This window comes from Nesterenkonia sp. HG001, assembly GCF_034438835.1.
Classification (GTDB): domain Bacteria; phylum Actinomycetota; class Actinomycetes; order Actinomycetales; family Micrococcaceae; genus Nesterenkonia; species Nesterenkonia xinjiangensis.
The window spans coordinates 1-114304 of sequence record NZ_JAOSZD010000006.1; the positions used below are offsets into that span (position 1 = coordinate 1).

At 68.9% G+C, this 114304-nt stretch carries 100 protein-coding genes, 1 tRNA gene and 1 pseudogene (1 of these 102 cut by a window edge); 34 read left to right on the forward strand and 68 right to left on the reverse strand.

Features of this window, described 5'->3' with window-relative positions; translation table 11 throughout:
- Positions 1-492: 492 nt before the first annotated feature.
- From ODE13_RS11135 to ODE13_RS11150, 4 genes are all read left to right on the forward strand, one after another.
- Positions 493-858 (forward strand): metallopeptidase family protein, encoded by a 366-nt coding sequence (locus ODE13_RS11135; RefSeq protein ID WP_322479341.1) that lies wholly within the window; start codon positions 493-495, stop codon positions 856-858.
- A gap of 527 nt (positions 859-1385) precedes the next feature.
- Positions 1386-4139, forward strand: coding sequence for a C40 family peptidase (locus ODE13_RS11140; protein ID WP_322479342.1), 2754 nt, complete (start codon positions 1386-1388; stop codon positions 4137-4139).
- 297 nt (positions 4140-4436) lie between these two features.
- Positions 4437-5870, forward strand: coding sequence for a NupC/NupG family nucleoside CNT transporter (locus ODE13_RS11145; RefSeq protein WP_322479343.1), 1434 nt, complete (start codon positions 4437-4439; stop codon positions 5868-5870).
- A 184-nt stretch (positions 5871-6054) separates the two neighbouring features.
- Positions 6055-7125, forward strand: coding sequence for a universal stress protein (locus ODE13_RS11150; RefSeq protein WP_322479344.1), 1071 nt, complete (start codon positions 6055-6057; stop codon positions 7123-7125).
- 61 nt (positions 7126-7186) lie between these two features.
- Here the strand turns inward: ODE13_RS11150 and ODE13_RS11155 are convergent, their stop codons facing one another.
- The 7 genes from ODE13_RS11155 to ODE13_RS11185 all read right to left on the reverse strand — a co-directional run bounded on the left by ODE13_RS11155 (position 7187) and on the right by ODE13_RS11185 (position 14198).
- Complete coding sequence (locus ODE13_RS11155; RefSeq protein ID WP_322479345.1) at positions 7187-7924, reverse strand: metallophosphoesterase family protein; 738 nt, start codon at positions 7922-7924, stop codon at positions 7187-7189.
- Positions 7925-8052: 128 nt separating this feature from the next.
- Complete coding sequence (locus ODE13_RS11160; protein ID WP_322479346.1) at positions 8053-8385, reverse strand: thiamine-binding protein; 333 nt, start codon at positions 8383-8385, stop codon at positions 8053-8055.
- On the reverse strand, positions 8382-9500 hold the full coding sequence (locus tag ODE13_RS11165; RefSeq protein ID WP_322479347.1) for a glycerophosphodiester phosphodiesterase: 1119 nt from the start codon (positions 9498-9500) through the stop codon (positions 8382-8384). The genes ODE13_RS11160 and ODE13_RS11165 overlap by 4 nt, the downstream gene beginning before the upstream one ends.
- 104 nt (positions 9501-9604) lie before the next feature.
- On the reverse strand, positions 9605-10714 hold the full coding sequence (locus tag ODE13_RS11170; protein ID WP_322479348.1) for a hypothetical protein: 1110 nt from the start codon (positions 10712-10714) through the stop codon (positions 9605-9607).
- A 114-nt stretch (positions 10715-10828) separates the two neighbouring features.
- Positions 10829-12169 (reverse strand): endonuclease/exonuclease/phosphatase family protein, encoded by a 1341-nt coding sequence (locus tag ODE13_RS11175; RefSeq protein ID WP_322479349.1) that lies wholly within the window; start codon positions 12167-12169, stop codon positions 10829-10831.
- Between the two features lie 275 nt (positions 12170-12444).
- A complete protein-coding gene (locus ODE13_RS11180; RefSeq protein WP_179541650.1) occupies positions 12445-12549 on the reverse strand; it encodes a methionine/alanine import family NSS transporter small subunit in 105 nt (34 codons plus the stop codon).
- The gene (locus ODE13_RS11185) at positions 12549-14198 is read right to left on the reverse strand and encodes a sodium-dependent transporter (protein WP_322479350.1); all 1650 of its coding nucleotides are present in this window, start codon (positions 14196-14198) and stop codon (positions 12549-12551) included. The genes ODE13_RS11180 and ODE13_RS11185 overlap by 1 nt, the downstream gene beginning before the upstream one ends.
- Positions 14199-14538: 340 nt before the next feature.
- Here ODE13_RS11185 and ODE13_RS11190 point away from each other — a divergent pair, with 340 nt between their 5' ends.
- Positions 14539-16641: a BCCT family transporter gene (locus ODE13_RS11190; RefSeq protein WP_322479351.1), complete on the forward strand. Its 2103-nt coding sequence runs from the start codon at positions 14539-14541 to the stop codon at positions 16639-16641.
- 93 nt (positions 16642-16734) lie between these two features.
- On the opposite strand, the gene ODE13_RS11195 is transcribed toward ODE13_RS11190, so the two are convergent.
- From ODE13_RS11195 to ODE13_RS11210, 4 genes are all read right to left on the reverse strand, one after another.
- Positions 16735-17568: an aldo/keto reductase gene (locus ODE13_RS11195; protein WP_322479352.1), complete on the reverse strand. Its 834-nt coding sequence runs from the start codon at positions 17566-17568 to the stop codon at positions 16735-16737.
- Between the two features lie 167 nt (positions 17569-17735).
- The gene (nagA, locus tag ODE13_RS11200) at positions 17736-18884 is read right to left on the reverse strand and encodes an N-acetylglucosamine-6-phosphate deacetylase (RefSeq protein ID WP_322479353.1); all 1149 of its coding nucleotides are present in this window, start codon (positions 18882-18884) and stop codon (positions 17736-17738) included.
- Positions 18881-20098, reverse strand: a complete 1218-nt coding sequence (locus ODE13_RS11205) for a PTS transporter subunit EIIC (RefSeq protein ID WP_322479521.1) — start codon at positions 20096-20098, stop codon at positions 18881-18883. Before ODE13_RS11205 ends, nagA begins: the two co-directional genes overlap by 4 nt.
- A 145-nt stretch (positions 20099-20243) precedes the next feature.
- Entirely contained in the window at positions 20244-21014 is a 771-nt protein-coding gene (locus tag ODE13_RS11210; RefSeq protein ID WP_322479354.1) for a GntR family transcriptional regulator, read from the reverse strand.
- A gap of 143 nt (positions 21015-21157) precedes the next feature.
- Here ODE13_RS11210 and ODE13_RS11215 point away from each other — a divergent pair, with 143 nt between their 5' ends.
- The 6 genes from ODE13_RS11215 to ODE13_RS11240 all read left to right on the forward strand — a co-directional run bounded on the left by ODE13_RS11215 (position 21158) and on the right by ODE13_RS11240 (position 26055).
- Positions 21158-22225 carry an SIS domain-containing protein gene (locus ODE13_RS11215; protein WP_322479355.1) on the forward strand — a complete coding sequence of 356 codons (1068 nt, stop codon included), beginning with the start codon at positions 21158-21160 and terminating at the stop codon, positions 22223-22225.
- A gap of 66 nt (positions 22226-22291) precedes the next feature.
- Positions 22292-22525, forward strand: coding sequence for a glucose PTS transporter subunit EIIB (locus ODE13_RS11220; RefSeq protein WP_179541643.1), 234 nt, complete (start codon positions 22292-22294; stop codon positions 22523-22525).
- The gene (locus ODE13_RS11225; protein WP_322479356.1) at positions 22522-22971 is read left to right on the forward strand and encodes a PTS glucose transporter subunit IIA; all 450 of its coding nucleotides are present in this window, start codon (positions 22522-22524) and stop codon (positions 22969-22971) included. Before ODE13_RS11220 ends, ODE13_RS11225 begins: the two co-directional genes overlap by 4 nt.
- Positions 22972-23107: 136 nt before the next feature.
- Positions 23108-23749 carry a hypothetical protein gene (locus tag ODE13_RS11230; RefSeq protein ID WP_322479357.1) on the forward strand — a complete coding sequence of 214 codons (642 nt, stop codon included), beginning with the start codon at positions 23108-23110 and terminating at the stop codon, positions 23747-23749.
- 120 nt (positions 23750-23869) lie between these two features.
- On the forward strand, positions 23870-25444 hold the full coding sequence (locus tag ODE13_RS11235; protein ID WP_322479358.1) for a DNA-3-methyladenine glycosylase 2 family protein: 1575 nt from the start codon (positions 23870-23872) through the stop codon (positions 25442-25444).
- A complete protein-coding gene (locus ODE13_RS11240; protein WP_322479359.1) occupies positions 25441-26055 on the forward strand; it encodes a methylated-DNA--[protein]-cysteine S-methyltransferase in 615 nt (204 codons plus the stop codon). The genes ODE13_RS11235 and ODE13_RS11240 overlap by 4 nt, the downstream gene beginning before the upstream one ends.
- 78 nt (positions 26056-26133) lie before the next feature.
- Here the strand turns inward: ODE13_RS11240 and ODE13_RS11245 are convergent, their stop codons facing one another.
- Positions 26134-27804 (reverse strand): MFS transporter, encoded by a 1671-nt coding sequence (locus tag ODE13_RS11245; protein ID WP_322479360.1) that lies wholly within the window; start codon positions 27802-27804, stop codon positions 26134-26136.
- 83 nt (positions 27805-27887) lie between these two features.
- Between ODE13_RS11245 and ODE13_RS11250 the strand changes: the two genes are divergently transcribed.
- A complete protein-coding gene (locus ODE13_RS11250) occupies positions 27888-28556 on the forward strand; it encodes a helix-turn-helix domain-containing protein (protein ID WP_322479361.1) in 669 nt (222 codons plus the stop codon).
- Between the two features lie 21 nt (positions 28557-28577).
- On the opposite strand, the gene ODE13_RS11255 is transcribed toward ODE13_RS11250, so the two are convergent.
- From ODE13_RS11255 to ODE13_RS11275, 5 genes are all read right to left on the reverse strand, one after another.
- Complete coding sequence (locus ODE13_RS11255; RefSeq protein ID WP_322479362.1) at positions 28578-29381, reverse strand: LytTR family DNA-binding domain-containing protein; 804 nt, start codon at positions 29379-29381, stop codon at positions 28578-28580.
- 82 nt (positions 29382-29463) lie between these two features.
- On the reverse strand, positions 29464-30828 hold the full coding sequence (locus ODE13_RS11260; RefSeq protein WP_322479363.1) for a histidine kinase: 1365 nt from the start codon (positions 30826-30828) through the stop codon (positions 29464-29466).
- On the reverse strand, positions 30818-32563 hold the full coding sequence (locus ODE13_RS11265) for a cation acetate symporter (RefSeq protein WP_322479364.1): 1746 nt from the start codon (positions 32561-32563) through the stop codon (positions 30818-30820). Before ODE13_RS11265 ends, ODE13_RS11260 begins: the two co-directional genes overlap by 11 nt.
- Positions 32560-33147 carry a hypothetical protein gene (locus ODE13_RS11270; protein WP_322479365.1) on the reverse strand — a complete coding sequence of 196 codons (588 nt, stop codon included), beginning with the start codon at positions 33145-33147 and terminating at the stop codon, positions 32560-32562. Before ODE13_RS11270 ends, ODE13_RS11265 begins: the two co-directional genes overlap by 4 nt.
- 46 nt (positions 33148-33193) lie before the next feature.
- Positions 33194-33697: a hypothetical protein gene (locus ODE13_RS11275; protein WP_322479366.1), complete on the reverse strand. Its 504-nt coding sequence runs from the start codon at positions 33695-33697 to the stop codon at positions 33194-33196.
- Between the two features lie 311 nt (positions 33698-34008).
- Here ODE13_RS11275 and ODE13_RS11280 point away from each other — a divergent pair, with 311 nt between their 5' ends.
- The gene (locus tag ODE13_RS11280; RefSeq protein ID WP_322479367.1) at positions 34009-34335 is read left to right on the forward strand and encodes a DUF4212 domain-containing protein; all 327 of its coding nucleotides are present in this window, start codon (positions 34009-34011) and stop codon (positions 34333-34335) included.
- Complete coding sequence (locus ODE13_RS11285; protein ID WP_322479368.1) at positions 34332-36008, forward strand: sodium:solute symporter family protein; 1677 nt, start codon at positions 34332-34334, stop codon at positions 36006-36008. Before ODE13_RS11280 ends, ODE13_RS11285 begins: the two co-directional genes overlap by 4 nt.
- 177 nt (positions 36009-36185) lie before the next feature.
- Here ODE13_RS11285 and ODE13_RS11290 read toward each other — a convergent pair whose 3' ends face one another.
- From ODE13_RS11290 to ODE13_RS11300, 3 genes are all read right to left on the reverse strand, one after another.
- Positions 36186-37556: an MFS transporter gene (locus tag ODE13_RS11290; protein WP_322479369.1), complete on the reverse strand. Its 1371-nt coding sequence runs from the start codon at positions 37554-37556 to the stop codon at positions 36186-36188.
- A gap of 139 nt (positions 37557-37695) precedes the next feature.
- A complete protein-coding gene (locus tag ODE13_RS11295) occupies positions 37696-38991 on the reverse strand; it encodes a hypothetical protein (protein ID WP_322479370.1) in 1296 nt (431 codons plus the stop codon).
- Positions 38992-39237: 246 nt separating this feature from the next.
- Positions 39238-39867 (reverse strand): hypothetical protein, encoded by a 630-nt coding sequence (locus ODE13_RS11300; RefSeq protein WP_322479371.1) that lies wholly within the window; start codon positions 39865-39867, stop codon positions 39238-39240.
- A 234-nt stretch (positions 39868-40101) separates the two neighbouring features.
- On the opposite strand from ODE13_RS11300, the gene ODE13_RS11305 reads away from it, so the two are divergent.
- From ODE13_RS11305 to ODE13_RS11315, 3 genes are all read left to right on the forward strand, one after another.
- Positions 40102-40177, forward strand: a tRNA-Lys gene (locus tag ODE13_RS11305).
- 182 nt (positions 40178-40359) lie between these two features.
- The gene (locus ODE13_RS11310) at positions 40360-42081 is read left to right on the forward strand and encodes an acyltransferase (RefSeq protein WP_322479372.1); all 1722 of its coding nucleotides are present in this window, start codon (positions 40360-40362) and stop codon (positions 42079-42081) included.
- Between the two features lie 110 nt (positions 42082-42191).
- A complete protein-coding gene (locus ODE13_RS11315; protein WP_416210672.1) occupies positions 42192-44981 on the forward strand; it encodes an aminotransferase class I/II-fold pyridoxal phosphate-dependent enzyme in 2790 nt (929 codons plus the stop codon).
- A gap of 49 nt (positions 44982-45030) precedes the next feature.
- Here ODE13_RS11315 and ODE13_RS11320 read toward each other — a convergent pair whose 3' ends face one another.
- Entirely contained in the window at positions 45031-45984 is a 954-nt protein-coding gene (locus ODE13_RS11320) for a LacI family DNA-binding transcriptional regulator (protein WP_322479523.1), read from the reverse strand.
- Between ODE13_RS11320 and ODE13_RS11325 the strand changes: the two genes are divergently transcribed.
- The 4 genes from ODE13_RS11325 (at position 45967) to ODE13_RS11340 (ending at position 50148) form a co-directional block, all read left to right on the forward strand.
- Positions 45967-46101 carry a hypothetical protein gene (locus ODE13_RS11325; protein WP_322479532.1) on the forward strand — a complete coding sequence of 45 codons (135 nt, stop codon included), beginning with the start codon at positions 45967-45969 and terminating at the stop codon, positions 46099-46101. The two genes, ODE13_RS11320 and ODE13_RS11325, sit on opposite strands and share 18 nt — an antisense overlap.
- Positions 46102-46555: 454 nt before the next feature.
- Positions 46556-47713, forward strand: coding sequence for a Gfo/Idh/MocA family oxidoreductase (locus tag ODE13_RS11330; RefSeq protein ID WP_322479373.1), 1158 nt, complete (start codon positions 46556-46558; stop codon positions 47711-47713).
- Positions 47710-48804, forward strand: coding sequence for a Gfo/Idh/MocA family oxidoreductase (locus ODE13_RS11335; protein WP_322479374.1), 1095 nt, complete (start codon positions 47710-47712; stop codon positions 48802-48804). The genes ODE13_RS11330 and ODE13_RS11335 overlap by 4 nt, the downstream gene beginning before the upstream one ends.
- A gap of 60 nt (positions 48805-48864) precedes the next feature.
- Positions 48865-50148 (forward strand): ABC transporter substrate-binding protein, encoded by a 1284-nt coding sequence (locus ODE13_RS11340; protein ID WP_322479375.1) that lies wholly within the window; start codon positions 48865-48867, stop codon positions 50146-50148.
- Positions 50149-50239: 91 nt separating this feature from the next.
- Here ODE13_RS11340 and ODE13_RS11345 read toward each other — a convergent pair whose 3' ends face one another.
- The 5 genes and pseudogenes from ODE13_RS11345 to ODE13_RS11365 form a co-directional block, all read right to left on the reverse strand.
- Positions 50240-51142: a hypothetical protein gene (locus ODE13_RS11345; protein WP_322479376.1), complete on the reverse strand. Its 903-nt coding sequence runs from the start codon at positions 51140-51142 to the stop codon at positions 50240-50242.
- Between the two features lie 102 nt (positions 51143-51244).
- Positions 51245-51640, reverse strand: coding sequence for a VOC family protein (locus ODE13_RS11350; RefSeq protein WP_322479377.1), 396 nt, complete (start codon positions 51638-51640; stop codon positions 51245-51247).
- Positions 51641-51700: 60 nt separating this feature from the next.
- Positions 51701-51946 (reverse strand): annotated as a pseudogene (locus tag ODE13_RS11355) (VOC family protein); the annotation flags it as partial.
- Positions 51880-52332, reverse strand: coding sequence for a helix-turn-helix transcriptional regulator (locus tag ODE13_RS11360; protein WP_322479524.1), 453 nt, complete (start codon positions 52330-52332; stop codon positions 51880-51882). The pseudogene ODE13_RS11355 and the gene ODE13_RS11360, both read right to left, overlap by 67 nt.
- Positions 52333-52358: 26 nt before the next feature.
- Positions 52359-52745, reverse strand: coding sequence for a VOC family protein (locus tag ODE13_RS11365; RefSeq protein ID WP_322479379.1), 387 nt, complete (start codon positions 52743-52745; stop codon positions 52359-52361).
- Positions 52746-52957: 212 nt separating this feature from the next.
- Here ODE13_RS11365 and ODE13_RS11370 point away from each other — a divergent pair, with 212 nt between their 5' ends.
- Complete coding sequence (locus tag ODE13_RS11370; RefSeq protein WP_322479380.1) at positions 52958-53362, forward strand: hypothetical protein; 405 nt, start codon at positions 52958-52960, stop codon at positions 53360-53362.
- 79 nt (positions 53363-53441) lie between these two features.
- On the opposite strand, the gene ODE13_RS11375 is transcribed toward ODE13_RS11370, so the two are convergent.
- From ODE13_RS11375 to ODE13_RS11385, 3 genes are read right to left on the reverse strand one after another with little or no spacing between them, the layout of a single operon-like run.
- On the reverse strand, positions 53442-55214 hold the full coding sequence (locus tag ODE13_RS11375; protein ID WP_322479381.1) for a formate--tetrahydrofolate ligase: 1773 nt from the start codon (positions 55212-55214) through the stop codon (positions 53442-53444).
- Positions 55211-56122, reverse strand: a complete 912-nt coding sequence (locus tag ODE13_RS11380; protein ID WP_322479382.1) for a methylenetetrahydrofolate reductase — start codon at positions 56120-56122, stop codon at positions 55211-55213. The genes ODE13_RS11375 and ODE13_RS11380 overlap by 4 nt, the downstream gene beginning before the upstream one ends.
- A gap of 12 nt (positions 56123-56134) precedes the next feature.
- A complete protein-coding gene (locus ODE13_RS11385; protein WP_322479383.1) occupies positions 56135-57385 on the reverse strand; it encodes a glycine cleavage T C-terminal barrel domain-containing protein in 1251 nt (416 codons plus the stop codon).
- Between the two features lie 132 nt (positions 57386-57517).
- On the opposite strand from ODE13_RS11385, the gene ODE13_RS11390 reads away from it, so the two are divergent.
- Positions 57518-58330, forward strand: a complete 813-nt coding sequence (locus ODE13_RS11390) for an IclR family transcriptional regulator (RefSeq protein WP_322479384.1) — start codon at positions 57518-57520, stop codon at positions 58328-58330.
- Positions 58331-58459: 129 nt separating this feature from the next.
- Here the strand turns inward: ODE13_RS11390 and ODE13_RS11395 are convergent, their stop codons facing one another.
- Genes ODE13_RS11395 through ODE13_RS11405 form a run of 3 tightly spaced genes read right to left on the reverse strand, consistent with a single transcriptional unit; the run spans position 58460 to position 62539 of the window.
- Complete coding sequence (locus ODE13_RS11395) at positions 58460-61012, reverse strand: FAD-dependent oxidoreductase (protein ID WP_322479385.1); 2553 nt, start codon at positions 61010-61012, stop codon at positions 58460-58462.
- Positions 60996-62291, reverse strand: coding sequence for an MFS transporter (locus ODE13_RS11400; protein WP_322479386.1), 1296 nt, complete (start codon positions 62289-62291; stop codon positions 60996-60998). The genes ODE13_RS11395 and ODE13_RS11400 overlap by 17 nt, the downstream gene beginning before the upstream one ends.
- A 44-nt stretch (positions 62292-62335) precedes the next feature.
- Entirely contained in the window at positions 62336-62539 is a 204-nt protein-coding gene (locus ODE13_RS11405; protein WP_322479387.1) for a hypothetical protein, read from the reverse strand.
- A gap of 93 nt (positions 62540-62632) precedes the next feature.
- On the opposite strand from ODE13_RS11405, the gene ODE13_RS11410 reads away from it, so the two are divergent.
- The 3 genes from ODE13_RS11410 (at position 62633) to ODE13_RS11420 (ending at position 65235) form a co-directional block, all read left to right on the forward strand.
- Positions 62633-63199 (forward strand): TetR/AcrR family transcriptional regulator, encoded by a 567-nt coding sequence (locus ODE13_RS11410; protein ID WP_322479388.1) that lies wholly within the window; start codon positions 62633-62635, stop codon positions 63197-63199.
- Positions 63200-63587: 388 nt separating this feature from the next.
- Entirely contained in the window at positions 63588-64205 is a 618-nt protein-coding gene (locus ODE13_RS11415) for a nuclease PIN (protein ID WP_322479389.1), read from the forward strand.
- Between the two features lie 10 nt (positions 64206-64215).
- Positions 64216-65235, forward strand: coding sequence for an inorganic phosphate transporter (locus tag ODE13_RS11420; protein WP_322479390.1), 1020 nt, complete (start codon positions 64216-64218; stop codon positions 65233-65235).
- A 47-nt stretch (positions 65236-65282) separates the two neighbouring features.
- Here ODE13_RS11420 and pstB read toward each other — a convergent pair whose 3' ends face one another.
- The 4 genes from pstB to pstS all read right to left on the reverse strand — a co-directional run bounded on the left by pstB (position 65283) and on the right by pstS (position 69590).
- The gene (gene pstB / locus ODE13_RS11425; protein WP_179541596.1) at positions 65283-66062 is read right to left on the reverse strand and encodes a phosphate ABC transporter ATP-binding protein PstB; all 780 of its coding nucleotides are present in this window, start codon (positions 66060-66062) and stop codon (positions 65283-65285) included.
- Between the two features lie 88 nt (positions 66063-66150).
- Complete coding sequence (gene pstA / locus ODE13_RS11430; RefSeq protein ID WP_322479525.1) at positions 66151-67302, reverse strand: phosphate ABC transporter permease PstA; 1152 nt, start codon at positions 67300-67302, stop codon at positions 66151-66153.
- A 92-nt stretch (positions 67303-67394) separates the two neighbouring features.
- Positions 67395-68354, reverse strand: a complete 960-nt coding sequence (gene pstC / locus ODE13_RS11435; protein ID WP_416210686.1) for a phosphate ABC transporter permease subunit PstC — start codon at positions 68352-68354, stop codon at positions 67395-67397.
- 105 nt (positions 68355-68459) lie between these two features.
- Positions 68460-69590, reverse strand: coding sequence for a phosphate ABC transporter substrate-binding protein PstS (gene pstS / locus ODE13_RS11440; protein WP_322479391.1), 1131 nt, complete (start codon positions 69588-69590; stop codon positions 68460-68462).
- A 306-nt stretch (positions 69591-69896) separates the two neighbouring features.
- Between pstS and ODE13_RS11445 the strand changes: the two genes are divergently transcribed.
- On the forward strand, positions 69897-70412 hold the full coding sequence (locus tag ODE13_RS11445) for an amino-acid N-acetyltransferase (RefSeq protein WP_322479392.1): 516 nt from the start codon (positions 69897-69899) through the stop codon (positions 70410-70412).
- Between the two features lie 54 nt (positions 70413-70466).
- Here the strand turns inward: ODE13_RS11445 and ODE13_RS11450 are convergent, their stop codons facing one another.
- The 6 genes from ODE13_RS11450 to ODE13_RS11475 form a co-directional block, all read right to left on the reverse strand.
- The gene (locus ODE13_RS11450) at positions 70467-71864 is read right to left on the reverse strand and encodes an FUSC family protein (protein WP_322479393.1); all 1398 of its coding nucleotides are present in this window, start codon (positions 71862-71864) and stop codon (positions 70467-70469) included.
- Positions 71865-71963: 99 nt separating this feature from the next.
- On the reverse strand, positions 71964-72959 hold the full coding sequence (locus ODE13_RS11455) for a YdcF family protein (protein WP_322479527.1): 996 nt from the start codon (positions 72957-72959) through the stop codon (positions 71964-71966).
- Positions 72960-73090: 131 nt separating this feature from the next.
- Positions 73091-73858, reverse strand: a complete 768-nt coding sequence (locus tag ODE13_RS11460; protein ID WP_322479394.1) for a hypothetical protein — start codon at positions 73856-73858, stop codon at positions 73091-73093.
- A gap of 586 nt (positions 73859-74444) precedes the next feature.
- Entirely contained in the window at positions 74445-75152 is a 708-nt protein-coding gene (locus ODE13_RS11465) for a DUF4232 domain-containing protein (protein ID WP_322479395.1), read from the reverse strand.
- Positions 75153-75254: 102 nt separating this feature from the next.
- Positions 75255-75689, reverse strand: coding sequence for a low molecular weight phosphatase family protein (locus ODE13_RS11470; RefSeq protein ID WP_322479396.1), 435 nt, complete (start codon positions 75687-75689; stop codon positions 75255-75257).
- Positions 75686-76132: a metalloregulator ArsR/SmtB family transcription factor gene (locus ODE13_RS11475; protein WP_322479397.1), complete on the reverse strand. Its 447-nt coding sequence runs from the start codon at positions 76130-76132 to the stop codon at positions 75686-75688. The genes ODE13_RS11470 and ODE13_RS11475 overlap by 4 nt, the downstream gene beginning before the upstream one ends.
- A gap of 265 nt (positions 76133-76397) precedes the next feature.
- Here ODE13_RS11475 and arsB point away from each other — a divergent pair, with 265 nt between their 5' ends.
- The 3 genes from arsB (at position 76398) to ODE13_RS11490 (ending at position 78951) form a co-directional block, all read left to right on the forward strand.
- A complete protein-coding gene (arsB, locus tag ODE13_RS11480) occupies positions 76398-77504 on the forward strand; it encodes an ACR3 family arsenite efflux transporter (RefSeq protein WP_322479528.1) in 1107 nt (368 codons plus the stop codon).
- Positions 77501-77923 (forward strand): arsenate reductase ArsC, encoded by a 423-nt coding sequence (locus tag ODE13_RS11485; protein ID WP_322479398.1) that lies wholly within the window; start codon positions 77501-77503, stop codon positions 77921-77923. The genes arsB and ODE13_RS11485 overlap by 4 nt, the downstream gene beginning before the upstream one ends.
- Before the next feature lie 80 nt (positions 77924-78003).
- On the forward strand, positions 78004-78951 hold the full coding sequence (locus ODE13_RS11490; RefSeq protein ID WP_322479399.1) for an A/G-specific adenine glycosylase: 948 nt from the start codon (positions 78004-78006) through the stop codon (positions 78949-78951).
- Positions 78952-78990: 39 nt separating this feature from the next.
- On the opposite strand, the gene ODE13_RS11495 is transcribed toward ODE13_RS11490, so the two are convergent.
- The 4 genes from ODE13_RS11495 to ODE13_RS11510 form a co-directional block, all read right to left on the reverse strand.
- Positions 78991-79146 carry a hypothetical protein gene (locus ODE13_RS11495; protein WP_322479400.1) on the reverse strand — a complete coding sequence of 52 codons (156 nt, stop codon included), beginning with the start codon at positions 79144-79146 and terminating at the stop codon, positions 78991-78993.
- A 145-nt stretch (positions 79147-79291) separates the two neighbouring features.
- Complete coding sequence (gene radA, locus ODE13_RS11500; protein ID WP_322479401.1) at positions 79292-80707, reverse strand: DNA repair protein RadA; 1416 nt, start codon at positions 80705-80707, stop codon at positions 79292-79294.
- 80 nt (positions 80708-80787) lie between these two features.
- Positions 80788-81561 carry a TetR/AcrR family transcriptional regulator gene (locus ODE13_RS11505; RefSeq protein WP_322479402.1) on the reverse strand — a complete coding sequence of 258 codons (774 nt, stop codon included), beginning with the start codon at positions 81559-81561 and terminating at the stop codon, positions 80788-80790.
- Between the two features lie 28 nt (positions 81562-81589).
- Positions 81590-82006, reverse strand: coding sequence for a hypothetical protein (locus tag ODE13_RS11510; RefSeq protein ID WP_322479403.1), 417 nt, complete (start codon positions 82004-82006; stop codon positions 81590-81592).
- 270 nt (positions 82007-82276) lie between these two features.
- On the opposite strand from ODE13_RS11510, the gene ODE13_RS16940 reads away from it, so the two are divergent.
- From ODE13_RS16940 to ODE13_RS11520, 3 genes are all read left to right on the forward strand, one after another.
- Positions 82277-82582, forward strand: a complete 306-nt coding sequence (locus ODE13_RS16940; RefSeq protein ID WP_416210674.1) for an alpha/beta hydrolase — start codon at positions 82277-82279, stop codon at positions 82580-82582.
- A complete protein-coding gene (locus ODE13_RS11515) occupies positions 82582-82779 on the forward strand; it encodes a hypothetical protein (protein ID WP_322479404.1) in 198 nt (65 codons plus the stop codon). Before ODE13_RS16940 ends, ODE13_RS11515 begins: the two co-directional genes overlap by 1 nt.
- A 200-nt stretch (positions 82780-82979) precedes the next feature.
- Positions 82980-83444 (forward strand): DUF3817 domain-containing protein, encoded by a 465-nt coding sequence (locus ODE13_RS11520; RefSeq protein ID WP_322479405.1) that lies wholly within the window; start codon positions 82980-82982, stop codon positions 83442-83444.
- A gap of 142 nt (positions 83445-83586) precedes the next feature.
- Here ODE13_RS11520 and ODE13_RS11525 read toward each other — a convergent pair whose 3' ends face one another.
- From ODE13_RS11525 to ODE13_RS11560, 8 genes are all read right to left on the reverse strand, one after another.
- Complete coding sequence (locus ODE13_RS11525) at positions 83587-86100, reverse strand: ATP-dependent Clp protease ATP-binding subunit (protein WP_179541583.1); 2514 nt, start codon at positions 86098-86100, stop codon at positions 83587-83589.
- A gap of 147 nt (positions 86101-86247) precedes the next feature.
- Positions 86248-87414 (reverse strand): Gfo/Idh/MocA family oxidoreductase, encoded by a 1167-nt coding sequence (locus tag ODE13_RS11530; RefSeq protein ID WP_322479406.1) that lies wholly within the window; start codon positions 87412-87414, stop codon positions 86248-86250.
- Positions 87411-88292, reverse strand: a complete 882-nt coding sequence (locus ODE13_RS11535; protein ID WP_322479407.1) for a ThuA domain-containing protein — start codon at positions 88290-88292, stop codon at positions 87411-87413. The genes ODE13_RS11530 and ODE13_RS11535 overlap by 4 nt, the downstream gene beginning before the upstream one ends.
- A gap of 53 nt (positions 88293-88345) precedes the next feature.
- The gene (locus tag ODE13_RS11540; RefSeq protein ID WP_322479408.1) at positions 88346-89158 is read right to left on the reverse strand and encodes a carbohydrate ABC transporter permease; all 813 of its coding nucleotides are present in this window, start codon (positions 89156-89158) and stop codon (positions 88346-88348) included.
- Between the two features lie 7 nt (positions 89159-89165).
- On the reverse strand, positions 89166-90164 hold the full coding sequence (locus ODE13_RS11545) for a sugar ABC transporter permease (protein WP_322479409.1): 999 nt from the start codon (positions 90162-90164) through the stop codon (positions 89166-89168).
- On the reverse strand, positions 90161-91447 hold the full coding sequence (locus ODE13_RS11550; protein WP_322479410.1) for a sugar ABC transporter substrate-binding protein: 1287 nt from the start codon (positions 91445-91447) through the stop codon (positions 90161-90163). Before ODE13_RS11550 ends, ODE13_RS11545 begins: the two co-directional genes overlap by 4 nt.
- Before the next feature lie 115 nt (positions 91448-91562).
- Positions 91563-92570, reverse strand: coding sequence for a LacI family DNA-binding transcriptional regulator (locus ODE13_RS11555; RefSeq protein WP_322479411.1), 1008 nt, complete (start codon positions 92568-92570; stop codon positions 91563-91565).
- A 121-nt stretch (positions 92571-92691) separates the two neighbouring features.
- Complete coding sequence (locus ODE13_RS11560) at positions 92692-94134, reverse strand: GntR family transcriptional regulator (RefSeq protein WP_322479412.1); 1443 nt, start codon at positions 94132-94134, stop codon at positions 92692-92694.
- 272 nt (positions 94135-94406) lie between these two features.
- Here ODE13_RS11560 and ODE13_RS11565 point away from each other — a divergent pair, with 272 nt between their 5' ends.
- The gene (locus ODE13_RS11565) at positions 94407-98000 is read left to right on the forward strand and encodes a bifunctional proline dehydrogenase/L-glutamate gamma-semialdehyde dehydrogenase (protein WP_322479413.1); all 3594 of its coding nucleotides are present in this window, start codon (positions 94407-94409) and stop codon (positions 97998-98000) included.
- A 97-nt stretch (positions 98001-98097) separates the two neighbouring features.
- On the opposite strand, the gene ODE13_RS11570 is transcribed toward ODE13_RS11565, so the two are convergent.
- The 14 genes from ODE13_RS11570 to ftsH all read right to left on the reverse strand — a co-directional run.
- The gene (locus ODE13_RS11570; RefSeq protein ID WP_179541569.1) at positions 98098-98400 is read right to left on the reverse strand and encodes a histone-like nucleoid-structuring protein Lsr2; all 303 of its coding nucleotides are present in this window, start codon (positions 98398-98400) and stop codon (positions 98098-98100) included.
- 353 nt (positions 98401-98753) lie between these two features.
- Positions 98754-98978: a hypothetical protein gene (locus tag ODE13_RS11575; RefSeq protein ID WP_322479414.1), complete on the reverse strand. Its 225-nt coding sequence runs from the start codon at positions 98976-98978 to the stop codon at positions 98754-98756.
- A gap of 65 nt (positions 98979-99043) precedes the next feature.
- On the reverse strand, positions 99044-100624 hold the full coding sequence (gene lysS, locus ODE13_RS11580) for a lysine--tRNA ligase (protein ID WP_322479415.1): 1581 nt from the start codon (positions 100622-100624) through the stop codon (positions 99044-99046).
- A gap of 35 nt (positions 100625-100659) precedes the next feature.
- Positions 100660-102660 (reverse strand): M13 family metallopeptidase, encoded by a 2001-nt coding sequence (locus tag ODE13_RS11585; RefSeq protein ID WP_322479416.1) that lies wholly within the window; start codon positions 102658-102660, stop codon positions 100660-100662.
- Between the two features lie 98 nt (positions 102661-102758).
- Positions 102759-103691, reverse strand: a complete 933-nt coding sequence (gene panC / locus ODE13_RS11590; protein WP_322479417.1) for a pantoate--beta-alanine ligase — start codon at positions 103689-103691, stop codon at positions 102759-102761.
- 66 nt (positions 103692-103757) lie between these two features.
- Positions 103758-104678 carry a Rossmann-like and DUF2520 domain-containing protein gene (locus ODE13_RS11595; RefSeq protein ID WP_322479418.1) on the reverse strand — a complete coding sequence of 307 codons (921 nt, stop codon included), beginning with the start codon at positions 104676-104678 and terminating at the stop codon, positions 103758-103760.
- Positions 104662-106404, reverse strand: coding sequence for a PH domain-containing protein (locus ODE13_RS11600; protein WP_322479419.1), 1743 nt, complete (start codon positions 106402-106404; stop codon positions 104662-104664). The genes ODE13_RS11595 and ODE13_RS11600 overlap by 17 nt, the downstream gene beginning before the upstream one ends.
- Positions 106405-106415: 11 nt before the next feature.
- Positions 106416-106925: a PH domain-containing protein gene (locus tag ODE13_RS11605; RefSeq protein WP_179541563.1), complete on the reverse strand. Its 510-nt coding sequence runs from the start codon at positions 106923-106925 to the stop codon at positions 106416-106418.
- A complete protein-coding gene (locus ODE13_RS11610) occupies positions 106915-107640 on the reverse strand; it encodes a DUF3180 domain-containing protein (RefSeq protein ID WP_322479420.1) in 726 nt (241 codons plus the stop codon). Before ODE13_RS11610 ends, ODE13_RS11605 begins: the two co-directional genes overlap by 11 nt.
- On the reverse strand, positions 107637-108704 hold the full coding sequence (gene folK, locus ODE13_RS11615; RefSeq protein ID WP_322479421.1) for a 2-amino-4-hydroxy-6-hydroxymethyldihydropteridine diphosphokinase: 1068 nt from the start codon (positions 108702-108704) through the stop codon (positions 107637-107639). The genes ODE13_RS11610 and folK overlap by 4 nt, the downstream gene beginning before the upstream one ends.
- Positions 108705-108862: 158 nt before the next feature.
- A complete protein-coding gene (locus ODE13_RS11620) occupies positions 108863-110449 on the reverse strand; it encodes a hypothetical protein (RefSeq protein WP_322479422.1) in 1587 nt (528 codons plus the stop codon).
- Positions 110450-110892: 443 nt separating this feature from the next.
- Entirely contained in the window at positions 110893-111834 is a 942-nt protein-coding gene (folP, locus tag ODE13_RS11625) for a dihydropteroate synthase (protein ID WP_322479423.1), read from the reverse strand.
- A gap of 96 nt (positions 111835-111930) precedes the next feature.
- Positions 111931-112533 carry a GTP cyclohydrolase I FolE gene (gene folE, locus ODE13_RS11630; RefSeq protein ID WP_322479424.1) on the reverse strand — a complete coding sequence of 201 codons (603 nt, stop codon included), beginning with the start codon at positions 112531-112533 and terminating at the stop codon, positions 111931-111933.
- Positions 112530-114304, reverse strand: partial view of an ATP-dependent zinc metalloprotease FtsH gene (gene ftsH / locus ODE13_RS11635; protein ID WP_322479425.1) — the 3' portion only. The gene runs 217 nt beyond the window's last position; the window shows 1775 of its 1992 coding nt (coding positions 218-1992); the start codon falls outside the window, past its right edge; the stop codon is at positions 112530-112532. The genes folE and ftsH overlap by 4 nt, the downstream gene beginning before the upstream one ends.

Below are 114304 nucleotides of genomic sequence, written 5' to 3' on the forward strand. Positions count from 1 at the left end.
GACGGAACCGCCGGAAAGCGATGACATTGCCCGCCATCGGCAGATAACGAAAGATCAGCAGAAACACCAGAGGCAGGACCAGCAAGCTATAAAGCCGCCAATCCTTCTTCAACGCATACCGCCAGGTGTGCGTGGCGCGGGTCCCGGTGCGGCCGCCTGGCGCTGATGGAGCGGAGCGTTTCGGAGGCGGCGCTGCTCCCGACCCGCGGGTGGAGGCGGACGTGTCCCCCTCGGTCTGACCTATGACTGTCACTGCGCCTCTCCCCCGTCGATTCCCGACCTCTGGGCCGGTGCGGTGCGAGCGTCCCGGCGTCGTCGTGCTGTGCACGGGTCGCGACCTGTGATTTTGTCCTGCGATCTCACGTAAAGGTAAGCCACGTCACATATGGCCTGTCAAGACCCTGCGCACACTTTTTGTGATCGATCACAACTTCCCGACTCTCGAGCCCTGTCCTCGACGCGGGCGACGGCGACGCGCCTAGACTGGTGGCCATGCCGGTGCAGATGAGCGACGAGGATTTCGACGAGGCCGCCAGCCGCGCGCTGGACATGATCCCGGAGGCCCTGCGGAGCCAGCTGGACAATGTCACCGTGTTCGTGGAGGACGCCTACCAGCCCCAGCCGGGCGAGCACCCGGACACCGTGCTGCTCGGCCTCTACGAAGGCATTCCGCTCACCGAGCGCGGTGCTGAACCCTGGGCGATGCCGGACCGCATCACTCTCTACAAGGAGCCGATCCTGCAGATGTGCGCCTCCCGCGAGGAGGTCGTCCAGCAGGTCACCATCACGGTCATCCATGAGGTAGCCCATTTCTTCGGCATCGACGACGAGACCCTGCACCGGCTCGGATGGGGCTGAGCCGAGACGTCGCACCTCCCGATGAAGGCTGTTAGCACAGCGCCGAGAAGAAGTCACGGAGGCTGAACCTTCAACCTACTTGAAGGTTGGACGAAGCCATTTTGTGACCCTGCATCCCCGGAATGACGGGGATCCACGCCTCACAGTTTCATCACAGGAACGACACGACCTGTTGCCAAGGTGACGAAACCGCAACTATCGTGAGGCCTGTAGCGCCACATGGCCGTCATGCGATTCCCATCTCTGACGGTCGTCGGCCCCACTCAGACCATGACGGCGGTGACACGCCCGAACGGACCGGGAGCCCCTGACAGGGCGAACGGATGAGGTGGAGCCGAGGACCGCCGGTGACGCCGCTGAAGCCCATGGGCACTGACTCGGCACCCCATCGCGGGAGCTCTGCGGATCGTCGCGGTTCGCCCAGCTCCTCGGTCGAGTCAGCCGCCCGGAAGGCAGAGGTGTCCGCAGACGGCGGCCGGCCCCAGCGCGTGGTGCTGCGCCCAGTGAGGAACAAGTGAGGAACTACCGTGAAGAACCGCCGCAATCTCGGCGTGGCAGCAGTGACCGCCGCCGTCGTGACGACTGCGCTCGTCGGGACCACGCTTCCCGACCTGTTGGCTGACCGCGCCGCCAGCTCCGTGCAGAACCAGAATGCTGAGGGATCCGCAGCCTCCGTCGTCGTGACTGAGCTTCCGGACGTCCCCTCGGCCAAGGAGATCTCCAGCGCCAAGGAGTCCTCCCAGGCCACCGATCAGATGATCGGGGAGATCAACGACCGACTCTCCCAGGCCAACCAGCGCGCCCTCGAGCTCGAGGCCGCGATGCAGCTTGAGCACCAGAACGCCCTGGACGCCCAGCAGGAGGCCGCCGAGGCCGCCGAAGCGGCAGAGGCTGCCCGTGAGGCGGCCGAGACGGCCGACTCCGGTGCCGCCGAGCAGCACCGGGCCGGCGAGACCACCGCTGAGGACGTGCTCCTCGCCGAGGACGACAACGCCCTCGCCGATGCCGCCACCGAGCAGCAGCTCGAGGAGCAGGCCGAATCCGACGCCGCCGAGGCCGACCAGGAGGCCGCCGAGTCCATCGCGCTGGCCGACCAGGCGGCCCAGCAGTCGACCGCCGCCGCGGAGGCCCTGGAGACCGCCGAGCGGTCCACCGAGGACACCGGCGGCGAGGTCGGCGAGGTCGGCGAACGCGCCCTCGAGCTCATCGAGGAGCTCGCGGACCTCAAGGGTGTGGGGGTGTCGATCCTGCGTGGGCAGATCGAGGCCAACTCTGACTTCCACGACGCCGACGGCAACGTGGATCCGCAGCAGATCGCCTACCGCATCGACCAGCTGCGCGAGATGATGTCGGCCGACTCTGAGGAGCCCGCCGACGACGAGACCGCCGAGGACTCGTCGGACGATGGAGAAGGGGAAGCTTCATCGTCCGACGAGTCCGAGGCCACTGACGCGGCCAGCACGGACGGGCCCGCGCAGAGTCTGGACCAGTACCTCGAGGGCACCCGTGATCTCGTGGAGCGCCTCGCCGAGCTCGAGGACACCGACGTCGAGTCGCTGTTCGCGAAGCTCATCGAGGACGAAGCCTTCCTGGACGAGGACGGCCTGCTCAAGCACTCCGCCCTCATGGCCCGTGTCTACGAGCTGGAGCCGGAGGAGGAGCCCGAGGAGGACGAGGCGCCCGCTGAGGATGAGGGGGACGACGAGTCCACCCCGGCGGAGTCCGAGGACGACGCTGAGGACGAGGCCCCCGCGGCTGACATCCACAGCCTCGAGGACTACCTGCCGGGCACCCAGAGCCTGGTGGAGCGCCTCGCCGAGCTCGAGGACACCGACGTCGAGTCGATCTTCGCCCAGCTCATCGAGGACCCCGAGTTCACCGACTCCGACAACCTGCTCGACCACGCCGCCGTCCAGGCCCGCGTCTACGAGCTCGAGCCTGAGCCCGAGCCGGAGCCCGAGGAGGAGGCGGACGAGGAGCCCACCGAGGAGCCTGCCGAGGCCGAGGAGCCGGCACAGTCGGCCCACAGCCTGGACGACTACCTCCCCGGTACCCGCACCGTGGTGGAGGAGCTCGCCGAACTGGAGGGCGAGTCCACCGAGTCCACGTTCGAGAAGCTCATCGCGGACTCTGACTTCACCGACTCCGACGGCCTGCTGGACCACAGCGCCATCCGTGCACGGATCAGCGAGCTGACTCCCGAGCCGGAGCCTGAACCGGAGCCTGAGCCTTCGCAGAGCAGCAGCTCCTCCAGCTCGAGCTCCTCCGGCTCGAACTCCTCGCAGCCTGCGGGCCCGAGCCTGGACCAGTACCTGCCGGGCACCCGGTCTCTGGTCGAGGAGCTCGCGGAGCTTGAGGACAAGACCGCCACGGCGATGTTCAAGAAGCTCATCGAGGATTCCGACTTCACCGACTCCTCGGGTCTGCTGGACCACAGCGCCATCCGCGCCCGGATCAGCGAGCTGACCCCTGAGCCGGAGCCTGAGCCGGAGCCTGAGCCCTCTCAGAGCAGCGGGTCCTCGGGCAGCGGTTCATCCGGCAGCAGTTCGTCCGGCAGCGGGTCCTCCAGCTCGAGCTCCTCGCAGCCGACGGGCCCCAGCCTGGATCAGTACCTGCCGGGCACCCGCGCCCTGGTCGAGAAGCTGGCCGACCTGCGTGGCGACGGCGTGCAGGAGACCTTCCGCTCGGCCCTGAACGACTCCTCGCTGGTGGGCGGCAACGGCGTCCTGGACCACGCCGCCCTGCAGCGCGAGGTCAACCGTCTCACTCCGGCTCCTGAGCCCGAGCCGGAGCCGGAGCCCTCACAGAGCAACGGGTCCTCCGGCAGCGGCTCGTCCGGCAGCGGCTCCTCCGATTCCGGGTCCTCGAGCTCCGGCTCCGGCTCCCAGTCGGTAGCCGCCGGCAGCTCCTCGGCGGCGCAGATCGCCGTGGACTTCGCGGTCGGCAAGGTCAACGAGTCGGGGACCCACTACGTACTGGGCGCCACGGGCCCGAAGGCCTGGGACTGCTCCTCGCTGATGCAGGCCGCCTTCGCCCAGGCCGGGGTCTCCCTGCCGCGCACCGCCGACCAGCAGTTCCAGGGCGGGCAATCGGTCTCGCTGGACAACCTGCAGCCCGGTGACATCGTCTTCTGGGTCAACGGCGGCCGCGCCACCCACAACGCGATCTACATCGGCAACGGACAGGTGGCCCACGCGCGCAACCCGCAGGCCGGGTTGAGCATCACCTCGGTCTACTACGCCTTCCAGGACCCGCACCCGGTGGCGAAGCGCTACTGGTGATCGCGCCCCGGCGTCTCACCGAGTGACGACGGCGGGCCCGGTCGGATTCCTCTCCGACCGGGCCCGCCGTCGTCGTGCTTTCCTGACTCCCTGGCCCGCTGATCTATCCCGATATCACGCGCTGACCTGGGAGGATCACCCGAGGAAGCGGGTGATCCCGGAGGTGTGTGGCGTACAGCTCACGCATTGGGCATACTTGCCCTGATATTCGGGAACTCCCCCACTGATCCTGCGTCCCGCGGACACCCCGACGGCTCAGCGCAGGTCATCACTTCGCATCTGAGAGGAAGGGCTCTCGTGATCAACATTCTCTGGGGCATCATGGGCATGACCGTGGTCCTGGCCCTCGCCATCCTGTTCTCCGTGGACAGGCGCAAGATCAAGATTCGCACTGTCGCGATCGCCCTGGCCATCCAGGTGTTCTTCGCCGTCTTCGTGCTCTACCTCCCCTGGGGACAGACCGCCCTCGGGTGGGTCACCCAGGTCGTCCAGAGCGTCATCAACGTCTCCGACGAGGGCATCAGCTTCCTCTTCGGCGGCCTGGTGGAGGGCGACGCCGTCCCCTTCGCTCTCTCCGTCCTGCCGGTCATCATCTTCTTCGCCTCACTGACCGCGGTGCTCTACCATCTCAAGGTCCTGCAGTTCGTGGTCCGCGTGATCGGCGGGGCGCTGCAGAAGCTCCTGGGAACTTCCCGCGCAGAATCCATGAACGCCGCCGCGAACATCTTCGTCGGCCAGACGGAGGCCCCGCTGGTCATCCGCCCCTACATCGCCGGCATGACTAAGTCTGAGCTCTTCGCCGTCATGGTCGGCGGCCTCTCCACGGTCGCCGGGTCAGTGCTGGTGGGCTACGCCGGCATGGGCGCGAATCTCGAGTATCTGATCGCCGCCAGCTTCATGGCGGCCCCCGGCGCGCTGCTGATGGCCAAGATCATCATCCCGGCCGGCTCCTTCGACGAGATCGACGCCGCCAAGGCCGAACGTCAGGCCGGCGACGAGGCCGCGCTGGGCGGCGGCCGCTACACCAAGGACCACCGGACCGCCGAGGCCGGCACCACCAGCACCGCCACCGCCACACTCACCGAAGAGCGCCGTGCCGACGACGGCGCCACCACCGGTGCCGACGACGGCGCGGCTCCCGCAGACCAGGGCTCCGAGCTCCGCCCCGGACAGTCGGTGGCCGAGGCGGCCGCCGCCGTCGAGGAGGAGGAGCGCCCTCGCAACGTCATCGACGCCGCCGCCCGCGGCGCCGGCGACGGCCTGCGGCTGGCGGCGAACGTCGGAGCCATGCTGCTGGCTTTCATCGCGCTGATCGCGCTGATCAACCTGGGCATCGGGCAGATCGGCGGGCTGTTCGGCGCCCCGGACCTGACGTTCGAGCAGATCATGGGCTACGTGTTCGCCCCGCTGATGTGGGCCGTGGGCGTGCCGTGGGAGGAGGCCGTGGCCGCGGGCTCGTTCCTGGGCCAGAAGCTCGTGCTCAACGAGTTCGTCGCCTTCGCCGACTTCGCCCCGCAGGCCGAGGGCTTCTCGGTGAAGTCCCAGGCGGTCATCACTTTCGCGCTGACCGGCTTCGCCAACTTCAGCTCGATGGCCATCCTGCTCGGCGGACTGGGCGGCATCGCGAAGAACCGCCGCTCCGACATCGCCCAGCTGGGTCTGCGCGCCGTGCTCGCCGGCACGCTGGCCAACCTCATGAGCGCCTCCATCGTGGGCATGCTGCTCTTCTGAGCCGCCCACACGGCCGGCGCGGAGCGGGCCCTCTCTCGAGGGACGCGCCGTCCCGATGACGAACGCCCCAGCCCACCGCCTGATCGGCCGGTGAGCTGGGGTGTTCCATCTCTCGTACCCTGCGATACGTTGGCTGTACCATGGGTTCACCCCACGCGGCACCCGACGTGGCTTGGAGGCCAGGATGAACGTTTCACCAGCTCAGAACCCCGGACCGGGCGCCTCAGGCCAGCGGCCCGGCGGCTCACGTCCGCACGGAGTCGTCGTCGGCGTCGACGGCTCGGAACAGTCCCTGCGCGCGGCGCACTGGGCCGCTGCGGAGGCCAACCGACGGAAGCTGCCGCTGACGGTGGTCACCGCCTATTCCCTGCCTGCCTTCGCCGCCTCCTCCATGGACGGCGGCTATGCGTTGATGGACGAGTCGGCGCTGCGCCAGGGGTCGGAGAAAGTCATCGATCAGGCCAAGGAGTTCCTGCGCGACTACCCCGGGGAGGTCGGCTACGCCATCGAGTCCGGCGACCCCGCCGGGGTGCTGCTGGACTACTCGCAACACGCCGAGGTGCTGGTGGTCGGGAGCCGAGGACGCGGAGGATTCCTCGGCCGACTGCTCGGATCGGTGTCCGCGGCCCTGCCCGCACACGCCAAATGCCCCACTGTGGTGGTGCCGTTGAAGTTCTCCTCCCAGGAGTCCAACGCCGTCACCACGGCCACCGGAGCCATCCCGATCATCACCCCGGGCACGACGGCGGAGACCTCCTCCTCGGGGGCCCGCAGCGAAGACCGCCGCTCCGTGGTTGCCGGCGTCGACGGCTCCGACTACGGCCGCGTGGCGGCCCTGGTGGCTGCCCGGGAAGCCAGCGAGCGGGGCGTCTCGCTGCGGATCGTCTGTGCGCTGCCCCCGCTGGGCGCCACCCTGGTGTGGATCCCCACTCATGTCGAGGACGGCCAGGCCGTGGAGGAGCTGAAGGAGAAGCTCGAGGCCGGGCGCCGCTGGCTGCACAGCCACTACCCCGACCTGCAGATCGACGCCGAGGTCATCGATGGCACCGCGGTGGACGTGCTCGTGGAGGAGACCCGCCATGCGCAGCTCACGGTGCTGGGCACCCGTGGCCGTGGCGGCTTCGCCGGGATGCTGCTCGGCTCCACCTCCCAGGGAGTGCTGCACCACGCCGAAGGGCCGCTGATGGTGGTCCCGGAGAAGAAGGACCGGCGTCTGGCGGACCGGCCGGAGTTCGGCCCCATCCTCGGCGAGTAGTGGGGACGCTGGGCTCCGTGTTCAGCCGCGCACGGGGGCAGGAGCCCCGGGTCTCGAGGAGTCAGACTCGTCCGGTACGGAGGGCACGGGCGACATCCTCGCGGTCATGCGACTCCGCGATCAGGGCGGCGGACTCCCAGTCATAGGCGACCGAGCGGAACTCGACCTCCCACCGCCCACTCGCGTCATCCAGGACTGCGTAACGCGCGTGAGGCGTCCCGGCCTCCATCACGTGCGGATGCGGTTCGTCGCCCGCATAAGCCGGCCACCCCACGCTCCCGGGGTTGACGATCACAGGGCCCTCCGCCAGGCGCAGGGATCGAGGGATGTGGGTGTGTCCGCACAGCACCAGAGACCACTGCGTATGAGCACCGAGCCGCGCCCGCACCTCATCGTCGGTGGCCGGACGCACACCGGTTCTTTCCACGGTCTCCAACAGGTAGGTGAGGTCGTCGTCGGGCGACCCGTGGCATGCGAGCACACCGTCGGTCACGACCAGTGTCGAGGGCAGACTCGCCAGCCAGTCGCGCTGTGACGCGGTGACGTCCAGCATGGCAAACCGGTCTGAGGCACCCATCTCTTCCGGTCTCAGGGTGAGCAGCTGGCGTTCGTGGTTGCCGGCTATCGTCTTCATCCCTGCGTCCATCAGCCGATCTGCTGTCAACCGGGGTGCCACTCCTCCCGAGAGCAGGTCCCCCAGGTTCACATATTGATTCACGGACTGCTCGGCTGCATCGGCAAGGACCGCGTCCAAGGCCAGCAGGTTTCCATGGACGTCCGAGATCACGGCAAGGCGCATCCACCCATGATAGACATGGCGCCGCTCAGGAGACCCGGACTCTGTCCGCTCCGGAAGCACGGCTCCTGCTCAGGCTGACGCGCACGGAATCGCGCACGGAATGTGGTTCACCGGGACCCGTGGGTCGTCTACTCCCCCGAGGCGTCGAGCGCGGACTCGAGACGGGCGACCTTGCCGTCGAGCTCGCCGCTGTGTCCGGGACGGATGTCGGCCTTGATGACCAGTGAGATGCGGCTGCCGAAGGGCGCCACCGCCTCGGTGGCGCGCTTGACGACCGCGAAGACCTCATCCCACTCGCCCTCGATCTCGGTGAACATCGAGCTGGTGCGATTCGGCAGGCCTGACTCGCGGACCACTCGGACTGCAGCGGCCACCGCATCATGGACGGAGCCGTCTTCGGTCTCGCCCGCGTGGCCGGGCTGCGGCGTGCCGGAGGGTGCCACGGAGAATGCAACGATCATGACACCAGACTAGGGACGTACCCCGCCTCCTGGCCAGGGGCGCTCACCGCGGCGATGACACGCGCGGGGAAGTTCGTGGTCATCTCCTGGACCCCCAGCGCCAGCAGCAGCTCGACGTCGTCGAGTTCGTCCACCGTCCATACGCGCAGCCCCAGGCCGCGGGCCAGCCAGGCCTTCACGTCGGCACGACGCTCGCGGACATAGTGCATCCCCGGGCCGGCCAGGCCGACCTGGGAGTTCCACACCAGGGCTTCAGCGTCCCGGGCCGCTCCGCGCATGACGGCGGAGACCACCGGCCTCACGGCGAAGGAGAGCTTCAGATGCTGCAGTCGGCGGGTCACCTGCTGGGCGGTGACCAGGTCGAACAGGGCGCAGAGCTTCTCGGCCGGCACCATGTCGGCCAGATGCTGCAGGGAGCCCGGGTAGAAGCTCATGAACGAGACGTCCACCTGCGGGACGCGGCCGGCATGCCCCTCGGGGTTCCCCGGAGGCGTCGCGCGGCCAGGCATCAGCGAGGTCTCGGGATCCCAGCCGGAGCGCAGCAGGGCCTGCAGGACCTTCTCCTCCAGCTGGTGCCCATAGGGTGAGGGGTGCTTGAGCTCAACGGCGAGCCCGACGTCCCGCCCGGCGTCGGCCAGCAGCTCCAGCAGCTCCTGGAAGGTCATCAGCTGCTCGGCGGGCCGGCCGTACTCACCGGGCAGCCTGGGGGTCTTCCAGGAGTGCACGTCGAGCCGGCGCATCTGCGCCAGGGTGAGGTCGGCGACGGCACCGTGGCCGTCAGTGGTGCGACCCACCAGAGGGTCATGGAAGCAGATGACCTCGCCGTCCCGGGTGAGATGCACGTCGATCTCTAGCCCGTCGGCGCCCTCGTCCAGGGCACGCATATAGGCCGCCCGCGTGTGCTCCGGGAACAGCCCTGAGGAACCTCGATGGGCATAGACCTTCGCCCGGCGCGGCAGCCGCGCGCCAGACATCAGATCCAGATCCGCGGGCAAATGGTGGAGCGCGGGGTCCGGGATGCGCCCCACCGGCTGAGCCCGCGCCAGCCGAGGGGCCGGCCCCTGGGCTCCGGAGCACTCGAGGGACGGGTTCTCGTCAGTGTTCTCACCACGCACGATGTCAGGCTAGTCCGGGCAGGACAACAGGAGGCGACCCCCGGTCGACGCCCCTGGGGCTGGTCGGGTGAACAGCTGGCGAAGCCTGCTTGCGCCGGAGGTGCTCACCCAGACTCCTCGGCCTGGGCCTTCTGCAGAGTCGTCTCGGCGCGTTCGATGCGTCGGCGGGCGCGCTCCAGCCTCAGCTCGCGACGGCGCTCGGAACGATCTCCTCGACGCTCCTTCTGGACCGTCCGGCGCTCGGCGCGCAGGCTCTTCTTCTTCCTCCGGCGCTCTCTGCGGTCGGCGCGGTGCTTCTCCCGCTCCAATGCGTGGCGCATGTCCTCCACCAGCGACTGCGGGGTCTCCTCCGGCAGCTCGCCGAAGGTGCGGTGCGCGGTACGGATGATCTGCCTGGCCAGCATCTGGTTCGCCGCCCCACCCACCACGGCGCCGATGCCGAAGGGGATCGCGCGGGCCACCATCGTGGTGCCCTGCCGCAGGAAGAATCGCCTCACAAACTGCCGCTTGATCTGGTTCACGACCAGTCCGCCCATGCTGGAGGAACTGGCCAGCGTCCGCATCGGCACCAGTGTGGAGACGGGCCCGAGACCGCGACCGCCCACCTGGTCGGAGAGCTCGCCGAGCAGCTGGCGCCCCTCCTCCCCCAGCATGATGCCCATGACCAGCAGCTGGGCGCGCTGTGGATCCTCGGTGGAGACCCCGGAGAGCTCCGCCACCGACTGCGCGTAGAGTGCGCAGGTCTCCAAGAACCCGCCTGTCGCGGCTGCGGAGAGGCCCAAGGAGGCCACGGTGCCCACCGTGGGGATCGCCGCGGTCGCGCCGATGGCGGCCCCGGTGCCGGTCATCACCCGGGAAAACTCCTTGTCCAGCTGATGAGCCAGCTGGCGGTTGGTCAGTGTGGGGTGGTTCTTGCGAAGATGACGGAGATTCGCCATCACCAGGGGCCGCTGCACGGTGACGGCACGGGTCAGGAAGCTCTCCGCGCCCGGAGTGAGGCGACCGTCGTCGTCGAAGGTCTGCTTGGAGGCCAGGGAGAGCGCCTGCTGGCCGAAGAACGCGGCCGCGGCGCCGCGCATCACAGAGGTGCGGCGGCTTCGATGCTGTGCCGGGGCGCGGCCAGGCCGCGAGCTGCGGGCGGATGCGGGCGCGCTGGGGGACGGCTGCGGGCGGTCGACCTCGCCGCCGCGGGGAATCAGGGAATCAGGGATCATGCTGCAGCTCCGGGGGTTCGGCAGCTCCAGACCGCCGGGGGTCCGACGGCGCAGGAGCGGGAAAGACGTCCTGTCAGGGAGACTAACGCATGGACCCGGATGAACGTGAGGCGTTCAGGAGACGCCCAGGTCCACCCACACCAGGCGATCCCGCAACGAAGCCCCGGCCTGCGGGTCCACCAGGTCGAAGCCGAACTCGCCCTCACCGGGCCAGAAGACCCCGCTGTCAGTCACCTCAGCCTCGGCGTCGGGAAGCACCAGGGAGACCCGACGGTCCTCCTCGCCCTCCACGGCGCGGGTGGCGTGCGGGTCGGTGCCGTCCTCGCTGCCGGGGCGCGCGCTCAGTTCCCTCTCGGTGACGGCCTCCGGAAGGGGATCCTGAACGGCAGGAGAGCCCAGCAGCGGGAGCTCGCGGTCCTCGCCCCGCTCCGCATCCTGCGCGGTGGGGTCGCCCTCCCCGGGGACGGAGCCGGGCTCGCCGGCGATCACGAAGGAGGAGCCGGGGTTCAGGCCGCCGGACTCTCCCGCATCATCTTGGATGTACCAGGAGTCCGCCGGATCGGCGGAGACGTAGTCAGCGATCATGCGTCGTTCATCGAGGGCCCGCTCGGCGTCGAAGCCCCGCGCGTTCTCTTCGGGGGCCTGCCCGTTGGCGATGACGTGCAGCGTCTCACCCTCCTCGCCGATCTCCACGGGGACGTCCCACAAGGAGGTCGAGGCCAGGCGGAGGACTGATTTGTCGAGGTCGCTGTAGTCGGCGTCCGGGAGGGAGTTGTCCGGGATGTCGCTCCAGAGGAGGTCCTGGAAGGTACGCACCTCGTCCTCGACGATCGGGTGCGCGGAGAAGATCACGATGCCGTGCTGGCCGGGAAACTCCCCGTAGCCGAGGGCGTCGCCGGGACCGCCGATGCGGCCGTCCCCGTCCAGGTCAGTGCCCGAGTCGATGCCGGAGTTGGTCGGCGCGGTGTAGACGTAGGGGAAGTCCAGGCCGGCCGGTGCCAGGTATCGGGCGTTGAGCGTCTCAGCGATCATGCCGTCGGCATCATGTGTGACGCCGGTGAGGACCATGACATCAGGAGCGTTCAGATGCGCGGTGCGGGCCACGACGCGCGCCGCCGAGTTCATCCCGCCCCGCAGTGCCTCCAGGACGGACTCCGGGGAGCCTCCGGTCAGCCCGGCGTTCAGGGTGGCCACGCGCAGATCGCCGTCAGCCTTCTCCACGGTGGTGTCGCCGCCGTCGTCATCAGCCTCTTCGGGCTCCGGGGCGGAGATCGGCTGGCCCGGTGCCGGGTAGGACGGCATCGTCGGCGTAGGGGGATCCTCCTCGTCCGGCGCGTGCGTCGCCTGTGCTGGAACGGCTCCTCCGAGGAGGAATCCCCCGGTCAAACCGACGGTGACGCCGAGTGACAGGGTGTGCCGGATCCCGGGCACACACGAGCGTGGTCCTGTGGGCATGCTGAACACCGTAGTCGCAGGGAATGCGCGATCCAACCCGGATCAGGTCAAATGTTGAACAGTTACTGAGGTGTGACCCTGGAGGAGTGTATCGATTCACTTCTGTGACCTCAGCGTGATGTGAATGCATTCTGCCGTGGACGTGACCTGCATCACTCCAGGTCGGAGGCCGCAGGACGCCGAAAGCCCGCCCCGGCGTGCCACACGCTGGGACGGGCCTTTTCGGCGCCCCGGATCACGAGGCCTCATAGGGCGGGCTGTACCCGCCGCTCAGCTCACTCGGGGTCCGGGTTCTTGGACAGGTGCACGATCGCCGCCACCAGACCACCCCAGACGGTGATCAGCGCGACGAGCATCATCAGGATCGCTGCGGTGTCCATCACCGACCATCTCCTTCCACGTCGGACGACGCGGCGGCCGGGCCCGTGCGGCGTACGCCACCGGAGCCCACCAGCTCGTCGTAGTTGTCCTCATCGATGTCCGGGTCCTCCATGCTCATCGCCGAACGGCTGCTCCACGGAGCCAGCGTCAGCACCACCGAGAGCACGATCACCAGCGCCAGGGAACCCCAACCGAAGGTGGCGACCACCCAAGTGTCGAAGCCGCCGTAGCCCTCGGCGACCTTGTCACTGATGTCCATGTAGAGGAGCACGCCCAGGACGACCGGCATCACGATGCCGATCAGCGTCTTCCAGACCGGGCCCACCTTGAAGGAGCCGTAGGCGTTCAGGCCGGCGGCCAGCACGTCCAGCCGCCTGAACACCCAAGCCACGAGCAGCACTGCGACGAAGGCGCCGCCGACGATGCCGATGTTGTTGGAGAAGGCGTCCACCGTGTCCAGGATGGTCACACCCGAGACTCCGCCGACCAGCACGATCGAGACGATCGCGCTGGAGCCGCCGACGACGGCGACGGTCAGCCCCCGCGACCAGCCGGTCTTGTCCTTCACCGAGGAGATCACGACCTCCAGAATCGAGATCTGCGAGGTGAAGCCGGCGATGGTCAGCGAGCCGAAGAACAGCACGCCCACCAGGGCGGAGGCCGGAGCCTCGGAGATGATCGTCGGGAAGGCCACGAAGGCGAGGCCCAGGCCCGAGGAGACGACCTCGTCCACGGCGGTATTGGCCGCCATCGCCAGGAAGCCCAGCGCGGCGAAGACGCCGATCGCTGCCAGCATCTCGAACGAGGAGTTCGCGAAGCCGACGACCAGGCCGGATCCCGTGGAGTTCGACCGGCGCTTCAGATAGGAGGCATAGGTGACCATGATGCCGAAGCCGACCGAGAGGCTGAAGAAGATCTGCCCGTAGGCCTGGATCCACACCGTGGCGTCGGTCAGCGCGCCCCAGTCCGGAGTGAACAGTGCGTTCAGACCGTCTGCGGCGCCCTCGAGGGTCAGCGAATAGCCCACCAGGATCGCGAACATCACGAACAGCACCGGCATCCCGATCAGCGAGACGGTCGCGATCCCGCGCCGCACCCCGATGGCCAGGCAGACGAGCAGCAGCACCCAGACGGCGATCAGCGGCCACCCCACCTGGGCCACGAAATCCACAGACAGGCCCGCACCCTCGGCCCCGCCGCCGTCGTACTCGAGGTACTCGGCGAAGAAGAAACCCTCGGCGTCATCACCCCAGGCCTGGGAGAGCGAGAACCATGTGTAGCTGGCCGCCCAGGCGATGATCGCCGCGTAGTAGATGGAGATCAGGAAGCAGATCCCCACCTGGAACCAGCCGATGACCTCGGCACCCGGGTGCAGGCGCTTGAAGGCCATGGGCGGAGAGCCACGGAACTTGTGGCCCACGGCGTAGTCGAAGAGCAGGATCGGAATGCCCGCGGTCAGCAGGGCGATGAGGTAGGGGATCAGGAAGGCGCCGCCGCCGTTCTCATACGTGATGTACGGAAAGCGCCAGATGTTGCCCAGCCCGACTGCCGAGCCGATGGCGGTGAGGATGAAGGCCTTGCGGCCCGCAAAGGATTCTCGGACCCTCACGCCGCCGGCCGCACTCGCGGAGCCGACAGAGGTGCTCATGGTCTCTCTCCTGACGGAAGAAGAAGAAATGATTGGATAATCCCTAATATTGACAGAAGTTCTGTGCCATAGTCACCAGTCAGGGCCGCGTGGCTTGCCCTGGGCCGACGAGTTAAGGCCTAATGGAGGATGGAAGTCAGTTATTCGAGAATGAGCTGCGTCATGACTCCGACGGCGTCGACGTCTCTGCGACACGCTCCCCGGCCCGAATCGACACGGAAGGGCCCGGCGGCACGCAGGGCAGCGCCGTCGTTTTCATGTGTGCGCCATGACCGATGAGACCGACCAGAAGACCGGACGAGATACAGATTTCTAGGTATCCACAACCAAGGAGGAGTTCATGGCTTCGCCCACCGAAGCAGAAGTGAACCATTGGTCGGTGACGAGCACCTGGCGAAGCCTCAACAAGCCAGTGTTCATCCCGGCTGTACTCATCATCGCCATCGCGCTGATCTTCGCGACCTGGTACGGCCGGGAGCATGGCGCCGAGGCGTTCGAGACGCTGAACAGCAACATCGTCAACGGGGTCGGCTGGTGGTACATCGCCATCGTGACCGGATTCGTGGTCTTCGCCATCTGGGCTGGGCTCTCCAAAGCAGGCAACATCCGCCTGGGCCGGGACGACGAGAAGCCGGAGTTCTCACTGGTCTCCTGGTTCACGATGCTGTTCTCCGCCGGCATGGGTATCGGCCTCGTCTTCTGGGGTGTGGCCGAGCCGCTCTGGCACCTCGTGGCACCGCCGGACATCAGTGGAGAGGTCGGCGTCGACGCCGCCGGGGAGACCCTCATGGCCACCCAGGCGGAGCTCTCCGGCACCGCCATCGGCCAGTCCCTCTTCCACTGGGGCCTGCACGCCTGGGCGATCTACGTCGTCGTCGGACTCGGCCTGGCCTACATGACCTTCCGCCGGGGGCGCCCGCTGGCCATCCGCTGGCTGCTGGAGCCGGTGTTCGGCCGCAAGCTCATCGAGTCCTGGGTCGGCCACCTCATCGACATCGTCGCCATTGTCGGCACCGTCTTCGGCGTGGTGACCTCGCTGGGCCTCGGCGTCCAGCAGATCGCCGCGGGCCTGGAATTCATGGGCTGGGCGGAGTCCAACGTCGGGCTCCTGACCTGGCTCATCGTGGGCATCACCGCCATCGCCACCATCTCGGTGATCAGCGGCGTCCACAAGGGGCTGAAGTGGCTGTCGAACATCAACATGTCCATGGCCGCCGCACTGGCGCTCTTCGTGTTGTTCGCAGGCCCGACCCTGTTCCTGCTCCAGCAGCTGGTGGGCAATGCCGGCGAGTACGCCTGGGCGTTCCCGCAGCTGATGTTCGAGACCGGAGCCTCCTACGCCGGAGGCGACGGCGGCGGCGGCTGGTCAGCCGACTGGACCATCTACTACTGGGGCTGGTGGATGAGCTGGGCACCCTTCGTGGGCATGTTCATCGCCCGCATCTCGCGGGGACGCACCATCCGTCAGTTCGTCTTCGGCGTGCTGCTCGCCCCCACGATGATCGGCATCATCTGGTTCTCGATCTTCGGCTCCTCGGGCATCTACTACCAGCTGACCGAGGGCATCATGGTGGATGCGGAAGGAAACATCGGCACCGAGGCCGCGCTGTTCACCCTCCTGGAACAGCTGCCGCTCTCCTCCATCACCGCGGTGGTGGCGATCCTGGTGATCGCGTTCTTCTTCATCACCTCCTCCGACTCCGGCTCGCTCGTGGTGGACATCCTCTCCCACGGCGGTCGCCCCGACACCCCGCGCCTGACGCGAGTGTTCTGGGCACTGGTGGAAGGTGCGGCAGCGATCATCCTGATCGCTGCAGCCGGGGAAGCGGCCGGTGCCGCCCTGCGTGTGCTGCAGGTCAGCTCCATCGCGGCAGCCGCCCCGCTGTCCATCGTGCTGGTGCTGGCGGTGATCGGCATGATTCGGATGCTGTACTACGAGGGTGCGACGGCGCCCCGCTACGTGCGGATCCGTCCGCAGGCCTCCACCGCCTCGCTGGTGGACGCCGCACGCGAGGTGGCAGGAGCCGAGGAAGGGCCCGCGGTCGAACGGAACCTGCGGAGGATGCTCGCGGGTCAGGGTCGCGCCGTCTCCGGATTCTTCGGCGGCACCTCCTCCACCTTGTCCGGGCTTCCCTCGGGGACCGGCCGCGGCACCGTGGACTCTGTCCCGACGACGACCGACGAGATGGTCTTCGCCCTCCACGACGTCCCGGCCCACGCCACGTCGGTGAACCCCGAGACCGGCACGCTCAACCTGGACGAAGAGGCGTATTACCACGATCCGATCGGCCATGAGCAGTTCAGCACTCCCGAGTTCGCGGAGTCTGCTGAAGGGTGGGAGCAGGAGTCCGAGCACATCTACGACGAGCTGGTCGGCAACGGCAACGGAGGCGCCACGAGCGACGACGCCCCGGCCGGTGAGGACGACTCAACGAAGACGTGATGCACTGAGCACCTCCTGGTGACGCAGCAGTGCCCCCGCCCAGTGATCCGGGCGGGGGCACTGCTGTGTCTGGGCCTGTCAGGCCGCGTCACCTCAGGAGCCGGGGCTGAACTCTGCCGGGTTCGGACCCAAGCGGCCGTCCTTCTCCAGTCCGTCGATGGCTTCGAGCTCCTCCGCGGTGAGCTCGAAGCCGAAGACGTCGAAGTTGGAGGCGATCCGCTCGTCGGTGACCGACTTCGGGAACAGGATGCGCCCCTGCTGCAGGTGCCAGCGGATGACGACCTGAGCCGGGGAGACCCCATGGGCCTCAGCGGCGGCGACCACCGGGGCCTCGTCGAAGACCTGCCCCTGGGCCAACGGGCTCCAGGCCTGGGTGGCAATGCCGTGCTTCTCGTTGGCGGCGATGACCTCACGCTGCTGGAGGAACGGGTGGACCTCGATCTGGTTGATCACCGGCTGGCGACCGCCCAGCTCAGCGATCCGGGCCAGGTGCTCGCCCAGGTGGTTGGACACGCCGATGGAGGTCGAGAGCCCCTGCTCGGCGATGTCCTGCAGGCCCTGCCAGGCCTCCAAGTACTTGTCGGTGGCCGGGGCCGGCCAGTGGGTCAGGTACAGGTCCACGTGGTCCAGGCCCAGCTTCTGCAGGGAGGTCTCCATCGCGGCCTTGGCCTCGGCGCGGCCGAAGTCCGAGACCCACAGCTTGGTGGTCACATAGAGCTCCTCGCGCGGGATCCCGGAGGCGGCGATGGCGCGCCCGACGCCCTCTTCATTGCCGTAGACGGCGGCGGTGTCGATGTGCCGGTAGCCGACCTCGAGGGCCTTGGCGACCACACGCTCGGCATCATCTGCCGGGACCTGCCAGACGCCGAAGCCGAACTGCGGGATCTCCGTGCCGTCGTGGAGTGTGACAGTGGGTACTGCAGTCATCGATTCCTTCTCTCTCACGGGTTCACTGGCGAGCGAGAACGCTCACGGCAGGTGCGAACCACACCGGGCCCCGGTTCATTCCAGCAACCACCGAATTGATTCCATCGATGCAACAAAGAGTGCCCGCCCGACGACGGCAGAGCCGGCGACGTCGATCCCGGCGAGGATCAGTCGGTTGACCCGGCAGTCCCCGGCTGCCAGACTCCCCGCGACATCACACCGGTGACCTGAAGGTCATCGTCGAGCAGCACCAGATCAGCACGATTCCCCGGCGCGAGCGCCCCGACATCCTCGAGCCCGACCATCCGGGCGGGATTGGCCGTGGCCGCGATCAGCGCCTGCGCCAGCGGGATGTCGGCCGTCAGCACGCTGTGCCGCACCGCCGCCGAGACGGTCAGGGTGGAGCCCGCGATCGAGCCCAGCTCCCCGGAGGCCTCGACCACCCGCGCCTCGCCGCCGTCGACCCGAACCTCGAGGCTGCCCAGCCGATACCGACCGTCGGCGGCGGCAGCGGCGGACATGGCGTCCGAGACCAGCACGCAGCGCTGCGCCTTCGCGGTGAAGGCGAGCCGCTGCACCGAAGGATGGACGTGGATCCCGTCAGCGATGAGCTCCACCCAGGCCTCCGGGTCCTCCAGCAGGGCGGCGATCGGCCCGGGCCTCCGGTGGTGCAGCGACGGCATCGCGTTGAACAGGTGCGTGCCCACGCTGGCTCCGCGCGCCAGCGCCTGCCGGGTCTGCTCATAGCTGGCCTCGGTATGGCCGACCGCGGCGACGACGCCGGACTCGACGATCCTGCTCACCGCCTCCATGCCGCCGGCCAGCTCCGGAGCGAGGGTGACCATGCGGATCAGACCGGTGGCGAGGAACTCGTCGAGCACCTCGGCGTCAGGATCCCGCAGGTGCTCCTCGTGGTGAGCGCCCCGGCGCCGAGAGTTCAGCCACGGCCCTTCCAGGTGGACGCCGGCCAGCTCGCCGGCGTCGACCAGCGGGCGCAGCCCGGCCAGCGAAGTACGCATGGCCGGGTACGGGTCGGTGACCAGGGAGGCCAGCATGGTGGTGGTGCCGTGACGCAGGTGGGCGGCGCGAGCTGTTCGGGCGGCATCGGGGCCGTCGAGGAAGGAAGCCCCACCGCCGCCGTGGACGTGGACGTCCACGAAGCCCGGGGACAGCACGCCTTCGGCGATGGTCACCTCCGCAGGCTCAGGCGGCTCACCCGGCCCCGCTTCGACGATCCTCTCCCCCTGGAGCCGGAGCCACCAGGGGGAGATGTCGCCGTCGGGCGTGAGAGCGGCCGACGCGTGGACCAGGGTCATACGCGCTCTTCCGAGGCCGGGGTGGACTCGGCGTGGTCGTCCTCACGGCCGGGGGTCTTCAGGTTCCACACCCGGATGACCACACGGAACAGGACGTAGTAGAGCGCTCCATAGGCCAGGCCGATCGGAATCAGCAGCCAGGGGTCAGTACCGATGTTCCAGTTCAGCACGAAGTCGAACAGGCCGGCGGAGAAGCCGAAGCCCATCTTGATCTCCAGGAAGTTCACCAGCGCCATGGCCGTGCCGGTCAGGAAGGCATGCAGCACATAGAGCGGGAACGCGACGAACATGAAGCTGAACTCCAGCGGCTCGGTCACACCGGTCAAGAAGGCAGTGAGCGCGCCGGCGCCCATCAGACCGCCGACGATCTTCTTCTGCGACGGGCGGGCCGCGTGGTAGATCGCCAGGGCCGCGGCCGGAAGGGCGAACATCATGATCGGGAAGAAGCCGGTCATGAAGGCTCCGGCCGTCGGGTCGCCGCTGAGGAACCGGGCGATGTCGCCGTGGACGACGGAGCCATCGGCGGTCTCATAGGAACCGAGGATGAACCACGGCGGGTTGTTCAGGATGTGGTGCAGACCCAGGGGGATGAGCAGTCGGTTCATCATGCCGTAGACGAACCCGCCCAGCACCGCATTGGCCGCGACCCACTCGCCCAGCGCGGTGATGCCGGAGTCGAACAGCGGGTAGATGAAGCTCATCAGCACACCGATGATGATCGCCGCCAGGGCGGTGACGATCGGCACGAAGCGCCGTCCGCCGAAGAAGGCCAGGTACGGGGGAAGTTTGATCCGGTAGTAGCGCTGCCACAGGAACGCGGCGACCAGACCGATGATGATGCCGCCGAGCACATGGAAGTTGATCATCGCCTGTTCCTCACCCTCTGCGGGTGCGCCGAGGATCAGCGGAGACATGGCCTCAGTGACGGCGTCGTAGACCAGGTAGCCGATCAGCGCGGCGAGCGCGGTGGAGCCGTCAGCCTTCTTCGCCATGCCGATGGCCACGCCGAGGGCGAAGAGCAGCGGCAGGTGGGCGAAGAGCGCGTCACCGGCGCTGCCGACGACGGAGGCGACCTGGTCCCAGCCCAGGCCGTCGGCCCCGAGGAGGTCCGGCTGACCGAGGCGCAGCAGCAGCGCCGCAGCCGGCAGCGAGGCGATCGGCAGCAGCAGGCTGCGGCCGAACTTCTGCACGGGGGCGAGATTGACCTTCGGCATCTTCGATCTCTTGGTGGTCTCTGTGCCGCCGTCGGCGGGTTCAGTTGAGCTCACGGGAGTGCTCCTTCCAGGGGCGAGTGCATCGGTGGTGTCTGGGCGGTTCTGCGTGAAGGTTCTGTGCGGAGTCGTGCGGTTGTCGTGCAGTTCAGGAGGGGGACGTCTCGTCCCGGCTGAGGCTCATGTGGACCTGGTACCGGTCTCCCCGATACCGGGAGACCACGTGCTCCACGGGCTGGCCCCCGGAGTGGGAGACGCGCCGGAAGACCAGCAGCGGCGTGGCGATCTCGCTCTCCAGCAGCTGAGCCAGAGAACGGTCCGCGGACTCGCCCCAGAGGGTCTGTTCGGCGGAGTCGATGGACACCCCGTAGTCGGAGGCGAAGATCTCATAGAGGGACCCGGTCAGGTTCCGCCGGTCCAGCTCGGGGAAGAGCGAGACCGGGTACCAGCCGTTCTCCAGCGCGATGGGCCGGTCATCGGCGCAGCGCACCCGGGTGAGGGCCCACACCTTCCCCCTTGAGCCGCCGCCCGTCATCCCCAGCGAGGCAGCTGCCTCGGGAGGGGGCTCGACCGCCTCGCAGCTGATCAGCCGGGTGGTGGGACGCAGTCCGCGGCGACGCATGTCTTGGGTGAAGGAGGCCAGGTGGAGCCGGCTCTCCAGCCGAGGCTCCACGACGAAGGTCCCCTTCCCCTGGACCCGGCGCAGCAGCCCGTCGACGATGAGCGTGTCGACCGCCTTGCGGACCGTCGCCCGCGAGACCCCGTAGGTGACCATCAGGGCGCGCTCCGAGGGGACCATCACCCCGGGGCCCAGCTCCTCGGAGGCCATCCGGGCGAGCACGGCGCCGAGCTGGATGTGTTTGGGTTCAGGGCCGTCTGTGATGACGGCCTGGTCCGAGTGAGCCCTTGCGTCGGCCACGTGATCCACCTCTCGACAACTCCTCGCCGGATTGATACGGTCTGGTACGTACCAGTTGACTATGGCGGTCATCACACATGTTGTCAAGACCGCCACCACCGCTCCGGCTCTCCACGTCGGACCGTTTCCGAAAGCAGGTGGAGATGACCACACAGATGGCGCGGGAGACCGCCGAACAGCCAGAATCCCTCCAGCACACGATCGAGGCCCTCCTGGACACCCCGGAGACCCTCGACGCTCTGGGTGCCCTCTTCACCGGTCGACGTCGCGTGCTCTTCGCCGCCAGAGGAACCAGTGACAACGCCGCCGTCTACGGCCGCTACCTGTTGGAGACCCAGGCCGGGGTGCTCGGCGGACTCGCCTCCCCAAGCGTCGCCACGCACTACCGGGCCGATCTGGACCTCCGAGACACCGTGCTGGTGAGCGTCTCCCAGTCCGGCCGCACCGAGGAGATCGTGGAGACCCAGCGCTGGGGACGCGGCCGCGGCGCCGCCACTGTGGCGATCACCAATGGCGCCGACTCCCCGCTGGCTCAGGAGGCCGACGTCGCCCTGGTCACCCAGGCGGGCGATGAGCTCGCCGTGCCCGCCACGAAGTCCTACACCGCACAGCTGGTCGGAATGGTCCTGCTCAGCATGGCCGCCCTCCGTCAGAACGGCGACCTCGCCGCCGCCGCGGCCCTCGAGGATCAGCTGCGCCGAGCCCCCGCACAGGCCGCACGGATCCTGCAGGCCCGCGCCGGTGTGGACCTTGCCGTGGAGACGCTCGGCTCGCACACCACCACCGTGGTCACCGGCCGCGGTCTGCTCATGGGCACCGCCCTGGAGACCGCCCTGAAGATCGAGGAGACCTGCCTGCGTCCGGTGCGCGGCTACTCCTACGCCGACCTGCGCCACGGCCCCATCGCCGCCGTCGGGGAAGGGGTCGCCGCCGTCGTCCACGCCGCCGCCGACGGCCCGCTGAGCACCCCCATGGTGCAGCTGGCCCAGGACCTCGCCGACCGCGGCGCGACCGTCATCGGCGTCGGCGGCTCCGCGGAGTTCCAGCGAGCCGTCGGCGTCCATGTCCCTGGAGCGGAGCTACCTGAGACACTGGCTCCCCTGGTGAACATCATCCCGATGCAGCTCGTCGTCGAGCAGCTCTCCCGCTCCCTGGGGCTCTCTCCCGATGCACCCCAGGGCCTGGCGAAGGTGACCCGCACCGACGCCTGACCCCACCTGCCCTCACCGTGTTCCATCACCGCACACCCGCAGAATCATTGAGAGAAGGAGCCCATCATGGCTGACCGTGCAGAGCAGATCCTCGCCGGACTCGGAGGATCGGACAACATCATCGAGATCGAACCCTGCATCACCCGACTGCGTACCGAGGTCGAGGACGCCTCCCAGGTGAACGAGGCCGCGCTGAAGGCCGCAGGCGCCCACGGCGTGATGATCAGCGGCAACGTCGTACAGGTCGTCGTCGGACCCGAGGCGGACACCATCGCCGAGGACATCGAGGACCTGCGTTGACCCGGGTCGCTGCACCCTGCCCCGGCCGGGTCCTTCCGCTGACGGAGGTCCCGGACCCGGTGTTCTCCTCCGCGATGGTGGGCCCCGGCATCGCCCTGGAACCGGCGCCGGAGGAGACCACCGTGGGCGCACCCGTCACAGGGAGGATCATCAAAGTCCACCCGCACGCCTTCGTCATCCAAGGCGAGGACGGGGTCGGCATCCTGGTCCACCTGGGGATCAACACCGTCCGGCTCGAGGGAAAGGGCTTCGAGGTCCTCGCCCAGCAGGGCGACCATGTGACCCAGGGCGACCCCATGGTGCGATGGACCCCCGGGAACATCAGCGGGGAAGGTATCTCGACGATCATCCCGGTGGTGGCTCTGGACCAGCCCGCCGACTCCGTCACGCCGACGGAGGCCTCAGAGGTCTCCCCAGGAGACGCCCTCTTCGACGTCGCCGGTTGAGCGGTCCGCACCTCTGCGGTTCAACATCATCACCCCTGGTCAGCGGGCCGCGACTGCCTTACCCTGACACTCAAGGACCGAGTCCGCGAGATGTCGGGCGCGGGGCACATACCAGGCACCGAGCAGAGGAGCTGCGATGACCACCACCCCGGATGCGGCGGCGAAGCGGGCTGTCGCAGGACGAGCACTGCTGATCCTGGCCGCCCTGGCCGCGGCCGCCGCCGCGGGGGCGAGCATCGCCCAGCTGGGTGATGCAGGCTCCGAGCATCTCCTGAACGAGGCCTGGCGTGGCTTCGGGCTGGTGGTCTTCGCCGGACTCTTCGCCCTGGTCGCCTGGCGCCCCACCGGCTACCCAGGGGTGCTCGAGCTGGCGTTCCTGCACAAACTCGGCCTGGCACTGTTGGCCTGGAGCCAGCTGGACACCGCCGATGGCGCCTGGGCCACCCTCATCATCGACGGCCTGCTCGCCCTGGCTCTGCTGGTGGCGTATGTCCTGCTCGGCTCGCATCGGGCCTGGCGGCGCGCCCAGCCGGCAGACGCGGCGGCCGACGTCCCCGTGACCAAGGGGTCGGGGGCCACGGGGTCCGGCCGGAAGATGACGGGCAGGAAGAGCAGGGACTCCGGCCCGCGGGAGTCCCTTGAGGCCACCAAGCCGCTGCCCTCCGGCACGGCGGATCCTGCCCGTGGAGCCGATCGCCCCACCGGTGAAGGGGACGGCGGCGACACTCACCCGCAGGGACCCGGCGGCATCCCCCGGCCGCCTCGCTCCTCCCGCTGAGCAGCCGCCCCTTCGAGCGTCAGAGACCTGGCGCCACAGGCCCGGGGATGGCGTCGCCACAACGATGTCGGATTCCTGCTGGCACCAGGGACCCGACTGGCGCATGCTGGTGCTGTGCCGATGACCCTGATGCTCGACCCCGACGCCTGCGTGAAGGCCGTGCGCGCCCGTGACGCCCGCTTCGACGGGCGGCTCTACGTGGGCGTGACGAGCACCGGAATCTACTGCAGACCCAGCTGCCCTGCGCCGCCCCCGAAACGTGAGCACCTCACCTTCCACCCGACCGCCGCCGCGGCTCAGCGAGCAGGCTTCCGCGCCTGCCGCCGCTGCCGCCCCGAGGCCTCCCCCGGCTCCCCAGACTGGAACATCCGCGAGGACACCGCCGCCCGAGCGATGCGGCTGATCGCCGACGGCGAGGTGGATCGCTCAGGGGTGGAGGGGCTGTCCGCCGCCCTGGGCTATAGCTCCCGGCAGGTGGAGAGGGTGTTGCGCGGGGAACTCGGCGCCGGCCCGCTCGCCCTGGCGCGGGCCCAGCGGGCCTCCACCGCGCGGACCCTCATCGAAGGCACCGCGCTGAGCTTCTCCGAGATCGCCTTCGCCGCCGGGTTCGCCTCGGTGAGGTCCTTCAACGAGACGATCCGCGCAGTGTTCGCCGCCTCTCCCAGCCAGCTGCGGACCGCCCGCCGCAATGGGCGCGCCGCCGCGATCCGCCCGACTCCTGTAGCCCCGCACCTGCTCACTCTGCGCCTGGCCTACCGGCCCCCGCTGCATGTGCCCAGCCTCTTCGGCCATCTCATCGCCACGGCCGTACCCGGTGTGGACACCTGGCACCCGCAGGAGGCACACGGACATGGCTCCGGGGGCGTCCTGCATCGGGCGATGCGTCTGCCCCACGGCGCCGGCGTCGCCTCCCTGCGTCCCGACGACGGGCACCGCGGGTGGGTCGAGGCGCAGCTGCGGCTCACCGACCTGCGGGACCTGACCTCGGCGGTGCAGCGTTGCCGGCGGATGCTGGACCTGGACGCCGATCCGGTGGGAATCGAAGACGCCCTGCGCACCGATGAGGACTTCGCGCCGCTGGTAGCACGCTTCCCGGGCTGCCGGCTCCCCGGGAGCCCGGACCCGGAGGAGCAGGCCTTCCGCGTGGTGCTGGGTCAGCAGATCTCCACCCAGGCCGCCGGCACCATGGGCGCCCGACTGACCCGGGCATTCGGCGAGCCGCTGCCCGAGGCGCTACTCCTACCCGGAGGCCCCACTCACCTGTTCCCCACCGCCGCATCGCTGACCACGGCCGAGGACGACGCGCGCTGGCCCGGGATGCCGGCCTCCCGCCGGGCCACCCTGCGAGGGCTGGCCGAGGCGCTCACCACCGGGAAGCTCCGGCTCGACGTCGGCGCCCCCTGGTCGGAGGTGCGCCGCGAGCTGACGTCGCTGCGCGGCATCGGCCCCTGGAGCGTGGAGATGATCGCGCTGCGCGGGCTCGGCGACCCCGACGCCTTCCCCGCCACCGACCTGGGCACGCGTCTGGCCGCCGAGGCCCTGGGACTCCCCGGGGATCCGCGCCCACTGGCCGGGGCCGCCGACGCGTGGCGCCCCTGGCGCTCCTACGCCACCGCACTGCTGTGGGCGAGCAGTGACCACGCCGTCGCCCGCCTGCCACAGAACCCCTCCCCGCAGAAGGAGCCCCTCCGATGAGTCCCACCCACACGCCCACTCCGACCACCCCGCTGTCCCACACGCTGTTGGACTCACCCGTGGGTCAGCTGGCCCTGGTGACCGACGGCCAGGCGCTGACCGGGGTGTACATGCAGGAGCACCGCCACACCACCGTGAAGAGCTGGGGCGAACGCGTAGACCGCAAGGAGGCGGCCGACGTCGTGCAGCGCGCCGAGGAGCAGCTGGACGAGTACTTCACCGGCGAACGACAAGACTTCGACCTGCCGCTGGCCGCCGCCGGCACCGAGTTCCAGCGGGCCGTGTGGGCCGGGCTGCGCGAGATCCCCTACGGAGAGACCTGGACCTACGGGCAGCTCGCCTCGCATCTGGGACGACCGGGGGCCTCCCGGGCCGTGGGGCTGGCCAACGGCCGCAATCCGATCTCGATCATCGTGCCCTGCCACCGGGTGATCGGCGCCGACGGGTCCATGACCGGCTACGGCGGCGGGGTCCCCCGCAAGGAGCAGCTGCTGGCCCTGGAGCGCAGTGGCCAGCTCCCCCTCGATCCGGGCGGGCAGAGCCAGACAGACGACCAGCTCCCCATCGAGTGGGGGATTCACGACCACCCACAGCCGGAATCGGCGCCGTAGCGGTAGGGGATTCCCCCACTCGATGAGAGGGCTGGGAGCGAGGGGAGGGGCTCAGAGGGAGGAGCTCAGGTGAGGAGGTCAGGCCCAGCGGAACTCGACGCCGCCCCCGAGCGCGCTCTGCCTGGCACTTCGCTCGGCCTGAGCCCGCTGGCGTGCGAGACGCATGGGCCGCTCCGCCGCCGCGCTCGGCCGTGGGCGGCGGCGTCGACTGGGGGATTCGTGACCGCTACGAGCCAGATTCAGCGGCTCAGCGGTAGTGGATTCCCCACTCGACGTGCTGGTCGGGGCTGGGCCACCGTACGGGCCACCCTCACCTTCACCCTGGGACCCGCCCTCGCCTCCGCCCTGGGGCCCACCCTCGGATCCGTCCCCACGCTCCTCGTCATCGACCATCCGCTGGCTGACCCGCAGCATCGGGTAGAGCAGCGAAAGCCCCAGCAGCGCCGCCGCGGAGATGAACACCGCCGGCAGCCCCAGGTGCTCGCCGACCAGACCACCTAGGAGGGCGCCCAGCGGCATGAGCCCGAAGCCGACCGTGGTGACCGCGCCGATCACTCGCCCCAGCGTGGCACCGGGGACGAGCCGCTGCAGCAGCGTCATCGCCACCACGTTGCCGGTCATGTTGAAGAAGCCCATCACCGCCGCACCGATGAGCAGGGCATCGAACCGCGGCAGCAGCACCGGCAGCACCAGCAGCGGGACCTGGAGCATGAACGACCCAAGCATCAGCGGCACCTCGGGGATCACAGTGCGCATGCGCTCCACCAGCAGGGATCCGACGACGGCGCCCACCGCGCCCGCCACGGCCAGCAGCGGGTACTGGGCCTCCGTGAGGCCCACGGCGGACCCCTCGCCCACCACCCAGAGGATGTAGACGGCGAAGTAGGCTGTGGTCGCCAGATTGGCCGCGCAGGACATGACCACGATGGGCCGCAGCACCCGGTGTCGCATGACCAGCCGCAGGCCCTCGAGGACGGACCCCAGCCCGGCAGGCTGGTCGGGTGCAGGCTGGGCGCCCTCGGTCTGGGAGACATCACGGTCACCCGGCCCAGCGTCGCCGGTCCGAGCGGCCCGGAAATCACCCCGCAGGCCGAAGGTCAGCAGCAGCACGGCCGCCACACAGATCGCCGCCGGCACTCCGATCACCCAGCCGGCGCCGAGGATCACCAGCAGTCCCGCCACCGGGCGTCCGATGAAGTCGTTGAAGACCTTCTCGGCGGCCATGGTGCGCCCGTTGGCCGCGGCCAGCCGCGAACGCGGCGCCACCTGCGGGACCATGGTGCGCCCGGCCAGGTCTGCGAAGACCTGGGTGAGTCCGTAGAGACCCATGAAACCGATCAGCACAGCGATGCTCAGCGTCCCGGCCAGGGCGACCGCGACCAGGCCCACCATGACGACCACCCGCACCGAGAGAGCCAGCATCCTGACCCTGCGGCGGTCGGCACGGTCGATGACGGCCCCGGCCAGCAGACCGAAGAACAGCCACGGGAGCCAGAACAGGGCCGAGAGCAGCGCGATCTCCTGCGGAGAGCGGGTCAGCGAGACGGCGATCAGCGGGATCCCGGTCATCAGGATCCCGTCGGAGAGGTTCGCCAGCGCCACAGTGCCCAGATGGGCGTTGAACGGGCGGCCGAGCGGCTCGCGCCGGAGAGGGGTGGCTGCCTCGGTGCCGCCGGCACTGCCGACCTCGGTCGCGACGGCGACGACGCCGCCGTCGTCGTGCTGCTCCGGTGTGGTGGTGTGCGCCATGGTGACCATCTCCGTAGACTGGTGCCGAGAAAGGTTTGCAGAGATTTCTCTGCAACGATGTCTATGCAAAGGTATCTCTGCATATGGATGAGCACAAGACCCCCGGGCCGAGAAGTTCTGCGCCCGACGATCTCGAGAAGCTGCCCGGCGAGGCCGATCTGCAGATGGATTCGAAGACCATGAAGGCCTTCGCCCACCCCCTGCGGATGGCCATGTATTCGTATCTGAGCGACAAGGGATCAGCCACGGCGACCCAACTGGCCAAGCACCTCGACGAGAGCACCGGGCAGACCAGCTACCACCTGCGCCAGCTGGAGAAGCACGGCCTCGTGGAGGAGGACCCGGACCGCGGCACCGGCCGGGAACGCTGGTGGAAGCCGGCCGGGTTCAGCCTCCGGGCGGAGCTGCTCAAGGGCGACCCTTCCCAGATGCCGGTGGCGCAGACTCTGTGGCAACATCAGATGCAGGAGCGCGTCCAGACGCTGCGCCGATGGATGGCCAACGTCACCGAGGAACCGCAGCACTGGATCGAGTCCTCTGTGGACTCCAACTCGACCTCGACCATGTCCGCCGAGGAGATGCGCGCCATGCGCGACGAGCTGATGGAAGTCATTGAGAGGCACACCGACGCCTCCGAGGCACGCGTCAAAGCCTCAGGGCCGGGCGACGACGACCGCCGCGCCCGCGTCTACCTCAGCGTGCTGCCGCTGCCCTCGCCCGTCGATTCACGGGAGGACGCCGAGCGAGACTGAGCAGCTTCACCCCCGGCCGACTCACACCCCGAGGCGACGCCGCAGCTCCGGCGCATGCCGCCGGGAGACCTCCACCCGGCTGCGCTGGCGGTCGTTCATCACCAGCACCAGCGCGCCGCGGAAGTCCGGGACGAGCTCGCGCACATAGCGCAGGTTCACCAGATACGAGCGGTGGACACGGAAGAAGTGACCCTGCAGGCGACGCTCGAGCTCATTCAGCGAGAAGGAGACCAGCACCCGCTCATCGCCGAGCTTCAGCGAGGAGTACCCCCGGGCGGCGGAGGCGTAGACGATCGAATCCCCGTCCACCAGCATCGTCCGCCCATCCTTCTGCACCGGTATGCGCACCAGCGGCTCCGGCTCGGCCGCCCGCGCACGGACTGCCTGGCGCGCAGCGTCGCCAGAGACAGGGGCGCCGTCATCGTGCCGCGCTCCCGGCTCGGCACGCTCCCCGCGCTCCGCGACCGAGGAGAGCGCACGCCCCACGGCCCGCTGGAGACGCTCGGCATCGAAGGGTTTGACCAGGTAGTCGGCGGCGGCCAGGTCGAAGGCCTCCACCGCGTGGTCCGGATAGGCGGTGGTGAAGATGACCTGCGGCCGATGCGGCATCTCGCGCAGCTGCTCGGCGACCTCCAGCCCGGAGAGCCCCGGCATGCGGATGTCCAGGAAGACGAGGTCGTAGTCCAGGGAGTTCAGCAGCACCAGCGCCTCTTCCCCGTTGGTGGCCTCACCGACCACCTGCACGCGCCCGACCTCCTCGAGGAGATACCGCAGCTCCTCGCGGGCGGGGCCCTCGTCATCCACGATCAGCGCGCGCGGCATCATCCGTTCAGTATAGGACTGAGCGGCACGCGTCCATGATCCAGGTCACACCGAGTCCAGAGGTCGGGACACGACGACGGCCGGTTCACGTCATCGGCACGCGCAGGTCCACCACGGTGCCGCCGCCGCGCGGCGTCGAGATGGAGAGATCGTAGCGGTCCCCGAAGAGGGTCTCCAGCCGCTCGGTGATGTTGCGCAGCCCCACCCCGGCGTGCGCGGAGGAGCCCAGTCCGGACAGCGTGCCGTCCTCATCGTCGCCGCCCGCACCCTCGTCCTGCCCGCGCATCAGCCGGGCGAGCACCGCTGGGTCCATGCCGATGCCGTCGTCGGAGACCCGGATGGAGGTGGTCCGGGTCAGCGGATCCACCCGGGCGCGCAGCCGCACGGTGCCTCCCTCCTTCTTGTCCGCGATGCCGTGCTTGACCGCGTTCTCCACCAGCGGCTGGATGGTCAGCACCGGCACTCGGGAGGTCAGCACCTGCGGATCGATGTCATAGCGGACCTGCAGCCGATCCCCGAACCGCGCCTGCTCCAGGGAGAGGTAGGTCCGCACGAAGTAGTACTCCTGGGCGAACTCCGCGAAGTGCCCCTCCTGACGGACCGCGTACCGGAAGAACTCGGAGAGCCGCAGCAGCAGCTCGCGCGCTTCGTCAGGCCGGGTGCGGGCCTTGGAGGCGATGGTGTTGAGGATGTTGAACAGGAAGTGCGGGTTGATCTGGGCGCGCAGCGCATCCAGCCGAGCGTGGGTGGCCAGCCGCCGCTCCCGGTCCATCTCGGCCAGCTCCAGATGCAGGGACAGCATGGTGGCCATGTCCTCCACCAGCTGCTTGGGCGGGATCTCCGTGCGTGCCTGGAAGACCCCCAGGGAGCCCACCACTCGGGAGCCGATGGCCAGCGGAGCGATGACCGCGGACTGCAGCGCACAGTCGGGAACCTTGCAGCCCAGTCCGGCGCGGTCCTGCACCACCACGGTGCGGCCCTTCTCGATGGCGCGCACCGCCGCCCGGGTCTGCATCTCCCCGCCCACTCGGTGGTGGTCCGCCCCGGGCCCCACGAAGGCGAGGATGTCCTGGCGGTCGGTGATGGCGATCGCGTCCCCGGAGAGCATCGGCTGCAGCAGTTCAGCCGTCCGGCGTGCCGCCTCAGGGGTGAGCCCGGAGCGCAGCGGCACCGAACGTCCGGCGGCGGCCAGATCCCGGACTCCGCGTGCGGCCTCCAGGCGGTCCCGCTCCTCCCGGCGCACCGCCCGACCACCGACGCGTGCCCCGCCGCGTCCGCGCGGACCGCGCAGCGCCGACGGGTATCCCAGCACGACGGCGACGGTCAGCACCGTGCCCGCCCCGATGGTCGGCAGGATGGTCAGCGGCGGGTCCACCAGCACCTGAGTGACCAGGTACACCAGCGTCCAGATGGCCAGCACGGCCCCCGCCAGGATCACGCTACCGCGCATCGTCCCTCCTTGAGATCAGTCTGCGGTGCAGCATCCGACTCCGGCCGCCCTCCTCGCGACGTTCCTGCCGACGGGAGGCGATGGTCAGCCGCGCCAGCCGCTCAGCCCGGCGGTCCGCCGCGGTGCCGTGCATGATCACCCACGACTGCTCCACGTCCTCAGGCGGGGCGCTGTTCAAGGACACCACGACGGCGACCAGCCCGGCCACCGGAGCGGCCACCAGGGTGGGAGTGACCAGCAGCTCCCGCCACCACACCGGCTCCAGGAAGCTGCCGGCGGTGAACATCGCCACGGCCAGCGCCCCTCCGGTGAGCATCCCCGCCACCGCGCCGCGGGCGGTCAGCCGCCGCCACCAGATGGCCAACACGATCACCGGAGTCAGCGCGGAGCCGGCGACGGCGAAGGCCCAGGTGACCATGGTCGCCACCAGGGAGGGCATCGCCGGGGTGAACGCCTCGGGGCGCAGCGCGATGGCCAGCGCGGCGGCCGTGGCGGCGGCCACCAGAGTGGTCAGTCGCCCCGCCCAGACCGCCTGACGCTGGGTGGCGCGCGGATTGATGTGCCGCTCGTAGACGTCATGGCCCCACGTGGCCGCCGACGCCAGCAGCAGACCGGCCACCGTGGACATCGCGGCGATCAGCGCGGCGGCGGCCACCAGCCCCAGTCCGGAGTCCCCGCCGTAGATCCTGCCCAGCACCGGCAGGGCGTGTTCAGGAATGCGCAGTACGCCCTCGACGGTGAGCTCCTGCAGCCACGGGCGATCGCGGGCCGCGGAGGGGATGATGTCCCGGGCCGCGGTGCCGAGCATGACGGCCAGCGCGTAGAAGGCGCCGATGAGCATCAGCACCCAGACGGTGGTGGTGCGGGCCGCCTTGCCGGTGGGCGAGGTGAAGTAGCGGTTCATGACGTGGGGCAGCCCGGCCGTGCCGAGCCCGAGGGTGACCACCAGGGCCACCTGGCCGAGCTGCCCGTAGCGGGCGCCGGGCTCACCGAACACGGCCGCCTCGCCGTCGTCGATGTGGTTGACCTCCTGCTCCAGCCCCCAGCCTGCCGGGCCGTGGGCGGGATTGCTCAGCGGCTCCTGGCTGAGTTGCTCCACAGCCTGCCCATAGCGGAAGCCGTCCCCGGTGACCACCAGGGCCAGCCAGATCAGCGCGGCGAAGAGCAGCAGGAACTGCACCGCCTGGTTCCAGGTGGTGCCGCGCATCCCGCCGAAGGCCACGACGACGGCGATCACCGCGGTGGAGAGCAGCACCCCGGTGGCGTAGGGGCTCAGCCCCAGCACACCGTGGCCGACCAGCAGCTCCCAGGTGATGCCCCCGCCCACCGACTGCGGGATCAGGTAGAAGAGGATGACCAGCTGCACCACGCCGACCGCGCAGAGCCGGACCGTGTCCGAGCGGAGCCGCCGGCCCAGGAAGTCGGCCAGGGAGAACTCGCCGAAGCGGCGCAGCGGAGCGGCGACCAGCAGCAGCACCGGCACGAACCCGGCGGCGAATCCCACCGCATACCAGGCGCCGTCGAGCCCGGAGACGTAGACCGCGGCGGCGACGCCCAGAAAGGAGGCCGCCGAAAGGTAGTCCCCGCAGATGGCCCAGGAGTTGGTGACCACCCCGACCCGCTGGCCGGCGAGGTAGAAGTCCACAGTGGAAGAGTGCCGGGGGCGGGTGATGAAGGAGACCCCGAGCACGATGACCAGCACGGCGATCAGAGTGATGATCGAGGCCGCGGTCACCGCTGCACCTCCTCGGCGCCGGGGCCCTCGTCAGGGTGGACGTCGGGGTGGACGTCAGGGTGGATTTCGGGGTCGAGGAAGGGCGAGTCGGGCGGCACATCGGCGTCGAGCAGGATGCGGCCGGCGCCGTCGTCGTGTTTCTCCCGGGCCTTCCCGTAGCCCGGAGAGTCCTCCACGGCGTGCCCGGACCCCACTCCGGCATGACCGAGCATGCGGGACTCCACCGCCGAGCTCAGCGTGGCCGCGGCGATGCCAATCACCGCGAAGACCACATAGAGTCCGATCCCCGCGGTCAGGAACCCGGGGCTGAGATGCCCGACCAGGCGAGCCTCGGACCACCAGTCCAGAGCCCTGGTCAGCACCGGGAAGGCAGCCACCAGCAGCAGGAAGACCACGAAGTAGGTGCCGGCGATGCGCCGCAGGGTGCGGAAGACGGCGTCGACCTCGGCCGGGGTGTCCCGGACCTCCGGGGAATCGTCCCAGGGGTCCTCCCAGGATCCCTCCCAGGATCCCTCCCAGGATCCCTCCCAGGCCTCTCCCCGAGACCCTCCACGGCCGGTCGGCCCCAGGCCATCGCGTCTCATGCGGCCAGTCTAGGCAGGCCCGCCGAACACGGGACGGGGCGGGGGATCATGCGGCGGGCCGCATCCTCCACATCCGGACGGCCACTCGGATCAAGATCACCGCACCGCCGGCGGCGAGGATGAGTCCCATCCCGGGCAGCAGGCCACCCCAGGAACCGGTCTGGGCAGAGAGCTGGATCAGCCGGAACGCCTGGGCGGCGACGATCAGAGCCACCAGAACGCCAGGGATCAGCGCGTGGGCGAGGGCCAGCCCCCGCTTCGGCACGAAGGCGCCGGCGAAGGCGAGGAACCCGACCGCCAGGGTGGCGACGCCCGGGCCGTCGGTGCCGCGCAGCGAGAAGGTCTCCCCCGCGATGGGGATGACGACCCAGGGCAGGAACGCGGAGATGATGAGCATCAGCCCACCGAGGATCATGGCCTTGCTGCCGACGTGGAACACCCCCCATCCGGTGGAGCGGCCCGCACGGATTCGGGCGGTCAGACCGCCGAAGATCCCGCGGTCGGAGCTGCCGCTGCTGCCCGTCGCTGTGCCGTTCGCCGTGGTCGTCATGCCCTGATTCTACGAGTGGCGGGGGTCACACTGACCACTCTCCTCCGGGAAAGATCGCCGAGCGGCACCCTGGGCTCCGCGAGCGGCTGCTTTCACCCGGCGAGCGGCGGCCCTGCACGGGTGCCGACCGCTCGCAGACCCATACCTGCCGCTGGCGAACACAGGGGCACCGTCTGCACGAGTTTTCTTGTGACCCGCCTCACAGTGCGGTTTCTTTGGTGTCAAGACGTGTGCGGCGGCAGTCACCGCGCACCCCGTCCTGGGCAGCACCGCCCAGGATCGACTCGCCTCAGAAGGGAAGGGAGACTCCCATGGCCGACGCGGCATATGAGAGCACCCCCGGCGACGCCCCGCCAGACCAGGACGGTTCCTGGCGGCAGCGTTACTGGAAGAAGAATCTGCGCTTGATGATCGTCCTGCTGGCGATCTGGTTCACCGTCTCCTTCGGCTTCGGTGTGCTGCTGATCGAACCGATGAACTCCATCGAGATCCTCGGATTCCCGCTCGGGCTCTGGTTCGCCCAGCAGGGATCCATCTACACCTTCGTGCTCATCATCCTGGTCTACGCCCTGTGGATGGACCGGATCGACGACGAGTTCGGTGTCTCGGAACGCAACGGGGACGGTGAGCGCGCATGAGCGACATCCAGTTCTGGACCTTCTTCTTCATCATCCTGACCTTCGGGATCTACATCTTCATCGCCTGGCGCTCCCGGGTGAAGGACACCAAAGAGTTCTACGTCGCCTCTCAGGGCGTTCCCACCATCGCCAACGGTGCCGCCGTCGCGGCGGACTGGATGTCCGCGGCGTCGTTCATCGGGATGGCCGGACTCATCGCCTTCCTCGGCTCCGACGGCTCCGTCTACCTGATGGGCTGGACTGGCGGCTACGTGCTGCTGGCCCTGCTGCTGGCCCCCTACCTGCGCAAATGGGGCAAGTTCACCGTCCCGGAGTTCGTGGGAGACCGCTACTCCGAGTCGGTGCGCATCGTGGCCGCCGTCGCCGCCATCGTGGTGTCCTTCACCTACGTGGTCGGCCAGATGAACGGTGGCGGCATCGTCTTCAGCCGCTTCCTCGGCCTGAACCTCACCTGGGGCGTCGTCGTCGCCGCCGCGATCATCTTCTTCTACGCGGTGCTCGGCGGCATGAAGGGCATCACCTACACCCAGGTGGCCCAGTACTCGGTGCTGATCACCGCCTATCTGATCCCTGCGGTGGCCGTGGCCCAGCAGACCACGGGCATCCCCGTCCCGCAGATCTCCTACGGACGGATCCTCGCCGAGCTGGACGCGCTCAGCGTGGAGTTCGGACTGCATGAGTTCACCGAGGCCTTCGCCGGCCGCGACGGCGGACAGATCGACGTGTTCCTGGTGACCGCTTCGCTGATGCTCGGCACCGCCGGACTGCCGCACGTGATCATCCGGTTCTACACGACCAAGACCGTCCGCGGCGCCCGCTACTCGGCGTTCTGGGCGCTGTTCTTCATCTCCCTGCTGTACCTGACGGCTCCCGCCGTGGGCGCGTTCACCAAGCTGAACCTGCTGCAGGGCGTGCGGGGCGCCACCGTGGACCAGCTGCCAGCGTGGATCGAGACCTGGGGGGCCACGGGCCTGGTGACCGTCGCCGACGGCGTGAACACCATCCAGTCGGTCTCCAACGATGCCGCCTCCGGTGCCGACCTGATCGTCAACAACGACATCCTGGTGCTCGCCTCCCCGGAGATCGGCGGGCTGCCCGCACCGATCATCGGTCTCATGGCGGCCGGCGGTATGGCCGCGGCGATGTCCACTGCGGCAGGCCTGCTGCTGGTCATCTCCTCGGCGGCCTCCCATGACCTGTACTTCCGGGTCATCAAGAAGGAGGGTGCTTCCGAGGGGCAGCAGATGCTGGTGGGACGCGTGGCCATGGCGGCGGCGATCGTCATCGCGATCTTCGCCGGGATCAACCCGCCGGCGTTCGTGGCCCAGGTGGTCGCGTTCGCCTTCGGACTCGCGGCCTCCACGTTCTTCCCGATCCTCCTCCTGGGGATCTTCTGGAAGCGCGCCAACGGCGTGGGTGCCACCGCGGGCATGCTGACCGGCCTGATCTTCACCTCCACCTACATGATCTACACCCTGGAGGTGTTCGGCACCGGCTCCAACGAGCACATCCTGGGCGTGAGCCCGGAGGGCATCGGCGCGATCGGCGCGCTGGTCAACTTCACCGTCACCATCGTGGTGTCGAAGCTGACCGCCCCGCCCTCGCACGAGGTGCAGGAGATGGTCGAGTCTATCCGCTACCCGCAGCAGCGGAAGGTGGGCGCCGACCTCTGAACCCCGCACCCGGCCGGCGACGGCCCTGCTCTGGTGAGTCCTCGGACTCCCGAGCGGGGCCGTCGTCGCGCGCTGCCCCCTCCCCGCTCGGTTGAGAGGGTGAGTTTCCGCCCGAATGGCCCGGATTTCCAGCCAGTTCGGGCGGAAACTCACCCTCTCAACACAGGGAGGGGAGCGTCAGTCCAGGTGCTTGGCGGTGGTGTCCGGGGCCAGTCGCATCATCACGACGACGGCGGCCACCACACCGACCAGGCAGACGGTGAAGGCGCCGGCCAGCCCCAGGGCCGGTTGCAGCCAGCCGATGAACAGCAGCGGTCCCACGCCTGCACCGATGCGTGAGACCGTCGACGCCCAGCCGAAGCCGGAGCCGCGCAGCTCGGTGGGGTACAGCTCGGAGACATAGGTGTAGAGCACCGGGATGGCGATCTGGATGATCAGGCCGAAGCCGAGCACCATGAACAGCACCAGCGCCGGGACCTCCATGACCAGGGCGAGGCCCACCAGCAGGGCGGTCGCCGTCGGGGCGCTGATCGCCAGGAGCACCCGACGTCCTGTCAGCTCCACCAGGGCCGTGGAGATCAGCACGCCCACGAGCCCGACGCCGGCCATCCCCGCCGAGGTGATGAACGCCCGGGACTGCTCATAGCCGGCCTCGATGAGGAAGTGAGGCATCCACTGCAGGGCGATGTAGTAGACCGTCATCACCCCCAGGAACATCACCCAGGCGACCGTGGTGATGCGCCAGCCGTGGGCCCAGACCCGGCGCAGCTGCACCCCCAGGGAACCCAGTGTCAGCCGGGACGACTCCTCCCCCGGAGTGAGCACGTACTCGCGCGGTGTGGCGCCGGTGCGGATCACCAGGCCGTCGATGATCCGCCGGGCCTCGTCCACTCTGCCTTGTTTGATGAGATACATGGGTGATTCGGGCACGAACAGGCGCACCGCGAAGACCAGCAGGGCGGGCAGGATCATGGCCAGCAGGGGAAGCCGCCAGTCACCCCATGTGCCCACCAGCCAGGCGGAGACGAACCCGGCCAGGGCGGCCCCGATAGGCCACCAGCCGTCCATGGCGGTCAGCACGCGGCCGCGGTGCTTGGCGGGGGTGAACTCTCCGACCAGGGCATAGTCCACCGGCACGCAGCCGCCGAGTCCGATGCCGGCGAGGAAGCGGAACAGCACGAACCAGCTGAGGTCGTTGGTCATCGCGCCGGCGATGGTGAAGATCGAGAAGATCAGCAGCGTCCAGGCGAAAGCCTGCTTGCGGCCGATGCGGTCCGCGATGGTTCCCCACATGACCGCGCCGACGGCCATGCCGATGAGGTTCGCGGTGCCGATCCAGGCCGCCTGGGAGGCGGTGAGGCCCCATTCCTCGCTGAGCAGCGGGATGAGGATGCCGTTGAGCGAGACGTCCCAGGCGTCGAACATGAAGCCCAGGCCGCCGATGAGGAAGATCCGCCCCTGGGCGTTCCAGCGCCACGGGAGGGACTGGACGACGGCCTCACCGGTGGGGCGGGCATCGCGAGCTGTGGTGGAGGTGTTGTGCTGCACGAGGAGAGTGTAGAGCAGACGACGGCGGCCCCGGGGCCCGCGCGACGTTCCCCTTCGCGGGGCGTCATCGTCGCGTGGGCCGTCCGGGGCCGCGGTCGTGCTGGGAGCCTGCAGGCTCCCAGCGATCAGGGATCAGGAATCACTCCCAGGTGATCTCCAGCTCCTCGGCCGTCATGTCAACCACGGGGTCACCGAGCCAGCGCGGGTCACCGGACCAGAGTTCGTACAGGTCGGTGCTGCCGCCGGCGCGGGCCTCATACTCGACCTCGACGGAGATGCTGGCGTAGTCCGTGCTCACCAGGTTCGGGTTCGACCAGTCCAGTCGTGGTTCGAGCCCTTCGAGCGCCTGCTGGTCGGAGGACGGGAGACTGCGTTCGATCGAACCGTCGATGACCTCGGCGCCGGAGATCTCATCCGGCATGTCGAGGCCGCAGCCGGCGTCCTTCTCATTGGAGGCCACGCATTCCTCGACCTCCGAGATGATCAGCTGACGCCAGGTGTCCTCGGCCTCCTCGGTGAGGACCGGAGTGAGATCACTGGTGGAGATGTAGGTGTCGGTCGCGTAGACGACGTTGTCGTCACCCTCGAAGGTGAAGTTCTCGTGGGCGATGTCCAGCTCATAGGCCGCCCCGAAGAAGACGTAGGTGTCTGAGGTGGTGAACTCGACACCGTTGACGGTCACGTCGAGCGCGCCCGCGGAGGGCTCGCTGAGCGTGATGGAGGCGTCCAGGTACCAGGAGTCGCCCTCATCATCGGTGGAGGTCCAGAAGCGATGGGTGACGTCCTCATCACCGACGGTGAAGGTGGCGGTCACCTCCTCGCTGAACGCGTACTCGCCGACCTCGACCTCATTGACGGAGATCTCGGTGATGTCCGCGAGCTCCAGGGAGGCGTCGAGGACCTCCTGGGTCATATGGGTGGTGTCAGAGGGCGCGTCGATCAGTGACAGCGCTCCCTCGGCGTCGCCTTCGGCCAGCGCCGTCAGATACGCCTCCACGGCGCCGTCCGGGGTGGAGTCCGCGCCCGGCTCGACAGCCGCTCCGCCGTTCTCCTCACCGCCGTTCTCGCCGCCGCCGTTCTCGCCGTCGTCCCCGCCCCCGCGTCCGAGCACCAGGAACAGGACCACCGCGATGATGACGAGCAGAAGCACGACGCCGCCGATGATGCCGAAGATCAGGCCCTTGCCGGGGCCCTTGCCACCGGCGCCGCCACCGGGGCCTCCGGGCCCGCCCGGCTGGCCCGGACCTCCGGGACCAGCTGGCCCCGCGGGGCCCCCTGCTCCGTAGCCGCCCTGGCCGTACTGGTGGCCCCCGTAGCCCGGCTGGCCCTGCCCGTAGCCCGGCTGACCTTGCTGCCCGTAGCCGGGCTGGCCCTGCTGGGGGTTCTGGCCCTGCTGCCATGCGCCCTGCTGGCCGTATGGGTTGTTCTCCGACATGAGTCGCCCCTCTGTCAGTCAGCTGCTGCTGACCCTCGTCATGATCAAAGTGCGGTGGACGTCCACGCGCGCGGGTCCGAACCATGCGGCCCCTCCCGCCGTACAGGCGCGAACGAACTCGGGCCGTACACGCCCGAGCTTCCTCGGGCGCAACCTTACCCTCATCTTCCTACTCGATCCGCATGATGACAGGGATCGCGACGCAACGTTGTGAAGTCGTGACGTGGGGACGCGACTCCCCCGGGCTCAGTCCAGGGTCCCTGCCCGGAAGGCCCGTGCCGAGGCTTCGAGTTCCTCCGCGGTGCGCACCAGCTGGTCAGCACGAGTGGTCATACGTCGGGCGACATCATCCGACGTGCCCTCATGGCTGTCCGCCCAGTGCGCCTCACCCCGGGAGATCACCCGGCAGAAGGCTGCGGCGCGGTCGAAGGCGACGTCGATGTCACCGGTGTACATGCCTGCCAGGACCATGTCCGCGAGCTTGGTCATCTCGTCCGAGGTAGGCGGTTCGGGAACACCGGCGATCGCAGCAGTGGTCGTGTCACCACGGCCGGCGCTGTAGTACTCGGAGAGGCGACGAGGATTCTCCTGCACGGCGGCCCGGATCGCGTAGATCCGCCAGAGGCTGCCGGCCAGGGAATGGGCCGGCGAGTCGGCCCAGAGCTCGGCGATGGCTTCGATGCCTTCGGTCTCGGCGAGCCTGATGAAACGTTCGGTGACCTCCGGATCGTCGGAGTCGCGGCCGTGGTAGACCAGGGCGTGGGCGGTGTCCTGCGCGGCCTGGGAGATCGTCGCCGGGTCGGCTCCGCCCTCCCGCTCGTCGAACACTGCAGGATCGGTCATCTTCGGTCGGCGATGGCGTGCTGTGCTGCTCATCACGTCTCCTTCCGGTGGGGGCAATTATGCCGCTAAACGTCGCTGGTCACCAGAGTGGCACCAACATGCAGCACGGAGGGGTGATTCCCGGGAGCCCGGCGGGTCCCGGAGATCATCCGCCAGATGCCTGGTCGTTCGGTGGCGAGGGCACGACGTCGACCGCCGAGGCAGCGTGATGGTCTACGATAGAAGGCGCCTCGGGACGCCTGACGGGCGCCCCGAGAGTCACATCGCGGGCCTTTAGCTCAGTTGGTAGAGCATCGGACTTTTAATCCGCTGGTCGCGGGTTCGAGCCCCGCAGGGCCCACCACTGAAACCCCTGGTCAGAGCGATTCTGGCCGGGGGTTTTCCACGTTCGCCAGGGCCGCCGGCCAGCCAGGCCGGCTTCTCCAGCTGGCCAGACCTGATCCCGCGTTTCCGTTCACCAGGCACGATGGTCTCAGAGTATGAGCAGGCCTTCAGCTGATGGGCGATGCACGAGAGGATCAGGCCATGAGCCAGTCGGGACCAAGGCCCTCACACAATGTCGACTACTCCCCGTGGAAAGCCGGAGCCGAACTGAGCTTCGAGCAGCGGATCGCTCAGGAGGAGCACCTGCGCCTTCTCGAAGAGGCCGGAGCGCGGTTCGGAGACTCATGCTTCGTCTCCGAGATGGCCTGCGTCGACGTGGACAGCCTGGACATGGGGGACCACAGCTACATTGCGGCCGGAGCCTACGTGACCGGTGACGTGACGTTCGGGCGGCACTGCTCGGTGAACGTGTACACCGTCGTCCGAGGAGACGTCCGCGCCGGCGACGGCGTCAGGATCGGCGCACACACCTCGATCCTGGGTTTCAACCACTCGATGAGCGACCCGGACATCGAGATCTTCCGTCAGCCGCTGACGAGCCAGGGCATCACCATCGGCGACGACGTATGGATCGGTTCCAACGCCGTCCTGCTCGACGGCATCACGGTCGGTTCCAAGTCTGTCATCGGCGCAGGATCTGTGGTGACGAAGGACGTCCCCTCCGGCGCCGTGGTCGGAGGCAATCCCGCCAGAGTGATCAGGTATCGAACCCGGCCCGGCTCCCTTGCTCATGGCACAAGCCTGGCTTCCCGGCTGGAGCGCTTCGCGGACGACGCACGACGCAGCGCACGGCCCCTCCTGGAATCTCATTGGTCGCCCGAGCTCGGTCTCTTCACCAGCCATCCCTCTGGAACTCCGACCACGCGGGCCCAGGGGGATGCGATCGAGATCGCGGATCTTCTTCTCGGGGACGCGCCCCCACAGATGCCACGCGAAGAACTCGTCGAGCTGCTCCGATCACTGCAGGACTCCTCCACAGGCATGATCTGCGCCTTGTCTGCAGATGGCACCCCCGTCGCACCACCTGATGAGGGCGCCGACGCTCAGACCGCCTATCACATACTCTCCACCGGCTACGCGCTGGACCTCCTCGGCAGTGCATTCGCTCACCCGATCACCATGGTGTCGGGTCAAGGCTCCGCAGACGTGGTGAACTCCTTGGAACGCCTGCCATGGACGTCGGAGGTATGGGGCGCTGGCGACAGGACAGACATCCTGGCCACAGCGATCCACTGGAACAGCACACTCAGCCCTCACACGTCAGAAGGACAGATCGAGACAGTGATCGGCTGGCTCATGCGTCACGTCGATCCTGTGACAGGCATGTGGGGATCTCCGCGGGCCGGCGACGGACTTCTCCAGATCGTCAACGGCTACTACCGCACGACACGGGGATCGTTCGCCCAGTTCGGTGTGCCTGTTCCCCACCCTGAGCGAGTCATCGACACCGTCCTGCGGCACGCCGAGGACCCCCGGTGGTTCAGACCGGACCGGCGAACAGCATGCAACGTTCTCGACGTCGCCCACCCTCTGTGGCTGGCCTCCCAGTACACGAGCCATCGTGAGTCAGACATCACCGAGCTGGCGCAGACCTGGTTGCCCGAAACCCTCGGGCAGTGGGTCGAAGGAGACGGCTCATCCCAGGCCTCGGGCGCTTCAGGGTTCAGTTTTCGAGCGCCCTACGCCCGAACGGTCGGCACACAAGACACGTCCGTCAGCCTCCAGGGAACAGAGATGTGGCTCGCCATCGTCTGGTTCTTGGCTGATCTGGCTGGAGTCTCAGCGAGCCTCGACTACCGACCTCGCGGGGTCCACCGTCCCGAACCGGCGTGGCAGCCGCATTTATCCCAGCAGGTCCGCTGAACGGTCACGTTCATGGGTTCCTGCAACATGCTTGTGACGTCCTGGCCTCTATCATCGAAGCACACCCCAGTTGGCGGACGACCGACACTTGGAAGGACACTCCCCAGATCATGATCAGCAATGGCGCTGACCACCTCGTACCCCAGAAGCCCCAGGACTCCGGACCCCACGCCACCTCCGGCTCTGAGGCTCTCTCCCCGGCCCCCTGGTCCGCTGCGCTGGAACGCGATCCGGGGATGCCGGCGAGCACCTGGCGGCTGCGCAGCGACGCGTGGGAGTACCTCCGGTTCGCGGTCAAACGCCTGGCGCTGGGCAGCGACGCCGTGGAGGTCCTGGCGTCCGACAGTGAGATCCACCGCTCGCTGCGTGCACTGGAGACCATCGAGATGTACTGGGCCGGCTTCGGTCAGCGCTACGTGAGAGACATCGGAGATCTGCTCGAGGCCGGCGACTACCGGACCGCCCTGGACCGCATCGGCCGGGTGGTCCACCGGCTGCGCGGCGACACCGTCCCCGATGAGCCGCGCGACGAGCACCTCGAGGAGCAGGAGCGCACGGAACTCTCGGCCGACCCTGATCCACGTCCGCGGTTCGAGGTGCTGGTGATCGACGAGACCACCGCGGCCGACCGGGACACGATGCGGGCCGACGGTCTGCGCCTGCGCGCACCGGCCGACGCGTTCATCTACGAGTTCGTGGTCGTCCCCTCGGCAGACGACGCCGTGGCCGCAGTGCTCACGAACCCGAACATCCTCGCCTGTGTGGTGCGCCCGGGCTTCAGCGACCACACACACCAGCCGCTCAGCCGGGACCTGCGCGAGTCCATCCACCTCGCGCGCGCCCAGGTGGCGGAGGGGTCGGCGTCGGCGCGCAGCTCGCTCGCCTCAGTGCAGCGGGTGCTGGGGCTGGCGGACACGCTGGCCGCGATCCGCCCCGAGCTGGACCTCTACCTCATGGCCGGTGCCCACATCGAGGACCTCGCCGGGGCCCTCACCCGTCGATTCCGTCGCGTCTTCTGGCGTGAGGATCAGCTCGAGCTGCACCTCTCCCTGCTGCGCCGGGTCTCCCACCTCTATGACACACCGTTCTTCACAGCCATCCAGGGTCACGCACGGCGCCCGGTGGGCGTATTCCACGCACTGCCGGTAGCCCGCGGCGGATCAGTGGTGTCCTCGAAGTGGATCAGGGACCTCGTCGACTTCTACGGCCTCAACCTCCTGCTGGCCGAGACGAGCGCCACCTCGGGCGGCCTCGACTCGCTGCTCGCACCCACCGGGACCATCAAGAAGGCCCAGGACCTCGCGGCACGCGCGTTCGGCGCCAAGCACACGTTCTTCGTCACGAACGGCACCTCCACGGCGAACAAGATCGTGCACCAGGCTCTCGTCGCACCTGACGACGTCGTGATGGTCGACCGCAACTGCCACAAGTCGCACCACCACGCCGTCATGCTCACCGGCGCGCGGCCGGCCTACCTCGAGGCGTACCCGCTCAATGACTTCGCGTTCTACGGTGCCGTGCCGCTGGACCGCATCAAACAGATGCTGCTCGACTACCGAGCCGCCGGCCGGCTCGACGAGGTGCGCATGGTGACCCTCACCAACTGCACCTTCGACGGCATCGTCTACGACCCGGAGCGGGTCATGGCCGAGTGCCTCGCGATCAAGCCCGACCTCGTGTTCCTCTGGGACGAGGCGTGGTTCGCCTTCGCCGCCTTCCACCCGGTGACGCGCCGCCGCACCGCGATGGCGGCCGCGAAGAACCTCGAGCAGCGACTGAAGACTCCCGCGCATGCCGCCGCACACCACGCCCAGCAGGAGCGGCTGCACGACGCCGATGGAAACCCCGCCGCCGACGCGGTGTGGCTCGAGGAGCGGCTGATCCCGAGCCCCGACGCCCGCATCCGCGTCTACGCCACCCACTCCACCCACAAGACGCTCACCGCGCTGCGGCAGGGATCGATGATCCACGTCTACGATCAGGAGTGGCGGAGAGAGGCCGAGGAGCCCTTCCACGAGGCGTACATGACGCACACCTCCACCTCGCCCAACTACCAGATCCTGTCCTCCCTCGACATCGGACGCCGCCAGGTCGAGCTCGAAGGCTTCGAACTCGTGCAGCGCCAGCTCGACCTGGCGGCCAGCCTCGCCCAGGCCATCGCCCGCCACCCGCTGCTGCGCCGCACCTTCCGCGTGCTCACCGCACACGACCTCATCCCTGCTGATCACCGTGGCGTGGGGCGGCCGATGCCGCTGCGCCACGGCCTGGCCACCATGTGGAAGGCCTGGGCGCAGGACGAGTTCGTCGTGGACCCCAGCCGGATCACCATCGAGATCAGCCGCACCGGCGTGGACGGCGACACCTTCAAGCATGAACACCTCATGGACCGCTATGGCATCCAGGTGAACAAGACCAGCGGCAACACGGTGCTCTTCATGACCAACATCGGCACCTCCCGCAGCGCCATCGCCTACCTCATCGAGGTGCTGGTCAAGCTGGCCGAACGCTTCGAGGACGAGCAGTCGCAGCGCCATCCCGAGGACCGCCTCCCCCTCGAGGCGCCCATGCCTCCGCTGCCCGACTTCAGCGCCTTCTCGCCCGGCTATGCCACCGATGACGTGCTCCCCGACGGCGACATGCGCACCGCGTTCTTCCACGGTCAGCAGCGGAAGAACATCGAACATGTCCTCCCTGAGGAGCTCCGCGCGCGCGTCGCCGCCGGTGAGCAGCCCGTCTCCGCCGGCTTCGTCACCCCCTACCCGCCCGGCTTCCCCGTGCTGGTGCCCGGGCAAGTCATCACCTCAGGGGTGCTCGACTTCATGGCCGTGCTCAGCACCCGCGAGATCCACGGCTACGACCCTCGCCGGGGGTACAGGATCTTCACCGAGACCAGATCTTGACGAGGCTGGCAGAAGCGGTGCGTTCCGGCGCAGCCAGTCGGAAGCCCAATCACTGAAACTTCGGTGCACGGCCGGTGCTCTCACGCCAGATCAGCCGAGTCACCGGCACGTCGGCCTGCTCAGCTTCCTCACCGCGCAACAACGCGATCAGACGAAGCATCGCCGCTCTGCCCTGAGCCCGACGGTCCACGGCCACAGTGGACAGGCTGGGGCTCATGAACCGTCCCATCTCGCGGTCCTCCCACCCGACGATGCTGACGTCACCCGGCACACGGAGACCGCGCTCAGCAAGCGCTCGGACCGCACCGGTGGCCACTACATCATTGGCCGCGATGATCGCGGTGAAATCAATCTCCTGACGCTGAGCGACAGCGTCGTATCCTGACTGAGCGCTCCAGTCGCCGACGATCACGCCCGCACTCTCAAGTCCCTCGATGTCGGCCGCGTGTTCAGCGATGGTGGCGAGAAAGGTCTCGCGGCGGGCGCGAGCCGAGACAAAGTCCTGCGGCCCTGCGACATGGAGAAAGCGTCGATGGCCCATCTCGGCGAGGCCCGAGATCGCATCCGCGACTGGGGTCGCGTCAGCCAGCTGTCCGACCCCACGGAGCTTGTCGTCGAACTGGTCGAACACCACGAAGGCGCCGCTGCCGTACCCGGCAGGGACACCTCCGTCCGGAGAATCGCCGAGGAACAACACACCCTCGCTGCGACCGGACGCAAGCAGCTCGGCAGCGCGCTGGGCACGCACCGTGGATGGACCGGCGACCACGGCAACCTCCATGTGATATCCAGCCTCCCCTGCGACTTCGGCCGCGGCTGCAAGGGTGGACGTGGGAAATCCGGTGACGGAGCCCGGAAGGATCGCCGTGACGACACTGGACCGGCCCGTACGCAGAGTCTGGGCGGCGAAGTCCGGGCGATACCCGAGGGCATCGACGGCCTCACGAAGGCGCTCAATTGTTGCGGGCTTCATTCCGGGGTCGCCATGCAGAAATCGCGACACCGTCTGGTGCGAGACACCAGCGCGCTTGGCGACCTGGTGGAGCGTGGGGCGGCGCTGCGCACTGGTCGCACGGTACGTCTGTGGGTGGGGATCCTGCCGGGCCATGGCGCCTCCTGACTGCTCTCTTGCTGACCGTAGCGGATAGGAGACCTGTGTGGGACACCGATAGGAATCCGACCAAACTATTGACACAGCTCCATCCACGCTCGTAATGTGCGTGTCATCACATTTCGTGAACGTTCACTTTCTTTTGGATCTCCACTCCAGGAAGTCTAAGCCACAAAAAGTGAACGTTCACGAATCGCCGTGACAGGTTCGAGCGGACAACGACGGCGTGGTCCCCACAGGCCGCCGACGGACGGAGCGACGACGGCCTTCATCGCTGGCCAGCGGAGCTCATGCGCAACGCACAGTCTGCCGTGGTGAGTGCCTCCGATACACCGTGGCGCACAGCTCGGACACCACTGCCTCTGTCCTCCGACCCTCATGATTCACCAGCAAAACCACGGCCCCATGGACCTCGCTGGCGGCAGCGGCACCCGACAACCACTCATCCACAGAGGAGAAACACGTGCTCAAAGTCGCGATCATCGGCTCCGGAAGCATCTCTGCACTGCACATTCAGGCGTATCAGGACTTCCCGGAGCGCTGCGAGATCATCGCCTTCGTCGATGTCTCGACGGACAACGCCCGAACTCGTCGAGATGAGTTCGGACTGTTCGATGCGAGGGTCTACACGACGGTCGAGGAGATGCTCGGGGCCGGCGAGTCGGTGGACGTCGCCAGCATCTGCACGCCGCCCTCGACGCATGAGCCGCTCTCAGTGGCCTGCCTGCAGGCCGGGGTGAATGTCCTGTGCGAGAAGCCCATGGCCCCTTCTCTGGATGCCTGCGATCGGATCCTCGCCGCGGAGCAGTCCAGCGACGCAGTCTTCGCCTCAGTGGCACAGAACCGCTATCGGGACGACGTCGCACAACTGCGCTCCGTCCTGGACTCCGGACTCCTCGGCGACGTGACCCGCGTCGTCGTGGACTCCTCCTGGTGGCGCGGCTTGCCCTACTACGACCTGTGGTGGCGTGGGACATGGGAGACGGAGGGCGGAGGTTGCACCCTCAACCACGCCGTGCACCACATCGACCTGCTCCTGTGGCTGCTCGGACGACCCGAATCCGTCACCGCAGTCCTGGCCAACGTCGCTCACGAGAACGCGGAGATTGAGGACCTCTCCGTCGCGGTCTTCCAGTACCGGCGTGCCCTTGCGACGGTGACGAGCTCCGTCGTCGACCATGGTGAACGTGCTGGCATCACCGTCCAGGGTCGAGATGCCAGCTACAGCCTCTCCGGCGAAGCCATCGCCGAAGTCACCCAGCCCCATGGATTCGGCGAAGACGGCGGTGATCCCCACCGTGTCGCGGAGGTCGACGCCATCCGCGATGCAGTGCCTCCGCTTGCCCACACCCTCCACCGAGGGCAGATCGACGACTTCCTCACGGCTGTCGAGACCGGCACCCGCCCAGCCATCGACGGTCATGACGGCCGCCTCACGATCGAGGTGATCACCGCGATCTATGCCGCAGGCATCGAACGCCGCGCCATTGACCTCCCTCTCGCTGCGGAGGACCCCTTCGCGAAGGACGGGGCGCTCCTTGAACGAGCACCTCGCTTCTACACGAAGAGAGCCTCCATCCGTGCCTTCAACACCACTCCCCAGGCTGTGGCCGCGTCATGAGCCATACGACCGTCGAGCACACCCCGGAGGACAAACCGCAACCCGTAGTCGCCGAGGACGAATTCATCATCGCCGCCGTCGGGCTCGACCACGCCCACATCTACGGCATGTGCTCGGGCCTGATCGAGGCCGGCGCCACCCTCAAATGGGTCTATGACACCGACGAGGGCCGCGCCGACGACTTCCGCCGGAGGTTCCCGCAGGCCCAGGTGGCGCGCTCCGAAGACGAAGTGCTGAACGACCCGGCGGTGCACCTGGTGGCGAGCGCCGCAGTCACCTCGGAACGTTGCGCGATCGGCCTGCGCGCCATGGAGGCCGGCAAAGACTACTTTGCCGACAAGGCACCCCTGACCACGCTGGACCAGCTCGGCCAGGCACGTGCCGCCGTCGAACGGACAGGACGCAAGTACGCGGTCTACTACTCGGAACGCATTCACGTGGAGGCTGCCGTCTTTGCGGAGCAGCTCGTCGAACGAGGGGCCATCGGCCGGGTCCTGCAGGTCACGTGCTTCGGCCCACACCGCCTCAACCCCGCCAACCGGCCCGACTGGTTTTGGGACAAGGAGAAGTACGGCGGAATTCTGACCGACATCGGAAGCCACAACGTGGACCAGGTCCTCCACTACACGAGGTCCACGGACGCCGACGTGTCACACAGCAGCATCGCCAACTACGCCAACCCGGAGCACCCGGGGCTGGACGACTTCGGAGAAGCGAACCTCATCACGAACACCGGAGCCACCGGCTACATCCGCTGTGACTGGTTCACCCCCGGCGGACTCCAGTCCTGGGGAGACGGGCGCACGTTCATCCTCGGCACCGAGGGCTTCATCGAGCTGCGCAAGTACATGAATCTCGGCACGGACGAGGGCCCCGGGCACCTCTACCTGGCCAACGCAGGAGGCGAACGACATTTCCAGGTCACAGGGCAGGTCGGCTTCCCCTACTTCGGGCGTCTCATCCTCGACTGCCTCCAGCGCACCGAGAACGCCATGACGCAGCATCACGCCTTCAGATCCATCGAGCTCGCCATCACCGCGCAGGGCACCGCCGTGGACCTCACACCCCGTGAAGGAGGTGCCCCAGCCTGACACTCGCCTTGACCTCACAGACTTCGGAACCGCCATCACGTCGCAGGAGGAACACCCATCATGAGCAACACACGCAGCTCCTCACAACCACCAGCAGCACTCGCCGCCGCCACAGTGCTGGCCCTGACACTCACCGCATGTGGCGGCGACGCCTCACCTGAGGAAGGTGGGGACGTCGAGCTCCGGTTCGCCTTCTGGGGAACCGCCGATCGCGCAGACCGCTTCCAAGAGGCGATCGATATCTTCGAGAACGAGAACCCAGGCATCGACGTGAAACCTGAGGTCAACGACTGGGACGGTTATTGGGACCGCCTGGCGACGGTGGTGGCCGGTGGCGACATACCAGACATCATGATGCAGGAAGACCGATACATCGGCGAATATGCCAGCCGCGGCGTCCTCGCAGACCTGTCCGGGAGCGTCCCCACAGACGACGTCGACGCCCACCTACTGAGCAGCGGCGAGATCGACGGCGCACAGTACGGCTACCCCACCGGGTCCAATGTCTTCTCCGTGGTCGCGAACCCAGACATGTTCGAAGACGCGGGCGTCCCGATGCCGGATGATTCGATGTGGACCTGGGAGGAGTACGTAGACATCTCCAACGCGCTCTCAGACGGCTTGGACGGCCAGGCCTTCGGCACCAGCGACTATTCGTTCGCCGAGGTCGGATTCCGCGTCTATGCCCGCCAGCACGGCCAGGCACTGTTCACAGAAGACGGGACCCTAGGGTACGAGGACGAGCTCCTCGAGGAATGGTTCCAACGCTCTCTTGACCTGCAGGAGTCCGGTGGCCAGCCATCGGCAGATCAAGGCTTGGCATTGGACCTGCTCGACTCTCCGATCGCCACGGGGGAGGCCGCGATGTCGCTGACCTGGTCCGCGCAGCTGGAGGTGCTCTCCGAAGCGACCGGAACCCACCTGACCTTGTTGCGCATTCCGGGCGAATCCGAGTTCGACCAAGCAGGTATGTACTTCAAACCCGGCATGTATCTGGCGGCAGCTGAGACGAGCGACCACCAGACCGAAGCCGCACAGTTCATCGACTTCATGATCAATGACACTCGCGTCGGCGAGATCTTCCTCTCAGAACTCGGGTTGCCCGGGAACGCGAACGTGCGAGAGGCGGTCGTCGCTGAGCTGGACACCGTTGACCAGGTCGCAGCCGACTTTGTGACGGACCTTTCTGATGAGATCGTCGATGCCGCAGCGGTCATGCCTCAGGGGGCCAGCGCAGCGGCGGAGATCATGCAACGTGTCAATTCAGAGGTGCTCTTCGAACAGATCACCCCTGAAGAGGGGGCTGCGAAGTTCCGATCGGAGCTGGAGGCCGCACTCTCCTGACCCTGTGCCGACTCTCAACCTGGTGCGAGCACACAGTGTTGTGGACTGCCCGCACACTCCGGGCTGTCTCCGCCCTAGCCGCCCGTGCGGCTCAGCCTCCCGCACGCGCCCCCACGCGCTGCACGATCGCTGCGGCGAGCGCCGTGGCCGCCTCGGGCACCCTGTGCAGGTTCAGCGCCGGTTCGAACAGCTCGGCCTCCAGCAGCACGATCCCCCATTCGGCGCTGGTGACTAGGTCGATCCGGGCGTAAAGCGGGGGCTCGGCTCCGGAGGCGGCGTCGATGGCGGCCATGACGGACTCCGCGAAGTCGGCCTCCGCGGCGGTGGCGGTCACCGGCTGCGGGTCCTCGGAGTATTCGCCGCCGGCCAGTCCGCCGCCTCGGGCGAGGATCGCGCCCTTGGAGATGGTGTGGGTGTGCCGGCCGTCGATGAAGTACAGCGCCTTCTCCGCGCCGGCGGAGAGCTCCGGCACCTCGGGTTGGACCATGATCATCCGGTCCTCGGCGAGGATCCGCCGCCCCAGATCCAGCGCTTCCTCGCTGGACGCCCGCAGCAGCCCGGTGTGCAGGGCACCGGCAGAGACGGTGGGCTTGAGGACCACCCAGTTGCCCCTGTGGGCGTCCAACGCGGCTCGCAGCTGCTCCTCGGTGGTCGCCCACCGGGTCGGCACGGTGTTCACGCCGTGCGCCTCCAGGTCCCGCAGGTAGACCTTGTCGAGGTTCCAGTCCACCAGCGCGGGGGTGTTCAGCACCGGCACATGCCGGTGAGCCTCGGTGAGCCAGGCCCGAAACTCCGCCTCGCGCCACGGGTAGTCCCAAGGGCTGCGCAGCACCAGCAGGTCGTAGTCGCCGTCGCCGGGGGTGTGGGCATGCCACACGACCGGGGTGGCCTTCAGCCCTGCCGCGCGCATGGCCGGCAGCAGCACCGGGGTGTCCGGATCCTCAGCCCCGGGCAGGTATTCGTCGGTCACGACGACGCCGACATGTGCGGTCACGTTCCACCTCCGCTGATCCTCGGGAAGCCACGGCGGCGTGCGCCTGCCGGGCCCCTCGACGATACAACGGCAGCACGTCGGTTCCCCGGACCCCGGGGTCGCTCAGCCGTCCATCTCCGCCCGCCAGGCGTTCCATCCCCAGCACAGGCAGAAGGGATGCCCGGCCGGATCGGCGTAGACCTGGAACCCGGTCTCCACGTCGAGATCCTCGGCGGACTGCAGCAGCTCCGCTCCCAGTGCCATGACCTGCTCATGCTCGGCTCGGATGTCCTCCACGTAGAGGTCCAGGTGGATCTGCTGCGGCCGCCCGTCGGGCCATTGTGGGCGCACATGGTCCGGCGCATGCTGGACCGCGAGCGGGAACGTACCGTCGACCTCCACCTCGTACCAGTCGGGGTCAGAGCGCCGCACGGTCCCGCCGTGGACGCCGGCCCAGAAGGAGGCGACCGCCTCGACGTCGGCCGCATCCAGCACCACGATCTGCTGTCTGAAACTCATGGGGGCATGATGCCACGTCCGCACGCACCGGGCCGTGGGCTCCCGGCCGGAGCGTGGTGCTCAGCGCTGGTTGATGCGCAGCAGGTTGCCGGCCGGGTCCCGGAACGCGCAGTCGCGCACCCCATCGTCCTGGTCGATGGGCTCTTGGACGACGTCGGCTCCGGCGGTGGACATGGACTCGAAGGGCCCGTCGAGGTCATCGGTGGCCAAGGTCAGCGCGGTGAAGCTGCCTTTGCTCATCAGCGAGAGGACGACCTCCCGCTCCTCATCGGTGATGCCGGGGTACACAGCGGGCGGGTGCAGCAGGCTTCTCGGTTCCTGACCGGTCGGCGACGTGGCCGGCTGATCTGCTTCGCCACACAGGCAGGCACTCCGCGCAGAGACTCGGCGGCCCGCCGTCGGTACTCGCTGGGCGGCATTCCCACCAGCTCGGTGAAGCGCGTGGAGAACGTTCCCAGGGAGGAGAACCCCACCTCGAAGCAGGCGTCAGTGACGCTGAGATCCCCACGGCGCAGCAGCGTCATGGCTCGCTCCACCCGGCGGGTCATCAGGTACGAATACGGGGATTCCCCGTAGGCGAGGCGGAACTGCCGGCTCAGGTGCTCAGCCGAGAGGTACACCCCACGGGCCAGGTTCTCGCCGTCGAGGGGCTGCGCGTACTCGCGATCGATCCTGTCCCAGACCTGGCGCATCAGCACCAAGGTGGCGCGGCGGCCGGTCACGAGGGGACCGGGGAGATCCGGGCCCGCAGCAGGCAGAACTCGTTGCCCTCCGGGTCCTGCAGGACGTGCCAGGGTTCCTCACCGGACTGGCCGACGTCGGCAGGGCGGGCTCCTATCGCCAGCAGCCGCTCCAGTTCGGCGGCCTGGTCCCGGTCGGTGGCGTTGAGGTCGATGTGCAGCCGCGGCCGGGCCTGCTCCGGCGCCGCATAGGGGCTCAGGATGAGGGTGGGCTGGGAGCCGCCGAATCCGTCGCGAGCACCGATCTCGATGCTGCCGTCACCCTCGCGGTCCAGGACCACGAAATCCAGCACCTCGCACCAGAACTGCGCGAGCGCCTCCGGGTCGCGGGACTGAAGGACAAGCTCTCCGATACGACATGCCACGGGCCGCACCTGCCTTCTCCTGTCAGGGCCCGGAGCTGCCGGGCCGATCTCCCAGCATCCTGCCACGCAGAACGTCCCCAGGGAACAGGCCGCCTCCCCTGCCGGTCCGCGGCCGCACCCCGGTATTCTGACGCTGCGGGCCACGGTGCTGCAGACCACGGTGCCGCGCGCCCGCCCCTGACTCCTCACGGCACCCGCAGAAGGTGATCCCGGTGGCGCCCACCGTCGACGACGTCCGCATCCTGGCCTCGACGCTCCCCGACGTCGTCGAAGGCACCTACCGCGGTCACCCCCAGTGGTCCGTGCTGAACGCGGCCTTCGCCTGGGAGCGGCCGTTCACCCAGGCCGACATCCGGCGATTCGGCGACGAGACGCCGCCCTCGGGCCCCATCCTGGCCGTCCGCGTGGAAGACCTCGACGAGAAGGACGCCGTCCTGGGTTCGGGGGTCCCGGGCCTGTTCAGCACCCCACACTTCGACGGCCACCCCTCCGTGCTGATCCAGCTGGAGACGATCGATCCTGACGACCTGCGGGTGGCACTCGAGGACGCCTGGTTCGCCTGCGCGCCCGCGGACCTCGCCGAAGAGTTCCAGGCCCGGCGCCGCGATCCCCGCTGATCATGACCCGGCAACGCCGCGGATGAGGTGGTCCGGAGTCGGCTCGAGCCCTCAAGGCAGCACACGACCTGCCCAGTTCTCAGAACAGCCCGATCGTCCGTCCCTCGGCGTCGATGTCGATGTTCTCCGCGGCCGGTGCCGACCCCAGTCCCGGCATGGTCTGCATCGCACCGCAGATCGGGTAGATGAACCCTGCACCCGCGGAGAGCCGCACCTCCCGCACCGGCAGCCGCCAGCCCGACGGCGCCCCCATCAGCTTCGGGTCCGCGGAGAGGGAGAGATGGGTCTTCGCCACGCAGACCGGCAGGTGCCCGTAGCCCGCCTCGGTGTAGGCCGCCAGATCCTTCGCCGCCGTCGGGGAGAGGTCCACTCCGTCCGCCCCGTACACCTCGGTGGCGATGGCGTCGATCTTCTCGGTCAGCGGCGCCTCGTCCGGATACAGGAATCGGAACTGGCCCGGCTCCTCGACCGCCTCCACCACCGCCTCTGCCAGCTCCGCGGCGCCTGCGCCGCCGTCGGCGAAATGCGTGGAGACCGCGCACCGGGCGCCCTCCTCTGCGGCCACCCGCGCGATGGACTCATGCTCGGAGGCGGAGTCGGTGGGGAACGCATTGATCGCCACCACCGGCGTGACCCCGTGCCGGCGGATGATCCGCAGCTGGGCGCGCAGGTTCTCCGCCCCGGTGCGGACCTCCTCGGGGTTCTCCTGGAGCATCGCCTCCGGCAGCGGCCGACCCGCCACCACCCGGTGTCGCCCCGAATGCACCTTCAGCGCCCGGACCGTGGCCACCACGACGGCGGCGTCGGGCACCAGGCCGGAGATCCGGCACTTGATGTTGAAGAACCGTTCGGCTCCCATGTCCGCGGCGAAGCCGGCCTCGGTGATCAGATAGTCGGTGGCTCGCACCCCGATGAGGTCAGCCACCACTGAGGAGTTGCCGGTGGCGATGTTGCCGAAGGGCCCGCAGTGCACCAGCGCCGGAGTATGCTCCACGGTCTGCAGCAGGTTCGGCTGCAACGCCTCCCTGAGCAGCACCGTCATGGCGCCGGCGGCCTTGATGTCCTCTGCGGTGACCGGCTCGCCCTCCCCGGTGGTGCCCACCACGATCCTTCCCAGCCGGGCACGCAGGTCCTCCAGCGAGCGCGCCAGCGAGAGGGTGGCCATCACTTCCGAGGCGGCGGTGATGTCGAAGCCGGACTGGCGGACCGGACCGTTCGACGTCGCCCCTCCCCCGGCCGGTCCCATCCCGGTGACGATCTGCCGCAAGGAACGGTCGTTGACGTCCATGACGCGCCGCCAGGTCACCCGTTCGGGGTGCAGCCCGGAGGGGCTTCCGCGGTGGAGGTGATTGTCCACCATGGCGGCCAGCTGGTTGTGCGCGGCGGTGACGGCGTGCAGGTCTCCGGTCAGGTGCAGGTTCAGCCGGTCCATGGGGACCACCTGGCTCCATCCGCCGCCGGTGCCTCCGCCCTTGATGCCCAGAGTGGGCCCCAGAGAGGGCTGGCGCACCGCGACGGCGGCCCGTCGGCCGGTCTGCTGCAGTCCCTGACCCAGCCCCACCGCCGTCGTCGTCTTGCCCTCCCCCAGCGGGGTCGGGGTGATCGCGGTGACCAGGATGTATTTCGCTCGGGGCCGGTCCGCCAGGCGCTCGATCGCGGCCAGATCCACCTTCCCCACGCCGCGCCCGTAGGGCTCGATGAGGTCCTCGTCGAGCCCCAGCTCCGTGCCGATCTCACTGATCGGGCGCAACTGGGTCCGCGCGGAGATGCCCAGGCTGTCCTGGGCGGTCAACGGTGCGGCGGACCGCTCCTCGGCGACCTGCTCGCCTCCGGTGTGGTGGGTGGTCGTCATGCGTGATCTCCCTCCTGGAGCCGGGCCAGCAGCCGCCGGCGCCACAGCTCAGTCTCTTCGAGCGCGTTGAAGGTGTAGAGATGGAGGCCTGACACTACGCCGCCGTCCTGAGCGGCGGCCAGGCCTGCCGCCAGCGGCGTGGGGTCATAGCGGCCCAGGGAGGCGAGCCGCCGCGCCACTCCGGCCCCGCCGGAGGCCAGGAAGCGCAGCGATTCTCCGACGCCGATCCGCCCAGCGATGCGCATCAGCTGCGCCGAGCTCGCCGCCCCCGGGAGGCCCGCGAACACGGGGAGCCTCATGCCGGCGGCCTGGAGCCCAGCGGCCCAGCTGAGCACGGTCTGCGGGTCGAAGCAGAGCTGACCGACCACACAGGAAGCCTGATCGACCTTGCGTCCGAGGGAGCCCTCGAGCGCCTCCGCCGGGATCGTCAGATGCCCCTCCGGATAGCCGGGCACCCCGACGCGAAGCTCCGGGGCCAGCCGACGCACCGCCTGCAGAAGCTGTTCGCCGTCGTCGAAGGTCTCCCCGCGCTGGCCCGTGCCGGCCCCGCGGCGGTCGTCGCCGGGCGCAGCGTCCCCGCCGACGGCGAAGACCTCCTGGATCCCGGCCGTCTGCAGCCGCTCCAGCGTCACGGGCAGGGAACGCTCCCCGTGCTGCGTCGCCGCCAGGTGCGGCACCGCGTGGAAGCCCTCCGCCGCCAGCGCCTCGGCGGTCTGCACCGTGGGCTCGGGGCCGCGCGCAGGCGAGGCGGTGACTGTGACCGTGGCGCCGGCCGGCAGGTGGGCCACGGCGTCGTCGACGACCCCTGCCAGGGGGAGCACCTCATATCGGAGCCCAGCCAGCAGCTGGCTCAGGACCTCCCGCTGCGCAGGACCCCCCAGGGGGTCGGCGCGAACCTGTCGGGCCACCGGCGGGTGCCCTCAGTTCTCCGTGTGAGTGTGGCCGTTGCCCCCGAGGAAGGCCTGCTTGGGAGTGTCCTTGGTGGGGTCGACGAACGGCTTGGGCACCACCACGGCGGACACGACGCCGGCCGGGGTCTCGATGTCCAGCTCGGTGCCGATCTCGCTGAGCCCGGTCGGCACCATCGCGAAGCCGATGTTGCGCTCCAGTCGCGGGGAGAAACAGGCCGAGGTGACCTCGCCGACGCGTTCCCCACCGTGCCAGACCGGGAACGCCTCGATCATCGAACCGTCGTTGTAGGTCCCCAACGGGGGCCCGCCGATCTCCACTCCGGCGAGCCTGCGGCTCACGCCCTCGTGTTTGATACGAGTCAGCGCCTCTTTGCCGATGAAGTCTGACTCCTGATCCAGGTCCACCATCCAGTCATATCCCATTCCGACCTCGAAGGGGTTGGTCCGGTAGGTGATGTCACTGCCGTGGGCCAGGATCCCTGCCTCGATCCTGCGCATGTGGCAGGGACCGATGACCTTCATCCCGAAGGGCTCACCGGCGGCCCAGACCGTTTCCCAGAGCCGGACGCCGTCGCGCGAGGCGTTCTTCACGTAGATCTCGAAGCCCAGCTCCGCGGTGTATCCGGTGCGCGAGACGATGACCTCCATGCCGTCGAGCGTGTACTCCCTGAGCCGGTAGTAGCCGATATCGAAGATGTCCTCGCCGAAGAGGGCCGCCATAACCTGCCCGGCGAGCGGCCCCTGGACCTGCACGGGGCCGACGTCGGCCTCCTCGATGGTGACATCCATGCCGGACCGGTAGGCGAGCCCGCGGGCCCAGAGCAGGATGTCGCTGTCCGCCAGAGAGAGCCAGAAGTGGTTCTCCCCCAGGCGCAGCAGAACGGGGTCATTGAGGATGCCGCCGTCCTCGGCGGTGATGAACACGTACTTGCACTGCCCCACCTCGCACTTGGTCAGGTCGCGGGGCACGAGCATGTTGGTGAAGGCGAAGGCGTCGGGACCGGTGATCTCGATCTGCTTCTCGACGCCCACGTCCCACAGCGTCACCCCGTGGAGCAGGGCCCAGTACTCAGCAACCGGGTCGCCGTAGTGACGCGGATGATACGTGTGGTTGTAGACGCTGTACATCGCGACCCCATGGCGGCGCGACGCCCAAAAGAAGGGGGACTTGCGGAGCCTCGGATACAGCAGGATTCGGGGGTCCGGGACGACGGCGTCGACGTCGTCCGGGACGGCGAAAGTGCCTTCGTTGAGAGTCATGGGGGCCTCCCTGCTGCCACATCATTGGGACACTTCCAGCATGACACTGTGTCGCGCACCACACAATAGGTTGCGTCACGCGCGACGCCTAGTCTTGTGCTGGGTGCCGCGCGGAGGGCATCCTCGAGAGTGATGGACACTGAATCTGCAGCAACCAGCACGAACGGAAAGGCCGAGTCCGGAGCGCCGGTCAGGTCGGTCGACCGCGCCCTCACCGTGCTGACCATCCTCGCCAGGGAGGGCGAAGCGAGCCTGGGCCAGATGGCACGGGAGCTCAGAGTGCACAAGTCCACCGTGGGACGCCTGACAGAGGTCCTGGTCCGCCACGACCTGGTCGAGCCGCCCGAGGGTGCCGGAGGCTACCGACTGGGCGTCGGCTGCCTCCGGCTGGCCGGGGCCACCACCGCACGCCTGGACCTGACCGTTGAGGCCCAGCCGGTGTGCGACGAGCTCTCCGCCGAGATCGGCGAGACCACCAACGTGGCCATCACCCGCGAAGGCGTGGCGATCAATGTGTGCCAGTCCGAGGCCGACACCGCCGTGGCGATGCGCAACTGGATCGGCCAGCACACCGCCCTTCACGCCACCTCCAACGGGAAGGTGCTGCTAGCCCACCTGCCGGAGAAGAGCCTCACGGCGGTGCTGGATGCCGGCTTGGAGCCCTTCACCGCGCACACCCTTACCCGCCCCGCGGAGCTGACCGAGGAGCTGCAGCGGATCCGCAGCCGCGGCTGGGCCTACGCGGTGGAGGAGTTCGAGGAGGGCCTCAATGCCGTGGCGGCGCCCGTCTTCGACCACAGCGGCGCCGTCGTCGCCGGGATCAGCGTGGCCGGGCCCTCCTACCGGCTCCCAACCGACCGTCTCCCAGATGTCCGCGAACCGGTCATCCGGGCCGCCGACGCGCTCTCCCGCCGGCTGGGGCACGTGGGCCGCGCACAGAGCTGAGGGGCGCCGCTGCCCGATCTGCACACGCTTTGTGAGATCGCACCGGCAACGTTGCCGGTGCGATCTCACAAAGCGTATGCAGATCCGGCGGCCCGGGACCGACGAGAAGTCCTCAGCACCCCTTCACCCTCACCCCTTCACCCGGCGGTGCTCCGGATCGAAGGGGGCCATCCGCCCCACGGCCAGCACCTCGGTCGGCAGCCGCGTCCCCAGATACTCCACCTGCAGCCGGGCGCCCTCCTCGGCGCGTTCCGGCGGCAGATAGGCCAGCATCACGTAGCGGCCCAACGACGGCGCCGGGCCCGCACTGGTGACATAGCTGCGCCGGCCGCGGGCATCCACCAGGGGCGAGCCGTCGTCGTCGAGCACCGGCTCACTGCCGGAAGGGAACCGCGGCTCAGCGGCGCCGTGCCCTGCAAGTGCGAGAGTGCACAGCACAGCGGCAGGCTCCTGGACCCGCGCCGCCAGGTAGGCGTCCTTGCCGAGGAAGTCCGCCTCCTTGACCTTCGGCAGCGCGAGTCCGGCCTCCACAGGATCACGGTCCGGGGTCAGCTCGGCCCCGAAGAGCCGGTGCGCCTTCTCCAACCGGCCGGTGGTGCCATAGACCCCGCCTCCGGCGGCGATGAGCCCCTGCGGTCGGCCGATCTCCCACAGTGCATCCCACAGCCGCAGGCCGTATTCCGCCGGAAGGTGAATCTCCCAGCCGAGATCGCCCACATACGAGATCCGCACCATCAGCGTCGGAACCCCGGCGAGCGCCACCTGGCGGGCCGTGCCGAAGCCGAACCCCTCGTGGGAGAGATCGTCATCGGTCAGCCCAGAGACGACGTCCCTCGCGCGCGGACCCCAGAGCCCGACGGCACAGGTCGCCGAAGTCAGGTCCTGGATCACCACGCGGCCGGCGTCGAGCTCAGCGGCCAGGTGCCGGCGGAACCAGGCGAGATCTCGGGCGCCGTCGGCGGCTCCGGTGATGACCCGGAAGTGCTGCGCGCCCAGCCGGACGATGGTCAGGTCGGCGCGGAATCCGCCGCGGGCATCCAGCAGCGGGGTGTAGATGACCCGTCCCACCGCACGGTCCACGTTCGCCACCGCCACCCGCTGCACCCCATCCAGGGCCCCGGGGCCGGAGATGTCGATGATGCTGAAGGCCGTGAGGTCGAACATCGCGGCCCGCTCCCGCATGGCCAGATGCTCAGCCTCGATGATCGGCGACCACCAGCGGGCGTCCCATTCATGGACCCGGTGCTCGATCCGGTCCGCGTACTCCTCCAGCAGGGGCGCATTGGCCGCGTACCACTGCGGCCGCTCCCAGCCGGAGACTTCGAAGTGCTCCCCGCCGAGTGCCTGGGTGCGCGGATGGAAAGGGCTGGTGCGCATCGGCCGGCTGCTGGCCCACTGCTCCCGCGGATGCGCGATCCCGTAGACCTTCGGGAAGCCCTCCGCCGCCCGGGCGCGCGCATGGCGCCGGGTCCGGGCGTGCGGCGGGATGCGAGTGATGTCGGCCCCGTGGACGTCCACCTCAGAGGCACCCTCGGTCATCCATTCGGCCACCGCCCGCCCGACGCCGGGTCCTTCCTTGATCCACACGGCCGCGGCGGACCACAGCCCACGGACCTCGGCGGTCTCACCCAGCAGCGGAGAGCCGTCCGCAGTGAGCGAGAGCAGCCCGTTGATCGCGTGGGTGACTTCCACACCCTGGCGCCCGTGCTCACCGAGCAGCTCGGGGTAGAGCTGTCGGCCGTGTGCCAGCTGCGGGGCGAAGTCCTGTTCGGTGAACGGCATCTGAGTGGGTGAGACCTGCCCGGGCGCACCCAGCGGCGGGATCTCGCCGGGCTCATGCAGAATGGGCCGGTGAGCGTAGGAGCCGAGCTCCAGGTCCGGGCCGCGCTGCCTGGCGTACATCCGGGCGTCCATGTCCCGGACCAGCGGCACCGAGATCCACTCCTCGGTGGCGGCAAGTTCCGGGATGGGGCCGAGGTCCATCATCTGATGCACGGCGGGCACCAGCGGGATGCTCGCTCCCGCCAGTGCGGCGATCTGTGGGCTCCACACCCCACAGGCGACGACGACGTGCTCAGCCTCCACCCGGCCCCTGCTGGTCTCCACGGCTCGGATGCGCCCGGGAGCGTCGACGTGCGGACCGGCGTCGACCTCGATACCGATGACCTCGGTGCGGTCGGCGATCTGCAGGGCACCCCGCTCGACGGCACGGCGGCGCATGAGCTGGCCGGCACGGACGGCGTCGACGATGGCCCCGGTGGGGGTGTGGAAGCCCGCCAGCAGCAGGTCTTCCCGGATGAACGGCATGAGCTCACGGATCCGTGCCGGGCTGATCAGCTCGGCATCCACGCCCCAGGCTGTCGCCGAGGTCATCCGGCGGCGGAGCTCCTGGAGACGCTCGGGAGTGCGCGCGACCTCGATGCCCCCGCATCCGGTGAGCACACCCAGGGCGGCGTACTGGCGCAGCGAATCGAGGGTGAGCTCGGTGATCTCCCGGGAGTGATCCACCGGGAACACGAAGTTCGAGGCGTGGTCGGTGGAGCCGCCGGGCTCCGGCAGAGGTCCTTTGTCGAGCAGCAGGATGTCCCGCCAGCCGAGCTCGGCGAGATGCCGGACGATCGAGCTGCCGACGATCCCGGCTCCGATGACGACGACGTGGGCACGGTCAGGGACGTTCTCCATCGCTCTCACCACCATTGCTGCGCGATGCCTGTGACCCGATCGTACCGCCGCATTCGGGAGACTGACCATGGCCCGGCCCACGGATGCGCTCATGCGAGGCGGCGGCAGGAGTCGAGGCGGGCACCGATGTGGGCACCGGAGGCATCAGCGCGCACAGCAGCGCCAGGCCTGCCGCGGCGAGGAAAGCCGTCCCCGCGTCGGCAGCCTCCATGACCCGTCCCAGCACCGCCCCGCCGACGGACTGCCCCAGAGCGAGCACCAGGAACGCCAGCCCGACGCCGGCGGATGGGTGCCCCGAGTAGACGGCCACCCCGTTGATGAGCAGCAGACCGGTCATGGCGATATAGGCGGCACCGAAGGCGGAGGCCGCCATCACCACGGGCAGAAGCTCTCCCGGCAGGACCCCGAACACAGCGGTGGCGGCTGCCAGGAGCCCTGTGATGAGGATCCAGGACCCCCGTGGACCCAGCCGCCTCACGAGGTCGCCGACACCGGCGCCCAGCAGCCCCGCGGCACCCAGGAGACTCCAGGTCAGCGTGGCGGCGACGTCGGAGATTCCGCCCACCTGCGTCATCACGTCTCGGCCGAAGACCCACACCGCCGTGGTGCTCATCCCAGCCAGACCCGCGCTGAGCAGCAGCCTCATCGCCCCGGGCGGCAGCAGCGGCGCAGGCACCAGCCGGCCTGTGGACCCGCGCGCAGCGGCAGGCGAGCCCGGAGTTCTCTCCTCCGGCTCAGTCCGCGAGTCAGGTACCACGCAAGCAGCCCAGACAGTGGTCGCCGCAGCGATGATCGTGAAGACCAGCCACGCGCCGCGCCAGTGATCCAGCGTCAGCAGCGCCACCGGCCCGGAGAGCGCGACGCCGAGCCCTGTGCCGGCGTTGATGATCGCCTGGACCCTGTCCTGGCGTCGGGCCTCGACACGTTTCGCCACCGCGAACGCGAGCGGCGGGGAGACCATTCCGGTGCTGGCACCGGCGAGGACCACACCGATGCTGAGCATCGCGGACCCCTGGGCCGTCCCGACCAGACCGATGCCGAGGGTCGCCGTGACACCGGCCATCACGGCGACGGTCCGCCCGCCCCATCGGGGGGCGAGCATCATGGCCGGGCAGATGGCCACACAGTAGGCCGCATAGCTCGCCGAACCGATGAGGCCCACCTGGGACCCATCGAGGTCGAACTCGGTGCGGAACACCGGCACGAAGAGACCGTAGGCGAAGCGAGCCAGCCCGTAGGACACGGCGATCAGCGCGAGGCCGGCAGCCGTCAGCTGCACTGTGCGGAGAGGCGCCAGAGGGGTCGGCGGCGCGAGCCCCGTGCTCACCGGGCGTCGCCGGTGGCGGAGCCCGGCCCCCGGTCCTCATCGCGAGACTCGGGGAGGACCCCGGGCCGTGTGCCGCTGCGGCGATGCTGCAGCCGCACCGCGCGGTCGGAGAGTGGCAGGCCGTGACGGACGGCGTTCGCCGAGTCCACGGCGAGCGCCACCTCCTCGCAGAATCTGAGAAGTCTGGTGAGCCTGTTCATGCAAGCACCTCCGATGCAGTAAGGGGTACACTGATCTGTGAAGTTTCCGCACCAGACTATGTATACAGATCTGTGAAATCAAGGACTGTCGCCATGACCCCTGCCGCGCTCGACATCGATCAGCTCACCCCCAGCGCCCGACGCATCCTCACCACCGCTGCCGACCTGTTCTACGACCGCGGGATCCACTCCGTCGGTGTCGACACCATCGCGGAGGAGTCGGGGGTCACGAAGCGGACGCTCTACAACAACTTCGGCTCCAAGGACACCCTGGTGGCCACCTATCTCGAGGCCCGGCATCACACCTGGTGGGCACGGCTGGAGCGCCGGATCGAGGCCGCCGAATCTCCCCGAGCGCTGACGCTGTTCGACGTCTACGCCGAGGACACCCTCACCGCCACCCGGGGCTGCGCCTTCCTCAACGCCGCCGCCGAGCTGCCCGTCGACCACCCCGGCTACGCGATCATCCGGCACCACAAGCAGGCGATCGAGGACCTCCTGCGCCGGGTGGTCTCAGCGGACGACCCCACCGCCTCCGCCGACCGACTGGCGCGCCACATGTTCCTGCTCCTCGAGGGAGCCTTCGCCCACCAGGGCATCCATGGGCCTGACCTGCTCTCCGAGGCTCGGGAGATCGCCCGCGACCTGCTCGAGCCGTGAACCGCCGGGGCCGATCACGCCAGGATCGACCCACCTGACGCGCCGCTCCTCACGAACCCGACACCTGAGTTTCCGGTTGACCTCAGGAGCATCCAGGGGCACACTGGGAATGTGCCGGGCTGCAGGTAACCCCCGGGCTCCAACTTGTAGCCACTTCGAGTGGCCACGCGCCGTGAGGCGTTCCCAGCCCGGCACTCCAAACCTCATATCTGACGTGCCCCGAGCGGGCGACGTCGTCGGGTCTGAACCCGCCGCATGCTCCGTCATACGGCGGGTTCTCCTGTGTCCGGGCCGGTCCGCGACCCGGCGTCCGCAACGATCGGTTCATCTTCCCGCTATACACTCTCCACGGACACCGCTGCAGGGGAGATCAGATGGGGAACACGGCATGATCGCACGACGAGGCCAGCGCCACTCGCAGGCGGTGGAGCTGCTCACCGACATCGGGCGAGAGGTGCGCACCGGCGTGAACCTGCTCTCCCAGCTGCTGGGCATGCCCGCCGCGGACCGGCGGCCGCTGCGCGATGAGCTGATCGGCCTGGAGGGCACGGCCATGGACCTCCACTTCAACCTCATGACGCATATCCGCAGCGTCTTCCTCACCCCGCTTCCGCGCGAGGACATCTACGCACTCTCGCGGCTGCTCAACCGCACCCTGGAGCACGTCGTCGCCGCAGGAGACCTCATCATCGCCCGGGAGAGCCTCACTCTCCCGCGGCAGAGCTCCGACCAGCTGGAGACCCTCGGCCGCCAGGTGGATCTGACCGTGGACGCCCTCGCCCGGCTCGACGACTTCGACCACCTCGAGGAGTACTGGATCCAGATCCAGCGGCTGACCAAGCAGGCCAACCGGACCCACAGGGAATGGCTGACCTCCAGCGACAGCGCCTTCCAGCCGAACATCGCCCTCCAGCAGGCGCAGATCGCCACCGCGATGCTGCAGGCGGTGGAGTCGCTGCGGAAGGTCAGCACCACCGCCGGATCGATCATGGTGCGGGAGTCCTGAGGCCGTACACGTGGAGATCCTGCTGCTCACCCTCATCGCCGTCGTCCTGATGCCGAATCTCTTCGTCGCCGGCATGCACGACGTCCCCAACTCCATCGCCATCCCCACGCGCACCCGGGCGCTGACTCCGCGCATCGCGACCCGCCTGGCCGCCGGAGCGAACGCGCTCGGGGTGCTGATGACCATCCCGCTGGGGGTGCACCTGTTCTCCTGGTTCGAGTTCCCGCAGATGGACCCCCAGATGATCCTCGGAGTGGTGCTGTCCGCGCTGATCTCCCTGCTGGGGTGGAACCTCTACACCTATTTCCGCGGCATGCCGACGTCGACCACGCACGCCCTGCTGGCCGCGCTGATCGGCGGGGCGCTGGCCTCGATGATGCTCGACGGGACCGACTCCACCGCCGTACTGCACCTTCCGTGGGCCGCCCCGCTCGCCACGCTGCTGCTCTCCCCGCTGGTGGCCTTCGGCCTGGCCTACCTGCTGGTGTTCCTCGCGGTGAGGGTCGCCCGCGGGGCCGACCCGGACACGGTCAATGAGACCAGCCGCACCGTCCAGGCGGTGTGCGCAGGCCTGACCAGCCTAGGCACCGGCCTGCAGCAGGGGCAGCGGTTCTCCTTCGTCCTGCTGCTCTCGCTGCCGGCCGCCGGGGTCTCCGACGCCGCCTCCTGGATGCCGACCGCCTATGTGGTCTTCGCACTGCTCATCGGGCTCGGCTGCCTGACCGGCGGCTGGCGAATCGGCCACATGTTGGGCCATCGCCTGGTCACCATGGACCCCATGCGCGGCATGGTGTCCACCACGACGACCTCGGCCCTGCTGTTCGCAGGCTCCCTGGCCATGGCGCTGCCGCTGTCGACGTCGCTGACTGCGGCCTCCTCAGTGATCGGCGCCGGATCCAACCAGCGCTTCGCCACGGTCAACTGGCCGCAGGCGGTGCGGCTCTTCGCCTACTGGGCGGTGACCCCGCTCGTGGTGGGCGGGGCCTCAGCAGTGCTGGTGCTGGCGATCTCCCCGCTGCTGGAGTTCTGAGCTCCGCGGCAGACGGCCCGCGAGCCCGGGGCCCGGCCGGCTCTCGGTCAGCCGAAACGGCCCGAGACGTAGTCCTCGGTGGACTTCTCCTTCGGGTTGTTGAAGATCGTGGAGGTGTCGTCGTACTCGATGAGCTTCCCGGGCTTGCCCGTGCCCGCGATGTTGAAGAACGCCGTCCGCTCCGAGACACGGGCCGCCTGCTGCATGTTGTGCGTGACGATCACGACCGTGTACTCGGCCTTCAGCTCCGAGATCAAATCCTCCACCGCCAAGGTGGAGATCGGGTCCAGCGCCGAGCAGGGCTCGTCCATGAGGATCACATCCGGCTTCACCGCGATCGTCCTGGCGATGCACAGCCGCTGCTGCTGCCCCCCTGAGAGCCCGGATCCGGGCTTGTCCAGACGGTCCTTGACCTCGTTGAACAGGTTCGCTCCGCGCAGGGAACGCTCGACGACGTCGTCGGCCTCCGAACGGCTCATCCTTGCTCCGTTGAGCTTGTAGCCGGCCAGCACGTTGTCACGGATACTCATGGTGGGGAACGGGTTGGGCCGCTGGAAGACCATCCCCACCATGGTCCGCACCGTCACCGGGTCCACTCCGGGACCGTAGATGTCGTCGCCATCGAGCAGCAGCTTGCCCTTGACCCTCGCACCCGGCAGCACTTCGTGCATGCGGTTGAGGCTTCGAAGGAACGTGGTCTTCCCACAGCCCGAGGGGCCGATGAACGCGGTCACCGACCGAGACGCGATGCTGATGCTCACGCCCTCCACAGCGAGGAAGTCCCCGTAGTAGACGTTGAGGTCCCGCGCTTCGATGCTCTTGGACATGTCTGGCTCTCTCACTCTCTGCGACGCCGGAGCTGTGCCCGGCCTGATGAAGGTCTGTTCTTCCCCCGCCCGCCACGAGGGCGGCGGGTCAGCGGCCGGACGTCTTCGGGGCGAAAACCTTGGCGATGAGGCGCGCGATGAGGTTCAGCAGCATCACGATGATGATCAGCACCAATGCAGCCGCCCAGGCCCGCTGGTGGGACGGATCGGAGAAGTTCGGTGAGGTGGGGTTCTGGAACTGGCGATAGATGTAGACCGGCAGCGCCGTCATCCACCCCGAGAACAGGTTCCAGTTCACGTTGACCACGAAGCCTGCGGTCACCAGGATCGGCGCGGTCTCGCCGATCACCCGGGCGATCGCCAGCGTGACGCCCGAGGCGATCCCGGATATCGCCGTCGGGATGACCACCTTGAGGATGGTCCGCCACTTGCGCACGCCCAGCGCGTAGGAGGCCTCCCGCAGCTCATTGGGCACCACGCGCAGCATCTCCTCGGTGGTGCGCACCACCACGGGGATCATCAGGACCGACAGCGCGATGGCCGCCGTGATGCCCATCGTGGAGCGCATCCCGCCGAAAGCACCGGTGAGCGCGCCGGCTGTAGAGAGGAACCACGCCATCGCGGCACCCGCGAACAGTCCTGCCACGATGGAGGGGATGCCCGTCATGACGTCCACGAAAAACGTGATGGCCCGTGCCAACGGGCCCCCTCGGGAATACTCCACCAGATAGATGGAGGTCAGCAGACCGATGGGCACCGAGATCACCGTGGCGGCCACCGTGATCAGCAGCGAGCCGACGATCGCATGGCTGATGCCGCCCAGCACGGCGGCTCCCTGCTCCTGGGACGCCTGGTCGATGGTCCCGTCGATGCCCCGCATGTCCGAGGCGAAGAAGCCGGGCTCGATCAGCCCGGGCAGGCCCACCGAGGTCACCGACCAGAGCACCGAGACCAACGGCAGCAGCGCGATGAGGAAGGCCAGGTGGACCAGGTTGGTCCACAGCCCGTCTGTGGCCTTGCGGCGATTCACGCGGGCCCGGGTGACCACGTAGCTGACCACTACATAGAGCACCGCGGTGACGATGAGCCACACGGCCAGCGAGAATCCGGTCAGCGCGGTGACCGCGGCCCCGGCGACCGCGGAGCCGCCCAGCACCGCGAGCGGCACCCATCGGGGCAGCGTGTTCTGGGTCAGCCGGCTGCGACGTCCCGCGATCCCGGCTGGCCCCTCGGGCAGCATCGGGGCGCCAGGGGTCTCCGCGGTCGCCGGCGTCGGCGTCGAGGCGTCCTCCGGGCGCGCCTTCTGTTGAGTGGGGTTTCTGGTCTCGGCCATCAGTTGGCTCCTGAGAATTCCTTGTGCCGGCTGACGATCCACCGGGCGACCATGTTCACGATCAGGGTGATCACGAACAGCACCAGCCCGATCGCGATCAGCTGCGCCTGTCGCTCCGAACCCGGAGGCGCCTCGGGGAAGCCCAGGGCGATCTCCGCGGGGATGGTGCTGTTGCCCGCTGAGATCAGCGAGGCCGACAACGGCCCGGCCGAGAGCACCAGGGCCACGGCCATAGTCTCGCCCAAGGCTCGTCCCAGCCCCAGCATGACTCCGGAGATGATGCCCGCCCGGGCGAAGGGGAACACCGACATCCTGATCATCTCCCAGCGCGTCGCACCCAGGGCCAGGGCGGCCTCCTCGTGCAGCTTCGGAGTCTGCACGAAGATCTCCCGGGAGACCGAGGTGATGATCGGGAGGATCATCACCCCCAGCACCACACCGGCGGTGAAGATCGTGCGACCGGTCTGCGACGGCGCCTCCCCGAAGAGCGGGATGAAGCCCAGGTGCTCATGCAGCCACCTGTAGATCGGCACCAGCGCCGGACCGAGGAAGCTCATGCCCCATGCCCCGTAGACCACCGAGGGGATCGCCGCCAGCAGATCGATCACATAGCCGATCGACTTGGACAGCCGCGGCGGGGCGAAGTGCGAGATGTAGAGCGCGACGCCGACCGCCACCGGGGTGGCCAGGACCAGCGCGATCGCCGAGGCCACCACGGTGCCGATCACCAGCGGGTAGGCGTACTCGACGAACGCCTGGACGATGAACCCCTGCTCCTCCTGATAGACCGCCCCCGTGGAGTTGACCGTCAGGAACAACGCCACGAAGGCCAGCACCACCAGGATCGCGATCCCGGCGGACAGCGCCAGCCCGGAGAACAGCCGATCACCGAAGACACCGCCGGAGTCAGAGGTGGTCAGCGAGTTGTGGGCGTTCTCCCCGCGAGGAACCGCTGCCACAGCGCCGCCGGGCGTCGTCGTGCTCGGCGGCGAGGTGGAGGTGCGTGACTCATCAGAGCCGGCCACAGGATCTCCCATCAGGGTGTCGGGAATGTTCCGGAGATGTCACTCGGTGACGCGGATCTGGTCGATCGCCTCGAGAGCCTCGTCGCGCAGCTCGTCAGACATCGGGGCGTTGCCGGCCGCCGACTCCGCGGTGCTCTGACCGTCCTCCGAGACCACGTACTCGCCGAAGGCCTGCACCAGGTCGACGGTCTCCTGGTCCTGATACTCGTTGCAGAAGATGTTGTAGGCCACCAGGACGATCGGGTATGCACCCGACTCCTCGGTGTCGCGGTCCAGCTCGTAAGACATGTTGTTCGGGGCCTGGCCCTCCACCGGGGTGGACGACGCCACGGCCTGCGCGGCAGCCTCGGGCGAGTACTCGACGTACTCCTCCCCCACCTCGACGGCCACGGAATCCAGATCCCCGATCTGCGAGGCGTCGGCGTAGGTGATCGCGCCGTCGGTCTGGGTGGTCAGGTCCACCACGCCGGACGTCTGCTGGGCAGACTCGGAGGAGACGTCTGCAGGCCAGGAACCGTCGGCCTCCCACTCCCAGACCTCCGGCGCTGCGGCCTCGAGGTACTCGGTGAAGTTCTCCGTCGTGCCGGAGTCGTCGGCGCGGTGCACCACGGTGATCGGCGTGTCCGGCAGGTCCACGTCCGGGTTGTGCTCCGCGACGGCCTCGTCGTCCCAGCTCGTGATCTCCCCGGCGAAGATGCCCGCGAGAGTCTCGGCGTCGAGGTTGAGCGACCCATCGATGCCCTCCACGTTGTACGCCGCGGCGATCGGCGAGATGTAGGAGGGGATGTGGAAGGCACCGTCAGGGCCGCAGATCTCCTGGGACTGTTCCCATTCGCCCTCGTCCATCGCGGCATCGGAACCGGCGAAGTCATACTCCCCGCCGAGGAAGCCTTCCCTGCCGGAGCCGGACCCCACCGAGGCGTAGTTGACCTGCGCGTCCGGGGCCACGGAGGTGAAGCCGTTGGCCCAGGCGGTCATCGCCGCCTCCTGGGCGGACGAGCCTCCGCCGGAGAGCGTGCCCTGAACCTCCGAGGTCTCAGCGCCGTTCTCACCACCAGTGCCGGCGTCTGCGTCATCCCCGCCGGGGTTGTTCGACTCACCACAGGCGACCAGCGCCAGCGAAGCCACGGACAGGATGGCCGCCGCGCGACCGAAACGATGAAGCTTCACAGTGTCCTCTCTCAGATGTCGACTCCGGCGTGGAGCGTCTCTCCGCTCCAGCACCGGACCCCTCGCGGTGCCAGGGAGGCCCGGAAGGTGTCAGGGGTGTCAGCTCAGGTCCACGACCCCGCACCGGCACAGGTGAACGGCACAGTGCTGTCGCGGACCGAGTGTCAGGCTAGGGACCTCAGATGACGAGAACCGCCGCGGCAGGTGACGACGACGCGCGGATTCGATGAACGCTCGGTGAACCAGCGCGCGGCGAGCAGCGGCACCGAGGGAGGCTCCGTGGCCGGCCGGACTTAGACTGGACTGATGAGCTCCAGCGACTCGTTCAGCATCCGCCCCGCCCGCACCGCGGACGTGAAGCGCATCATCGAACTCACCCATCCGCTGGTGGAACGACGCGTGCTGGTCCCGAAGGAGAGGGTGTCCTACTTCGAGTCCCTCCAGGAGTTCCAGATCGCGGAGTCCGAGGACGGCGTCCTCATCGGCTTCGGAGCCCTGCACGTGATGTGGGAGGACCTTGCCGAGGTGCGCACTCTGGCCACCCGGGACGAGTGGCGCGGCCACGGCGTCGGCTCGGCGCTGCTGCACCGGCTGCTCGACGACGCCCGCCAGCTCGGCGTCAGCCGCGTGTTCTGCCTGACCTTCGAGGAGGAGTTCTTCGTCCGGCACGGCTTCTCCGTCATGGAGAACCAGGACGCCGTGGACCCGGAGGTCTACTCCGAGCTGCTGCGCTCCCAGGACGAAGGCGTGGCCGAGTTCCTCGACCTCGCGCGGGTGAAGCCCAACACCCTGGGCAACTCCCGGATGATCCTGCAGCTCTGAGCGGCCCGGGCCGCGCAGACCATGCCGGCGCATGCCGGCGCAGGTCGGCACGGCTCAGCGAGGACGCTCGGTGTCGGGGTCCTCACCCTCTGCGGGTGGCGTCGTCTCCGTGGCTTCCTGCTGAGAGGCGGGGGCGCCGTCGTCGTCCTCCTCGAAGTGCTCGCGAGACCACTCCCCCTGCCGTTCTGCCCTCCGCTCCGCACGCCCAGCTCGACGCTCGGCCTTCACGATCCGGATACGGCCGGTCAGCGTGTCCCGGTGCCCCAGCGCGGGCAGCAGCTCCTCGGCCTCCTCATGGGTCAGACCCGCCGCCTCCATGACGTCGACGATCATGGTGCGCAGCATCAGCACCACCGACTCACCCTCGAGGGTGTGGATCTCCAGGCGCGTGGGATGCAGCCGTGTGGCCACGGCCGAGAGCCCGTGCTGGGCCACCTCCATCCGCTGCGCCGAGGCCGGCCCCGACTCCGACACCGCCCGGGAGAGCAGCTGGACGGCGTCCGCGAACTCCTCCAGCAGGGAGGAGAGACTCTCCGTGGCCTCATCGGTGAGCGAGGCGTTGTCCACCATGGAGACGGCCCGCCGGGTGATCACCCGCATGGAGCGCACCGCCAGGTCCATCTTCTCTGTCAGCCGGCCCATCCGCCGCACGTAGTGCCGGTGCCGCCGGTAGGCGGGCGAATATCGGGTCAGCTCCTCCGCCGAGGCGACCGCCGCTACGGCGTCGTCGAGCTGGGACTGGATGCCCCGGCAGCGGATCAGCGCGTGCCACGCCTCCCGGGACTCTGAGGTGCGGATCGCCTTCGCCGTCTCACGCAGCGCCCGGGTGAGGTCATCGACCACTCGGCGCAGCTCACGGATCGGCTCCCGGCGCGGGTCCTTCGGGGTCAGCAGAGCGATCAGCATGGCCACCGTGCCCCCGAGGACCGCATCCGCACTGCGCGAGAAGGGACCCAGCAGGCCCCCTTCCGGGGCCGGGATCAGCACCACCAGCAACGCCTGCAGGCCCATCTGCATGGCGAGCAGGGATGAGTTGTCCAGCAGCCGGGCCAGCATGATCGAGACGAAGAGCACGAAGGACGCCGTCAGCAGACCCGCCCCGAAGAAATGCAGCACCAGGTCTCCGATGAAGATGCCCAGCGTGCAGCCCAGTGCGACCTCCACGACCTTGCGCAGCCGCGGCTCCTTGGTGAAGCCGAGGGCGATCAGCGCGGCGACGGCGGCGAAGAGCGGGCCGTCATGACCCAGGAGCGTCTCGGCGAGCGCGAAGGCGCCGACCCCGGCGACCGTCATCTGCAGGGCCGGGACCACCGAACGACCAGCCCGCACCCCACCGGCGCGGACACGCGCCGTGGTGACGCGACGGGCGGTGCGCACGCCGTGCCGCAGGTAGGCGAGCAGGCCCGACCGGCGAGGTTCGGCGGGGTCCGGGGCGTCCGAAGCTGTGCTCACCCTCCGAGTCTAGGGGGTCGAGGGCAGGCGATCAGGGGGTATGTGGCCCGTGCCATGCCGGGCGGCGGGAGACCAAGAGGCGAACGCGGGCTGAGCCGCTCATCCCTGTGCCAGCGCGGCCATCAGCACCAAGCCGGCGAACGCGAGGAACGGCAGGAACAGCACCGCATGGAGGAAGAGGTGCCCGCGCATCACCGCGATGAACTCGCGCAGGAAGGCACTGGGCACGTAGTAGCGGGCTGTCTTGGAACCGGTGACCTCAGCACGCAGCCCGGCCTTCCTGGCCAGCAGCGCCGCGCGGAGCACATGGTAGTTGTTGGTGACCGCCAGGAGCGCCCCGGAGCGACCGGCGTCCTCCTGGATCTGTTGGGCGAACCGCAGGTTCTGGGCCGTGCTGACCGCCTCGGTCTCGGCGATGACATCCTGAGCGGGCACACCCTGCTCACGCAGATACTCCGCCATGGCGGCCCCCTCGGCGCGGGACTCGTCCGGACCCTGTCCGCCGGAGGGAATGAGCAGCGGCTTCGGCTCGGTGTCCCGGTAGACCTCCAAGGCGCGGTCCAGGCGGGCGCGCAGCAAGGGCGGCACCTGACCACCGATCAGCCGGGAGCCGAGCACGACGAGCGCCGCCGGATGCTCCCGGTGGGTCATACGGCCATAGGCCAGCGCATAGCTGAGGAAGATCACGAAGGCCACGCTCACGTAGCCGGTGAGCAGGAAGAGCAGCGCCGCCAGCGTCACCAGATACGGATTCGCGGTGCCGACCAGCAGCACCGCCACCACCGGCAGGATCGGGATCGCCAGGCCGGCCAGCAGGGAGAGCATGTTGCCCAGGCGGCGGCCTTCACGGCGCAGCATGGTGATGCCGTTGGCGATGAGGAACCAGCACAGCACCACCACACTGGCCGGAAGCAGCAGCACCAGTGCCAGCGACACCAGGCCGAATCCCGGCACCACGCGGGAGAAGATCTCCAGGATGCCGAGCAGCCCGCAGCCGAGCGCCCCGACGAGGAACACCCCGTTGCGCAGCATGCGCCGGTCGCGTCTGCGGAAGAACAGGTAGAGGGCGCCGAAGCCAGCCGCCAGGATCAGCATGAACACGGGGATCAGCCTAGCGGGAGGAGCGGAGCGGGCCTGGGGGACAACTGCACCACAGAATCACGTCTGCACAGCCAGATCTCGTGGTGCAGACGTGATCTTGGGAGGCAGGACGCACCGACCAGCGATCACCGGGCACGAGGCACTCCGGCCTGCAGCAGCTTCCGACGGAGCCGCTCAGGCCGCAGGATGTCATCCCAGATGATCCGGACGACGACCAGGCCCAACGCTCGAAGCCCGTCCTCGCGGTGTTTCTCCGCCTCGAGGGCATCCACCGGGCTCACCCCGCTGAGCTCCTGGGACCTCCGGTACTTGACCATCCCGTCGAACTCCGCGACGACGCCCTCCCAGGCGAAGTCCGCACGCACGCGCCGCCCGTCGGGCAGAACGAACTCACGCTGCAGCTCCGGGGCGTGGAAGCCCAGTTCCCGGATCAGGGCTCGTACCGCGGACTCCCCCGGGGACTCGGCGGCAGGGTCGGCGAACTCCACTGCCCGAGCCCACCGTGCCCGTCGGCGGTGCGTGCGCAGATACGGCTCCCACTCGACGAAGTCGTCCAGCGCGAGGGTCCGCTCGGAGGTGATCCGACCCGCCAGCACGGCGTCCAGGATCACCGCCGCCTCGGCCAGGGAGGACTCCGCTACGGTGTCCAGGACGGAGAAGGCAAGCGGTTCGACATCGACCCGTTCGGGAACTCCCCGCAACCACGGATGCACCACGAGGCCCAGGGAGTCCTGCGGCACCGCATACTCCCCTGCCCGGATCCTGAGCTGCAGATCCTCGCGACCGGCTCCTTCGGGCAGCGCGGCTCCGAGGCGACGGAGGGGGATGGGCTGCAGGTCACGGCCGCCGAGAGGTCTGCCCCGGGCAGCGGCCGGAGCCTGGTGGTCCGCCAACAGGCGAGCGACGACCGCGGCGTCGGCCGTCCCCGTGAGGGGACCCGTCCTGCGGCGCCCCACACGTCCACGACGGGCTTCCCGGATCGTGATCTCTCCCGGAGTGCGGAGCAGAGGGACACCCCACAGTGCGAGCGCCGAGCTGCGACAGAAAAGTGGTGAGGCTGCGGCTGCCATCGCGCCGAGAGCCATGAGATGCCGCTCCCACGGCGGGGCGCTGAGCCACGGCCCAGGCTCGATGTATACGCCATGGGCCAGGCGCAGCATTTCGCCACGACGCACAGCCGTCGACCACCTGTTGCTCCGATGGGCCCGCTCCTGATCGGGCTGATCCCCGACGCAGTGCAAGCGCACGGAATCGCGTGGCTCGGATCTGACAGCGTGCGTGACCATGCCTTCCACTCTGACCGATTCTGGGTGTGGGTGCGGCCGAGTCCGGGAACCCTGTGGAAAACGCCGTCCTGCACACCGACATCATGTCTGCACAGCCAGATCTCGTGGGGCAGACGTGATACCGGGGTGCAGAACGGACAGGGAGGCCGGGTCAACGAGGCGTGGCGCAGTGGCACAGGGCCGACCGCCGCCCTCAGTCCAGCGTGAACCGGTGGGGGTCCGAAGTGATGCCGCCGATGCTCACCGTCAGCTCATAGGTGCCCGACTCGAGCTCCGCAGGCTCCGTGCAGGTCTCCGATGAATCCGAACGGGGCCAGGTCAGCTGCGCCCGCTCCTGCTGACCAGGTTCCATCGTCAGCTCATAGGAGTCGCCGTCGTCACCGCACTGCTCCGTGGTGAAGACCTGCCGGCCCGCATGGGAGATCTCGAACTCCTGCTCGGCAGTGCCGACGTCGAGGGTGCACTCCTGTGCACCGGTGTTCTCCACGGCAAGGATCAGCACCGGCGCCACCGTGGCGCCATAGGTGTCCTCGTCGGTGGCGGCGGTGACGCGGACGTCCCCGGGCGCGCAGGACCCGTCCGAGTCCTCGTCCTCCGGCTCCTCGTCCCCCGTGTCCTCCTCGTCCTCCGCGTCCTCCGCGTCCTCCGCGTCCTCTGAGCCGTCACCGTCAGGGTCATCGGTCTCGGAGGCCTCACCCTGGGCCGACTCCCCCGCGGGGTCGGTCTCCTGCGCCGTGGGATCGTTGGGGTCCTCGTCGACGAACAGCGCGAAGATCGCCGCACCGGCCCACCAGAGCCCCACCAGGACGATCACCGCGAAGGTGCCCACGACGAGTCGCCGCCTCCGGTACACCGCGGCGGACTGGCGCCGGGGCGTGCGTCGGGGACGGGGGGAAGCCATGCGCACCAGGGTATCGCCGGAGACTGGACATCAGGCGCCGACGTCGCCCACTCACCGATGTGATCTTCACCCGGCAGTGACCAGCGGGGAGACCGCCGGTTCTCAGCCGACGAGCCGCTCGGCCAGCTCCTTCACGCGGTGGTGGATGTCCTCGCGGACCAGCTCCATGCGCTCTCGGCCCTCGATGCCTCGCAGGCTGGGCTCATCGGTCTCCCAGCGCTCCACCAGCACGCCTTCGGGCTGCGGCACCTGGGCCTCGGCACCGAGGATCACCACGTGTCCGGCTTCGCGCATCATGTCCTCGGTGAGCAGCTGCGGCGTCTCCGCGGTGATGTCGACGTCGACGTCCTGCAGCACCTCGGCGGACAGGGCGTTGACGGCCGAGCCGGGCTGCGTGCCGGCGGAGTCCACCCGGACCGCCGACGCCGCACCGACCGTTTCGAGCTCGCGACGCATGAGTCCGGCGGCCATCTGGGACTTGCCACCGTTCTTCACACAGACGAAAAGCACTGCGGACGAGGTCTCCGGCTGGGTCACGGGGTCTCCATTTCGCGCGCGGGGGCGGGAGCGGTCGCGGCGGGCGCTGCAGGGGGCACGATCCGGTGGCCGACGGCGTGGGTGATCTCCTGCAGCCGCTCGGCCACCACGGCGTAGTAGGACCACACACCGCGCTTCTCCCGGGTGAGCAGACCCGCGTCGACGAGGATCTTCAGGTGGTGCGAGACAGTGGGCTGCCCGAGGCCCAGCGGATCTGTGAGGTCACAGACGCAGGCCTCACCGCGGGCGTCGGCGGCGATGAGGGAGAGCAAGGTCAGTCGGTTCGGATCGGCGAGGGCCTTCAGCTGGATGGCCAGCTCGACGGCGTCCTCGGACGCCAACCCAGGGACGCCGGGCTGCGGCGCACAGCAGGCCGGTCCGTCCTCCGCGGCGACCTCGGTCGAGACGGCAGGATCACGATGCGCGGTGGGCGAGAGGGTCATGGCTGCTCCGGAGGCTGCTCAGGGCTTGGTTGAGCGTTCAGGTCGGGGACGACGACGGCGCCACGTCATCAGCGAAGTCTGACATTGACATCTGTCGATGCCTCTGACGATACTCGGGGCATCGATGTTTGTCGATACCTTTCCGCACCCGCCTCCATCCGATCACAGGAGCATCGTGTCCCAGACCACCACCCCCGGCAGCTCCTCCCCAGGAAACCCCGCACCCGCCCCGCCGGACGCGTCCGGCGTCGTCGCGAAGCTCTCGATGCTGGACCGATTCCTGCCGGTGTGGATCATCGCCGCGATGGTCGTCGGCCTGGCGCTGGGCGCCGTCGCCCCCGGCTTCGGGGAGGCGCTGGAGTCCTTCAAAGTCGCCGGAGTCTCACTGCCGATCGCCCTGGGTCTGCTGATCATGATGTACCCCGTGCTGGCGAAGGTCCGTTATGACGAGACGGCGAAGGTCATCGGGGACCGGAAGCTGATCATCACCTCGCTGCTCATCAATTGGCTGCTCGCCCCGGCGTTCATGTTCGCCCTCGCCTGGATCTTCCTCCCGGACCTGCCCGAATACCGCACCGGACTGATCATCGTCGGCCTGGCGCGCTGCATCGCCATGGTGCTGATCTGGAACGACCTCGCCTGCGGCGACCGTGAGGCCGCCGCCGTGCTGGTGGCCATCAATTCGGTGTTCCAGGTGGTCATGTTCGGGGTGCTCGGCTGGTTCTATCTGCAGCTGCTGCCCAGCTGGCTGGGCCTGCCCACCACCAGTGCGGAGTTCTCGATCGTCGCCATCACCGTCTCGGTGCTGGTATTCCTCGGCATCCCGCTGGTCGCCGGCTACCTCACCCGCACACTCGGTGAACGGACCCGCGGCCGAGACTGGTACGAGGGGACGGTCCTCCCGCGGCTCGGGCCGTGGGCGCTCTACGGTCTGCTGTTCACCATCGTGGTGCTCTTCGCCCTGCAGGGCGAGCAGGTGCTGGCCCAGCCGATGGACGTCGTGCGGATCGCGCTGCCGCTGACCGTCTACTTCCTGGTGGTCTTCGCCGCCTCGATGCTGATCGGCTGGATCCTGCGGCTGGGCTACGAGCGCTCCACCACACTGTCCTTCACAGCGGCGGGCAACAACTTCGAGCTGGCCATCGCGGTGTCGATCGCCACCTTCGGCGCCACCAGCGGCCAGGCGCTGGCCGGGATCGTCGGCCCGCTGATCGAAGTCCCTATCCTGGTCGCGCTGGTCTACGTGGCGCTCTGGGCCCGTCGCTGGTTCACGACGTCGACGCCGAGCGCCCTCGTCGCCGCAGACGCCACCACCACCAGCACCCCCACCAGCACCCCCACCACTGCAGAAGCATCCGAGAGGACCCGATGATGACCCGCGAGAACCACAAGCCCACCGTCTTGTTCGTCTGCGTCCACAACGCCGGCCGCTCCCAGATGGCCGCCGGATTTCTCCGGGAGATCGCTGGAGGCGACGTCGTCGTGCACTCCGGCGGCACGCAGCCGGCGGACCAGGTGAATCCGGTGGCCGTGGAGGCCATGGCCGAGGTGGGCATCGACATCTCCGCGCAGGTGCCCGACCAGCTCTCCCCGTACACCGTCCAGGAGTCGGACGTGGTGGTCACGATGGGCTGCGGCGACGACTGCCCGTTCTATCCGGGCAAGCGGTATCAGGACTGGCAGCTGGACGACCCGGCCGGCCAGGGCATCGAGACGGTGCGGGCGATCCGCGACGACATCCGCTCCCGGGTGGAGGAGCTGGTGGGATCATTGCGCCCCGCGAAGGCCTGAGACCGACCACCGGCTGACGGGGGGCGGGCAGGCCCAGCCCGGCCCCGCATCCCCTCCGCAGCTTCCGTAGAATCGCAGGGATGCCTCTGCCCCTTGCCGATGACGCCCTCGCCCCGCCCATCCCTCCAGCGCCCGAGGACGTCCACAGCCGGGTGATCGACTGGTTCTCTGAGGCCGCCCGGGATCTGCCGTGGCGTCGACCGGAGTGCACCCCTTGGGGCGTGCTCGTCAGCGAGATCATGCTCCAGCAGACTCCGGTGGTCCGCGTGCTGCCCCGCTGGGAGGACTGGATGCACCGCTGGCCGACGCCGAACGCCTGCGCGGCGGCCCCGCAGTCGGAGATCCTCACCGTCTGGGACCGGCTGGGCTACCCGCGACGGGCGCTGCGGCTGCAGGCGGCGGCGGAAGCGATCGTGGAGCGCCACGACGGTGCGGTCCCTGCGGACCCGCAGGCGCTGCGGGCCCTGCCCGGCATCGGCGAGTACACGGCGGCCGCGGTGGCCTGCTTCGCCTTCGGGATCCCGGAGGTCGTGGTGGACACCAATATCCGCCGCGCCCACGCACGGATCTTCACCGCCGCGGCGCTGCCCGGCCAGACTTATACGGCCGCCCAGCGGCGGCTCGCCCACGATCTGATGCCCGCCACGGACGACGACGGCGGACGACGCGCCTGCGCCTGGAACGCCTCCACCATGGAGCTCGGGGCGCTGATCTGCACGGCCAGGTCCCCGCAGTGCGCGATCTGTCCGGTGGCGGATCTGTGCGCCTGGCGGGCGGCGGGTTCACCTCCCCCGACGGAGGAGCAGAAGACCCGCGGCCAGGCCTGGGCCGGGACGGACAGGCAGGTGCGCGGGGCGATCATGGCGGTGCTGCGCCGCGGTGAGCCGGTGGAGGCGCAGGCCCTGCTGACAGGGCTGCCGCTGGCCGAGGCGTCGGACGAGCAGCGCCGCCGGTGCCTGGAGACCCTGGTGGCCGACGGGCTCGCACAGCGCCGCGGCGACGTCGTCACCCTGCCCGGGGTGCTGTGACATGAACGGATGCGCCTCGTGAAGGAGGCCTTGCCGTGGCTAGCGGTCCATCTCCTCACTCACCGCTGACATCAGGAAGAGCTGAAGAAACAGGGTGGCGATGATCATCGTGAATGCGGGCACCAGCAGAACGTAGGGGTCCTTGAGGAGAACTGCAGCGCTCAGCCCAGGAACCGTCAGCGCGACGGTGGCCACGTAACGGTGAAACCTGCTTTGTATGTTCATCGCTCCTCCTCACTGACCTGTGGCCCGACACCTTATCGGCCGAAGACACACAGTCAACCCCCTCCTGGAGCTGCTCACGCTGCGGCGGCTGCTCCAGCACGAGGCCCCGCGCCAGCTAGTTCTGTGACGCCGGCGCCTCGCCGCCGTCGAGCAGCAGCCCCATCGCCTCGGGCAGGGAGCCGATCTCGCGGACCCTCATCCCTTCGGGGATGTCGCTCTTCTCCGCGCCGCGGGGAACGATCGCGTGGGTGAACCCGAGCCGCTGGGCCTCCTGGAGCCGGCGCTGCAGCCCCGGCACCGGACGCACCTCACCAGCGAGGCCGACTTCGCCGAAGGCGACAAACCGGTTAGGCAGCGGCTTCTCGAGCGCCGCCGAGGCCACTGCCAACGCGATGGAGAGATCCGCCGCCGGTTCGGTGATCTTCACTCCGCCCACCGTGGCCACATAGGTCTCCGACTTGAACAGCGTGGCCAGCCGGGCGCGCCGCTGCAGCACCGCCAGCAGCATGGACACCCGGGGCGAATCCAACCCGGAGACCGCCCGGCGCGGCTGCGAGGCCGGGGACTCGGCCACCAGGGCCTGCACCTCGGCGGTCAGCGGGCGCCGTCCCTCCAGGGTGATGGTGATGCAGGTGCCGGGAACCCGATCCGTCAGCGCGGAGACGAAGAGCCCGGACGGGTCAGCCAGGGACGTCAGGCCCCCCTCGTTCAGGTCGAAGCAGCCGACGTCGTCCGTGGGACCGTAGCGGTTCTTCACTGCGCGGAGCAGCCGCAGGCGAGAGTGGCGGTCTCCCTCGAACTGGCAGACCACGTCCACCAGATGCTCGAGCATGCGCGGCCCGGCGATATTGCCATCCTTGGTGACATGACCGACCAGGATGGTGGCCATGTTCCGACGCTTCGCCGCTTCGATCATCGAGGCGGTGACCTCCCGGATCTGGGTGACGCCCCCCGCGGCGCCGTCCACCTCGGCGGAGGAGAGCGTCTGCACCGAATCCATGATCGTCAGCTGCGGGGAGATCTGCTCGATCTGCCCGAGGGCCTGGCCGAGATCGGACTCCGCAGCCAGGTAGAGGCTGTCGGACATCGCCTCGATACGTTCGGCGCGCTTCTTGACCTGCGCAGCCGACTCCTCCCCGGTCAGGTACAGCACCGGATGGTCCGTGTGCGCCTTCGCCACCGCGGAGGCCACCTGCAGCAGCAGGGTGGACTTCCCGACACCGGGCTCCCCCGCCAAGAGGATCACCGCCCCGGGCACCAGCCCGCCGCCGAGCACGCGATCCAGCTCTCCGATGCCGGTGGCGCGGAACTCCGCGACCGAGGCGTCGACGTCGCCGATGGCCTGGGCTGGGGCGGCGAGGTTGGAGGCGGCCGTGGTCCGGGCTGTGACTTGACCCTTCTCCTGGACCGTGCCCCAGGACTGGCACTCCGGACAGCGCCCCACCCATTTCACGGTCTGCCACCCGCATTCGGAGCACTCGAAGGTGGGGGCGTTCTTCCCCTTGCTGCGACTGGTGGTGCGGGTGGCCATGGGGACCACGGTATCGCGGTCCGCTGACACCTCTCGTCCGGCTCAGTGGTGCGGCTGAGAGCACCGACGTGCTGACGTCCTCATGCGGTGTCGGCCAGGCGTGACACGCCTGCGATGATCCGGTCACGGCCGAATCGGTAGGCGTGCTCCGGGTCGAAGGCGCTCCCGCGCGCCGCGCCGGAAGCCGCACCTATCCGGGCCGCATGGGGGTACATGTCTGCGTCGAGGAAGCACTCCACCAGGGGTTCGACGCTTTCCCACCATTCGGCGTCGTTCCTGCCATCCTGCTCGTGGGCTCGGGAGGCCGCCGCTCGATCGCGGGCATTCGCCTGGACGAACGCGAGAAGGCAGGTCAGCGCGTCATCGATCTGCAGGTCGCCCAGCCCCGAGTCGGAGAACGCTGTGAGTTCGTGCTCGTACTTCGCCATCTGCCCCGGCCCGAGCGGCGGGCGTGCAGTGGACACACCCGCCACCCAAGGATGCCGGACCATCATCGACCGGTTCGCGTCTGCGACGTCGCGTAGGCGCTGCTGCCAGGAACTGCCGGAGGCATGCTCACGCGGCATCGCGGCATAGACCGCATCGAGCATCAGATCGATCAGGGCATCACGACTGGGGACGTAGTTGTAGAGGGTCATCGCTTTGACGCCCAGTTCCCCAGCAAGCGAGCGCATGGTCAACGCCGCGAGCCCGTCAGCGTCGGCCAGCACGACAGCCATGTCAACGATGCGGTCGACGGACAGCGCACGAGGGCGGCCCCGCCCGGTGTGGCGCGACGACTCGCCGACCTCGCCCCGCCACAGCAGCCGAAGTGTCGCCAGGGTCACGTCTGCCGAGGTGCGCTCACCGCTCATGGCTCACACCCTTCCATATCGAGCGGGTTCACCCCTCCATCTGCTCGGCCCAACCGCCCGCCACCATGGTCTGGAATCGCCACCCTTCCGCAGTCTTGATGAGCAGGTCGCCGTAACGCATGGTGTGTGCCTCACCTCCGGTGGTGAAGGTCGCGTCGGTCACCACGAAGCACAACGCCCCACTCAGAAAGATCGGTCGACGCACGGAGTCCATCTGCACGCCCCCGACCCCGGCGAGGACCTCGCGCATCTGAGCGATGAACCGGCCCCGGTCGCACTGCCCGACGACGCCGAAACCTTCCGCGTCGTCAGTCACCTCATTGATCGGAAAGGCGGCCTGATCCGCCATCGATTCGACGTCTGCCGCCGCGGCGAGCGCGTCATAGCGCTCGAACCATTCCATGACCTCCCGGGTCTCTCGTTCAAACTCTGTACTCTGCTCCACAATGCCCACCTTCCCTGTTTACGTACGTCGTACATAAATAGCAGATCGGAGTCTTCCCCGCCACCCCCTGTGACTGACCCGTCAGTCGACGTCATACAGGAGGAGGCTAGGCTCTGCCAGCAGGGCCCACCCCAACGAAACCTCGCCCCTGGAGCACGTCGGTGTCAGAACCTTGCTCTGAATCTCCCCCACGCCTCAGCCTCGCCGCCCGGCTCATGCCTCTGGTGATGCGCGCCCGGCGGGCCAACAGACACCACCGGACCCGCGAGCATGTACTCCGGCACCTGGCAGATCCACACCGTCACACCGAGGGGTGAACCTTGCGACACCGTGCTGTACCTGCATGGCGGCGGCTGGGTCCATGAGGCGGCTCCGGCACATTGGCGGTGGGTTCAGCGTCTTGCCGCAGAGGCCCAGATGCAGGTCGTCATGCCTGCCTACCCACTGGTGCAGGCGCGCCGCACAGCGGCCACGGTGGTGCCGCGCGTCGCGCAGCTCGCCGCAAGAACGGAACGGCCTCTGGTGCTCATGGGCCACTCTGCCGGGGGGGGTCCATCGCCCTGTCCGCCTCCCTGATGCTTGCCCGCCAGAAAGAGCCGGCGTCGCTGACCGTGCTGCTCTCCCCCGCTCTGGACCTGCGGTTCAGCAATCCGGAGATCGACGCTCGCCAACCTGAGGACCCGTGGCTGGTCAAGAAGGGTCAGCTCGAGCTCTCCGAACGGTGGATCGGGGGAGAACGGGGAGGACCCCCTCCTCAACCCCTTCCTCGGTGACCTGACAGGCATCGGTCCGCTGCTGGTGTTCAGCGGCACCCGAGACATCCTCAACCCTGACACCCGGTTGTTCGTCCAACGCGCACCGCCACCTGACCGTCACTCCCAGGTGAAACCCGTACCATGCTGGCGGGTGACCGCGGCCCAGCACCGGGGCCGCCGTCGTCCTGCCCCGTTCATCCCAGACCCACAGGAGAGGCGTGTTCCGCTCCCCCAAGATCTTCTTCCGCGTCCTGGCGATCGCCGAGGCGATCTCCTGGACCCTGCTCATCGGCGGCATGATCCTGCGCGCCACCCATGGCCTCGACGTCGCCGTGACCGTCGGCGGCGGCATCCACGGCTTCGTCTTCCTCGCCTACGCCGCCACCGCCGTGATCGTGGCCAAGAACCAGCGCTGGAGTGCCGGCCCTGCCGCCACCGCCATCATCAGCGCGATCATCCCCTATGCCACCGTCCCGGTGGACATCTGGCTCAAGCGCAGCGGCCGTCTGGACGGCCCGTGGCGCACCCGCGCCGGCGAGGACCCGCGCGACCACAGCTGGCATGACCGGCTGCTGCGGGTGCTGCTGAACCGGCCGGCCCTGGTCGGCGGCGCGCTGGCGGTCGGCGTCGTCGTGGTGTTCGTGGGACTGCTGGTGGCAGGGCCGCCCGTGCCGAAGGGCTGACGCCCGACGCCGGCGACCCGGCTGGACACGACGCAGAGAGTCCGGCACATCCGGCGCACAGACGAGAAGCGGGGGGCCGAGTTCCATCCCAGGAACTCGGCCCCCCGCTGTCGTTCAGCAGGACCGGATCAGACCAGCCGGTTCAGCTCTCGATCGCCGCCGGCTCCTCGGTGCCTTCGATCTGCGGCGCCGGGGCGGTCCAGTCGAAGGTGAGCTCGCGGTCCTCGCCCTCGCCCTTCAGACCGATGGTGATCGCCGCTCCATGCGGGATCTCCCCGTAGAGGATCTGCTCGGAGAGCTGGTCCTCGATCATGGACTGGATCGCACGGCGCAGCGGCCGGGCCCCCATGGACGGGTCGTAGCCCTTGTCGGCGAGGAACTCGCGGGCAGGCTGGGAGACCTCGAGGGTCATGGCCTGCTCCGCCAGGCGCTCCCGCAGACGGTCGACGAACAGGTCCACGATGCGCACGATCTCGGACTGCTCCAGCTGCGGGAACACGATGGTGTCGTCCACGCGGTTGAGGAACTCCGGCCGGAAGTGCTGACGCAGCTCCTGGTTGACCTTGCCCTTCATGCGCTCATAGTTCGTGGCGGTGTCCGTCGAGGACTGGAAGCCGGTCATCACGCTCTTGGAGATCTCGCTGGTGCCGAGGTTCGTGGTCATGATGATCACGGTGTTCTTGAAGTCCACCACGCGGCCCTGGGAGTCGGTCAGACGGCCGTCCTCGAGGATCTGCAGCAGCGAGTTGAACAGGTCCGCGTGGGCCTTCTCCACCTCGTCGAACAGCACCACGGAGAACGGACGACGCCGGACCTTCTCGGTCAGCTGGCCGCCCTCCTCGTAGCCCACGTACCCGGGAGGGGCGCCGAAGAGCCGGGAGACGGTGTGCTTCTCCGAGAACTCGGACATGTCCAGAGTGATGAGCGCGTCCTCGTCGCCGAAGAGGAACTCGGCCAGAGTCTTGGCCAGCTCGGTCTTGCCGACGCCGGTGGGGCCGGCGAAGATGAACGAGCCGGAGGGCCGGTTCGGGTCCTTCAGGCCGGCGCGGGTGCGGCGGATCGCCCGGGAGAGTGACCTGACGGCCTCGTCCTGGCCGATGACCCGCTTGTGCAGCTCCTCCTCCATGCGGCGGAGGCGGTCGGACTCCTGCTCGGTGAGCTTGAAGACGGGGATGCCGGTGGAGAACGCGAGGACCTCGGCGATCAGGTCGGCGTCGACCTCGGCGATCTCATCCATGGACCCGGACTTCCAGGCGCTCTCCTTCTCCTGACGCTCCTCCACGAGCTTCTGCTCGGTGTCGCGCAGGGAGGCGGCGCCCTCGAAGTCCTGGGCGTCGATGGCGGCCTCCTTCTCCCGCCGGACGTCCTCGATCCTGGCGTCGAACTCCTTGAGCTCCGGCGGCGCGGTCATCTTCTGGATGCGCAGTCGGGCGCCGGCCTCGTCGATCAGGTCGATCGCCTTGTCAGGCAGGAAACGGTCGTTGACGTACCGGTGAGCCAGTGACGCGGCCGCCTCGAGGGCCTCCTCGGTGATGGAGACCTTGTGGTGGGCCTCGTAGCGGTCCCGCAGGCCACGCAGGATCTGCACGGTGGTCTCCACCGAGGGCTCGTCCACCTGGATCGGCTGGAAGCGGCGCTCCAGGGCGGCGTCCTTCTCGATGTGCTTGCGGTACTCGTCCAGAGTGGTGGCGCCGATGGTCTGCAGCTCACCGCGGGCCAGCAGCGGCTTGAGGATGTTGGCGGCATCGATCGCGCCCTCAGCGGCGCCGGCGCCGACGAGCGTGTGGATCTCGTCGATGAACAGGATGATGTCCCCGCGGGTGCGGATCTCCTTGAGCACCTTCTTCAGGCGCTCCTCGAAGTCACCGCGGTAGCGGGAGCCGGCCACCAGGGAGCCGAGGTCCAGGGTGTAGAGCTGCTTGTCGCGGAGGAGCTCCGGCACGTCGTTGTTGACGATCGCCTGGGCCAGACCCTCGACGACGGCGGTCTTGCCGACGCCGGGCTCACCGATGAGCACCGGGTTGTTCTTGGTACGGCGGGAGAGCACCTGCATCACGCGCTGCCGCTCGTAGTCGCGGCCGACCACCGGGTCCAGCGCGGCTTCGCGCGCAGCGGCCGTGAGGTTGCGGCCGAACTGGTCCAGCACCACCGAGCCGGAGGGCTGACCTTCTGTGGCCCCCTGCCCGACACCGGCACCGGCTTTCTCCTGGCCGCCGCCCTGGTAGCCGGAGAGCAGCTGGATGACCTGCTGGCGCACCTTGTTGAGGTCGGCGTTGAGCTCCACGAGCACCTGGGCGGCGACGCCCTCGCCCTCGCGGATCAGCCCGAGCAGGATGTGCTCGGTGCCGATGTAGTTGTGGCCCAGCTGCAGGGCTTCGCGCAGCGAGAGCTCCAGGACCTTCTTGGCGCGCGGAGTGAAGGGGATGTGGCCGCTGGGCGCGTTCTGCCCCGGGCCGATCTTCTCCTGGACCTTCTCGCGGACTCCGCCCAGCGAGATGTCCAGAGACTCCAGGGCTTTGGCGGCGACGCCCTCACCCTCATGGATGAGGCCGAGCAGGATGTGCTCGGTTCCGATGTAGTTGTGGTTGAGCATGCGGGCCTCTTCCTGGGCCAGCACAACCACTCGCCGTGCGCGGTCGGTGAATCTCTCGAACATGGCCAATGACACTCCTCGCGTTGATGCTCACCTTCGATGCTACGGGGGTGAGCCCGCTTTGGGGCGCCTGTTCGCCACCGGGGAAAGTCCGGGGCCGACGGGCCGGGTTCGGGACACCCGACGACGACGCCACGCCCCGCCCCTGCCTCACACCCTCGCCCCGGCGGTGAGCGCCCCGCGCACCGAGGGCCAGGCGACGAGACGCTCGCGCACCTCGTCCCGGGATTCTCCGGCGAGCGCCTGCCGCCAGGCGTTCTCGAGGATCTCGTCGACCCTCACGCGCCCGCCACGGGACGCGGACTCCACGGCGGCCTCGACCATGGCCAAGCTCATGATGTTCTCGTGCACCTCCCCCATGGGCGTGACGACGCCGGCGCCCTCGCTCCGCCCCGGGGCGGCCCCGGCTCCCGCGGCCAGTGCGTCGAGGAACTCGGCCAACGCTCCGGCGATGCCCTCGCCCGGCACGGTGCCGCCCTCATCGAGGACCGTTGCCTCCAGGACCCCCTTCTCCGCGACCCCCGCGTCCGGGGCTTCGACCACCGGCTCGTGGTCGCCGTCCCAGGTGACGGTGCCGCGCTCGGCGGAGAGCCGCCAGCTCCCGTTCCAGGAGGTCTCCTGCCCGGGACTGCACCAGCTGCCGGTGTAGACGAACCGCGCGCCGCCGTCCATCTCGAAGATCGCCGTGGCCGCGGCGTCGCCGTCATACCAGGACCAGGGCGGGTTGAACTCCTCGCAGTACACAGACACCGGCTCTGCGCCGAGCAGGAATCGTGCGGTGTCAAAGGGATGGATGGCCATGTCCAGCAGCAGCGGATGCAGCATCCGCTCCCGGAAGCCGCCGAATCGCGGGGCCTTGAAGAACTCGGTCACCAGTGCGCCCGCGGCGCCCAACCCTTCAGCCTGCGCCCGCAGGCTGAACAGCTGGGGGTTGTAACGGCGCGACTGGCTGACCATGAACAGCTGCCCGGTCACCTCCGCCGCGGCGGCCAGCGACAGCGCCCGCGGGAGGGTGTCCGCCACGGGCTTCTCGCTGAGCACCGGCAGCCCGGCGAAGAGCGCCGAGGTGGTCACCGGGTGGTGCGCCCGCGGGACGGTCACGTTGACCACCGCCTGCGCCCCGGTCTCCTGTGCCAGTGCCACGGCGTCGGAACCGACCGGCACGTCCGTCCGCCCCGCCTCGGCCAGAGCGGCGCGCGCGGCGTCGAGATCGAGGTCGACGACGCCGGCCAGCTCGGCACGCGGCTCAGCCTCGATGGTCTGCAGCCAGGCACGGCCCATGCCGCCGGCGCCGACGAGGATCAGCGGGATGCTCATGCGTGCGCCTCCTCGGACGTCCCCTCAGACGACGCCGCGGACGGCGCCCGGGATTGCGCCGCGGATTCGGCGTCGGACTCCATCGGCCCCTGGTACCCGTGGCCGGTGTAGAAGTCCTCGGTCTCGTAGCGCAGCAGGGTCGGCGTGGTGCGCTCCGGACGGTGGGTGACGGCCCACTGCACCCCGTTGGAGATCACCCGGCGCACCCCTTCGTGGAAGTAGGTGGGGAAGTCCTGGTCGCCGGGGCGGAAGTAGAAGATCTTCCCGTAGCCGCGGCGGTAGGTCATCCCGGAGCGGAACACCTCCCCGCCGGAGAAGGTGGAGAGGAAGATCAGCTCGTCAGGGGCGGGGACGTCGAAGTGCTCGCCGTACATCTCGTCCTCGTCGATGATCATCGGGTGCGGGATGCCCTGGGCGATCGGATGGGTGGGGTCCACCGTCCAGATCAGCTCACGGTCGTGCTCGGTGCGCCAGCGCAGCGTACAGGTGGTGCCCATGAGCTTCATGAAGATCTTCGACCAGTGCCCGGAATGCAGCACGATCAGTCCCATGCCCTCCAGCACGTGCCGGTGGACCCGCTCGACGACGTCGTCGGCCACCTCCCCGTGGGCGGCGTGGCCCCACCAGACCAGCACGTCTGTGGAGGCCAGCACCTCCTCGGTGAGGCCGTGCTCGGGATCGTCGAGCGTGACGGTGCGGACCGCGGAGGCCTCGCCGAGGTTGTTCCGGATGCCCTCGGCGATCGCACCGTGCATGCCCTGCGGGTACCGTGCCGCGACCTCCGGCTCGGCCTGTTCGTGACGGTTCTCGCCCCAGACCGTCACCTGGACGGGCCGGGCGAAGGTCAGGGCGGGGGCGGGCTGATCAGCAGATGTCATGGATCCATCCTTCATGATGTGGGGATTCTTCTCAGGTCTCGTGGTCCGACGATTCACTTCACGGCTCCTCCCGTGGCCCCGGCGGCGACGTACTTCTGCGCCACGACCAGCAGGACCAGCGCGGGGAGCGAGGCCAGCACCGCCGTCGCCATCACGGAGCTCCAGTCGTTCACATAGGCGCCCAGGTAGTTGTAGATGCCGAGCGTGACGGGCCGGACCTCCTCCGTGGTGGTCAGCGTCAGGGCGAAGAGGAAGTCGCTCCAGGTGAACAGGAAGGTGAAGAGCCCGGCGGTGATGATCGCATTGCGGCTCACCGGAACCACCACGGAGAGGAAGGCGCGCACCGGCCCGGCGCCGTCCACATGGGCGGCCTCCACCAGCGCCGGCGGCAAGGAGCCCATCAGCGCCCGACAGATGAGGATCGCGAAGGGGATCCCTGAGGTGGAGTCGGCCAGGATGAGTCCTGGGATGGAATTGAGCAGTCCGATCTCCGCATACACGTTGTACAGGGCGTTGGCGATCACGATCCCGGGGATCATTTGACTGATCAGCACGGCGAAGAGCAGGTAGTCGGCCCAGCGCAGGCGGAACTGGACCAGGGCATAGGCCGCCGGCACCGCGATGACCAGGGAGAGCGCCACGCTCCCCAGCGCGACCATGAGGCTCGTCATCAGGTTGCCGCCCTGTTCGTCCAGGGCGGTCCGGTAGCCGGAGAGGTCGGGGTTCAACGGCAGCCAGGCGGTGTCCACGGTGGCCCCTCCCGGCTGCAGGGAGGCATTGACCATCCAGTAGATGGGGAACAGCAGGACGATGATGATCACCAGTCCCATGGCGGTGTTGAGCTTGGGGTGTCTGACCGTGTTCATGAGCACCTCACTCGTCGACGGGACGCCGGTTCAGGCGCAGGTAGATGACCGCGAACAGCAGGGAGATGAGGATCAAAATGTTGCTGACCGCCGCCCCCTGCCCGAAGTCGAACGTGGCGAAGGACAGCTGATACGCCTGCGTGGCCAGGGTCTGGGTGGCGTTGGCGGGTCCTCCCCCGGTCAGCCCGAGGATGATGTCGAGGACCTTCAGCGTGTAGACCACCCCCAGGACCAGCACCACCGAAACGACCGGGCGCAGCATGGGCCAGGTGATGTGACGGAAGGCCTGCCACCTGCTGGTGCCGTCGATGGACCCCGCCTCATAGAGCTCCTGCGGGATGGTCTGGAGGCCTCCGTGCAGGATGACGGCGTTGAACGGGATGCCGATCCAGATGTTCACCACGATCACGGTGAACAGCGCCAAATCGGTGCTGGAGAGCCAGGGGATCCCTGAGTCGATCAGCCCGGATCCCATCAGCACCCGGTTCAGCGCACCGGAGTCCGTGTCGAGCAGCCACTTCCACACGGCGCTGGCCACGATGAGCGGAATGAGCCAGGGCAGCAGGATCAACGACCTCAGTGCCCCCGAGAGCGGGAACCGACGGCGGAAGAACAGCGCCAGGCCGAGGCCCAAGACGAACTGTCCCAAGATCGAGCCGACGGTGAAGATCACGGTGTTCGCCAGCGCCGTGCGGAACAGCGGGCTGCCGAGCACCTCGGTGTAGTTGGTCCATCCGGCCCACGGCGCCTCATCCGTGAAGAAGGTGGTGATGGTGTAGTGCTGGAACCCCATGATGAGGTTCTGGATGACGGGGTAGCCGAAGAACAGGACCATGTAGATCACCGCCGGACCGAGGAACAGCGTGGTGACCAGACGCTGCCGCCATGCCCGGCCCCGTGCGGAGATCCGTGGCGGGCGGACCGCCGTGACCTGCGCTCCGCCACCCGTGGCACGGTCTGCCGGTGGCGTCGTCGTCCTGTGCGCGTGGACGTCTGTGGTGCTCATACGTATTCCTCCGCCTGGTCGAGGGCCTCGGCCGGCTCGGCTTGGCCGGAGAGGGCCAGCTGAAGCGCGGTGTACAGGGCGGTGGCCGTGGTGGGCCAGTTCTCCCCCAGCTGCGCGGTGCGCGCCCTCGCTTCGGGGATGAGGTCGACGAAGGTGTCCATGTCCGGACGGCGCTGAAGGTAGGCCTCCGTGAGAGCCGGTCGGCCGGGGACCGTGAACCGCTGCTCGGCCATGGAGAGGATGCTCTCGTCCGAGAGGAACTCGGTGAGCACGGCGGCTGCGAGCTCCTCCTTAGCGCTGTCGCCGGTCGCCGGCACGGTCCAGGCCTCGCCGCCCAGGGGTGCGACCGGCGCCTGCCCGGAGTCACGGACGGGGAGCATGACGATCTCGTACTCGAGATCCTCGATGCCGGAGAGTTCAGGAAGCTGCCAGGGGCCGTTGACCATCATGGCGGCACGTTCGGCGACGAACTGGTCCTTGACATCGGCCTGGCCCCAGTTCAGCACCGAGGACGACGCCGAACCGTCCTGGACGAAGCCGGACACCAGCCCCAGCGCCTCGGCGGCCTCCTCCGTGGCGATACTCCGCTCGTCGGCCCCGTTGGACCAGAAGAAGGGCAGGAACTGCCAGGTGCCCTCATAGGTGGCGTTGCCGCAGAAGGCGATGCCGAACCTGCCGTCCGCCGTGAGCTCGGCCGCGCAGCCCCGAAGCTCCTCCCAGGTGCGGGGGTAGTCCAGGCCGGCCTCCTGGAACATCGGGGTGTTGCAGAACAGGGCGATGGTGTTGACGGTGGGGACGACGCCGTAGACGTCTCCCTCATACGTCCCGGCCTGCAGGACGCCGTCGTGGTATCCCTCGGTGGGGATGCCCAGCTCGTCGAAGGAGCGCAGCGCGGTGGTCGCCGCGATCTGCTGGAGGTCAGGGTTGTCCAGCATCAGAATGTCCGGAAGCGTGCCCGAGGACCCCTGCTGCAGAACCCGCTGGATCAGCGACTGGCCCGAGACGGCGACCCGCTGGAGCTTGACCCCGACCCGGTCCGCCGCGTCCTCCAGAGCCCCTCCGATGATGCCGTAGTCCGGGTCGTTGGAGTAGGAGTCCATGACCCGCAGAGTGTCCGCCGGGACATGGCCGGAGTCGCCGCAGGAGGTCAGCAGGGCGGCCGCAGGGGCCAGCAGCCCGGCGGCGAGCACACTCCGCCGGCTCAGACCGCTCGTGCGAGAGTTCCCCGGCGAGGGTGCTCCGCGGTGGATGCCGCGCGGTGCGGCGGGAAGGTGTCGTGGCATGGGACATCACCTATCGATACGTATCGACAATGGGTGGACGGCGATCTGACGGATCATTCGGCTCCTTCTGCGACGAGATGTTCTGGTGTGGGGCGGCTGGACACCCCGGCGACTCTCAGCCCGCTCTGGTGGACGCGCGGCGGACCAACTCCGCGGGGACGACGTCGACCCCCTCCTCCGCCCGCCGCCCCTGCTCGATCAGCGAGAAGAGGTGGCCCGCCACCCTTCGGGACACATCACGCGGCTGCGTGGAGACCGCGGTCAGCGGCACGGACTGCTCCTCTGCCTCGGCCTCGGTGCAGAGCGCGACGACGTCCACGTCCCGGCCCGGGACCAGCCCGCGGGCCGCCAGCGCGCGCATGCCCGCCGGCAGCCCGCTGGTCATGATCACGCCGGTGCGGCCACCATCGGGGTGCAGCCCGGCGTCGATCGAGGAGGCGAAGCTGCCCTCCGCAGGGGCGGAATGCCAGTCCACCGGGAGGCCGCGGGCCTGAGCGGCGTTCCGCACACCTCGGGAGAACCGGACGATGTAGTTGTAGTCGCGCGCGACAGACTCGGCGCTCCAGCCGAGCACGCTGACCCGCGTGCTGCCCAGCCCTGCCAGCTCCTCCACGAGGAGCGCACCGGCGGACTCGAAGTCGAAGTCTGCGCACGCCAGGCCGCTGGGATCCTCCGGGACGCCGATGAACATGACCGGGAAGTCCAGGTGGCGTGCGGCCTCTGCCCGTTCATCATGGGCCGTCACCTGCATCACGACCGCCGCATCGCACAGGGATCGACCGGTGATCCGCCGAAGCCCTTCGATACCCTCCTCGGCCGTAACCAGGAGGACGTCGCAGTCGTGGCGGCGCGCCGCGAGCACGAACTCCTCGACGAAGGCCATGAGCTGTCCCGCGTCGTAGGCCGAAGCGAAGGGCATCACGATCGCGATGGTGTTCGTCCGGCTGCCGGCCAGCGCCCGAGCGCCGGCATGGGGCTGGTAGTTCAGCGTGGCCATCGCCTCCTCGACACGCCGCAGCGTCTCGGCTGAGATGGACCGCTTCCCCGACATCACATAGGAGACCGTGCTCTGCGAGACGCCCGCGAGCCGCGCGACGTCCTTGCTGGTCGGACCACGGCCCACGGCTCCACTCTCCCTTCCTGGCGGCTGACGGAGGGTCGATGCGTATCGACATCCGTGACAACAGCAGTGACTCTAGTCACATGATCCGACGCTGGCAACCCCGGAAGGCAGGCCCGGGTCCTCACACCCGGCTCAACCGGGCCCACAGCTCGGCGTCGAAGGCCTCGGGCGCCAGAGCAGACATGTGGCGCACCGCATTGTCGAGCTTGCCGCGCCAGATCCGCACCGCATCCTCCGCCCGGCCGGCGAGGAGCTCCGCCATGAGTCGACGGTCGTCGTGGACGATCCTGTCCACCGCGGGCGTGTAGTCCAGCTGCAGCACCGAGATGAACATCCGCACCCGCAGGGTGAGCGCGTGGAAGCTGCGCGCGGACTGGTCCAGTCCTGCTGCGTCGGCCAGCTCCTGCTGAAACTGCAGGTCAGCCTGGTCGACGTCGGCGCCGACGCCCTCCCGCGAAGCGGCCTCCACCGCACCCAGCGCCAAGCGGGCGGACAGCAGCCGATGACGGGGCTGCACCACACATCCGCGCAGCAGGACCATCCCCACGTGCAGGCGGGCCGCGTACAGGTCGATGACATCGGCCCCGGTGACCTGCGGGACGCTGAAGCCCCCCGCCCCGGAGGCGAGCAGTCCGTCATCCACCAGCCGGCGCATCGCGGCACGGACGGTGCCGGCGCCGAGCCCCAGGCGCGAGGCCAGCGGCGCGGCGGTGATCCGGTCTCCCGGGCGATATCCGGCGTTCATGATCTCCTTGCGCAGCGCGATCGCGATCTGCTCGGTCACCGAGAGCTGCGCATGGGGCAGCCACCGGCTCGCCCGCCCTGGGGCGGGGTATTCCGGTACAGCGAGGAATTCTGAGTCAGAATGGGGACGACTTGCCGAGGAGCCTCCCCGCCGCCAGTCCACCCCGTGCAGACCACGGCCGGCCCGGGCGGCCAGCTGCTGCAGCAGGTCCCCGGGCACGGCGTCATCGGCGGGCAGACACCGGTCCAGCAGGGATGCCACCTGCCCGGTGAAGTCCTCCCAGGTGCCGCGCCCCGGCCTCCACACCGCGTCCAGCCCCGCAGGGCCGCACACATGCTCACCCACGACGTCGGCTGCCGGGCCAGCCTCCTTCGACGCACCGGCCTCATCCTCCTTCTGCGCGAGAGACCCCTCCCCCTCGATCGGCCAGTCCCGCGCCCCGGAGACCTGCAGCGCCGCCATCAGCGCCGCGGCCCGGCGGCTGAAGGCCATGGGCCGAGGCACGGCGCCGCGCAGCTCCTCCTCCGCCACCGGTCTGAACTCCACCCGGATCAGGGGGAAGCTGACCTGCACCCGCTGCACCTTGAGCAGCGCCACCGACGCTCCCCCGGCGGCACCGTCCCAGCCGCCGTCCACGCCGCCCGCACGGATCCTGCGGAACCCCCGGGAGACCACCGCCTGACTCAGCCCGGTCAGCTCGGCCACACGCCGGGTGGAGAACTCCGAGGTCCCGACCCGCGGACCGGCGGTGGCCAACACGCTGGCCACGATCTCATCGGCGGTGTCCTGGATGCGGGGCCTGCCCCGTGATGACGCCATGACACCATTCTGACTCATTCCGGCACGTGAGGGGTCGATCACTCTTCCCTCCCAGGACCCTCCGTCCCACACTGGCAGGGAGAGACCTTCGAGCACCTGTCGGACGGCGCCTCCTGCGGGCCCGCCCCGGGCGTGACCTCATCCCTGAGGACAGGCCTTCAGCGGACTTCCGCCCGGCCGTGGTCGGCCTCCGGAGGATCCCCGGACCACCGGGAAGCCGCGGGCCCGGCCGCCGGCGCTCGACACCCACACCACGACCCGAGCGAGGCATCATGACGGCAGACCTGCAGGACACCCCCACCCCGGCCGCCGACGGCTTCGAGCCGCTCCCCGAGGCGCCGGCGGAGCTCTCCGCCGTCGCCGACGCCGCTGTCGAGAAGGTCACCCGGTGGCTGGAGACCACCCAGACCTCCGGCGCCAAGCCGCACGCCTCCGCGGAGAGGCTCTCTGCAGTGCTCTCGCACCCCCGCGGCCTGGACTTCACCGTCGGCTTCGTGGACCGTGTGATCCGCACCGAGGACACCAAGGCCGCCGCCCAGGCGCTGGCCGAGCTCGGCGAGATCGCCCCGGACACCCTCTCCGCCCTGGATCGCGCCCAGATCAGGGCCGGCTCCGCGCTGGGCCGGCTGCTGCCCGACGTCGTCGTCCCCGCCGCCCGCGCCCGGATGCGCTCGATGGTGGGCCACATGGTGGTCGACGCCCGGGACAAACCGTTCGGCAAGGCCGTGCACACCATCACCAAGGACGGCCACCGGCTGAACATCAACCTTCTGGGCGAGGCTGTGCTCGGCGAGGCCGAGGCGGACAAGCACCTCGAGGACACCCTGCGGCTGCTGCGTCGTGACGACGTCGACTACGTCTCCATCAAGGTCTCCTCCATCGCCTCCCAGCTGTCCATGTGGGGCTTCGACGAGACGGTGGACTACGTCGTCGAGCGCCTGGTGCCCATGTACCAGGAGGCTGCCAAGGCCCCGGCAGGCTCCACGTTCATCAACCTGGACATGGAGGAGTACCGCGATCTGCACCTGACCATCGCGGTGTTCAAGCGGCTCCTCTCCCTTCCGGAGACCAAGAACCTTGAGGCCGGCATCGTGCTGCAGGCCTATCTGCCCGATGCACTGGCCGCCATGCAGGATCTGGCCGGCTTCGCCGCCGAGCGTGTCGCCGACGGCGGCGCCGGCATCAAGGTGCGGCTGGTCAAGGGGGCGAACCTCGCCCTGGAGACCGTCCACGCCGAGATCGCCGGCTGGCCGCGCGTCGTCTGCGAGTCCAAGGAGGCCTCGGACGCCAACTACAAGCTGGTGCTGCACTGGCTGCTCACCCAGGAGAACATGACCGGGGTGCGCCTCGGCGTGGCCGGGCACAACCTCTTCGACATCGCCTTCGCCCACCTGCTGGGCGTCAAGCGCGGCGTCAGCGAACGCCTGGAGTTCGAGATGCTGCAGGGCATGGCCGCCGAGCAGGCGGAGGCGGTCAGCACCGACGTCGGTCAGCTGCTGCTCTATGTGCCCGCCGTCCGCCCGGCCGAGTTCGACGTCGCCATCTCCTACCTGGTGCGCCGACTGGAGGAGAACGCCTCCTCCGAGAACTTCATGTCCGGGATCTTCGACCTGGCGCCGGGCAGTGAGATCTTCCGCCGCGAGGAGGAGCGCTTCCGCGCCTCGCTGGGAACCCTCGGGAGCATCCTGGAGGCCCACGGCCACCTGCCGCCGGCGCCGCAGCACACCCAGGACCGCCGCGAGGAGGACCTGGACATCGCTGAGGCCGCTGCGGCGGCCCCGGACTACGCGGACGGCATCCCGGAGTTCACCAACGAGCCGGACACCGACCCCTCGCTGCCGGCCAACCAGGCCTGGGCCCGCGAGGCCATGGAGCGCGCAGCCCAGCCGGGATGGCTGGAGGCCCAGCCGGTGCCGGAGCAGATCTCCGCCGACGACGTGGACGGGCTCATCGCCGGGGCCCGCGCCGCGGCCGCCGAGTGGGCGGCCCGCCCGGCCGCCGAGCGGGCTGCTGTCCTGTACCGCACCGCCGACATCCTGGCCTCCCGCCGCGGGCATCTGGTCTCCATCGCTGCCGCAGAGGTGGGCAAATCGGTGGCCCAGTCCGACCCTGAGGTCTCGGAAGCCATCGACTTCGCCCGTTACTACGCCCACCGCGCCCTAGAGCTGGAGCAGGTCGAGCACGCCGAGTTCACCCCGGATCGTCTGGTACTGGTGACCCCGCCGTGGAACTTCCCGTTGGCGATCCCAGCCGGCTCCACGTTCGCGGCTCTGGCCGCCGGGGCCGCGGTGGTCCACAAGCCCTCGAAGCCGACCCCGCACTGCTCCATGGCGATCCTGGAGGCCCTGTGGGAGGCCGGTGTGCCCCGAGAGGTGCTGCACGGGGTGTACCCCGACGAGCGCCAGGCCGGCAAGAAGCTGGTCAGCCACCCCGACGTCGACCGAGTCATCCTCACCGGCGCCTCCGAGACGGCCGCGATGTTCCGCTCGTGGCGGCCGGAGATGCAGATCAACGCCGAGACCTCGGGAAAGAACGCGCTGGTCATCACCCCGTCCGCCGACCGTGACCTGGCCGTGGAGGACCTGGTGAACTCCGCGTTCGGGCACGCCGGGCAGAAGTGCTCGGCCGCCTCGCTGGGCATCTTGGTCGGCAGCGTCTACGACTCCGAACGGTTCCGCCGACAGCTGGTGGACGCAGCCTCCTCCCTGGTGATCGACTGGCCCACCAACCTCTCCGCCACGGTGGGTCCGCTGACCGAGCTGCCCAGCGACAAGCTGCAGCGGGCGCTGACCACGCTGGAGGAGGGCGAATCCTGGCTGGTGGAGCCCCAGCCGCTGGACGACACGGGCAGGCTGTGGCGCCCCGGCATCAAGGAGGGCGTGAAGCCCGGCTCGTTCTTCCACATGACTGAGGTCTTCGGTCCGGTGCTGGGCCTGATGAAGGCCAAGGACCTGGACGAGGCCATCGAGCTGCAGAACGCGGTCGACTTCGGACTCACCGGAGGAATCCACTCTCTGGAGCCCAAGGAGGTCCGCACCTGGCTGGAGCGGGTCGAGGCCGGGAACGCCTACGTCAACAGGGGCATCACCGGTGCCATCGTCCAGCGCCAGTCCTTCGGCGGATGGAAGCAGTCCTCCGTGGGGCTGGGCTCCAAGGCCGGCGGCCCCAACTACGTGATGCTCTTCGGACAGTGGGCCGACGCGGCCGACGCCACGACGGCGCCGCCGAAGGCCGCCAACAGTGCGGTGGCCTCCGTGCTGGGTGCGGTGGAGGACAAGACGCTGCTCGATGACGGCGATCTGGGCTGGCTTCGCACCGCCGTGGCCGACGACGCCCGCTGGTGGGCGCGTGAGTTCGGAGTCGGTGTGGACCGCACGGACCTGGAGGCGGAGGCCAATGTCTTCCGCTATGTGCCCGAAGCGGTGCTGCTGCGCGTGGGCGCCGACGCCCAGTACCGCGAGGTGGCTCGGGCCCTGGCCGCGGCCGCGGCCGCCGGCTCCGAGGTGGCGGTCTCCTATGACCCGAAGGTCGCCAAGGACGTGAAGAAGACCATCAAGGCGCTGGCCTCCGAGCTGGGCCTCTCCACCCACAGGGAGGACGTGGACGCCTTCACCGCGGCCCTGGCCGACGGCTCCCATGACACCGGGGTCGGCGTGCGGGTCCGTGTGCTCGGCACCCTGGACCAGACCGTGCGGGAGGCCCTGGCGCCGCGGCCGGAGGTGGCGCTGCTCGACGACGCCGTCACCGGCTCCGGACGGGTGGAGCTGCGCAGCTGGGTCAAGGAGCAGGCGATCTCGATGACGCTGCACCGCTTCGGCAACCCGAGCCCGGCCTTCCACCAGCTGGCCGACGAGCTGAAGGGCTGAGCACCCGCCCCGCGTACGACGACGGCGGCCCGCCGACCATCCCGAGGGTATCGGGGGTCGGCGGGCCGCCGTCGTCGTAGGACGCTGGAGGCTCGATTCAGCGCTTCTTCGCGTTGCGGTAGGCCTCGACGATGTCACGGTGCAGACGTCCGCGGCTCGAGACCTGGTAGCCGTTCTTCACGGCCCACTCACGGATCTTCCGTGCCTCGTTCTGCGGTGACGGGGGCGCGATCGCCCGACCCTTCCGAATGTACTTCTTCAGCAGCTCGCGCAGTTCCTTGGCATGTTCGTCACTCAAGTCGATCTCATAGAAGCGCGAATCCAGACCGAAAGTCACGGTCTCTTTCGCCTCGCTGCCATCGAGGTCATCCACCAGGACAACTTCCACTTTCTGAGCCATAAGCACCTCACTGATCAACTGGCCGTCGAACGCAAGATCACACTGCAAGGCCTCGCGAACCGACTGCTGGGATTCTCGGCGTACGTCCAGGTTTCACACGCCGCTCAGAGTTCATGAACGGTGTGCTTCTCAGGGACGCCTCAGTGTGAGTGAAGCACTTTCCCCTGAATCCTTCCCCCGACATACACCCATGTCGCTTCAAGTGTTTCAAGAAAAAGCAATTATCGTCAACCGAGGATCATTCAGGGTTCTCCCAGGAAAGCAGAGAAAAGAATGCATCGTCCAACCCGCCGCTGGACACAGCACAGGGCCCGACAGTCGGAGACGACTGTCGGGCCCTGTGCGAGAGACGTTCAGGAGCGCGGTGAGCCAGCGGTGCCGGGCGAGACAGCCGAACCGGCCTGATCCCCGTCATGACGCGGCTCCTCGGCGCCGCCGAGGATCTCCTCACGCACGTCGGTCTCCATCGCGCGCTCCTTCCGGTCGGCCCGGAAGATGGCACGGATCGCCAGCCAGAAGATGAGTCCGACCCCGATGGACGGGGCCAGCACCTCGAAGTAGGTCCAGAAAGTCTCCATGTCATTCCCTGCCTATGCTTAGGTTCGGTCCACGATTATGACACTGTGGGTCATCTCAGAATTCATCACCGCTCCGCGCCGACGTTCTCCGCGGCCGGTTCCACGGCGTCAGAACCAGCCTCGGAAGCCTCCGGCTTCAGCAGCGGGAACAGGATCGTCTCGCGAATTCCAGCCCCGGTGAACAGCATCACCAGACGATCGATACCCAGGCCGATGCCGCCCATGGGCGGGGCCCCGTATTCCAGCGCACGCAGGAAGTCCTCGTCGAACTGCATCGCCTCGTCATCGCCTCCGGCGGCCATGCGGGACTGCTCCATGAGTCGCTCGCGCTGGATCACCGGGTCGATCAGCTCTGAGAACGCGGTGCCGCGCTCCATCCCTCCGATGATCAGGTCCCAGGCCTCGATGACCCCAGGCTTCTCCCGGTGTGCGCGGGCCAGCGGCTGGGCGGCGGGCGGGTAGTCGCAGACGAAGGTCGGCTGGATCAGCGTCGGCTCGACGATCTCGCCGAAGAGCTCGATGACGAGCTTCTGCGCGTCCCAGGCGGCGTCGACCTTCACCTCGTGACGCTCCGCGATGCTCCGCAGCGTCTCGACGTCGGTCTCAGGGGTGACCTGGACCCCCACGGCCTCGGAAAGGCCCGGGTAGACGCTGACCCACGCCCAGTCGCCGTCGAGGTCCACCACACCCTGCTCCGTCTCGATCTGGCGGCCCGCCCCCACCGCATCAGCGGCGTTAAGGATCATCTCCTGCATTCGGTCGGCCATGGTGTACATGTCCGCCCAGGCCTCGTAGGACTCCAGGGTGGTGAACTCCGGGGAGTGCGTGGAGTCCACGCCCTCGTTGCGGAAGACCCGGCCGATCTCGAAGATCCGGTCGATCCCGCCGACCACCGCGCGCTTGAGGTACAGCTCCGTGGCGATGCGCAGGGTCATGCCCTGGTCGAAGGCGTTCAGGTGGGTGGCGAAGGGCCGCGCCTGGGCCCCGCCGTGGATGAGCTGCAGCATCGGGGTCTCGGCCTCGACGTACCCGTGACCGTGCAGAGTCTCACGGATGGACCGAGTGATCGCCGCACGCTGATAGACCATCTCACGCGCCTCGTCACGCACGATCAGATCCGCGTAGCGCTGACGGACCCTGGTCTCCTCGTTCAGCTCGGCGTGCAGCACCGGCAGCGGCCGGATGGCCTTGGAGGCCACCTCGAAGCTGCTGGCCATCACAGAGAGCTCGCCCCGGCGGGAGGCGATCACCTCTCCGGTAACCTGCACGTGATCCCCGAGGTCCACCAGCGACTTCCAGCGGGCCAGGGCGTCCTCGCCGACCTCGGCCAGGGAGAGCATGGCCTGCAGCCGGGTGCCGCGCCCCTCCGGGCCGCCCTCCTGCAGGGTGGCGAAGCACAGCTTGCCGGTGTTGCGGACGAACATCACCCGCCCCGTGACCGAGACGGTCTCCCCGGTGGAGGCGCCGGGCTCCAGGTCCGGGAAGCGCTCACGGACCTCCGCCAGGGACGCGGTCCGCTCCACCGCCACCGGGTAGGGCTGACCGCCGTCGGCAAGCAGCCGGGCGCGCTTGTCCATGCGCACAGCGCGCTGATCGTTGGTGTCGATGTCCTTCGTACCGGATGCGGCGGGGTTCTGAGCACTCACGGTGTGCCATTCTACGCGTGCCGCCCCGGACCCGCTCACCAGATGGTGACGCGCTGCTCCGCAGGCAGGTGCATCCCGTCACCCTCCGTGGTGCCGAACGCCGTGTGGAAGGCGTCCAGGTTCTTCACCACCTGGTTGGCGCGGATCTCCGCCGGGGAGTGCGGGTCGATGCTGATGAGCGTGATCGCCCGCTCCGGGCGCACGATCTGCCGCCAGGCCTGAGCCCAGGAGTAGAAGTACCGCTGGTCACCGGTGAGGCCCTCGACGACGTCGTCGGACTCCGTGATGCCCTGCTGGTCCAGCCAGATCCGGTAGGCCTGGTGCGCGATGCCCAGCCCGCCGAGGTCGCCGATGTTCTCCCCCAGGGTCAGCTCACCGTTGACATGGTGCTCCGGTGCCACCGACGGCGCCAGCTCAGAGTACTGCTCCACCAGCGCGGCGGTGCGCTCCTCGAAGGCGGCCCGGTCCTCCTCGGTCCACCAGTCCGTCAGCGAGCCGTCGGCGCCGTAGCGGGAACCTTGGTCGTCGAAGCCGTGGCCGATCTCGTGGCCGATCACCGCACCGATGGCCCCGAAGTTGGTGGCCATGTCCCGCTCGGCGGAGAAGAACGGGGGCTGCAGGATCGAGGCGGGGAAGCAGATCACGTTCTCCAGCGGGTGATAGTAGGCGTTGACCGTCTGCGGGGTCATGTGCCACTTCTCTGGGTCCGGGCCCTCGTCGATCTCCTTGAGGTCCCGGTTCCATTCGGCGACGGCGGCGCTGATGACGTTGGCCACGACGTCGCCGCGATCGACCTCCACGTCGCTGTAGTCCAGCCAGCGCGCCGGGTATCCGACCATCGGACGGAAGGCCTCGAGCTTCTCCAGGGCCTTGGCGCGGGTCTCCTCACCCATCCACTCGAGCGTGGAGATGGAACGCCGATACGCCTCGATCAGCGCCTCGATGAGCTCATCCATCGTCGCCTTGGCCTGTGGCGGATAGTGACGCTGCACGTAGATCCGCGCCACGTCCTCACCGAGGCAGGAGTTGGTCAGCGCGACGCCGCGCTTCCAGCGGTCCTTGATCTGCTGGGCGCCGGAGAGCACCTGGGAGTAGAAGGAGAAGTGCTCCTCGACCAGCGCCGAGTGCAGCAGCGGCGCGGCCCAGCGGAGCAGCTGGGCGCGCAGCCAGTGCTTCCAGTGCTGCAGCGGCTGCTCGGTGAGCGCCGCCTGCATGGCGGGCAGCACATCGGGCTGGGTGAGGACGATCTCTGCGGTCTGGGTCTCGGTCAGCGCCCATCCGTCGATGGCCTCGGTGATCAGCGGCATCTCGGCGACCACCTGCTCCCGGGTGCGCAGGTTGTACCGCCTCTGGGCGTCGCGTGTGGCGACGCGGTCCCAGTGGTGGGAAGCGATGACGGTCTCCAGGGCGACGACGTCGGCGGCCGCCTGCTCGGCGTCCTCGACTCCGCCCAGTGCCAGGAAGCGGCCGAGGTGCTCCTGGTACTGGCCGAGGGTCTCGGCCAGCTTCTCCTCGCGGTAATAGGACTCATCCGGCAGCCCGAGTCCGTCCTGCACGATGTGCCACAGGACCCGCTCGGGGTTCCCCGCGTCGCGGCCGGCGCCGGCCGCGAGTATCCCGTCCACGCCGTAGCGCTGCCAGGAGGCGGAGAGCCGCACCAGCTCTGCGGGAGTGGAGACGGCGTCGAGCTCGGCGAGCATCGGCTCGATCGGGGCGAGCGTGAGCTCTTCGGCACGCTCTGCGTCCATGAAGGCCGCGTAGAAGCCGCCGATGCGCGCGGCCACGGTGGCGTCCCCCAGGTCCTGGGAACCGGCGGCGGCGTCCTCCAGGATCGCGCGGACGTCGGCCTCGGACTTGTCGCGCAGCTCGATGAAGGAGCCGTAGGCATCGAGGTCCGCGGGGATCTCCGCGGTCTTGAGCCACTCGCCGTTGACATGCTTCTGGAGGTCGTCCTGGGGGCGCGCGGAGGCGTCCAGGTAGGGGAAGGTCGGGGTCGCCGTGGTGGCGGGGGCGGTCTCACGGGCAGTGTCGGTCACGTCAGCCGGCTCCTTCGTCTCGGGTGGGGATGAGATGGATGACACTCACCCCGATCTACATGCATGAAGCAACTGTTTCACATCTGCTGCGACTGGTGTCACATTGCGTCGTCCTGAGGGCGCAGCGTCATGGTGTCGATGAGCCGGACCGGGCCCACCCGCGCGGCGACCAGCGCCAGCGCCTCATCGACGAGCACGCCGTCGGCGGGCAGCTCGACCGGGCGCAGCGTGGCCGGCTCGACGACGACCAGATAGTCCAGACCCACCCCCTCGGCCGCCTGCAGTCCGGCGACGACGCCTTTGAGGTCCAGCCTCTCCCCCGCCTCGGCCCGGCGGGCCAGGGCGATCAGCGCGGCCGAGAGCTGCAGGGCGTGCTCGCGGTCCTGTGCGCTGAGCCGCCGGTTGCGGCTGGAGAGGGCGAGGCCGTCGTCGTCGCGGACGATCGGCACAGACCGGATGGTGACCTCGTGGTTCAGATCCGTGACCATCCGGCGGATGATCGCCAGCTGTTCAGCGTCCTTCTCCCCGAACCAGGCCTCGAAGCTCGCGCTGACATCTGCACAGATCGGCGGGGCCATGATGTGGAAGAGCTTGGTGACCACCGTGACCACTCCGTCGAAGTGTCCCGGCCGGGAGGCTCCCTCCCAGCGGCGACCGAGCTCCCCGGCGCTGACCCGCACCAGGGGCCCGTCCGGATGGCCTGGGTACATCTCCTCCAGATCGGGGGCGAAGACCAGGTCCACCCCATGGGAGGCGAGGATGTCGATGTCGGCGTCGAGGTCCCGCGGATAGTGCCGGTAGTCCTCGGCGTCGTCGAACTGCAGAGGGTTCACGAAGATCGAGGCGACCACGATGTCCGAGTGCCCGCGGGCGGCGTCGGCCAGCGCCGCGTGACCCGGATGCAGAGCACCCATGGTGGGCACCAGGCCCACGGTGGGGGCGACTACCCCGGCATCCCGGCGCATGGCGAGCAGCTCGGCCAGGGCGGCGCGGAAGCCCGGGACGGTGGTGAGGACCTGCGGTTCTGTCACCGGTCCATCGTAGTCCGGGCCTCGATGCCCCGCCGGGGTGCGTGACGCCGAGCCGGTGGGACCGACTCATTCGGCGAGCGCGTCCAGGATCTCCGCGGCCTGCGCCTCGGTGATGAGTCCGCGGTCCAGGGCGCGCTGGGCGGTGGCCCGCGCCATGTGCACGTAGGCGGTGCGGACGTCGGCGGGCAGCTGCGACTCGCTGAGCAGCTGCACGTGGTGAGCCACGGTGCCGACGTCACCGCGGGCGATGGGCCCGGTGAGCGCCCCCTCCCCGGAGGAGAGCGCATTGTCCAGGGACGCCTGCATGAGCGGGCCCAGCACCCGGTCCGGAGCCTCCACACCGATGCGGCGCAGCATCTCCGAGGACTGCCCAGTGATGGTGTTCAGATGGTTCGAAGCGTGGGCGAGAGCGGCGTGGTAGATGCCCCGATCGCGCTCAGCGACGGTCACCGGCTCCCCGCCCATCTCGACCACCAACGCCTGGGCGATGGGCAGCACCGGGGCCGGCGCGGTGACCGCGAAGGCGCAGGCGCTGAGCCGCTGCAGGTCCATGCTCAGCCCGGTGAACGTCATGGCCGGATGGATCGCCAGAGTGATCGCACCGGCCCGCTGGGCAGCGGCGAGCACCTCGGTGCCGTACCGGCCCGAGGTGTGGATGACCAGCTGTCCGGGCTGGAAGTGCCCGGCCTCGGCGGCGCCGGCGACGACCTCGCCCAGCACGTCGTCCGGCACCGCTAGCAGCACCAGCTCCGAGCGGCGCAGGATCTCCGGGATCTGCAGCACCGGAACACCGTCGAGCAGCGACTCGGCCCGGCTGCGGGAGTCCTCCGACACCGCGTGGACACCCACGACCTGGTGCCCCGCTCCACGCAGGGCGGCGCCCAGCACAACTCCCACCTTGCCGGCGGAGATGATTCCGACGCCCAGCCGCCCGTCCCGCTGGGACGGGTCGCTCCCGCTCGGGTACGGATCAGCCACGACGTTCATCCGGCTCCCCTCCAGGGCCACTTCCCACCTGACTGACCATGCGTTCGAACTCATGGAGCTCCTCGGGCAGCATCCAGTGGTTGCGATCACTCATCCGGCGGGCGAAGGCCGCGTGCCGGGACTCATGCTCGAACAGCCACTGGGCGGCGTCCAGGTCCTGGTTGGACAGCTGCATCTGGAACGGGCCGGCCGGAGTGTGGAGCTGGATGTCGGCCAGCCGCTTGGCCCGCTGCCAGGGTCCCTGCTGCAGGGCCAGCGACTGGATACGCTCATGGGCCATCAGGGTCAGCCTCCGGGAGAGCCGCCCGTCACGGAACATCAGCGCGCTGGGCGTGATGAAGAATCCGCGCCGACGGCGCACGATCGGGTCGAAGATCCGCGCCCGGCGCGGCACCTCGGTGAAGCCGAACTCCGTGCCCGACCCGAGCAGGCCCTCGGTGACGACCTGCTCCGGATGGGGGACCTTCAGGTCGGGGAACATCTCCGCAGTCACCGCCATGACCTCCTCGATCCGACCCACCGGCAGCAGCACGGATCGCTTCTCCCCGACCCCGTAGCCGGCGACGACGACGAGCACGCGGAACCACCGGAAGGGGCGCCAGAGCAGCGGCTGGTGGATCTGCAGCGCCTGGACCCGACCGGGCGGGACGGTCTGGGTGGTGGTCTCCAGCAGGCCGTAGCGCATCTTCAGCCCGGCCCCGGTCATGGTCGCGGTGAACCGGAAGCCCCCGCTGAACTGCTGGTAGTACATGGTGATGACCACCAGGCCCACCGGGATGAGGCTGGGCAGGATCCCCGCACCGATCAGGCTGACCGCCGAGCCGACCTGCCCAAGCGGATCCTCCACCCCGATGACGAGCGAGACGATGCCGCCGACGACCGCCCCGATCAGGCCGAAGCCGGCGATGATCGCCAGCAGGATCGTGCCCCAGCCCATCAGCACCGACCCGACCAGCCGGCCGGTGGGAACGCGGGTGACCTCCCGGTCAGGGACCTCCTGGAACAGCGGGGCGTGAGGGCCCTGACCGGGGACGGCCCCTCCGGGATCGACACGGTGGCTGGCGCCCGGAACGGGCCCGGCCGTGTCCTCGACGCCGGGCGGAGACACGAGCCGCGGGGCGCCGTCGTGCGCCGGACCGGCGGCCGGCGTGCCTGCGGCCTCCGCCTGCTGCTGACGCCACTGCGCCTTGCCGGACGCCCGGTCCATGATGTCGGCACGCAGCTGCTCGGCCTGGGGCTTCTTCAGGAACGCGAGTGTCGCCGCGGTGCCGTCACCCTCGGCCACCTCGAACTTCAGCTCGGCGAGCCCGGTGAACCGGGCCAGCAGCGGCTGCCGTAGGTCTACCGCCTGGACGCGATCGATCCGGGCCTGCCGGTGCTGGCGCACGAAGATCCCGGACTTCACCATCACGTGCTCATCGGTGATCTTGTACCGGGTGAACCACCAGGAGAGCACGAATCCGCCGAAGACCACTATCAGCAGCAGCAGCATCCCCCCGCCCCCGGCCAGGAAGATCAACGGGTGACGGTCCACCTGGTCCCACAGCTCCCCGGAGCGGTACATGTGCCACAGGTCCGCCCAGATCTCCCAGTTGTAGCCGAAGATGATGCCGGGCACAGCGATCACCGTGAGCCAGCCGCGCACGAACGGGCTCAGCGGGTGCACTTTGGTCCAGGTCTCGTCGAACCACTTCTGGCCGGGCTCGCCCGTCTCGGCCTGCGTCATCGCCGTCTCCCTCACAGTCCGGCCAGGCGGGCCTGGCCGCGTGCGGAGAGCTCCTCACGCAGCCGCGCACCCTCGTCCCGATGAGCACCAGGGATGACGGCGTCGGTCGCCGCGGAGGCGGTCTTCAGCTGGACCGTGCACAGCTGGAAGCGGCGCATCAGCGGCCCGGCCTCGATGTCCACGTACTGCAGGCGCCCGTAGGGCACGGCCACGACCTTCTGGAAGAGCAGGCCCCGGCGGATCAGCAGGTCGTCCGGCCGCTCGTGGTAGCCGATGGCCCGAATCCGGCGGGGGATGAGGAAGATGTCGACGGCGGCCCAGAGGAGCGCACCGATGGCGACCACCAGCTCGAGCCAGAGCGGCAGGCTGATGATTCCGATGATGTCCAGCACGATCGGCACGGCGATGATCGTCAGCGTGACCACCCAGCCGATCACACCGGTGATCATCCTGACGGTGATGTAGCGCTCGTCGACCCGGGTCCAGGTGACTCCCGCCGGGTCAATGGGTTCAGCCGGCATGCCCCTCCTCTACTCGTCTGTGAGCGCGGACCGTGCCGCGCCATGGATGTGTGTGGATGCCGTCGCCCGGCACCTGGACGACCTGACGCGCGGCAGTGCCGCTGGCGGCACCGGGTTCCGGGCCGAAGTCCCGATAGGTTCCTCCCCGGGTCTCGCTGCCGCCGTCGCCGCCCCTGTTCGGGGGGAGGCGGCAGAGGTGCTCCACCACAAAGCCGATGATCACCCACGCCAGGCCGCCGATGATCATCAGCAGCGCGGCGGACGCATTCGGGGCCGCCAACCCGGCCGCGGGGGTGAGATCGATCAGCGCTCCGCCGTGCCAGCCGGCGATCACCGCTCCGGCGTAGCCGCAGGCCTGAGCGGCGACCACCACCCGGGCCGCCTCCAGCGGATGCAGGCGTCGTCCTGGGCGCGGTCCGCGACGCTGGGGCTGCCCGCCGACCGCAGGGCCCTCCGTGGTGTCGGCGTCGCGTCGGGCCTGGTCGGCGTCGCGTCGGGCCTGGTCGGCGTCGCTCTCGAGGCGTCGCTGGTCCACCCACACCACGATGCCCAGGCCGAGGACCACCAGCCCGACACCTCCGAGAGTGATCAGCGAGACCGGGGTCAGCACCGGCGAGCCGTAGCCGTTCGAGACCATCAGCACCGTGGCCAGGAATCCGACGAGGGCAGAGCCGGCGGCGATGATCAGCAGCCACATGGGCTGCAGGCGCGTCATGGGGCCACCTCGGGGCGGACGCCGTCGACGTCGGCGGCACCGGCGGCGAGCTCGCGGACGGGGACGCCGTCGAGCAGCGCGATGGGGTCCATCCAGGACCAGGGCAGCAGCACGAAGGCGCGCTGCGCAGCACGTGGATGCGGAACGGTCAGCCGCGGGGAGTCGATGTGCGCTCCGGCGTAGGTGATGACGTCCACGTCCAGGGTGCGCGGACCCCAGCGGATCTCGCGGGTGCGGTGGTGCTCGGCCTCGATGCGCTGGACCAGGTCCAACAGCCCATGCGGCGAGAGCGAGGTCTCGACCTCCACCACCTGGTTGAGGAAGTCCGGCTGGTCTGGCGGGCCGCCCACAGGAGCGGTGAGCGCTCGTGGGGAGGTCCGGACGACGGCCACCTGCTCGCCCTCCTCCAGCGCGACGACGGCGGCGTCGAGGATCTGCGCAGAGTCTCCCAGGTTGGAGCCCAGGGCAAGCACCGCACGGACCGGGAACGTTGCGGGGAGGTCCGGATCGCGCAGCTGATCAGCACGGGGCCTGCCTGTGGACCTGTCGGTGGGCTCTGCGCCCAAGGACACGGTGTCGTAGCCGCCGATCGCGGCCGTGGGAGTGAGGATGCGGCCGGAGTCGTGTTCGTGTGCGGGGCTCTCCTGCTCCCGGCCGCGGGGCTCCATCGATTCCTGCTCCAGCTCCCCCACGGTCTCCGCGCGGGTGCGGTGCACCGTCACGGAGACGTCGGCGAAGCTCTGCTCGAGCGGCGCCTGGGGTTTGTGGACCGTGACCGCGGCGGCGGTGACGCGGACGTCGGCGGCGAGGATGTCGGCGGCGATCCGCTGGGCCAGCGCCTCGATGAGGTCATACGGCTCACCGGTGATCGCAGCCTCGATCCGCTCGGCGATCCCCACGTAGGAGACCGTGTCCTCCAGAGCATCAGATCGGCCGGGCACGCGCAGGTCGACGTCGAGCTCGGCGTCCACCCGGAACGGCTGGCCCTGCCGCCTCTCGAACTCGAAGACCCCATGGTGGCCCACGGCGGAGATGCCTGTCAGGCGGATCGTGTCACTGCGCATGCCTCTACCTTCTCCCATTCCGCGCCGATCCTGAACCCACATGGCGTCTGCGGACTCGCCGCGCCCACAGAAGAAGGGGGTGGAATCCGGGATTCCCCCGGGTTCCACCCCCTTGCGACTGTCAGGTCAGCTCGACGCTGACAGAGGTGCGGCTGCGCTCAGTCGCAGCACAGCTCGACGCTGCCGCTGATCTCACCCTCGGCGTAGCCGGTGGTGCTCACCGTCAGCGTGGACTCGCCGGCCTGCAGCGCGGCGACCTGCTCCGAGGTCAGCTCGAAGCTGCCTCCGGCCGCACCGCTGGTGCCTCCGGTGGCGGTCAGCTCAAGGTCGCTGCCCGCGGTCTGCAGAGTCACCGAGGTCACCTCGGAGGTGGTGTCGGCGTACAGGCAGTTGACCGTCAGCGTGTTGTCGGTCAGCGTGCCCTGGCACTGGCCCAGGCCCGAGGACTCGGTTCCGGAGAGCAGCACCGTGTACTTGGTCTCGGTGGACACATCGCCGCTGTCGCCGCCGCCGCCGAGGAGGCCGCCGAGGCCGCCTCCGCCGAGCAGGCCGCCAGAGTCGCCTCCGCCGAGGAGACCGTCGAGGATGCCGTCGAGGCCACCCTCGTCGAGGAGACCCTCGAGCTCGAGCAGGCCGTCCAGGCCGCCCTCGTCCAGGATGCCGTCCAGGCCACCCTCGTCCAGGACGCCGTCCAGGCCGCCGCCGTCGAGGATGCCGTCCAGGCCGCCCTCATCGAGGACGCCCTCCAGCTCCAGGAGACCGTCCAGGCCGCCCTGGTCGAGGACGCCGCCCAGGCCGCTCTCGTCAAGAAGGCCGTCCAGCTCCAAGACGCTCTCCAGGTCGCCTGCGTCGAGCAGGCCGCCCAGGTCGTCCTCACCCAGCAGGTCGCCCAGAGCATCCTCACCGACGACGTCGGCCAGCGACTCCAGGGTGTTGATGTTCTCGGTGATCTGCAGGAGCTCAAGAGTTCCGGTGGGGTTGCCGCTGGTCACGTCATCGAGCGCGGTCTCCCAGAGCAGGCGCCAGGTGTCGAAGTGGTCCCCGGCGAAGCCGACGTACTCCTCCAGGTTGAGCAGCGTCTCAGGTGTGACCCGGTCCAGGATGGCGGAGGCGTCGGTCGTCTCCCACAGGTAGTCAGGATCCGTGATCATCTCCGGCGACGGCAGACCCGGCACGATCAGGTCCGAGAGGTCCGCCAGCTCATCGGCCGAGGGGACGTCCAGGGTCGTCAGGTCGTTGCTGTCCAGCGGGATGCCGATGCCTCCGCAGGAGGTGAGCAGCGTGACGTAGTCCGTGTTGTGGCCCTTCACGTGTGAGGGGTTGAAGACCGGAATCCATCCGAGGGGGCCGCCGTAGATGTCGATGATCGGCATCTCGGAGTTTCCGATGGCGCCGCTGGCCAGCGAGAGGACGAGGTTCTCGTAGTCCGGATCCGTGTGGTACTCGTTCACGTGGGCGAAGCTTCCGAGCAGCGGGATGCCATCCTCGTTGGCCCACATGTGCTCCAGGAAGAACTCGCAGGCGTCGCCACCCTCGTGCCCGTCGTGACCGCCTCCGTGGCCGCCATCATGGCCGCCGTCGTGCTGGCCGGAGGCGTCACCGCCGCCGTGGCCGTCGTGCTCGCCGGAGGCGTGGCCGGCAGTCGCCGTCGCGATCCCTCCCCCGAGGACTAGTGCTGAGGCGGCTGCTGTCGTCGTGACAGCCTTCAGCCACCTGCGGGATTCCCCCGCGAACCTGCTAGTCATGTCATGACCCTTTCTTCTGCTTTTCAATGAACGACGAGTCGTTCTCGGCATGTCACCCCTCATGCACACACCACTGGAGGCCTCTTCCTCGAAAGCACGTGATGCATGAGCCGCAGAGAACCCCTGCGAGCAGGGACCTCCAAATAGTGACAGTATGCAACCACCGACAGATCAGTCAAGGGGTTTGAAGATGACTTACCAGTAAGGTCACGGGCTGGCGACGGAGCTCAGCAGGCGGCGGGCCTCCGACGATGGAAGCGCCTGCACAGCCCGCACGTGGGCGGGGTTCACTCCTGACAGGCAGGTGCTCGGAGGATCGACGGAGCACTCCATGGCAGCGATCGACAGCGTCAGGTGATCCCAGCGCTCACAGCGTCAATCACATGGAACGGCCTGCCCTCGACGGGGCCGCGGCGCATCGTCGCCTGATGCCGGACGCCGCCTCAGCGGGACTGAATCTCTGCAACCGCTTTCATGGCGTCCAGGGTCGGGCCGACGTCGTGCACCCGCACGGCCCACGCTCCGGCCTGTGCCGCCAGGGTGCTGAGCGCCAGCGTGGCGGCGTCGCGGCCCTCCGGCTCACGTGGCCCCTCCGAGCCGGCGAGCAGCTCCCCGAGGAATCCCTTGCGGGAGACCCCCAGCAGCACCGGATGCCCCAGGGAGACGACCCGGTCCAGGTGACGCAGCAGCTCCCAGTTCTGCTCGGCGGTCTTGGCGAAGCCGATGCCGGGATCGAGGATGATCCGCTCCGCCGGCACCCCGGCCTGCCGGTAGCGGTCGCGGATCTGCTCCAGCTCACCGATGACCTCGGCGACGACGTCAACGTAGTCGGTGCGGGACTGCATGGTCTGCGCGTCCCCGCGGTTGTGGGTGACGATCACCCTGACACCGCCTTCGGCCACGACCTGCGGCATGTGTTCGGCAGTCATCAGCCCGGAGACGTCGTTGATGAGCAGGTGCTCCGGCCCCGGGGCCCGTTCGATCGCGGCCGCCGCGGTGCCCGGGTGACGGGTGTCCACGGAGACCACTGCCCCGCCGGTGAACAGCGCCTCCAGCACAGGCAGGATGCGGCGCTGCTCCTCCTGCTCATCCACCGGCTGAGCTCCGGGTCGGGTGGACTCCCCACCGACGTCGATGATGTCAGCTCCCGCATAGTGCAGGGACAGCCCGGCATGGACCGCCGACTCGTGGTCCACTGCGGTGCCCGCACGCGCCAGGAATCGACCTCCGTCGGAGAAGGAGTCCGGGGTGACGTTGAGGACGCCCATGACCAGGGTGCGGTCGGTGGGCAGATCGCCCACAGTCTTCTTGCGAGGGATGCGTCGGACCACGCTCATCGGTCCGGTGTTGGGGCCTGTGCCCGGCGCTGCGCCCATGGTGTCCATCAGGGTCCTCCTTCAGGGTCGTACCGCCGGGCGGCCCGGGCGAGGGCACTCCGCACCGCCGTCATGCCGGCTCTGGCCGACGGCGTCAGGCGCGGCTCAGCGATGCAGGATGAGACTCATGGCCTCCGAACGGGTTGCGGCGTCACGGAGCTGTCCGCGCACTGCCGAGGTGATGGTTCTTGCACCGGGCTTGGAGACGCCCCGCATGGACATGCAGAGATGTTCGCATTCGATGACGACGATTGCGCCCTGCGGCTCCAGATTCGCCATGAGCGCCTCCACCACCTCCGTGGTGAGGTTCTCCTGGACCTGAGGGCGCTTGGCGAAGATGTCCACCAGGCGGGCCAGCTTGCTGAGCCCGGTGACCTTCCCATCCGCCGACGGGATATAGCCGATGTGCGCGTGCCCGAAGAACGGCACCAGGTGGTGCTCGCACATCGAGTAGAAAGGGATGTCACGCACCAGCACGAGCTCCTCGTGCCCGATGTCGAAGGTGGTCTCCAGCAGCTCGGAGGGGTCCTCATGGAGCCCTCGGAACGCCTCCTGGTAGGCACGCGCCACGCGGGCAGGGGTGTCCTTGAGCCCGTCGCGCTCGGGGTCCTCCCCCACGGCCACCAGGATCTCACGGACTGCGGCTTCGATGCGCGGCAGGTCCACCCGGCCGTCCTGCGGGTGCTCAGGGCTCGTAGGGCTGCTCATCGACTCTCCCCCCGGGAGTCTCCGGCGGCTTCACCGGGCTCGGTGCCGATGAACTCGCCCTCAGCCGAGTCCGGGGAGTCCGGGGCGGTGCGGGAGGTGACGATGATCGGACGCTCCGGGGAGGACTCCCAGACCTCGCGGCGCGGCCGCTTGGTGACGTCGTGGAAGATGTCTGCGACCTCCTTGGCGTTCAGCGTCTCCACGCGCAGCAGCTCCTCGGCCAGACGGTCCAGCACATGGCGGTTCTCATGGAGGGCCCAGTAGGCCTCGTCATGGGCCTCATCGATGATGACGCGCACCTCGGCGTCGACGACCGCGGCGAGCTCCTCCGAATACTCCTTGCCGGTGGTCATCTCCTTGCCCAGGAAGGGGCTGGTGTCCCCGGAGCCGAGCTTCACGGAGCCGACCTTGGCGCTCATGCCGTAGTCGGTGACCATCTTCCGGGCGATGTCGGTGGCCTTCTGGATGTCGTTGGCCGCGCCGGTGGAGGGATCGTGGAAGACGATCTCCTCGGCGACCCGGCCACCCATGGCGTAGGCGATCTGATCCAGCAGCTCGTTGCGTGTGGTCGAGTACTTGTCATCCTCCGGGACGACCATGGTGTACCCCAGGGCGCGGCCGCGCGGCAGGATGGTGATCTTGGTGACCGGGGCGGAGTAGTTCAGCGCCGCGGCGACCAGCGCGTGGCCGCCCTCGTGGTAGGCGGTGACCCGCCTCTCGTGGTCCTTCATCAGCCGGGTGCGCTTCTGTGGGCCGGCCATGACACGGTCGATCGCCTCGTCCACGGCACGATCATCGATGAGATCGGCGTTGGAGCGGGCGGTCAGCAGCGCAGCCTCGTTGAGCACGTTGGCCAGGTCAGCACCGGTGTAGCCGGGGGTCTTGCGCGCGATGGAGCCCAGGTCCAGGTCCTCCACCAGGGGCTTGCCCTTCGAGTGGACCTCCAGGATGGCGCGGCGGCCGGCGAAGTCCGGGGCCTCCACCGGGATCTGCCGGTCGAAGCGGCCGGGACGCAGCAGGGCGGGGTCCAGCACGTCGGGGCGGTTGGTGGCGGCGATGACGATGATGTTCGCGTTGGCCTCGAAGCCGTCCATCTCCACCAGAAGCTGGTTCAGGGTCTGCTCGCGCTCGTCGTTGCCGCCGCCGACGCCGGCACCGCGCTGGCGGCCGACGGCGTCGATCTCGTCCACGAAGATGATGGCCGGGGAGTTCTCCTTGGCCTGCTTGAACAGGTCACGCACACGGGAGGCGCCGACGCCCACGAACATCTCCACGAAGTCGGAGCCTGAGATGGAGTAGAAGGCGCCGCCGGCCTCACCGGCGACCGCCTTGGCCAGCAGCGTCTTGCCTGTGCCCGGCGGTCCGTAGAGCAGCACACCCTTGGGGATCTTCGCACCCAGCCGCTGGAACTTCTCCGGCTCGGAGAGGAACTCCTTGATCTCGTGGAGCTCCTCCACAGCCTCCTCCGCGCCGGCGACGTCGTGGAACGTCACCTGCGGCATGTCCTTGTCGAACATCTTCGCCTTGGACTTGCCGAACTGCATGACTCGCGAGTTACCGCCGGACATGCGGGTGATCAGCCAGATGAACAGCAGCGCGATCAGCAGGAAGGGGATCATGAAGCTGAGCAGCGAGAGCAGCCAGTTCGACTGCTCCGGCTCATCGGTGTATCCGTCCAGATCCGCGTCGGCGATCGCCTCGACCACCGTCTCCGCGCGAGCCTGCGAGTAATGGAAGTTCACGACGTCGCCGAGGTCCTCGCCGTCCTGCT

What these genes read in the sequence shown, in the direction of transcription:
- ODE13_RS11545 (WP_322479409.1), bottom strand. Translation starts at nt 90,164, where the DNA reads ATGAGCACCACAGACGTCCACGCGCACAGGACGACGACGCCACCGGCA.
- ODE13_RS11135 (WP_322479341.1), top strand. Translation starts at nt 493, where the DNA reads ATGCCGGTGCAGATGAGCGACGAGGATTTCGACGAGGCCGCCAGCCGC.
- ODE13_RS11245 (WP_322479360.1), bottom strand. Translation starts at nt 27,804, where the DNA reads ATGGCGCACACCACCACACCGGAGCAGCACGACGACGGCGGCGTCGTC.
- ODE13_RS11600 (WP_322479419.1), bottom strand. Translation starts at nt 106,404, where the DNA reads ATGACGCAGGCCGAGACGGGCGAGCCCGGCCAGAAGTGGTTCGACGAG.
- ODE13_RS11340 (WP_322479375.1), top strand. Translation starts at nt 48,865, where the DNA reads ATGAGCAACACACGCAGCTCCTCACAACCACCAGCAGCACTCGCCGCC.
- ODE13_RS11540 (WP_322479408.1), bottom strand. Translation starts at nt 89,158, where the DNA reads ATGAACACGGTCAGACACCCCAAGCTCAACACCGCCATGGGACTGGTG.
- ODE13_RS11275 (WP_322479366.1), bottom strand. Translation starts at nt 33,697, where the DNA reads ATGACGACCACGGCGAACGGCACAGCGACGGGCAGCAGCGGCAGCTCC.
- ODE13_RS11490 (WP_322479399.1), top strand. Translation starts at nt 78,004, where the DNA reads ATGCCTCTGCCCCTTGCCGATGACGCCCTCGCCCCGCCCATCCCTCCA.
- ODE13_RS11185 (WP_322479350.1), bottom strand. Translation starts at nt 14,198, where the DNA reads ATGAGCACCTCTGTCGGCTCCGCGAGTGCGGCCGGCGGCGTGAGGGTC.
- ODE13_RS11465 (WP_322479395.1), bottom strand. Translation starts at nt 75,152, where the DNA reads ATGGCTTCCCCCCGTCCCCGACGCACGCCCCGGCGCCAGTCCGCCGCG.
- ODE13_RS11595 (WP_322479418.1), bottom strand. Translation starts at nt 104,678, where the DNA reads ATGAACGTCGTGGCTGATCCGTACCCGAGCGGGAGCGACCCGTCCCAG.
- ODE13_RS11235 (WP_322479358.1), top strand. Translation starts at nt 23,870, where the DNA reads ATGACCCTGATGCTCGACCCCGACGCCTGCGTGAAGGCCGTGCGCGCC.
- ODE13_RS11160 (WP_322479346.1), bottom strand. Translation starts at nt 8,385, where the DNA reads ATGATCGTTGCATTCTCCGTGGCACCCTCCGGCACGCCGCAGCCCGGC.
- ODE13_RS16940 (WP_416210674.1), top strand. Translation starts at nt 82,277, where the DNA reads ATGTACTCCGGCACCTGGCAGATCCACACCGTCACACCGAGGGGTGAA.
- ODE13_RS11445 (WP_322479392.1), top strand. Translation starts at nt 69,897, where the DNA reads ATGAGCTCCAGCGACTCGTTCAGCATCCGCCCCGCCCGCACCGCGGAC.
- ODE13_RS11360 (WP_322479524.1), bottom strand. Translation starts at nt 52,332, where the DNA reads ATGCGCCAGGTCTGGGACAGGATCGATCGCGAGTACGCGCAGCCCCTC.
- ODE13_RS11150 (WP_322479344.1), top strand. Translation starts at nt 6,055, where the DNA reads ATGAACGTTTCACCAGCTCAGAACCCCGGACCGGGCGCCTCAGGCCAG.
- folP (WP_322479423.1), bottom strand. Translation starts at nt 111,834, where the DNA reads ATGGACACCATGGGCGCAGCGCCGGGCACAGGCCCCAACACCGGACCG.
- ODE13_RS11455 (WP_322479527.1), bottom strand. Translation starts at nt 72,959, where the DNA reads ATGCTGATCCTGGCGGCTGGCTTCGGCGCCCTCTACCTGTTCTTCCGC.
- ODE13_RS11515 (WP_322479404.1), top strand. Translation starts at nt 82,582, where the DNA reads ATGCTTGCCCGCCAGAAAGAGCCGGCGTCGCTGACCGTGCTGCTCTCC.
- pstA (WP_322479525.1), bottom strand. Translation starts at nt 67,302, where the DNA reads ATGCTGCCCGAGGGGCCAGCCGGGATCGCGGGACGTCGCAGCCGGCTG.
- pstB (WP_179541596.1), bottom strand. Translation starts at nt 66,062, where the DNA reads ATGTCCAAGAGCATCGAAGCGCGGGACCTCAACGTCTACTACGGGGAC.
- ODE13_RS11485 (WP_322479398.1), top strand. Translation starts at nt 77,501, where the DNA reads ATGATGACCCGCGAGAACCACAAGCCCACCGTCTTGTTCGTCTGCGTC.
- ODE13_RS11260 (WP_322479363.1), bottom strand. Translation starts at nt 30,828, where the DNA reads ATGCGCGGTAGCGTGATCCTGGCGGGGGCCGTGCTGGCCATCTGGACG.
- ODE13_RS11255 (WP_322479362.1), bottom strand. Translation starts at nt 29,381, where the DNA reads ATGATGCCGCGCGCGCTGATCGTGGATGACGAGGGCCCCGCCCGCGAG.
- ODE13_RS11505 (WP_322479402.1), bottom strand. Translation starts at nt 81,561, where the DNA reads ATGAGCGGTGAGCGCACCTCGGCAGACGTGACCCTGGCGACACTTCGG.
- ODE13_RS11405 (WP_322479387.1), bottom strand. Translation starts at nt 62,539, where the DNA reads ATGAACAGGCTCACCAGACTTCTCAGATTCTGCGAGGAGGTGGCGCTC.
- ODE13_RS11525 (WP_179541583.1), bottom strand. Translation starts at nt 86,100, where the DNA reads ATGTTCGAGAGATTCACCGACCGCGCACGGCGAGTGGTTGTGCTGGCC.
- ODE13_RS11215 (WP_322479355.1), top strand. Translation starts at nt 21,158, where the DNA reads ATGACCACACAGATGGCGCGGGAGACCGCCGAACAGCCAGAATCCCTC.
- ODE13_RS11410 (WP_322479388.1), top strand. Translation starts at nt 62,633, where the DNA reads ATGACCCCTGCCGCGCTCGACATCGATCAGCTCACCCCCAGCGCCCGA.
- ODE13_RS11530 (WP_322479406.1), bottom strand. Translation starts at nt 87,414, where the DNA reads ATGAGCATCCCGCTGATCCTCGTCGGCGCCGGCGGCATGGGCCGTGCC.
- ODE13_RS11415 (WP_322479389.1), top strand. Translation starts at nt 63,588, where the DNA reads ATGATCGCACGACGAGGCCAGCGCCACTCGCAGGCGGTGGAGCTGCTC.
- ODE13_RS11300 (WP_322479371.1), bottom strand. Translation starts at nt 39,867, where the DNA reads ATGAGCAGCACAGCACGCCATCGCCGACCGAAGATGACCGATCCTGCA.
- ODE13_RS11570 (WP_179541569.1), bottom strand. Translation starts at nt 98,400, where the DNA reads ATGGCTCAGAAAGTGGAAGTTGTCCTGGTGGATGACCTCGATGGCAGC.
- ODE13_RS11325 (WP_322479532.1), top strand. Translation starts at nt 45,967, where the DNA reads ATGCAGAAATCGCGACACCGTCTGGTGCGAGACACCAGCGCGCTTGGC.
- ODE13_RS11220 (WP_179541643.1), top strand. Translation starts at nt 22,292, where the DNA reads ATGGCTGACCGTGCAGAGCAGATCCTCGCCGGACTCGGAGGATCGGAC.
- ODE13_RS11610 (WP_322479420.1), bottom strand. Translation starts at nt 107,640, where the DNA reads ATGACGCGCCTGCAGCCCATGTGGCTGCTGATCATCGCCGCCGGCTCT.
- ODE13_RS11295 (WP_322479370.1), bottom strand. Translation starts at nt 38,991, where the DNA reads ATGTCGGAGAACAACCCATACGGCCAGCAGGGCGCATGGCAGCAGGGC.
- ODE13_RS11155 (WP_322479345.1), bottom strand. Translation starts at nt 7,924, where the DNA reads ATGCGCCTTGCCGTGATCTCGGACGTCCATGGAAACCTGCTGGCCTTG.
- ODE13_RS11620 (WP_322479422.1), bottom strand. Translation starts at nt 110,449, where the DNA reads ATGACTAGCAGGTTCGCGGGGGAATCCCGCAGGTGGCTGAAGGCTGTC.
- ODE13_RS11170 (WP_322479348.1), bottom strand. Translation starts at nt 10,714, where the DNA reads ATGATCCCTGATTCCCTGATTCCCCGCGGCGGCGAGGTCGACCGCCCG.
- ODE13_RS11195 (WP_322479352.1), bottom strand. Translation starts at nt 17,568, where the DNA reads ATGACTGCAGTACCCACTGTCACACTCCACGACGGCACGGAGATCCCG.
- ODE13_RS11390 (WP_322479384.1), top strand. Translation starts at nt 57,518, where the DNA reads ATGGACACTGAATCTGCAGCAACCAGCACGAACGGAAAGGCCGAGTCC.
- ODE13_RS11475 (WP_322479397.1), bottom strand. Translation starts at nt 76,132, where the DNA reads ATGACCCTCTCGCCCACCGCGCATCGTGATCCTGCCGTCTCGACCGAG.
- folK (WP_322479421.1), bottom strand. Translation starts at nt 108,704, where the DNA reads ATGCGCAGTGACACGATCCGCCTGACAGGCATCTCCGCCGTGGGCCAC.
- ODE13_RS11315 (WP_416210672.1), top strand. Translation starts at nt 42,192, where the DNA reads ATGATCAGCAATGGCGCTGACCACCTCGTACCCCAGAAGCCCCAGGAC.
- ODE13_RS11240 (WP_322479359.1), top strand. Translation starts at nt 25,441, where the DNA reads ATGAGTCCCACCCACACGCCCACTCCGACCACCCCGCTGTCCCACACG.
- ODE13_RS11565 (WP_322479413.1), top strand. Translation starts at nt 94,407, where the DNA reads ATGACGGCAGACCTGCAGGACACCCCCACCCCGGCCGCCGACGGCTTC.
- ODE13_RS11550 (WP_322479410.1), bottom strand. Translation starts at nt 91,447, where the DNA reads ATGCCACGACACCTTCCCGCCGCACCGCGCGGCATCCACCGCGGAGCA.
- ODE13_RS11190 (WP_322479351.1), top strand. Translation starts at nt 14,539, where the DNA reads ATGGCTTCGCCCACCGAAGCAGAAGTGAACCATTGGTCGGTGACGAGC.
- ODE13_RS11310 (WP_322479372.1), top strand. Translation starts at nt 40,360, where the DNA reads ATGAGCCAGTCGGGACCAAGGCCCTCACACAATGTCGACTACTCCCCG.
- ODE13_RS11395 (WP_322479385.1), bottom strand. Translation starts at nt 61,012, where the DNA reads ATGGAGAACGTCCCTGACCGTGCCCACGTCGTCGTCATCGGAGCCGGG.
- ODE13_RS11375 (WP_322479381.1), bottom strand. Translation starts at nt 55,214, where the DNA reads ATGACGACCACCCACCACACCGGAGGCGAGCAGGTCGCCGAGGAGCGG.
- ODE13_RS11280 (WP_322479367.1), top strand. Translation starts at nt 34,009, where the DNA reads ATGGCCGACGCGGCATATGAGAGCACCCCCGGCGACGCCCCGCCAGAC.
- ODE13_RS11230 (WP_322479357.1), top strand. Translation starts at nt 23,108, where the DNA reads ATGACCACCACCCCGGATGCGGCGGCGAAGCGGGCTGTCGCAGGACGA.
- radA (WP_322479401.1), bottom strand. Translation starts at nt 80,707, where the DNA reads ATGGCCACCCGCACCACCAGTCGCAGCAAGGGGAAGAACGCCCCCACC.
- ODE13_RS11575 (WP_322479414.1), bottom strand. Translation starts at nt 98,978, where the DNA reads ATGGAGACTTTCTGGACCTACTTCGAGGTGCTGGCCCCGTCCATCGGG.
- ODE13_RS11285 (WP_322479368.1), top strand. Translation starts at nt 34,332, where the DNA reads ATGAGCGACATCCAGTTCTGGACCTTCTTCTTCATCATCCTGACCTTC.
- ODE13_RS11560 (WP_322479412.1), bottom strand. Translation starts at nt 94,134, where the DNA reads ATGGCGTCATCACGGGGCAGGCCCCGCATCCAGGACACCGCCGATGAG.
- ODE13_RS11385 (WP_322479383.1), bottom strand. Translation starts at nt 57,385, where the DNA reads ATGACTCTCAACGAAGGCACTTTCGCCGTCCCGGACGACGTCGACGCC.
- ODE13_RS11180 (WP_179541650.1), bottom strand. Translation starts at nt 12,549, where the DNA reads ATGGACACCGCAGCGATCCTGATGATGCTCGTCGCGCTGATCACCGTC.
- ODE13_RS11335 (WP_322479374.1), top strand. Translation starts at nt 47,710, where the DNA reads ATGAGCCATACGACCGTCGAGCACACCCCGGAGGACAAACCGCAACCC.
- ODE13_RS11250 (WP_322479361.1), top strand. Translation starts at nt 27,888, where the DNA reads ATGGATGAGCACAAGACCCCCGGGCCGAGAAGTTCTGCGCCCGACGAT.
- ODE13_RS11175 (WP_322479349.1), bottom strand. Translation starts at nt 12,169, where the DNA reads ATGCCCACAGGACCACGCTCGTGTGTGCCCGGGATCCGGCACACCCTG.
- folE (WP_322479424.1), bottom strand. Translation starts at nt 112,533, where the DNA reads ATGAGCAGCCCTACGAGCCCTGAGCACCCGCAGGACGGCCGGGTGGAC.
- nagA (WP_322479353.1), bottom strand. Translation starts at nt 18,884, where the DNA reads ATGACCCTGGTCCACGCGTCGGCCGCTCTCACGCCCGACGGCGACATC.
- ODE13_RS11270 (WP_322479365.1), bottom strand. Translation starts at nt 33,147, where the DNA reads ATGAGACGCGATGGCCTGGGGCCGACCGGCCGTGGAGGGTCTCGGGGA.
- ODE13_RS11205 (WP_322479521.1), bottom strand. Translation starts at nt 20,098, where the DNA reads ATGCCGAAGGTCAATCTCGCCCCCGTGCAGAAGTTCGGCCGCAGCCTG.
- ODE13_RS11535 (WP_322479407.1), bottom strand. Translation starts at nt 88,292, where the DNA reads ATGACATCTGCTGATCAGCCCGCCCCCGCCCTGACCTTCGCCCGGCCC.
- arsB (WP_322479528.1), top strand. Translation starts at nt 76,398, where the DNA reads ATGCTGGACCGATTCCTGCCGGTGTGGATCATCGCCGCGATGGTCGTC.
- ODE13_RS11605 (WP_179541563.1), bottom strand. Translation starts at nt 106,925, where the DNA reads ATGCCGGCTGAACCCATTGACCCGGCGGGAGTCACCTGGACCCGGGTC.
- ODE13_RS11350 (WP_322479377.1), bottom strand. Translation starts at nt 51,640, where the DNA reads ATGAGTTTCAGACAGCAGATCGTGGTGCTGGATGCGGCCGACGTCGAG.